We start from the raw sequence: 111,060 nt of genomic DNA, 5'->3' as shown, positions 1-111,060 counted from the left end.
CAAGCCGATCCTGTCGGACCTGTCGCGCCGGACATGTCGGATAACCCATATGGGCATATTCGAGGACATGATGATGACCTATCTGCTGAAGGAGGGAGATCCCGCTGGCACGGCGATCTCAGGCCCGGATATGCAACTGGAGGCCTATTGCTCGGGCTTGGGCAAGGTGCTGCTCGCCCATCTCTCGAAGGAAGAACTCGACGCCTATCTCGCGACGGCGCCTTTCGTCGCGCTGACGCCCAGCACGATCATCTCGTCGGGGGCCCTACGGGCGGAACTCGCCCTCACGCGAGAGCGCGGTTATGCGCTCGATCAGGGAGAGATGTTCGACGGCTTCATCTGTATCGCCGTTCCGGTCCGCATCGGCGGTCGCGTGGTTGCGGCGATCTCCCTCGTGGTGACGCAAACAGCGACGCCTTGTCGACCCGTCAGTTACCTCGCCCGCCTCCACGGCGCTGCCTTGCGGATCGAAAAGCGCCTCCGCAGCCTGAGCGACATATTTACGGCTTAGAGATGTAAGATGCGAGCAACGCGGGCTGGGATGAAGAGACCCTCCAGATAGGGTTTGCCGAATTATCCGCGCTGGAAGTGACGTTCGTCATCGAGGTTACCGGCTTCGAACAAGGCGATCAAGGCTCCGCCGTCTCGACCAGAGCGACGACCTCGAAGGTGAAGTCGCTCCACCCGCGCATGCGGGCGGCCTCCGCGGTGGCGGTCCGCTTCTTCCTCGCCTCGGCGAGCGACCTGGTGTGGCCCCAGAACACTTCGGTCCTGCCGTTGCCGAGCGTGGCGACGATCCGCCAATAATGGGTGAAAGGGTCGGCGGTCGGGCCGATCGTCTTCACATAGCCGTCGGGCATGGTCGCGGTGAGGTATCGCTTCTTCTTCGCCATGCGCCCCGATAGCATGGCCGACGCGAGAAGCATCGGGCCTCAGCTCGCGGGCGGCAGCATCGCGCTGGAGACGCCCTGGTCGGCGAGCACGAAGCTGCCGTGGAGCGCCCGGGCCGCGTCGGAGACGAGGAACAGAGCAACCTGGGCGATTTCGTCGGGTTCGATCATGGCGTTGCCATAGGGGCTCAACGAGCGTGCTTCGCGCCGGACCATTGCGGCCTGCTGCTCGTCGGTAAGCTCGTCGTCGGTGAAGCCGAGCATCTGCGTGCGGGTCGAGCCCGGCCCGATCGAATTGATGCGGATGTTCGTGCGGCGCAGCTCGGCGGCGAGCGTCCGGGTGAAATGGGCAATCGCGGCCTTGCTGGCGGCATAGACCGCCATCTCGTGGACTCCCAGCACCGCGGCGCCCGAGGAGATGTTGACGATCGCGCCGCCGCCCGCGCGCCTCATCGCGGGAAGTGCCGCCTGGATCATCGAGATCGCGCCGACGACGTTGACGCCGAACGTCAGGTCGATCTTGCGCGGTTCCATCGTCTCGATCGGGCCGGCGAAGCAGACCCCCGCGCTCTGGATCAGGAAGTCGATCCGGCCCTGGTCGCGCTCGATTCCCTCGACCAGCGCGGCGATCGCGGCGCGGTCCATGATGTCGCAGCATATCGCGCTCGCCTTGCCGCCCTCGGCCCGGATCGTCTCGACCACCGGCGCCATCGCCTCGGCCGCCAGCTCCGAGGTGACGGCGACATGCGCGCCCTTGCTGGCGAACAGGCGCGCGGTGGCGGCGCCGATGCCGGTACCGCCGCCGGTGACGATCGCGACCTTACCGTCAAGCATCGGCTTTCTCCTTGATCCGTCCCACGATATTGCCCTCGCGAATGGCCATCAGCAGGTCCCTCGGCGCATTGGCGTCGCCGATCAGATGAAGTTGATAGGGCTTGCGCTCGCGCGATCCGCCGCCCAGCGCCCGCCACAGGTCGCCCTGCGCCTGGTTGTAGCTGACGAACACCACCGTGTCGGCGGGAACTGTCCATTCGTCGTCGCCGTCGAGATAGCCGATCGTGCAGTCGTCCTTGCCGATCTCGACGATCCGGCCCGATACGATGAGGTCGAACTTGCCCTTGCGCAGGCGCCGCAGGGCGGGGCCGGTGCGCAGGATGATGTCCATCGTCGGCGAGAAGCTCGAATGGCGCGCGACGTAGGTGACGGCGACGCCGTGCTCGATCAGGTGCTCGGCCGCCGCGATGCCTTCATAATGGCCGATGTCGTCGAATACGACCGCGCTCTTGCCGAGGCTGTCGGACGAACCGAGCAGCAGGTCCCAGGAGGACAGCACATGCGGCTGGTGGAAGCCGGGGATCACCCGCTCGGGCCGCTGCGCCTGCAGGCCGTCCATGCGCGGCATCGATCCGGTGGCGATGATCACGACGTCGGGGTTTTCAGCCAGCACCTCGTCAGCCTCGGCATAGGTCGACAGGCGGACGTCGACGCCGAGCCGGAAAATCTCCTCCTCCAGCCACAGCGTGATGTCGTGGATCGCCTGGAGCTTGGGTGCATGCTTGGCGATGTTGACCGCGCCGCCGAGGGTGGGCTGCGCTTCCATCAGGACGACGTCATGGCCATGCAGCCGGGCGAGGCGCGCCGCCTCCATGCCGGCGGGGCCGCCGCCGACGATTACCACCTTGCGCGGGGTCTCGGCGGGCGTGATCAGGCGCTCGTCCATCGTCCGTTCGAAGCCGACCGCCGGATTGACCGTGCAGGTCATCCGCTGGACGGGGGTACGGATGCCGCCGACGCAGCCCTGGTTGCAGGCGATGCAGGGGCGGACGCCGATCGCGTTGCCGGCCACCGACTTAACGACGAGGTCGGGATCGGCGATCATCGCGCGCACATAGCTGACCATGTCGGCGAGCCCGGCGCGGATCACCTGCTCGCCCTCGTCGAGCGTGCCGAAGCGGCCCGCGATCATCGTCGGCACCGTCGCGCGCGTGACGATCGGCTCGGCCGAGGGGAGCATATAGCCCGACGGTTGATCCATGCAGCCGAGCATCGACGCGATGCTGTAGGGGCTGCCCATCGATCCGCTGACATAGTCGACCAGCTTGTCCGCGCAGACGCGGGCGACGACCTCGCCGGCTTCCTCCGGCGTGAAGCCACCGGGGGCGTTATAGTCGGAGATTCGGATGCCGAGCGGGAAGTCGTCGCCTATCCGCTTGCGGATCGCGACGAGGATGCCGTGCATGAAGCGCATCCGGTTTTCCAGGCTGCCGCCATAGGCGTCGGTGCGACGATTGGTCAGCGGGCACAGGAACTGATGCATCAGATAGCCGTGGCCGCAATGCAGCTCGATTCCGTCGAGCCCGCTCGCGCGAACCCGAACCGCGGCGTCGGCGAAGGCCTCGGTTACCTCCTCGATCAGATCGAGGGTCATCGGCTGCGGCGTGTTCGTGACGCCGAGCGGGCAGGGGACGTCGGAGGCCGAGATCGGTGCCTGGCCGTTGGCCGGCGCCCAGCGGTGGCCGCCGTGCCAGAGCTGCACGAACGTCCGCATGCCGTGGCGCGAGCAGGCTTCCCCCAGGCGGGCGAAGCCGGGGATGATCGAATCGTCGAGCGCGTTGACCGTGTGGTTCGACGTCGAGCTATGGACGACGGTCGCCTCGAGGATGTTCAACCCGACGCCGCCCCTGGCGCGCGCCTCATGATAGGCGATCAGGTCGTCGCTGATCCCGCCGCGGCCGTAGCTGGTGCCGTGCGCGGCGCGGGCGACGCGGTTCCTGACCTCGAGCCCGTTGATCATGATCGGGCTCATTATGCGGTCGAATGACACGAGCCTGTGATCCTCTCGTTGGTGCTGCCTGTTGACCCGGCATCCTCAGTTGAGCGCAATCGTTTATAGCGACCAGACCGCCTTTTTCGCGGTCAATTCCTCGATCTCGGCGGCGCTGAAACCAGCCTCGGCGAGGATCGCGTCGACCGGGCGGTTGCTGCGCGGGTTGGGCTCGATCACCAGCTCCGGATGCCCCGACAGGCGCGGGGCCGGGGCGGCGGTGAGCACGCCCTCGCGGTCGGCAGTGACCGTGCCGCGCGCGGCATTGTGCGGATCCGCCGCGAGCTCGTCGGTCGTCAACACCGGTGCGCCGCAGGAATCGACCGCGCCGAACAGCTCGGTCCACTCCCGTTGCGGCCGGGTGCGGAAGGCGGCGGCGACCCTTTCGCGCAGCGCCGGCCATTGCGACCGGTCCATCTGCGCATCGGCCGACGGATCGACATCGTCGAGGCCGAGGATCGACAGGGTCGCGGCGTAGAATTTCTGCTCGATCGCACCGACCGAGAACCATTTTTCGTCGGCGCACCGATAGACGCCGTAGAAAGGCGCCCTGCCGCCAAGCAGCGCATGGTCGGGATCGCCATCCCACAGGCCCAGTTCGAGCTCGCCGAACATCGGGCCGAGCATATAGGAGGCGCCGTCGACGATCGCGGCGTCGACGACCTGGCCCTTGCCGGTGCGCTGCCGCTCGACCAGCGCCATCAGCACGCCGATCATCATCGTGTAGGAGCCGTTGGCAAGATCGCCGAGCAGACCGGGCGGTGCGGTCGGCCTGTCCTCGCCGATCACGTCGAGCGCCCCGGAAATGGCGAGATAGTTGATGTCGTGGCCAGCCCGCTTCGCATAGGGACCGGTCTGCCCCCAGCCGGTCAGCCGCGCGTAGATCAGCCCGGGATTGTCCGCCAGCAGCAGGTCGGGCCCCAGGCCCAGCCGCTCCATCACGCCGGGGCGGAAGCCCTCGACGAAGATGTCGGCGCTCTTGGCCAGTCGGCGCGCGACCGCCTGGCCCTCGGGGGAGCGCAAGTCGAGGCCGATCGCGCTCTTGCCGCGCGACATGGCGGCAGCCGGATCGAAGGGCATCGGGTCGGGGCGGCGGACGCTCAGAACGTCGGCCCCGAAATCCGCCAGCATCATCGTCGCGAAGGGCGCTGGCCCCAGCCCGCTCAGATCGAGAACCCGAAGGCCTGCCAAGGGACCTCGGCGGCCCCGTTCATCGACTGCCATGATCAGCCGTTCGCCGCGATCGCGGGATTCGCCGCTGCGTTCAGTTGGGGGACCACATCGCTGCCCAGTCGCTCGACCATCTCGCAATATTCTTCGCGTCCGACGCCGCCCATGTCCATCTTTATCAGGTTGACGTCGGCCCCGACGAGCTGGCTCAGCTCGATCAGCCGGTCGGCGAACTTGTCGGGGCCGCCGACGATCGCGGGTCCCTTGGTCGACAGCAGTTCGTAATCGAACGGGGTGCTGACATAGGGCGGCGGGTTCGGGTTGACGCTCTTGATCACGCCGAGATTGAAGGCGTGATAGCCCCGGTAGCGCGGCTCGTAGCGTTCGCGGGCGATCGCGTCGGTCTTGTCGACCCAGCCGTGCCAGCAGGCGCCGACGCGCGGAGCGTGCGTATGGCCCGCCTTGTCGAAAGCCTCGCGATAGATGTCCGCGATCGGGATGAACTTGTCGGGGCGGCCGAAAGCGCTCGGCAGCATCAGGCTGACCCCCAGCCGTCCCGCCAACTTGGCGGTGTCGGGCGAACTGCCGCCGCCGATCCAGAAGGGCGGCCTTTCGCGCTGGACCGGCGTAGGCTCGAGATGCTGGCCGGTGATCGGCGGGCGGAAGCGGCCTTGCCAGTGCACCGGCTCACCCGGCCACAGCGCGCAGGCAAGCTCCATCGCCTCGGCGAAGCGCTCGGCGGATTCGCCCGAGGACTGGCCGAACAGGTCGAAGGTCTTCTCGAAGAAATTGCCGCGACCGGTGACCAGTTCCAGGCGCCCGCCCGAAATGACGTCGACGGTCGCATAATCCTCGGCCATCCGGAACGGATCCAGGTTGGCGGCGAGGGCGACCGCGGTGCCCAGGCGAAGGCGCGTCGTCCGCTCGGCGATCGCGGCGAGGACCACCGCGGGCGACGAGAAGGTGTAGTTGATGCCGTGGTGCTCACCGATATAATAGCCCTGGATGCCGGTTCGATCCGCGATCTCGGCAGCGTCCAGGGTCATGGCATAGCGCTCGGACGCGTCGAAGCGACGCCCCGTGATGGGATCGTCCATAATGTCGCCGAGCGACATAAGCGCGATTTGCATAACTCCCTCCCAACGTGTGTTGGCCACTTTCTTACAGTGTATGGTACAAACCGCAATAGGTTTTCTTATGGCGGTAAAATAAGCCGATTTTTGGGGGTTTAGTCGATGCGGAATGGCCGGGAGGCGCTTCTTGGGACAAAGCTATTGCGGCATGTTTCTACCGATGTTAGGTTATTTTCCTGAGGATGATCGCGGACCGGTTTCGCGATTGGGCAGTGAGAGGAAATATCGAAATGGGTGTTCACCATTTTGCGATTGCCACCAAGAATTTCGAAATGGCGCATCACTTCTACACCGAGGTGATGAAGTTCCCGCTCGTGGCCGGTGTGAAGCGTCAGGCGCCGGGCGGCGGCTGGACCAAGCATATGTTCTACGACATCGGCGACGGCGAGACGATGGCGCTGTGGGATCTGCGCGGCATCGAGGGGGTCCAGCTCGATCCCGATTCGTGGCGCAGCGCGATCTCGACCGGCCTGGGACTGCCGCGCTGGATCAATCACTTCGCGTTCAACTGCAAGGGCGGCGACGAGGAACTCGAGCAGCGCAAGCAGAACTGGCTCGATGCCGGCTATCATGTGTCGATGACCGACCACGAGTTCATCCGGTCGATCTACACCTTCGATCCGGACGGCAACCTGATCGAATGGACCTATGACACCCGGCCGATCAACCAGGACGACACGAAATACGCGTTCGAGATCCTGGCCGACGACAGCCCGGCGACCGAAGGCGATTATGAGGGGCCGTTCATCCGTTCGACCGTCGAGAAGTACAAGCCCGCGCCCAAGCCGCTGCCCGAACCGGTGAAGTGACCGTCTACGGGCGGTGATGGAACAGGGGCCCTCGCCCGGCAGGACGGGGGCGCGCGAACGAGGCGGGGATGACGGATGGCTGAAACGAAGGGTGCGGCCGCGCGGCGCGCGGCGCATGGCCGAAACGCGCGCACGCCGGAGCTGATCGAGCTCTACGCGCGGATGGTGACGATCCGGGAGGCTGAAAAGAGCTGCGGCGCGCTGTTCGCCGCCGGTGAAATTCCGGGCTTCATCCACCTCAGCGACGGGCAGGAAGGCGTCAGCGTCGGTGTGATGGCGTCGCTGCGCGCGGATGACACGATCGCTTCGACCCATCGCGGCCATGGCCATGCGCTGGCCAAGGGGCTCGGCCTCGACGGCTTCTTCCGCGAACTGATGGGGAAGGCCGACGGCGCCTGCAAGGGCCGCGGCGGCAGCATGTATGTCGCCGACCTGTCGGTGGGGATGCTCGGCGCCAACGGCATCGTCGGCGGCGGCGTCGCGATCGCGCTCGGCAGCGGGCTCGCCCAGAAGCTGCGCGGCGGCGACGGCCTCGCCATCTGCTTCTTCGGCGACGGCGCGCTGGCCGAGGGCATCGTCCATGAAAGCCTGAACATCGCCCAGCTCAAGAGGATTCCTATCCTGTTCGTGTGCGAGAATAACGGCTGGTCGGAGTTCAGCCCGACCTCGACCCAGGTGACCTTCACCCTGGAGAAGCTCGCCGCGGCCTATGGCATTCCCTATTTCGGCGCCGACGGCTCCGACGTGGAGACCGTCGCAGAGCTGGCTGCCGATGTCGTCGACCGCGTCCGTCGCGAGCGCGGCCCTGCTGTCCTTGAGTTCGCGACCACCCGCATCCGCGGTCATTATGAAGGCGACTCGCAGCGCTACCGCAAGGACAAGGCACCGCCGGTCGATCCGCTCCTGGTCGCCCGAGCGCGGCTCGACGAGCGCGGCATACCGGCGCCCGACATCGAGGCGATCGAGGCCGGCATCCGGGCCGAGGTGCAGCGTGCGGTCGACGCCGCTCGGCTCAGCCCCGATCCCACGCTAGAGTCCGCCGCCGCAGAGGTCTATGCGCCCGCGGAGACGACGGCATGAGCGACCTGCGTTTCGCCCACGCGATCAACCGCGCGCTCGACGACGCGATGGCATCCGACCCCGGCGTGCTGCTGCTCGGCGAGGACATTGCCAATGCCGGCGGCACCTTCGCGGTCACGCGCGGCCTGCTCGACAAATATGGCGCCGACCGGGTGATCGACATGCCGATCGCGGAGAATGCGATCGCCGGCATGGCGGTCGGCCTGGCGCTCGGCGGCTTCAAGCCGGTCATCGAGATCATGTTCATGGATTTCATGACCCTGACCATGGACGCGCTGGTCAACCAGGCGGCCAAGCTGCACTTCATGTTCGGCGGGCAGAGCGCGGTGCCGATGGTGGTGCGCACCCAGCATGGCGGCGGCCTCAACGCCGGCCCGCAACATTCGCAGTGCCTGGAGGCGTGGTTCGCGCATATTCCGGGCCTGAAGGTGGTGGTCCCGTCGACGCTCGACGATGCCTATGCGCTGTTGCGCGGGGCGATCGACGATCCCAATCCGGTGGTGTTCATCGAGAACAAGGCGCTCTACCCGATGAAGGGGGTGCTGTCGGACGACGTCACGGCCACCCCGCTCGGCAAGGCGCGGATCGCGCGTGCCGGCAGCGACGTCACGATCGTCAGCTACGGCGCGATGGTCCACCAGGCGATGGCCGCCGCCGACCAACTCGCGGGCGAGGGCGTCTCGGCCGAGGTGATCGACCTGCGCACCGTCCAGCCCTGGGACGAGGCGGCGGTGCTCGCATCGCTGGCGAAGACCCACCGGCTGGTGGTCGCGCACGAGGCGGTCGAGGCGTTCGGCGTCGGCGCGGAGATCGCGGCGCGGATGGCGCAGATCGGCTTCGACGAGCTCGACGGCCCGATCATGCGGGTCGGTGCGCCGTTCATGCCGGTGCCGTTCGGGCGCGGTCTGGAGGTCGATTACATGCCGACGGCCAGGCAGATCGTGGAAGCGGTTCGTGCGACCGATGTCTGATCCGGCATCGGGTGGCGGCGCGCCGATCGTGATGCCCAAGCTCGGCCTGACCATGGCCGAGGGGCTGATCGCCGAATGGAAGGTCAGGGCCGGGGAGACGGTCTGCGCCGGGCAGGTCCTGTTCGTCGTCGAGACCGACAAGATCAGCAACGAGATCGAGGCGCCTGCCGACGGCACGATCCTGGCCCTGCTCGCCGAGGAAGGCGCGACGGTCGCGGTCGGCGCGGCGGTCGCGACCTGGACCGGACCGGGGCAGGGCGTCGGCGGAACCGACGAGCCCGGCTTCGGCACCGCGCCGGCGGCGATCGAGGATCCGGCATCCGCCGCAGCGATTCCCGCCGCGCCGACGGTGCAGGCCGAGCGCAGGCTCTGTACGCCCTTCGCGCGGCGGCTGGCACGGCAGGCAGGAATCGACCTCGACGGCATCGAGGGCAGCGGGGCGCGCGGACGCATCAAGGCGCGCGACGTGCAGGCGGCGATCGACGGGCGGGCGGCTGGCCCGGTTACGGCGCCGCGCGGCCGCGACCTGCGGTCGCTGATCGCCGCGCGCGTCTCGCGCAGCAAGGCGGAGATCCCGCATTTCTATCTGTCGGCCGATGCCGCGTTCGACGCGCTGGCCGGGCTACGCCGCGACCTCAACGCCGATCCGCTGGCGCCACGCAAGCTGAGCATCACCGCCTTGCTCGGCGCGGCGGTCGGCCGGGCGCTGGCCCTCCATCCCGAGGCCAACGGCGTCTGGCGGGACGGCCGCGTCCAGCCGCTCGGCGGGGTCGCGATCGGCATCGCGGTCGAGGCGCCGGGGGGCGTGATGGCGCCGGTCGTTCCGCTCGGCGCCGGAATCTACGATTTCGCGGCATCGCTCGACGCCGCGATCGGGCGCGCCCGGCTGGGGCGGCTGGGATCGGGCGATGTCGGCGAGGCGGCGATCGGCATCTCCAATGTCGGCATGTTCAACGTCCGCTCGCTGACCCCGATCATCGACCCGGACCAGAGCTTCATGCTCGGCGTCGGCGCCCCGCGCACCGCCTTCCGCGCCGACGACAAGGGCGCGCCCGTTGCGCTGCGCGAAGTCACGCTCAACCTCGCCTGCGACCACCGCGCCATCGACGGCGCGGCGGCGGCGCGGTTCCTCGCGACGATCGTCGAGCTGATCGAGAATCCGGTCAGGCTGCTCCTGCCGGCCGGTCGGCGATGAGCGACGGAGCGCGCGACTGCGACGTGCTCGTCGTCGGCGGCGGCGGGGCGGGGATGGCGGCCGCGATCGAGGCGGCCGATGCGGGCGCCTCGGTGGTGCTGCTCGAAGCGGGGCCGCGCCCCGGCGGCTCGACCGCGCTGTCGGGCGGGGTGTTCTACGCGGCGGGGACGAGCATCCAGCGGGCGGCCGGCGTCGTGGACGATGTCGAGCGCATGTATCGCTATTACATGACGCTTAACCGCTGGAATCTCGAGCCCTGGCTGATCCGGCGCTTCTGCGAGGAATCGGCGCCGACGCTCGAATGGCTGATCGGGCTGGGCGTCGAGATTCCGGTCGAGGGGCTCTACATATCGGGCGTCGACGATACGCCGCGCGGGCATCACAGCCACGGCTCGGGGATCGAGCTGTTCGATCATCTGCTCGGCGCGGCCTCGTCGCGTGGCGTGGCGATTCATCCCAACGTCCGGGTCGAGGGCCTGCTGGTCGAGGACGGCAAGGTCGTCGGCATCGCCGCGCAAGGCGCGGAGATGCGAGCGGGCTCGGTGGTGCTCGCGACCGGCGGCTATGGCGCCGACCGCACGATGCTGGCCGAGTTCAATCCCGACATCGCCGCGCAGGACGAGCGCTGGTCCTTCTATTTCGGGTCGGAGACCAGCCGGGGCGACGGCATCCGGATGGCGCGCGCCATCGGCGCGGGCGTGGTCGGCAAGGGCCGGCTGCTGGTCAATGCCTCGCCGGGTTTCTCGCGCGACGTCGCCGATTTCCATCCGCCCTGGCTGGTGTTCGTCAACCGCGACGGCCAGCGCTTCATGGACGAGACCTGGCCCTATTGCATTGCCGGGCACCGGATCGAGGAGCAGCCGGGACGGCGCTGCTTCGCGATCTTCGACGAACCGACCCGCGCCGCCTCGCCGTCGCGCCATCCCTTTGCCGACAAGCTCGGCGTCGGCGACTACGCCTATTCGTGCGACCGGCTGGCCGAGGAGGCGGCGAAGGGCCGGGTGCTGGTGGCCGACACGCTCGAAGATCTCGCCGCCAAGGCGGGGATCGATCCGGTCGGCCTCGTCGGATCGGTCGCGGCCTACAATGCCGATGTCCACTCGGGGAGCGACCGGCAATATTTCAAGCAGGGCGCGCTGACGACGATCGAGACCGCCCCCTTCTATGCGGCGGAGGTCCGCGCCGCGAGCTTCGGCGCGACCTCGGCGGGGGTGCGGATCGATCCCGATGCGCGGGTGCTGGGCATCGACGCCCACCCGATCGCGGGCCTCTATGCGGCGGGCGAGACGGCGGGCGGGGTGCTCGGCGAGCGCTATGTCGGCGGCGGCAATTATATCAGCAACGCGCTGATCTTCGGGCGGATAGCGGGGCGGGGGGCGGCGGCGTTCGCGGCCGGCGCCTAGGGCCGCCAGCTCCGATCGAACCGGAACATCGCCAGCATCGAGCGGCCGTGGTCGATGAATTCCATCTCGTCGAGGGTCGCATCGCGGGCAATCTCGGGTGCCGAGCGGGCGCTGGCGACATGGTCGAGATCGCGGAAGAAGACGAGACCGACGCCGTCGAAGCCGTTCGACCCGAGCGTGTCGCGCGGATGGAGCTGGCGATAGCCGCTCGCCGAGGTACGCTGGCCGAACGGGGCATGGCCGTGCAGCCAGCGCTCGCGAAACTCCTCCCGGCTGAGCCCGGCCCGGCGGCGGACGAGCATCAGCACCAGCAGGTCGCCGTCACCCGGCTTCACGACATGCTGCTCGCCCGCGAGGACGGGGCCATCGACGGGCGGCATGTCCTGGCCATCCTCGCCGAACAGCAGCGTCGCATAGGGACAGGGGAGCAGCGGCAGCGGGGTGCCGGTGGCGGGGTCGGTCTTGGCCAGCATGAAATCGACCCGCCGGCCCAGCCGCAGGCCCGGTGGCAGGGCGGCCCGATCGATCGATCCGGTCGCGAAGGCCATCGCGGCGGGGCGGACCGGCCAGCCGCTCATCCTATGCGCTCGAGCCGGGGATCGGCGAGCCAGGGCGCTTCATGCTCCACCCGCCGCTCATGGCCGGCGATGGCATCCTCGAAGCCGAGGCTGGCGGCGATATCGTCGACGCCGTTCAGCAGCCGCTCGCGGCGTTGCGGATCGATGTCGAAGCCGATCGTACCGCCATGCCAGTCGATCGAGCCTCGCTCCAGGTCGACCGTCATCGTCGCCGTTTCCGCAGTCGCCGCCGCCGCCATCAGCGCATCGATCGTCGCGCGCGGCACGCGGATGGGCAGGATGCCGTTCTTCAGGCAGTTGCCGTGGAAGATGTCGGCGAAGCTCGGGGCGATGACGCAGCCGATCCCGAAATCGAGCATCGCCCATGGCGCATGTTCGCGGCTCGACCCGCAGCCGAAATTGTCGAGCGCGATCAGGATGCTCGCCGCCCGCCACGGCTGGCGGTTGAGGACGAAGCCGGGCCGTTCCCGCCCATCGGCATCGAAGCGCAGGGCGTGGAGGAAGCCCTTGCCGAGCCCTTCGCGCGACACGGTCTTCAGGAAGGCTGCCGACAGGATCATGTCGGTGTCGACATTGGCGATCGGCAGCGGCGCGGCGATGCCGGTGAGGGTGCGGAAGGGCCGCATCATGCCATCTCCCGCACGTCGACCAGCCGGCCCGCGATCGCGGCGGCTGCGGCCATGGCGGGGGAGACGAGATGGGTCCGGCCGCCGGGGCCCTGCCGCCCCTCGAAATTGCGGTTCGAGGTCGAGGCGCAGCGCTCGCCGGGTGCCAGCCGGTCGGGATTGAGGCCGAGGCACATCGAGCAGCCCGCGTCGCGCCATTGGAAGCCCGCGCGGGTGAAGACGACATCGAGGCCCTCGCCTTCGGCCTGCCGCTTGACCGCGGCCGATCCGGGCACGACCAGCGCGCGCACGCCGGGGGCGACGTGGCGCCCCCGCGCGATCGCCGCGGCGGCGCGCAGATCCTCGATCCGGCTGTTGGTGCAACTGCCGATGAACGCGACATCGATCGGCAGGCCGGCAAGCGGCCGACCCGGCTCCAGGTCCATATAGGCGAGCATATGGGCGATCTGCCCGCGCCGTGCAGGGTCGGGCTCGGCGGCGGGATCGGGGACGGTGCCGGCGATCGTCGTCACCGCCTCGGGGCTGGTGCCCCAGGTCACCATCGGCGCGATAGCGGCGGCATCGAGCCGGATCTCCACGTCATGCGTCGCGCCCTCGTCCGATCGCAGCGTCCGCCACTGCGCGATGGCCTCCGCGAAGGCGGCGCCCCGTGGCGCGCAGGGGCGGCCCTCCAGCCAGGCGAAGGCCGTGTCGTCGGGGGCGATCATGCCCGCCCGGGCACCAGCCTCGATCGACATGTTGCAGATCGTCATGCGCCCCGCCATGTCCATCGCCTCGATCGCCGATCCGGCATATTCGATGACATGGCCGGTGGCGCCCGCCGTACCGATCCGGCCGATGATCGCCAGGATCACGTCCTTGGCCGTCACCCCGGTCCCGAGCGTACCCTCGATGCGGACCAGCATCGTCCGCGATTTCTTCTGCGGCAGCGTCTGCGTCGCCAGTACATGTTCGGCCTCCGACGTGCCGATGCCGAAGGCCAGCGCCCCGAAAGCGCCATGGGTCGACGTATGGCTGTCGCCGCAGACGATCGTCGCTCCTGGCAGGGTCAGGCCCAGTTCGGGGCCGACGACATGGACGATGCCGTGGCGCGGGCCGGCGAGGTCGGCATAGGCGAGGCCGAATTCGCGCGCGTTGCGTTCCAGCGTCGCGACCTGGAGATGGCTGTCGGGATCGGCGATCGCGGCGAGGCCGCCCGCGCGGTTCTCGGTCGGAACATTATGGTCGGCGACCGCGAAGGTCAGGTCGGGCCGGCGCACCGTCCGTCCCGCCGCGCGCAGCCCGTCGAACGCCTGCGGGCTCGTCACCTCGTAGAGCAGATGGCGGTCGATGTAGATCAGCCATTCGTCGCCGCCGAGAGGCGCGATCGCATGCGCGTCCCAGATCTTCTGGTAGAGCGTCCGCGGCGTCATCCGATCACGCCCTCGGTGCGCAAGGCGGCGATCGCGTCAGCATCCATGCCGAGCAGCTCGCCCAGCAGCTCGTCGGTATGCGCGCCGACGGCGGGTCCCGCCCAGCGTACCTCACCCGGGGTTTCGACGACGTGCGGCACCACCCCCGTCTGCAGCACCGGCTCGGCGAAGTGGGGATCGGCGACCTCGCGGACCATGCCGCGCTCGCGATATTGCGGGTCGGCGGCGATGTCGGCGGCGGTGTAGACCTTCGAACTAGGGATGTCGGCCTCCTTCAGCAGCGCCTCCAGCGCCGCGGCGTCGTGGCGACGGGTCCAGTTGCCGATCATCGCGTCGAGCGCGGCGACATTGGCGACCCGCTGCTGGTTGCCGGCATATCCCTCGGCGCCGATCAGCTCGGGCCGGCCGATCAGGGTTATCAGCTTGGCGAACAGCGGTTCGGAATTGGCCGCGATCAGCATCCAGCCGCCATCGGCGGTGGGATAGGCGTTGGTCGGCGCTGCCGTGGCGATGCCGCCGCCGGTCGGCTGCTTGACCTTGCCGAGCGCGCCATATTCGGGGAGCATCCCCTCCATCAGGCTGAGCACGCTTTCGGTCAGCGCGACATCGACCGTCCGGCCGATCCCGTCGCCGTTCGTGCGGTCACGCTGCCACAGTGCGCCCAGTACGCCGATCGCGGCATAGAGCCCCGACAGCGAATCGCCGACGCTGACGCCGACCCGCACGGGGGGAAGGTCGCTGGTTCCCGGGGCATGGTCGGTCAGGTGGCGCAGGCCGCCGATCGCCTCGCCGATCACGCCGAAGGCGGCGCGATCGCGATAGGGGCCGGTCTGGCCGTAGCCCGAGATATGACCGATCACCAGATCGGGCCGCGCCTGCCGCAGCGTTTCGGGCGACAGGCCGAGTTTGGCGAGCTGGCCGGGCCGAAAATTCTCGATCACCGCGTCGCAATGCGGGACCAGCGCCAGGACGATCTTGCGGGCGCGGGGATGTTTCAGGTTCAGCGTGATGCTGCGCTTGTTGCGGCCGTGCATCGACCACCACAGCGAGTTGCCGCCCTGCTGCTCGCCCCATTGCCGCGCAGGATCGCCGCCCGGCGCCTCGATCTTGATGATGTCGGCGCCGAGGTCGCCGAGCAGGCGCGTGGCGAACGGGGCGGCCACGAAATGGCCGATCTCCAGCACCCGGAGGCCGCTCAGCATCGGTCGCACCTGTCCTGAGCCCGTCATCCCTCTTCCCTCCGTCATTCTCGATAGGACTTGAATAGCAAACGATGTTTGGTATTCAAGTGAATAGCAGGAGAGGCCGTCATGTACGAGCGTGCTTTGAGCCCGATCACCATCGGCGGGCTCGAGATCAAGAACCGGATAGCCCGGACCGCGCATGCGACGATGATGTCGCGGGCGGGCAAGATCACGGACGAGCTGATCGCCTATCATCTTGCGCGGGCCCAGGGCGGCGTCGGGCTGACGATCCTCGAAGCGGCCGGCGTCCATCCCTCGGCGGTGTTGTCGCTGGCCAATCTCGACGATTCGATCATCGAAGGCTATCGGCGTTTGGCAAAGACGATCGCCCCGACCGGCATGCGGCTGTTCCAGCAGCTCTGGCATGGCGGCCATATCTACATGCAGCCCGACGGATCGCCGCCCTTCGCGCCGTCGACCGTCCCCAGCCCGATCGCCGGGGTCGCGCCGCGCCCCTTCACCCCGCGCCGGATCGACGAACTGGTCGCGGCCTATGCGGCGGCGGCGCGCCGGGTGGAGCAGGGCGGTCTCGACGGGGTCGAGATCCATGCGGGCCACGGCTATCTGCTCGCGCAATTCCTGTCCCCCGTGCTCAACCGGCGCGAGGACGATTATGGCGGCAGCTTCGACAACCGGATGCGGCTGCTGCGCCGGGTTCTCGCGGCGGTGCGCGACGCGGTGTCGCCGGGCTTCGTCGTCGGGGTGCGGCTCAGCAACAGCGCCGACCCGCGCATCCTGGGCATGGACGAGGTCGGCACCGTTGCGCACCGTCTGCAGGACGAGGGGCTGATCGACTATGTGAACATGTCCTATGGCGATTATTATGCGCTCCACCATCAGGTGGGCGGCATGGACGCGCCGACCGGATTCCAGCTCCCCCACACCGCGCCGCCGGTGGCCGACTTCAGGCTACCGCGCCTGCTCAACGGGCGTTTCCGGACGCTGGAGGAGGTCGAGCAGGTGCTGCGCGCGGGCGAAGCCGACATGATCTCGATGGTGCGCGCTCATATCGCCGATCCCGACATCGTCGCCAAGTCGGCCGCCGGCCATCCCGATCGGGTGCGGCCGTGCATCGCCTGCAATCAGGGCTGCATCGGCCGGGTCGCGACCTTCGGACGGCTCGGCTGCGTGGTGAACACCGCCGCGGGCGACGAGACGACCCTGGCCGAACGGCTGATCCGCAAGGCCGCCAGCCCGCTGCGCGTGCTGGTCGTCGGCGGCGGCCCGGGCGGAATGGAGGCTGCGCGGATCGCCGCGCTCGGAGGGCATCAGGTCGTGCTGGCGGAGGCGATGCCGTCGCTCGGCGGGCTGACCAATCTCTACCGCACCGCGCCGCGCATGGGCACGATCGCCGATATCGCCGGATGGCTGGAAGACGAGGTGTACCGGCTCGGCGTCGACGTCCGGCTGTCGACCTATATGGGCGCCGACGACATCGCGGCGGAGGGCGCCGATATCGTCATCCTCGCGGTCGGCGCGGCGTTCGAGGCACCGTTCCGGCAGGTCCAGTTCCCGGCGGAGGACGTCGCGGTCGAGCCGGGCGCTGTCGTGGTCAGCTCGATCGATCTTTTTTCCGACCGGCGCGCCGATCGCGGTGCGAGTGCGCTGATCGTCGACGATGTCGGCCATTACGAGGCGATCGCCTGCGCCGAGGATCTGCTCGAACGCGGGCTCGCGGTCACCTTCGTGACACGGCACAAGATGTTCGCGCCGCAGATCGACATCACCCTGCGCACCCAGTCGGCGCTCGAACGGCTTCACGCCAAGGGCGATTTCACCCTGCGTGTCGGCACGCGGCTCGTCGCGGCGCGGCCGGGCAGCGCCGACATCGCCCCCAATTTCGGCGCGAAGATCGAGACGGTCGCCGCCGACACGGTGGTCTGGGTCGGCATCCGTCCCGGACAGACCGAACTGGTCGAGGAACTGGAAGCGCATGGCATCGAGCCGGTCTGCATCGGCGACATGCTCGCCGCGCGGAATTTGCAAACCGCGATCCGGGAGGGGCATCTTGCCGCACGATCGCTGCCGACTGGCGCGGTCGAGGCCCAGCCGATCCGGGCGATCGCGTGATTCGTAACGGTACGACGTTAGATAATCATTCCATCCAGGCCGAGGGGAAGACGGTGTTCAACGAGCATTTACATGATGACGGGACCCTCGAGCTGGTGATCGACCGCCCGCCGGTCAATGCCTTCAGCATCGGCCTGCTGCACGATCTCGCCGCCCGAATCGAGGCGGTGAAGGACGAGCCCGAGGTGAGGGTCGTCGTGTTGCGCGCCGACGGCCGCGGCTTCTGCGGCGGCGGCGACGTCAAGGAGGTCGAGGCGCTGCCGGGCTTCGAGGGCATTCTCGGCCAGTCCTCGGGATCGATGCGGCTCAGCCTCGCGGTGCTGCACTGCGCGGTGCCGGTGGTGTGCGGCGTCCACGCCTATTGCGTCGGCGCGGGCGTGTTGATCGCCGGATCGGCCGACGTGCTGGTGGCGTCGCGCGACACGCGCTTCGTGCTGGCGGAGATCGACAATGGCGCCACGGCCGGCGCGGTGCAGGCGCTCCGGATGATGCCCGAGAAACGGGTACGCGCTGCGATGATGACCGCCGATCCGGTGCTGGCGCAGGAACTGCACGAGCTCGGCTCGATCTACCGGCTTGTCGAGACGCATGGCGAGGTGGCGGGTGCCGCGCGGGAGATCGCCGCGAAGATCGCGGGCAAGAGCCCCGAGGCGATGCGCCGGTTGAAGATATCGCTCAACAACAGCACCAAGGCGCATGAGCTGATGACGGCGTATCGCGCCGAGATGAGCTACACCTACGAGCTCAACATCATGGGCGAGGCGAGCAAAGGTCGTACTGCCTTCATCGAGGGCAAGCGCGAAAGCTATAATCGCTAGGCTAACCCCGGTTGACCCGTCATGCTGAAACAAGTTCAGCATGACGATATGTGGGGGCAGGTGCGAGCTCAGGCGCGTTGTGGGCCTTAAGCCCGTTCGGCGGGCTTGCCTTCGGCTTCGGTGCGATAGGTTTCCAGGATCGCGCCGACCGCCGCCTGGGCGATCGCCTCGAACGCGCCGAGCTTCGACACCTCGGCGCTGCGGCTGACGTGGAACAGGAAGGGATTGGCTTCCTGCCAGTTGTCGGTGCCGGTGTCGGCCTCCACCGCCGACTGATAGGCGGCGCAGCCGAGTGCGATCGACTCCAGCCCGTCCATCAGCGGCATGATCGCGCCGATGGGTACGTTCTGCACTGCGAGCAACCCCGCCGTCGCATTATGCTCGGCCAGGCCGATGCGCAGCGGGTGGCGGCGCATCAGGATCGGGATGAGATTCGGGTGCGCGCGCAGCGCGAGATAATATTTGCGCGCATTGTCGACCAGCCACTCGCGCCAATCGCTGTTCGACGTGTGCGGCGTCCGCACGTCCGCCAGCGCCAGTTCGCAGGCGCCCGCCAGGATGTGCTCCTTGCTACGGAAATGGTGATAGAGCGAGATTCCGCGGACGTTCAGCTCGTCTCCGAGGCGGCGGATGCTCAGGGCGTCCAGGCCCTCCTCGTCAATGATCCGCAAGGCGACTTCCAGCGTCCTGCGACGCGAAATGAGAGCCTGTTTGGGCCGACCCATCGGCAACGCTTCCCCATATTCCGAACTGTTCTTCCGCCTCTGTAGCGATCATGGCCGCCTCTATCGATCATTTTCTACATCGCTGCGGGATGAGCGATTGCGTTCATAATCTACCAGTGTTAGGCAAAAGCTGAAGAAAACCGGTTGAACCGGTACCGTCGTTCAAGCCTGGAGGGGTCATAGAATGAGATATGCTGCTGCGGATTGGGTGGCTAATTATGCCCGCACGCGGCCCGATGCGGTTGCCCTTCACAATTTCGATACCGACGAGACGCGCAGCTGGGCGCAGCTCGAAAGCCGGGTCGGACAGATCGCGCATGCGCTGCGCGAGCGGCTCGGGCTGGTCCCCGGCGACAGGATCGTCAATATCTCGGATGGCGACCTCCGGCATTTCGAACTGCAATTCGCCTGCGCCCGCGCCGGTCTGGTCTGGGTACCGCTGAACTTCCGGCACACCTCGACCGAACTGGCCCGCGCCTGCACGGAGATGGCGCCGAAACTGATGCTGACCGACGCGGTCTGGGGCGAGACCGCCCGACAAGTCGCCCGCGACACCGCCATCCCGAATGTCTACGACTGGAGCCCCGGTGGCGATTTCGATGCGCTGCTCGACTCGTCGCACGCGATGGGCGAGACCGAGATCGATCCTGATGCACCGCTGCAGATCCTCTATACCTCCGGCACGACCGGCGCCCCCAAGGCGGCGATCGTCACCCTGGGCGGCATGGTCATCCACGCGCTCCAGCAGGTCGAGTTCTGTGCGACGGCCGAGCCGGGCGGACACCTGTTCCAGCCGATGCCGCTATTCCACTTCGGCGGGCTCAACACCGCCAGCAACCCGATCCTGTTCTTCGGCGGGCGGGTGACGATCGCGCGCCGCTTCGACGCCGCGGCGACGACCGCATATTGCGGCGATCCGGCCAATGCGGTGACGCATCTCTGCCTGCCGCCGGTGATGTACCAGATGATGGCCGACAGCGATCCCTTCGCCGCGGCCGATTTTTCGACCCTGCGCCGCTTCATCTGCGGCGGCGGCCGCGTCTCCGAACGGCTGCGTGCGGCTTATGATCCCAAGGGCGCGCGCTTCGTGCCGCAATATGGCGGGACCGAGATGGGGCCCGTCACATCGATGAACGCAGACCGGCTCGACAAGATCATGGCGGGCTCGTGCGGACAGAAGGCTCTGCACATCGACATGCGGATCGTCGACGAGAAGGGCGAGGACGTAGCGCGCGGGGAGCCGGGCGAGGTCTGGGTGCGCGGCCCCGGCGTCACGATCGGCTATCTCGACGCCACCGCCACCATCCGGCGCAACGACGGCTGGCACCGCACGGGCGACGTGCTGTGGCAGGACGAGGAAGGCTTCTGCTTCGTCGTCGACCGGGTGAAGGACATGTATAAGTCCGGTGGCGAGAACGTCTTCTCGGCGGAGGTCGAGGGCGTGCTGATGACCAATCCGGCGGTCGCCGAATGCGCGGTGATCGGCGTGCCCGACGCCCGCTGGGGGGAAGTCGGCCTGGCGATCGTCGTCGCCAGCAACGGCCATGAGGTTACGCTGGAAGCGCTCCAGGCCAGCTGCGAGGGCAAGCTCGCCCGCTACAAGCACCCCAAGCATCTCAGGATCGTCGAATCCTTCCCCCGCAACGTCACCGGCAAGATCGCGAAGCCGGCGCTCCGCGCCGAATTCGGCGGCAGCCGCAGCGTCTGACCAGCACGAGGACATCATCATGGCAGAACCCGTCCGTTACAGCCGCACGCCCTTCCTGATCGTTCACCGCGAGAAGAATGTTCGCAAGGACATCTACGGCGCGATCGACGACGCGATCGTCCTGCAGGGGCAGCATATCCGGGGACCGAATCCATCGGATACCGCGCTGATCGTCATGCATCCGGTCGGCGCGCCCGCCTGGCTGCCGGTGTTCGCCCAGCTTGCCCGCGCCGGCCACCACATCGTCGCCTGCGCGACCCGCTATTCGTCGGGCGACGCGCCGCTGGAGATGGAGAATGCCGTCCTCGACCTCGGCGCCTGCATCAAGGACGCCAAGGAACGGCTCGGCTACAAGAATGTCGCGCTGCTCGGCTGGAGCGGCGGCGGGTCGCTGATGGCGGGCTATCAGGCCGAGGCCGAGAAGCCGGTGATCCAGCTGACCGCCTCGGGCGAGGAAACCCCGCTGGCGGGCGCAAAGCTGATCGCCGCTGACGCGATCATGCTGGTCGCCTCGCACCGCAGCCGCCACCAACTGCTCACCGGGCAGATCGACCCGTCGGTGCTCGACGAGATCGACCCCGAGAAGCGCGATCCGTCGCTCGACATCTACGACCCGGCCAATCCGGCGCAGCCGCCCTTCACCGCCGAGTTCCTCAGCCGCTTCCGCGCCGCGCAGATCGCCCGCAACCGCAAGATCAGCGAATGGGCGAAGGACAAGCTGGCCGGACTGAAGGCCAAGGGCCGCGAGCATGACGAATATTGCTTCGTCGTCCACCGCACCATGGCCGACCCGCGCTGGATCGACCCCACGGTCGATCCCAACCAGCGCAAGCCGAACTTGACCTATCTCGGCGATCCCCGGGTGGTGAACGACAGCGCCTCGGCGCTCGGCCGGTTCAATTCGCTGCGCGGCTGGCTGTCGCAGTGGAGCTACGACTATGCCCAGTTCGACTCGGTGGTCTCGGGCCCGCGCATCACCGTGCCCGGCATGGTGATGACGGCCGGCGCCGACGATGCCTGCCCGCCCGAGCATACCGACAAGATGTTCGAGGCGATGGGATCGAACGACAAGGTCAAGGTCACCATCGACCACGCCAACCATTATTTCACCGGCGAGGACGGCAAGTCGCATCTGTCCGAGGCGGTCGGGATCATCTCGCGCTGGCTGGCCGAGCGCGACCTTGCGAACGACACCGTCCTGTCCGGCATCCGCGCCGACGCCTGAGGGGAGCGACCATGGCATTGTTCGACGATTACAAGACGATCCTGTTCGGCCGGCGGGGGCGGGTGCTCGAGGTCACGCTCAACCGGCCCGAGAAGCTCAACGCGACCGACGCGGTGCTCCACGCCGAACTGGCGCGGCTGTTCGTCGACGTCTCCAACGATCCGGACAGCGACATCGTCGTGCTGACCGGCGCGGGTCGCGCCTTCTCGGCGGGCGGCGACGTCGCCTGGATGCAGGAGGCGATCGACGAGCCCGAGCGCTTCGAGCAGACGGTGCGCGAGGCCAAGCAGATCGTCTTCGGCCTGATCGATTGCGAGAAGCCGGTGATCGCCAAGCTCAACGGCCATGCCACCGGCCTGGGCGCGACCATCGCGCTGTTCTGCGACGTCATCTTCGCCGCCGAACATGCCAGGATCGGCGATCCGCACGTCAGCATCGGCTTCGTCGCCGGGGATGGCGGCGCGGTGATATGGCCGCAGCTGATCGGCTATGCCCGCGCCAAGGAATATCTGCTGACCGGCGACCTGATGACCGCCACCCAGGCGGCGCAGATGGGGCTGATCAACCATGTGGTTCCGGCCGACCAGCTCGACGAGCGGGTCGACGCCTTCGCCGACCGGCTCGCCAATGGCGCGACCAAGGCGATCCGCTGGACCAAGATGTCGGTCAATATCGGCCTGCGCGACCTCGCCACCTCGATCATGGACGCTTCGCTCGCCTATGAGGCGCTGTCGAATATGACCCCGGACCATGCCGAGGCGGTCAAGGCCTTCTCCGAGAAGCGGCCGCCGGTGTTCGCGCGTTCGAAGGGCATCGCATGAACTTCGACGAAAGCGAGATCGTCACCACCCTGCGCGAGACGCTCGAGCGTTTCGTCGAGAAGGAAATGCCGCGCAGCGCCGCCCAGGACTGGGACGCGCGCAACCATTTCCCGCGCGACGTCCACCGCAAGCTCGCCGACCTTGGCGTGCTCGGGCTGACGATCCCCGAGGAATATGGCGGCGTCGGCCGCGATATCGTCGCGACGATGGTGGTGATCGAGGAACTGTCGCGCCGCAGCCTGGCGGTATCGGTGCCTTACATCATGGCGGCCTGCTATGCCGGTATGAACATCGAGGAATGCGGCACCGACGAGCAGAAGCGCGAGCTGCTGCCGAAGATCGTCGCGGGCGAGATGCTGTTCGCCTATGGCCTGACCGAGCCCGATGCCGGCGCCGACCTCGCCAGCGTCAAGACGCGCGCCGAGCGTCACGGCGATGTGCTGCGGATCAACGGCGCCAAGCGCTTCTGCTCGGGCGCCGGCATCGCCGATTATGTCTATACATTAGTGCGCACCGGCCCCGCCGACGAACGCCACCGCAACCTGTCCTTCGTGCTGATCCCGCCCGATGCGCCCGGTGTCACCATCACCAAGATCGAGTCGATGGGGATGAAGGGCGCCCCGACCACCGACACGACCTTCGACAATGTCGAGGTGCCGATCGCGAACCTGGTCGGCGGCGAGGCGGCGTGGAACAAGGGATGGCCGATGCTGGTCGGGCCCGGCCTGGACGTCGAGAAACTGGAGGTCGCGGCGATCGGCATCGGCATAGCCCGCGCGGCGCTCGACGATGCCTGGACCTATGCGCTCGAGCGGCGCCAGTTCGGCAAGCATATCGCCGACTTCCAGTCGATCCAGCACAAGCTGGCCGACATGAAGACCCAGATCCATGCCGCTCGGCTGACCCTCTATCACGCCGCCTGGCTGGCGAACGAGCGGCGCCCATGCAGCGTCGAAACCTCGATGGCGAAGCTGTTCGCGACCGAGGTCGCCAAGAGCGCCGCGCTCGAATGCCAGACGATCCTCGGCGCCTATGGCTATGTGAAGGACTTCGACGCCGAGCGGTACGTCCGCGACGCGCTGCTGATGCCGATCATCGGCGGATCGTCGGCGGTCCAGCGCAACAATATCTTCAAGATGACCAACGCCCGGCGATAGAGACCGATCATGCACGAACAGCTTGTCATCCCGGCGGCGGACGGCCCGTGCCCCGCGCATCTCTTCCTCCCCGACGGGGAAGGCCAGTGGCCGGCGGTGATCGTCTATATGGACGCGCTGGCGATCCGCCCGACGATGATCGATCTGGCGGCGAGGATCGCGGCGGCGGGTTATGTCGTGCTGCTGCCCGACCTGTTCTACCGCCACGGCCCCTATGCGCCGATCGTCGCGTCCGAAATCAAGGATTTCCGGGCGGAAATCGGCCCGCTGATGGCGACGATCGACAACCGCAAGGCGGCGGCCGACACCGCGCAGTTCCTGGCCTTCCTCGATACGCGGCCCGACGTGAAGGGCCGCAAGGTCGGCGTCACCGGCTATTGCATGGGCGGTGGCATGGCGCTTACGGCGGCGGCGACCTTCCCCGATCGGATCGTTGCGGCGGCGAGCTTCCATGGCGGCAGCCTGGCGACCGACGCGGCCGACAGCCCGCACCTGCTGGCGCCGCAGATCGCGGCCGAAATCTATGTCGCGGGCGCCGACAGGGACCGCGCCTATCCGCCCGAGATGGCCGAGCGGCTCGAGACGGCGCTCACGGAAGCGGGCGTAACGCATCGCTGCGAAATCTACGCGGGCGCGATCCACGGTTGGACCATGAACGACCTGCCGATCTACAACCAGCCGGCCGCCGAGCGCGCTTTCGCTGAACTGATCGCGCTCTTCGCCCGCACGCTCGGTCAGGTCGGGAATGCTTGAAAGCGGGCGCGTAATATCTGTTTTGGGCGGTGCCGCGAATGATCGGTATGTCCAGAATGGGGCGGGGAGCAGACTGACCGCTTTTCGCAGCTTGAGGATCAAAAACGGCCGTCAGTTTCGCGGTGGATTTAACTCCCAAGTCGCCGTGTAATCAGGATCGTTAACTACTTCGCCAGTCTGTCGCAGCGTATAAGAGCCGGGCTTGGCTGGGAAGAAAGCCCCCAGATCGGGCGGCAATCGATAAGTTTCTCCCGATCGACTTCCTTCCAGGCGAAGCACAACCCCTCTGGTCTCATGGGTTTCTATTACCGTCCCGAAGAATTGCTCGACGCGAGGGCCGCTCGGTTCAATGTAGGTCATCCCGACAAGGACGACCGCGCCATCCAACTTGGCGGCTAAGTGCTTGTCCCAACGGGGGCGGCTACTTTCCATGCCCCGTCAGTATGCCAGGACGAGATTGGTAGCAACGGCAGCTAATGGGAAACGACAAACCAACGCCGAACGACCACTGCCGGGTCGTGAGCTGACTGGCCGCTTTTCGGATCGCGATCGGTCTGGCTTAACGTCCTGCATGGGGTGGGGAGCCGACCGTCGGCTTTCGGTGGCCAATGCGAGATAGCGGACACTGGCGCCCTCACACCCCTGGCGGTAGCATATCGCGCATGAGCTTCAGCTACAGCGTCTCGCTTCAAGTTTGGCACCCTAGTGCCGATCCGCAGGATATTATTGTCGGTATGGGTCTGCCGCCTAAACGATTTTGGATGGTCGGCGAACAGCGCGTGACGCCAAAGGGCACTCCGTTACCCGGTACATATGATAAGAGTTACTGCGTCTTCGATATTGGTGATGGAAATGATGGCGAGCTTGCCGATTTTCTCCGTGAAACGCTGAGAAAGCTTGAACACGCCGGCCCGTTCATCAGCGCACTGCGGAGTACTGGGGGCAAACTTAGCTTTTTCATTTCGTGGTCACCGAGCGGCCACGGCGAGGTCTTTGATGTTGAGCTTCTTGCTGACATGGCGCGTCTCGGGATTGATCTTGGTATTGAACCAATCTGCTGAAGCTCAAAATCGTGCCCGCTTTAGGAACACGTGAGGCAAGGCCTAAACGACTGAAATCGGGTCGATTCCGGACTGGCAGGTTTCGGGTATCGCGGCGTCGCTTCTACATCCGAAATGGGGTGGAAAGCGGTCCGGAAGTTCTTGGACGCCAGCCTATTGTAAATAGCGCTACTGGATGGTGGGCGCGTCCAAGCGCTGTTCGAGCCAACTATCGACGATCACGGAGAGCCCAAACGGAACGTCGAGGGCGCGAAAAATCTCAAGGGCGTCAGGTTGGACTTCAAATCCTGCCGCACCGTGATTCGATCGGTAGCCGCAAAACACATCGACCTCGGCGTCGAGTGAACGCAGATACTCGACATGCGGCTTAACCTGTCGCCAGAGCTCGCGAAGGTGCTCTGTAAGCTCGCTCTCTTCCGGAGTAGCGGCCGTCAGGTGCCATGCGTCTGATCGATAAGGCCGAGAGTTCGGTCTGCGTTGTTCGCCCTTTCGATGTTGATGGGATGCCTCTGCGCCGAAACGCTGCGCAATTTCGCCAAATGGCAGGTCGGTTCCGTCGATGCGCAGGGTAGCGCTGTAAGCGAAATAGCTCGGCTCGGTTTCTTCGGGATGAAAGTTCTGCATCGCTATATCTAACCGAAGATTGGGAGCCGCCGTCAATGTCGGCTTTCGGCGACAGCGGGTTATGCCTTCAACGACCGAGTTTGGGTCAGAACTGCCTCTTGCTAAAATGCAGGGTTCGAGCACCATGTGTGGATGTTCCGGCGCAAGGCCTTGATCGCTTCTCTCGATGGCTTGGAGATCGGTGCCACCGGTCCGAGTCAATTGCAGTTCGTCGTTGATGCCGAGGGGCGTCGTGTGACCGTGCGGCTCCGCGCCGATGAGGCGCGCTGGCTTGCGTCCGCTCTCGTACATTGGGCCGATAGCAGCGAAACCATCTCCCCTGTAAAACCCATTACTTAGCTTCTGCTTCTGGGCGACGTCATTGGCGCGTTAGTTGACCGCAATTAAGTCGTCAGTGGCCATTTGGCTCCACTGTCTTCAGTCGTCCCGACCGCACCGGTTTGGCTTTGGGATGACAGATGCGGATCGAAGGCTGACAGGCGATGCCGATGTTGGAGCAAACTCGCTTGCCATCATGTGTCGTGCAAGCGCGGCACTCTTGCCTGACGTCTGTGCAACCTGGCGGTGCGGCGGCTGTAAGAGCGAGCGCCAAAGCTAGCAGTATCATGCTTCACGTCTCCGCGCAGACTGCAACGGCAGCTTACCGGTGTTCGATGAGACCTGTCTAGCGGCTCCTAATGGGTCGGATCCGGAAAGTCGGCTTAATGAAACTCACCCACCCCGCGCCGGCATGTGGCGCTCCAGGAACGCCACTATCCCCTGATTGAAGATCGCGTTGCTGTCGCCGACCACCATATGGCCGGCGCCGGCGACGTTGAAGACCTCCAGCGTCGGGCAGAGCGCCTGGAACTCCTCGACCGACGCATCGGTCACGACATCGCTCGACAGGCCGCGCACCAGCAGGGTGGGGATACGGATCTTGCGGGCATGGGCGACCATGTCGGTGGCCGGTGCGCCCGGCTCGGGCGGGGCGAGGCGGGCGGCGATGATCGCCGGGTCCCAGTGCCAGTGATAGCGGCCATCCTCCCGCAGGCGCAGGTTGCGCGCGAGGCCAGCCGGGTTATTCGGTCGGGGCCGATGTGGGTTATACGCCGCGACGGCGTCGGCTGCCTCCTCGATGGTGGCGAAGCCGTCGCGGTGGGATGCCATGAAGGCCATGACCCGCCCGGTGCCGGCGGGATCGGGGCGGGGGACGATGTCGACCATCACCAGCACCGACGGCGCGGGGGCGATGCCGTCGCCGATCAGCTGCAGCGCGGTGACCCCGCCCATCGACGCGCCGACCAGCGCGATCGGCGCGCCGATGTCGCGCAGCACCTCGCCCAGATCGGCGGCACGGATCGGCATCGAATAGCGGCCATCGGGGGACCAGCCGCTGTCGCCATGCCCGCGCGCGTCATAGTTGATCACGCGGTAGCCGGCGGCGATCACGGCGGGGAGTGCCCTGGCCCAGCTGTGCCGTGTCTGGCCGCCGCCATGCAGGAAGACGACGACGGGCGCATCGATCGGGCCGCCGACATCGGCGATCAGGTCGATCCCGTCGCGCAGGCGGAAGCTCCGTCGCTCGATCGGCGTGGCATCGACGGTCAAGCGGCGGGCTCCCGCTTCCGGCGGAAGGCGGCGACGCCCTCGACCAGATTGCCGCCCAACGCGCAGATCACCTGGGTGCGGTCCTCCATCTCGATCGCGCTGTCGAGGCTGGGAGCGTCGATGCTCATGCGCAGGCATTCCTTGGTCATCCGCAGCCCCAGCGGCGATGCGGCCATCATCGCCCCGACGAAGGGGCGGGCGGCGTCGGCCAGCGCATCGTCATCGACGACCGACGAGACTAGGCCGGTCGCCAGCGCCCGATCGGCATGGATGAAGTTGCCGGTAAGCAGCAGTTCCGACGCCACCGAGGCGCCGACCAGGCGGGGGAGGAGGTAGGAGACACCGATGTCGCAGCCCGACAGGCCCAGCTTGATGAAAGCCGCGTTCATCCGCGCGCTCCTGCCCGCGATGCGGATGTCCGACGCCAGCGCCAGGGCGAAGCCGCCGCCGCAGGCCGCGCCATGGACCAGGCTGACGATCGGCTGCGGCACGCGGCGCATCGTCAGGATCAGGCCGGAGATCGACTTCTGCCGGCGGAGCAGCGCTTCGGAGGAGGCGACCTCGTCGCCCTGGAGATCGTCGAGGTCGAGCCCGGCGCAGAAGGCGCGTCCCGCCCCCCGCAGCACGATCGCGCGGGTCGGCGAGTCGGTGGACAGGGCGCCGAAATAGGCGTGGAGCCGGCCGATCAGGCGGTTGTCGAGCGCATTCAGCCGATCCGGGCGATTGAGCGTCAGCCAGTCGACGCCATTCTCATGCTCGATCCGCAAGATATCGTCGTCCGGCGATGGTTGCTCTTTATCATACATGGTATGACTCCTCTCCCGAAAAATCACTAAAGGCAGCTTTGCGAAGCCCGTCAAGCGGGCGCCGCCGCTTTTCTCCGAGGCTGCCTATTTGCACCATGATATCGAAGATTTTCGATAGCGATCAATGGCGCAAACCTTGCCGTCTCGATAATTGACGCGGTGCGATCTGGACTCTATCGGTGTATGATTATTGGCCGATGGTGGCGGAGGAGGGGATCATGTCTGGAGCGCCGGGCGCTGCCTTCGGGTTCGGCCTGCATGGCCGGGTCGTGCTGGTCACCGGCGCGTCGTCGGGCATCGGCGCGCATTTCGGACGCATCCTGGCCGCGTCGGGCGCCAAGGTGGTATTGGCCGCGCGGCGGGCGGCGCACCTCGACAGTCTGCGCGCGGACATCGTGGCGGCCGGCGGCGAAGCCGTCGCGGTGCCGATGGACGTCACCGACGAAGCTTCCACCATCGCCACCTACGACGCGGCGGAAAAGGCGTTCGGCACGGTGAACACCGTGATCGCCAATGCCGGCGTGACGGTGCCGGGCAGCGCGTTGGGGCTCGCCATGGAGAGTTTCGACCAGATGGTCTCGGTCAACCTGCGCGGCGTGTTCCTGACCGCGCGCGAAGGCGCGCGGCGGATGATCGCCGCCGGATCGCCCGAACGCGGCGACGGGCGAGTGGTCATCGTCTCCTCGATCACCGCGAGGCAGATATCCCCCGGTACGCCGGTCTACAGCGCGACCAAGGCGGCGGTCGAACAGATGGGCCGGGTGCTGGCGCGCGACTGGGCGAACAAGGGCATCAACGTCAATATGATCGCGCCGGGCTATGTCGCGACCGATCTGGTCGGCGACTATTTCGAGACCGAGGCCGGGCGCAGGCTCAAGGCGAGTTTCGTGCGCGACCGGGTGATGGACATGGCCTCGCTCGATCCGATGCTGCTGTTCCTGTGCAGCGGCGCCAGCGCCCAGACGACCGGAGCGGTGATGAGCGTCGACGACGGGCAGTCGCTATGAGCTACACGGCCATCGATTACCGCGTTGCCGACGGAATCGCGACGGTCACCCTGTCGCGGCCCGAGAAGCTCAACGCCTTCAGCTACCGGATGATAGACGAGGTCCTCGACGCACTCGACCGGATCGATGCCGACGACGATGTCCGCGCGGTGATCTTCACCGGGGCGGGGCGCGCCTTTTCGGCGGGGACCGACATCAGCGACGGCACGGCCGTCTTCACCCGCGACGACGAACAGGATGCGCTGCGCAAGCCCGACGGCAGCTTCGATTACGGCGCGGAGGCGGCGCGCGACGGCGGGGGGCTGATCTCGCTGCGGCTGTTCGACTGCCTCAAGCCGGTCATAGCGGCGATCAATGGCCCGGCGGTCGGCATCGGCGCGACGATAACCCTGGCAATGGACATCCGCCTCGCCAGCGAAAGTGCCGGCATCGGCTTCGTCTTCGCGCGGCGCGGGATCGTCCCCGAGGCGGCCTCGGCCTTCTTCCTGCCGCGCCTCGTCGGCATCGGCCAGGCGCTCGACTGGTGCTATAGCGGCAAGGTCGTTCCCGCTGCCGAGGCGCAGGCCGCCGGGCTGGTCAAGGCGGTGTACCCGCCCGAGGACCTGTTGCCCGCCGCCCGTGCCATTGCGCGCGAGATCGCCGACAGGACTGCGCCGGTGGCGGTCGCGCTGATCCGCCAGATGATGTGGCGCGGCTTGGGCTACAGCCATCCGATGGAGGCACACCGGGTCGACAGCCGCGGCATATTGGCGCGCGGAAGCAGCGCCGATGTGGCCGAGGGCGTGGCCGCCTTCCTAGAGAAGCGGCCGGCGCGCTTCGTCGACCGTGTCTCCACCGACATGCCCGATTTCTTTCCCTGGTGGTCCGAGCCTTCCTATCGCTAGGCCGATCGCCCCGCCGGAGCATCTATGACCGATACTGCTACCGCATCCGTCGTCAGTGAAGCCGTCCGTGACGGCGTCGCACTGATCGTCTCCGACTCCCCGCCGGTCAACGCGCTCGGCTATGCGGTGCGGTCGGGGTTGTACGAGGCGCTGGGCCGCGCGATCGCGTCGGACGCGGTCAAGGCGATCGTCATCGCCTGCGACGGCCGGACCTTCTTCGCCGGTGCCGATATCGCCGAGTTCACCGGCGTCATTGCCGGGCCGGGCCTCAATAATATCTATGCGCGCATGGATGCGTCGCCCAAGCCGATCGTCGCCGCGATCCACGGCACCGCGCTGGGGGGCGGGCTCGAACTCGCGCTGGCCTGTCATTACCGGGTCGCCGCCGCCGACGCGAAGCTCGGCCTGCCGGAGGTCCAGCTGGGACTTCTGCCCGGCGCGGGCGGCACCCAGCGTACACCCCGCCTCGTCGGCGTCGCCGCCGCCGTCGACCTGATGCTGTCGGGCCGGCCGGTCGGCGCGCCCAAGGCGAAGGAGATCGGGCTGATCGATGCGGTTGCGGACGACAACCTGCGCGAGGCCGCGATCGCGATGGCGCGCAAGGCCGCATCCGAGGGCGGCTTGCCGCGCACCCGGGATCGGGCGCCCGACATCACCGCCGCCGCCGCCAGCGCGTTCTTCGCCCGGGTTCGCGCCGATCATGCCGCCAGCTTCGTCGGCTACAAGGCGCCGGGCCATATCCTCCGGGCGATCGAGGCCTCGACCCGGCTACCCTTCGACGAAGGGCGTGCGGTCGAACAGGCGCTGTTCGAGGAGTTGATGGAGAGCAGCGAGTCGCTGGCGCAGCGGCACATATTCTTCGCCGAGCGGGCAGCGGCGAAGGTGCCGGGCATCGGCCGAGAGGTCCGGCCACTTGCTTCGGCGTCGGTGTCGGTGCTCGGCGATGGCGATCGGGCCGATGCGCTTCGCCGAGCCTTCGAGACCCTCTCGCTGCCGGTGGTATCGGACGGCGCCGCTGCCGACCTGATCGTGGTCGCCGATCCCATGGCGGACATCGACGCGGTGGCGGAACGGACCGGGCGATCCGAGGGCGTCATCGGCCTGCATCTGCCGCCGGTCGCGGGCAATCGCCTGCTGGAGATCGGGCGCGGCCCCCGGACCGGCGATGTCGCGCTTGCCACCGCGTTGGCGCTGGCCCGCAAGCTTGGGCGGGTGCCGGTGGTATCGTCGGGAACGCCCGGCCTGATCGGGACGCGGGCGCTCGCGGCGGGCCGCGCGGCGGCAGACTCCTTGCGGGAAGAGGGCGCTTCTGCCCGCGCGATCGATCGGGCAATGACCGGGTTCGGCTTTCCGCCCGGCCTGTTCGGCCCCGTCGAGGGCGGGGGCGAGGGCTCCGAGAGCGGCGATGCCGCCATCGTCCGGCGGCTGCTCGCCCCGATCGTCAACGAAGGCGCGCGCATCGTCGAGGACGGCGTCGCGTTGCGCGCCTCCGATGTCGACGTCGCGATGGTGCTCGGCTTCGGCTGGCCCGCATGGCAGGGCGGTCCGCTGTTCTGGGCGGACCTGGCCGGGCTGAAGTCGGTCGTCGCGACGCTGGAACAGGGGTCGGGCGCGGACGGCGTCTCGCCGCTGCTGCGCAGGCTGGCCGCCGAGAACGGCTCATTTCACGCGGCCTGATCGCCGCACGGATTTCACATGAGGATCAAGAGGTAAAGCCATGGAACTGAAGGGAACAGCAGCGGTCGTCACCGGTGGCGCGAGTGGCCTGGGCGAGGCGACGGCACGGCTGCTCGCGGCCAATGGGGTGAAGGTCGCGATCTTCGATCTTAACCGGGACGCGGGCGAAGCGGTCGCCGCCGCGATCGGTGGGACCTTCTGCGCGGTCGACGTCACCGACGACGCCTCGGTCGATGCCGGCTTCGAGAAGGCGCGCGCGACGCATGGCCAGGAACGCGTCCTCGTCAACTGCGCCGGCACCGGCAATGCGATCAAGACGGCTGCGCGCTCGCGCAAGGACGGCACGATCCGCCACTTCCCGCTCGCCGATTTCGACAGGATCATCCAGATCAACCTGGTCGGCACCTTCCGCTGCATCGCCAAGTCGGCGGCGGGAATGCTGACGCTCGATACGATGGAGGACGGCGAGCGCGGCGTGATCGTCAACACCGCTTCCGCCGCGGCGCAGGACGGCCAGGCGGGGCAGGCCGCCTATTCGGCATCGAAGGGCGGCATCGTCGCCCTGACCCTGCCGGTGGCGCGCGACCTGATGGATGACGGCATCCGCGTCAACGCGATCCTGCCGGGCATCTTCAGCACCCCGCTGATGAACGCTGCGCCCGATCATGTGAAGGACTCGCTGGCCGCCAGCGTGCCCTTCCCGAAGCGCTTCGGCGCGCCGCCCGAATATGCCTCGCTGGTGCTGGAGATGTGCCGGAACAGCTATTTCAACGGCGAGCATGTCCGGCTGGACGGCGCGATCCGGATGGCGCCGCGCTGAGTTTCGACCCCGACGGACGGCCTAAAGCCCCGCCAGTAGCGCCGCCAGCTCAGCCGGGCGCGACAGGAAGGGCGAGTGACTGGCGTCGATCTCGCGCACCTCGACGCCGGGCGCGGCCGAGCGGAAGCTGATCTGCGCGCGCATCTCGATCGCCTGGTCGCGCAGGCAATGGACATAGGTCTTGGGGACGCGGCCGAAGCTGTCTGTCGACAGCGTCACCGTCGTGGTCATGTAGCTCAGGTCGGTCGGCACCAACGCCTGCGTCGCGGCCGCCGCGACATCTTCCGCGCAGTCGGCGTAGAACAGGCGGCCGGCCTCCTCGGGCTTCACGCCGACCCGCAGCCCGTCGTCGAGCATATAGCTGCCGACCTCGGCGCGCAGGCCGGGCGTGGCCGCCAGCGCGGCGCCGCTGTCGCCGTCGCGCGGCAGCAGGGCCGAGATATAGACGAGTCGTTCGACCAGATCCGGCGCCTGTTCGGTCGCGCCCGAAATCGTCATGCCGCCCAGCGAGTGGCCGACCAGCAGCGCCGGCCGGTCGAACGTACGCAGGGCCGCAAGCGTGGCGGCTATTCCATCGTCGAGCGTCCTGGGCAGCGGATCGGTTTCGGGGTCGCGGCCATGACCAGGCAGGTCTATCGCCACCGCCTCCCGTCCGAGCGCCTGCAGAGCGGGGATCAACAGCCGCCAGCAATCGCCGCGATGGCAGCCGCCGTGGATGAGCAGGATGGGCGCGTCGTTTGCCATGTCTCTCTCCCGATCACATTTCTTGCGCCTGGGGGCGTATCACGATCTCGTTGATGTCGACGGCATCGGGCTCGTTCATAGCGTAAAGGATCGCCCGTGCGACGCTGTCGGCGGGCAGGGCGATCTCCGACGCGCCCTCGAGCCGCTTCTGCGAGGCGGGGTCGTCGATCTTCTCGAACAATTCGCTCTGCGTCGCGCCGGGGGAGATGATGGTCACGCGGATGCCGTCGGCCGTCACTTCCTGGCGCAGCGCCTCGGAAATCACGCGCACCGAGAATTTGGACGCGGCGTAGACCGCCGATCCGCCGTTGATCTTGTGCCCCGCGACCGATGCGATCGAGATGATATGGCCGCTCTTCTGCGCCTTCATCTGCGGCAGCACGGCGGCGATCGCGTAGAGGACGCCCTTGATGTTGGTGTCGATCGTGCGGTCCCAGCCATCGACGTCGAACATGTCGAGCCGCGAGATCGGCATGACGCCGGCATTGTTGATCAGCCCGTCGATGCGGCCGCATCGCGCCATTGCCAGGGCGGCCAGGTTTTCGAGATCGGCGCGCCGCGTCACGTCGCAGGCCTGCGCCGCCACTTTCCCGCCCCGCGCCTCGATCCGGGCGACCACGCCGTCGAGCCGATCGGCGCGCCGCGCGCCGAGCACGACCGCGGCACCCTCCTGCGCCAGCCGCAGCGCGACGGCCTCTCCTATCCCGCTGCTCGCCCCGGTGATGACGACGGTCCTGCCCGCGATGCCCATCCGCTCCTCCATATTTTTACCGCGAAAAATTATCTAACATTGATTGGCAAATATGTGACTGATATGCCTTTGCCGATCAATGATAGATTTCTCGGAGAGACCATGGCCCAGCCAGCAGCCTATATCGTCGATGCCCTGCGGACCGCCGGCGGCCGCCGCAACGGCAAGCTTGCCGGATGGCACCCCGCCGACCTGGGCGGCGCGGTGCTCGACGCCATCGTCGCGCGCAGCGGCATCGATCCGGCCGCGATCGAGGACGTCATCATGGGCTGCGTCAGCCAGGGCGGCGAACAGGCCTTCCAGATCGGCCGCAATGCGGTGCTGGCGTCGGGTCTTCCCGAATCCGTCCCCGCCGTCTCGATCGACCGGCAGTGCGGCAGTTCTCAGCAGGCGATCCAGTTCGCCGCACAGGCGGTGATGTCGGGCACCCAGGACGTGGTGATCGCCGCCGGCGTCGAAAGCATGACGCGGGTGCCGATGTTCTCGACGGGCAAGCTCTTTCAGGATGCGGGGCTCGGCGTCGCCAAGTCGCCGGGGCAGGAGCGCCGCTATCCCGGCATCGCCTTCAGCCAGTTCGTCGGCGCCGAGATGATGGCCCGGAAATACGGCTTGAGCCGCGACGACCTCGACCGCTACGCGCTCGAAAGCCATCGCCGCGCGGCAGCGGCGGCCGAGCGCGGCGACTTCGATGCGGAGATCGTCCCGCTGGAGATCCAGACGCCCGAAGGGCCGGCGCTGCACAGGATCGACGAGGGCATCCGCTTCGATACGTCGCTCGAAGCGATCGGCGGGGTGAAGACCTTGCAGGAAGGCGGTGTCGTCACTGCCGCCAATGCCAGCCAGATCTGCGACGGCGCCTCGGCGGTGCTGGTCGTGTCGGAAGCCGCGCTGAAGGCGCATGGCCTGACCCCGCTGGCGCGGATACACAATCTCACCGTGACCGCCGGCGATCCGGTGATCATGCTCGAGGAGCCGCTGATCGCTACCGAAAGGGCGCTGCGCAAGGCGGGTATGACGATCGGCGAGATCGACCTGTACGAGGTCAACGAGGCGTTCGCCTCGGTCCCGCTCGCCTGGCTCAAGCATAGCGGCGCCGATCCCGAAAAGCTCAACGTCCACGGCGGCGCGATCGCGCTCGGCCATCCGCTCGGCGCCTCGGGCACGAAGCTGATGGCGACCCTGGTCCATGCGCTGCGCCGGCGTGGCGCACGCTATGGCCTGCAGACCATGTGCGAGGCGGGCGGCGTGGCGAACGTGACGATCGTCGAGCGGCTCTAAGCTCTTTCCCCGCCAGGGCGGGAGAGCGGCGGCTTCAGAGCGCAACGCGCTTATTATAAAACGATGTAAGGTTTATGCATCGGAAAAGGAGAGGGATGATGGCGCCGATCGTGATCGAGGATGGTGATGCGATTGCGTGGGACAGCGAGACCGATGTCGTGGTGGTGGGCTTCGGCGGCGCCGGCGCATCGGCCGCGCTCCAGGCGCGCGAGAGCGGCGTCAAAGTCATCCTGCTCGACCGCTTCGGGGGTGGTGGGACCACCGCTTATAGCGGTGGCGTCATCTATGCCGGCGCCACGCGCTTCCAGAAGGAAGCCGGCTTCGACGACCGTGTCGAGGACATGCTCGACTATCTGCGGATCGAGGTGGGCGACGTCGTCAGGCCGGAGACGCTGGAGCGCTTCTGCGAGGGCAGCGCGGCCGATGTCGACTGGCTGATCGGCCATGGCGTCCGCTATTCGGGCGAGGCCTATCTCGACAAGATCACCTATCCGCCCGAGGGCAAGTTCCTCTATTATTCGGGCAACGAGAAATCCCCGGCCTATGTCGCCAGGGCCAAGCCGTCGCCGCGCGGCCACCGCGCGGTCGGCGCGGGGTTCGGCGGCGCCCATTATATCGCCGCATTGCGCCGCTCGATCGCCGAGGCCGGGATCGCGACGATGCTCCACACCCGCGCCAATCGCCTGATCTGCGACCCGCAGGGCAGGGTGCTGGGCATCGAGGTCGTCGCGCTCCACCCGTCGCAGCATGCCAGGCAGCAGGCGCTCTACGGGCGGGTCAGCCCCTATGTGCCGCACAATCATGGCCGTACCGAACGTGCGTTGCGCGCCATGCGTGCGATGGAGGAGCGGCACGGCACGACCCTGCGGCTGCGGGCGCGGGGCGGCGTCGTCCTCAGCACCGGCGGCTTTGCCTATAGCCGCGACCTGATCGATCGCCACGACAGCGCTTTCGCCCGGCATTACGACGCCACCCACCGGCTTTCCACTATGGGCAATGACGGATCGGGCCTGGAGATGGGCCTGTCGGCGGGGGGCGCGGCGGGACGGATGGACTCGCTCTACATCGCCCGCAACATCGCCCCGCCCGAGGCACTGCTCGAAGGCATCATCGTCAACCGCGCGGGCGACCGCTTCGTCCCCGAGGACGCCTATGTCAGTATGATCGGCGGGGAGATCGCCAAGCAGCCGGACGGGGACGCCTGGCTGATCGTCAACGGCCGGAGCTTCCGTCAGTCGATCTGGGAGGCGCTGACCTGCGGCTGGCAGCGGTTCAAATATTTCGGGGTGCCGATGCTGGCGAACTATGTGCTGGGCGGTACCCGGCGGGGAGGCGACGCGGCCGCGCTCGCCCGCAGGATCGGCATCGACCCGGCGGCGCTGTCGGCCGCGATCGAACGGCATGACCTCGACATCGCCGAGGGCAGGCCCGATGCGGTCGGCAAGACCGAGGTGCTGCGCAGGCCGCTGGGCAAGGGGGCGCTCTATGCCGTCAACATGTGCATGAGCAACCGCCATGCCCTGACCAAGTTCATGACCCTCGGCGGCCTCAGGGTGGACGAGGACAGCGGCGAGGTGCTGCGCGAGGACGGCGCGGCGATCCCTGGACTCTACGCCGCCGGCATGGCCGCGGTGGGGCTGCATTCGAACGGCTATATCAGCGGCCTGTCGATCGCCGACGGGGTCTTTTCGGGGCGGCGCGCAGGTCGCCACGCCGCCCGCGCGGCACAGGCGCGGAACGAGCGCCGCCCTGCGAAGGTCGCCTGACATGGCCGATGCGGCAGCCATTGCCACGATCGAGGAGATCATCGACGAGGCGCGCAACGGGCGCATGTTCATCCTGGTCGACGACGAGGACCGGGAGAATGAGGGCGACCTCGTCATCCCCGCGCAGATGGCGACGCCCGAGGCGGTCAACTTCATGGCGCGCGAGGGGCGGGGGCTGATCTGCCTGTCGATGACCCGCGCGCGGATCGCCGAGCTCGGGCTCGACCTGATGAGCCGCGACAACCGCTCGGCCTATGAGACCGCCTTCACCGTCTCGATCGAGGCGCGCGAGGGCGTGACCACCGGCATCTCGGCCGCCGACCGCGCCCGGACGAGCGCCACCGCGATCGATTCGTCGCACGGCCCCGGCGCGATCGTCACGCCGGGCCATGTCTTCCCGCTGATCGCGCGCGACGGCGGCGTGCTGGTCCGCGCCGGCCACACCGAGGCGGCGGTCGACATCTCGCGGCTCGCGGGCCTCAACCCGTCGGGCGTGATCTGCGAGATCATGAAGGACGACGGAACGATGGCGCGGATGGACGACCTGGTCGGCTTCGCCAGCCGCCACGGCTTGAAGATCGGCACGATCCGCGACCTGATCGCCTATCGCCTGCGCCGCGACCATAATCTGGAGCGGGTGGGCGAGGCGTCGTTCCATAGCATCTTCGGCGGCGACTGGACCGCCGTCACCTTCCGCAACAAGGCCTATGACAGCGAGATGCTGACGCTGGTGAAGGGCCATGTCGATCCCGACAAGCCGACCCTCGTGCGGATGCACGTCGTCGACGTGTTCACCGACATGCTGGGAGTGGAGGGCGAGCGCCACGGCCTGCTCCAGAGCGCGATGGCCGAGATCGCGCGCGAGGGCGCCGGGGTGATCGTGATGATCACCCAGCAGATGCCGAACATTCTGACCCGCTTCGTCCGCGGCAAATCCGGCGAGAGCCCGGCGCGCAGCGACCTGGAGGAGTTGCGCGACTATGGCGTCGGCGCGCAGATATTGTCGGCGCTGGGTGTCCACGACATGGTCCTGCTCACCAACTCTCCGCGCACCCTGGTCGCGCTGCGGGGCTTCGCGCTCGACGTCGTCGGGCATCGTCCGATGCTCACCACCGCGCCGAGGACGTGGATTCAGGGCGGGTGGATCCAGTGAACGCCACCGTTTCGCTGACCGATCGCGTTGATTTCCGCCGCGGGCCGGCGATGGCCAACCGGCTCGCGCTGGCGCCGCTGACCAATCTCCAGAGCAACGACGACGGCACGATCAGCGAGGACGAGCATCGCTGGCTGGTGAAGCGTGCGGCGGGGGGCTTCGGCATGGTGATGACCTGTGCCGCGACCACCCATCCGCTGGGTAAGGGATTTCCCCGCCAGCTCGGCGTGCATGACGATATCCACCTGCCCGGCCTCGAGCGGCTGGCGCGCGACCTGCGCGCGGCGGGGGCGGTGTCGTCGGTTCAGCTCCAGCATTCGGGGATGCGCGCGGCAGGCGACCTGATCGGCGAAGCGCCGGTCGGCGTGGTCGACGATCCCGCGCGCGGCGTCCGCGGGCTTTCCACCGGCGAGGTCGAGCAGGCCATCGAGGATTTCATCGAGGCCGGGCTGCGCGCCGAACGCGCCGGCTTCGACGGGGTCGAGGTGCACGGTGCGCATGGCTATCTGCTCTGTCAGTTCCTCGATGTTCGCCGCAACCAGCGCAGCGACCGCTATGGCGGTTCGCCCGAGAACCGGGCGCGCGCGCTGCTCGATGTGATTGCAGGGCTGCGCGATCGGGCGCGGCCCGATTTCCAGATCGGCGTCCGGTTGTCGCCCGAACGCTATGGCGTCGACCTCGGCGAGACCCGCGCGCTGGCCGCTCGGCTGATGCGCGAGGGCAGGGTGGACAGTATCGACATCTCCTGCTGGGACACGTTCAAGAAGCCCGAGGACCCCGCCTTCCAGGATCGCGTGCTGATGGACTGGTTCACCGACCTCGATCGGCACGGCGTCCGGTTGGGGGTCGCGGGCAAGCTGACGGCGGGCGCCAATGCGCGGCGCTGCATCGACCATGGCGCAGACTTCGTCCTGATCGGCCGGGGGGCGATCCTTCATCATGATTTCGCGCGGCGGGTCGGCGAGGATGCCGATTTCCTCAGCGCGCCCTTCCCCGTCACCCGCGCCCATCTGGCACGCGAGGGGCTCGGTGGGCACTTCATCGATTATATGGCGACCTGGGACGGGTTTGTCGTCGAGGAGCAGGAAGACGCATGAACCGGACATTGCAGATCGTGGAGGTCAGCCCGCGCGACGGCCTGCAGAATGAAAGCATGCTGGTGTCGACGGCGGATAAGGTCGCACTGATCGGCCGGATGATCGAGGCCGGAGCGCGGCGCTTCGAGGTGGGCAGCTTCGTCAACCCGAAGCGCGTGCCGCAGATGGCCGACACGCCCGAGGTGATCGCCGCGCTGCCCGACCGGGACGACATCAGCTATATCGGCCTGTGCCTCAACCGGAAGGGCGTCGAGCGCGCCGCGCAGTCGCGCGAGGGCAACAAGCGCGGCGTCGACGAGGCCGGCTGCGTCACCGTCGCCAGCGACGCCTTCGGCACCGCGAACCAGGGCCAGACATCGGCCCAGTCGGTCGCCGAGAATATCGCGATGCTGGCGCTGGCGAAGCGCGAGGGGCTGGTCGCACAAGTCACCATCGCGGTCGCCTTCGGCTGCCCGTTCGAAAAGCATGTCCCCGCCGACCGGGTGATCGACATCGCCCGGCGGCTGGCCGAGGCGGCACCGGTCGAGATCGCGGTGGCCGACACGATCGGGGTCGCGGTGCCGGGGCAGGTGAGCGACCTGATCGGCCGGCTGCGCGAGCTGCTGCCCGCCGACATCCGCCTGCGCGCCCATTTCCACGATACCCGCGCGACCGGCGTCGCCAATGCCTGGGCGGCGTGGCAGGCGGGCGCCGACGTGCTCGACAGCTCGCTGGGCGGACTCGGCGGCTGCCCCTTCGCGCCCGGCGCGACCGGTAACGTCGCGACCGAGGACCTCATATACCTGTTCGAGCGCTCGGGGGTGCCGACCGGTATCGACCTGGAGCGCGCGATTGCGGTCAACACATGGTTCGCCGGCGTGATGGGCAAGGCGCTGCCCTCCAATGTGGGGCGTGCCGGCGGTTTCTGAGCGGGAACGGCAGAGGAGGAGGACGGACTATGAAGATCGCGGTGATCGGTGCGACCGGCAAGGTCGGCCAGCGGCTCGTCGACGAACTTCGGCGGCGCGGGCATGCGGTGACCGGCGTCGCCCGGTCGCAGCCGGCCGAGGACCCCGGCGTGCCGCTGCGGCTGGCCGACGCCAACGATCCGGCGGCGCTGGCCGATGCGATCCGGGGCCATGACGCGGCGATGCTGGCAGGGCGCTTCGTCTCGACCAGCGCCGATGCGATCGTCACGGCGATGAAGCGGGCTGGCGTGCCCCGGCTGCTGGTCGTCGGCGGGGCGGGCACCCTGTTCGCGTCGCCGGGCGTGCAACTGATCGACATGGGGGTGATCCCCGAGGCGTTCATGCCCGAAGTAGCGGGTGGCCGCGATTTCCTCGAAGCCCTCAAGCGCAGCGACATCGACTGGACCTTCCTGTCGCCCGCGGTCAATTTCGTGCCGGGCGAGCGGACCGGGCACTTCCGTCTGGGCGGTGACGACCTGATGCGCGATGGCTCGGGCGACAGTCGGATTTCCTACGAGGATCTTGCGATGGCGCTGGTCGACGAGCTGGAAGCGCCGAAGCACAGCCGGAAGCGCTTCTCGATCGCCTATTGACTGCTCTCACCCCTCCCCCTTCAGGGGAGGGGCCATGGCCAGGCTCCTATTTTCCCTGGGCCTTCTTCGCCTGGCGCAGCACATAGGCGCGGATGTCCTCGGCGCGTTGCGGAGTGATGACCTGGGCGAAGGACACCATGCCCATCTCCTTGAGCGCGCCGTCGATCACGATCGCCTTCCACGCCTCGGGGTCGGCGAGCGCGCCCGAGCGGCGCAGGTCGGCGGTGTAGGCGACCGAGGCGTTGCCGCCGTGGCAGACCGAGCAGGTTCGGGCATATTCGGCCATGCCAGCATCGGCATTGCCGGTCGAGGTGATGCCGGTCACGTCGATCGGCGCGCGCGGGGCGGGCGCCTCGTGCTTCAGCTTCGCCTTGCCGCCGATCCGGAAGACGAGCAGCCGGCCGTTCCGGCGCTGGTTATCGGGGACGACACGTCCGATCAGCGCACCCGCGCCGCCGAAGCCCGAGAGCACCGCCACATATTGCTGGCCCTTGATCCGGTAGCTGATCGGCGGGGCGATGATGCTGGTGCCCGCATCGAACGACCAGAGCCTGGTGCCGTTGGTCGCGTCATAGGCGCTGAGGGTGCCCTCCATGTCGCCCTGGAAGACGATGTCGCCGGCGGTCGCCAGCGTGCCGCCATTGACGAAATAGCGCTTCGGCACCGACCAGCGTGCCTTTTGCGCGACGGGATCCCAGGCGAGCAACTGGCCGGTCATCGCCTTGCGGATCGGCTCGAGCTGGTCCTCTGGAAACTCCTTCATCGCGATGCCGGCATTCTGGCCGATCGGGCGGTGCTGGAAATCCTGTACCTTCTCATATTCGCCGGGCGTCAGCTGGACCGGGATGTAGACCAGCCCGGTGCGCGGACTGTACGACATCGCCTGCCAGCTATGCGCGCCGAACGGGCCCGGCTGCTGGATCGACGGACCGTCCTGGTAATGGACGCCCTTCGCCATGATCGGCCGGCCGGTCTTCATGTCGATGCCGCTCGACCAGGTGACCGGGGCGAAGGGCTTGGCCGACAGCAGTTCGCCGGTCTTGCGATCGAGGACGTAGAAATAGCCGTTCTTGGGCGCCTGCATCACCACGTCGCGGGGCTTGCCGTCGATGACGAGGCGCGCGCCCATGATCTGCTGGGTGGCGGTATAGTCCCAGCTGTCGGACGGGGTGGTCTGGTAATGCCAGGCATATTTGCCGGTGTCGGGATCGACTGCGACGATCGACGACAGGAACAGGTTGTCGCCCTTGCCGCCCGACCGGAGCTGATAGTCGAACGGCCCGCCATTGCCGGCGCCGATATAGAGCAGGTTCGCTTCGGGATCGTAGGTGATGCCGTCCCAGGCGGTGCCGCCGCCGCCGCTGTTGCGCCATTCGCCGTCGCCCCAGGTCGATTGCGCCTTGGCCAGCAGCACGTCGTCCGAGGCGGCGCCGTCGGGCTTCCCCTCCGGATTTGGGGTCAGGTAGAAGCGCCACGCGAGCTTGCCGGTGGCGCCGTCATAGGCGGTGACGAAGCCGCGCACGCCGAACTCGGCGCCGCTGTTGCCGATAACCACCTTGTCCTTCACCGCGCGGACCGCGCCGGTGATGGTGTAGCGCATCGTCTTCGGCTGGCCGGCGAGGGTGTCGACCTGCCAGGCGAGCTTGCCCGTCTTCGCGTCGACCGCGACGAGGCGGCCGTCGAGCGTGCCGACGAACACCTTGCCGTCATGCACTGCGATGCCGCGATTGACCGCGTCGCAGCAGGCGCTGGCCAGCGACTCGCGCGGCACCTCCGGGTCGTAGGACCAGAGCGCCCTGCCGGTCGCCGCGTCGAAGGCATAGACCAGCGACCAGGCGGTGCTGAGATAGATCACCCCGTCGACCATGATCGGGGTCGATTCCTGGCCGCGGTCACTGTCGAGCTCGGCGCTCCAGGCGAGGCCGAGCTTGGCTACCGTCGCGCGGTTGATCTGGTCGAGCGGGCTGAACCGCTGTTCCTTCTCGTCCCGGCCATAATAGGGCCACTCGTCGGCGCTGACCGACGCGGTGGTGTCGCCCACCTGCGCGGTGACGTGCGAGGCCGCGATCGCCAGCGCGGCGACGCCTGCGAGGCCCATGACGAGGCGCTTCATGGCCATCCCTTCGATCCTGCGCATCAGCCCAGCACCGCCGGAGCCTGGTCCATGATCACCGTCTTGGTCTCCAGATAGGGCATGAGCCCCGGCCTGCCGCCCTCGCGGCCGATGCCCGATTTCTTGAAGCCGCCAAAGGCGATGCCGAAATCGCTGCGGAAGGCGTTGTGGCCGACGGTGCCGGCGCGCAGCCGGCGGGCGACCGCCATGGCGCGCTCGGTGTCCTGGGTGAAGACCGAGCTGTTCAGTCCGAAGTCGCTCTGGTTGGCGAGGCGGATCGCCTCCTCCTCGTCGCGCGCCGGAATCACGCAGATGACCGGGCCGAAAATCTCCTCCTGGGCGATCTTCGCGTCGTTGCTGACATGGCCGAACAGGGTCGGTTCGAGATAATAGCCGCGCTCGAGCCCGTCTGGCCGGCCACCGCCGGTCGCGAGGGTGAAGCCGTCGGCCTTGCCGCTGTCGATGAAGGACCGGGCGCGCTCGAGCTGGCGCTTCATCGCCATCGGGCCCATCTGGGTCGCGGCATCGAACGGATCGCCGACCTTCACCTGCCGCATCGCGGCGGCGAGGCCGTCGAGCAGCTCGTCATGGCGATGCTGCGGCACGATCACCCGGCTCAGCGCCGAGCAGAACTGCATCGCCAGCATGCCGACCTGCGGTGCGATCGCACCCACGACGATGTCGAGCGGCGAGTCGTCGAGCACGACGGCGGCCGACTTGCCGCCCAGTTCGAGCGTCGCGCGCGCCATGCGGCCCCCGCAGATCGAGGCGACGTGCTGGCCGACCGCGCTCGATCCGGTGAAGCTTATCTTGTCGACATCGGGGTTGCGGACGAGCAGCTCGGATTCGGCGCGGTCGGCCATCAGGATGTTGACCACGCCGGGCGGCAGGCCGAGCTCGTCGATGATCTCGCCCAGCAGCACGCCTTCGAGCGGGGCCTCGGGCGAGGTCTTCACCACCACCGTGCAGCCGGCGACCAGCGCGGGCGCCAGCTTCGAGGCCAGCATCAGGATCGGGCCGTTCCACGGGATGATCGCACCAACCACCCCGACGGGTTCATGGACGATCATGCCGATCTCGCCGCCGGCGGTCGGCGTCTGCCGGTCGATGAAGGGGAATTCGCGGCCGAGCCGCGCATAATCGCGGATCACCGCCGTCGAAGCCACGACCATATGGCCGCCATGGCCGAAGACGCCGCCGACTTCATGCGCCCAGATATTCGCGAACAGCGCGCTCCTGGCGTCGATCGCGTCGGCGAGCCGGTCGAGAAAGGCGCCGCGCTCGGCGGGTGCGAGGCCGGGCCAGGGGCCGTTGTCGAAGGCTTCGCGCGCCGCGGCGACGGCCTTCGCGATGTCGTCGGCGGTCGCGCAGGGCACCGATGCGAACAGGCTTTCGTCGGATGGCGTGACGATGTCGAAACGGCGGCGATCGCCAGGCTCGATCCAGGCTCCGCCGATCAGGAAGCGGCCGCGCTTCACGCGGTCGAGCAGTGCGTCCTCTGTGGTCATCCCGTCCTCTGAATGATGCAGGCCTATGGTGGCATGTCGATTATTTCGCCTAACACCGTTATATTGATCGGGCAAGTTTCCTCATCGGCCTCCTGCTGCGCGGGAGCGCTCCTCTTCGCGCCCGCAAAATTTACCCCTTTGCGTTTCTTCGGTGGACACCGGATTATCTGGCGTCCCACATTATCCCGTTGCATCGCTGCCGCTGAGTCGATATCAAGCCTAACATTGTCTGGTTCATCGAGCATGGATCGGACGCGCGGAGGATCGTCCATCGATAGGGCGCCCCGGACAGGAAGTGGGGAGGTTGTATGAAGACGCATGCACTATTGCTGGCGGGCGCCGCTCTCGGCGTCTGCACCGCGATGCCGGCCTATGCCCAGGCCGGTCCCGCCGAACCGGACGTTGGGCTCCAGGACATCGTCGTCACCGCGCAGCGCACGTCGCAGTCGCTGCAGAGCGTCCCGATCGCCGTCACCGCCGTTACCGCCGGCGATCTTGCGGCGCGGCAGATCACCAGCACGCTCACGCTCGAATCGGCGGTGCCGAACCTCACCCTGAGCCAGAACGGCGTTTCGGTGACGCCCTTCCTGCGCGGCGTCGGGTCCAACCAGTCCAACCCGAACGACGAGGCCTCGGTCGCGACCTATATCGATGGCGTCTATATTCCGTCGGTCACGGGCAACATCTTCAGGTTTAACAATATCGAGCGGATCGAGGTGCTGAAGGGCCCGCAGGGCACGCTGTTCGGCCGCAACGCCACCGGCGGCGTCATCCAGATCGTCACCCGCGATCCCGACATCGACGCGCCGTTGCTCGACGTCAGCGTCGGCGGCGGCAATTACGGCACGGTCGAGGCCAACGGCTATGCCTCCACCGGTCTGGGCGACAAGGCCGCGATCGATCTGGCGGTCAGCTTCGACCGCAACGACGGCTATGGCCGCGACATCAACCGCAACGCCGACATCTTCAAGCGCAACCAGCTGGGCCTGCGCTCCAAGCTGCTGTTCAAGCCCGGCGAGAACACCGAGATCCGTTTGACCGGCGACTATAGCCGGCTCAATTCGACCGGCACCGACTATCAGCTGCGTCAGGGCGTGATCGGTGCCGACGGCGTCACCAGCTATCCGGGCAAGCGCCGCACCAACACCGAATGGAAGAACACCGGCGACAACGACATCTACGGCGCGTCGCTGCGCATCGACCAGGACATGGGCTTCGCGCGCCTGGCCAGCATAACCGGCTACCGCCACGTCAAGGGCGACTTCCATCTCGACCAGGACGCGACGCCGACGCCGATCGTCCAGGGCGACATCAACCAGTTCGCGGAAAGCTATTCACAGGAGCTGCAGCTTCTCGCGCCCAAGGAGTCGAAGGTCGACTGGCTGCTCGGCGGCTTTTATTTCCACGCCAGATACGCCTATACCCCGCTCGATCTCGGTGGTCTCGCGGCGGCACCGCTGCCTGCGATCCAGCTGTTCGGCGACCAGAAGACCAAGTCGCTCTCGATCTACGGACAGGCGACCGTACCCGTCACCGAGACGACCAAGATTACCGGCGGCCTGCGCTACACCTATGAGAAGCAGAATACCGACGGCCGCACCGAAAGCGGTGGCGTGGTCTTCCCGCACGCGCCGAACCCGCTCTGTCCAGGGGAGACGACCGACTGTCCGCAATCGCAGACCATCAAGAAGCTGACCTGGCGCGTCTCGATCGACCAGGAAATCAGCGATGGCGTGCTCGGCTATCTGTCGTACAACCGCGGCATCAAGAGTGGCGGCTTCAACATGATCAACGCCGGCACGCCCGGCTACAAGCCCGAGATCCTGGACGCCTATGAGGCGGGCCTGAAGATGCAGCTGTTCGATCGTCGCGTCCGGCTGAACGCCGCCGCCTTCATCTACGACTACCAGGACATCCAGGTCTTCAACATCACCGGCGGCGGCGCGGTGCTGACCACCAACGCGGCGGCGGCGCGGGTCCACGGCTTCGACGCCGACCTGGCGTTCAAGGCGAGCTCGAACCTGACGATCAGCAGCGGCTTCGGCTGGCTCGACGGCAAATATACCGACTTTCCCAACGCCACCTTCACGCCCGCTTCGCCGCTGCAGGGGCCGCAGGTGCCCGTCGATGCGACCGGCAACCGCATGATCTACGCGCCGAAGTACAGCGGAAACGTCACCGTCGACTATCGGGTGCCCACCAGCATCGGCGAGTTCGGGGTCAACGTCTCGGCCGCCTATCGCGGCCGGGTGTTCGTGACGGCCGCCAACCGGCTCGCGATCCCGAGCTATACCGTGGTCAACTCGTCGATCGGCTGGACGTCGGACGACAAGCGGATCGGCGCGCAATTCTGGGTCCGCAACCTGTTCGACAAGGACTATTATCTCAACCGCACCGAACAGGCGCTCGGCGACATCCAGTTCCTGGCGCCGCCGCGCACCGTCGGTGTCACGCTCAGCTTCAAGACCCGCTAAAGGCACGGCGCACATGGTGAAGATCAGCTATCTCGATCAGGACGGCACCCGGACCGACCTCGACGCCGACGAGGGCACCAACCTGATGGAGCTGGCCGTGCGGGGCGGCGTCACCACGATCGAGGGCGAGTGCGGCGGCGCACTCGCCTGCGCCACCTGCCACGTCTACATCCCCGAAGAGTGGCGGGCCGTGACGGGAGAGGCATCGGAGGACGAGCGCGAGATGCTCGAATTCGGGGTCGATGTCGACGATCGCAGCCGGCTGTGCTGCCAGATTCGCGTCACCGCGGAGATGGACGGCCTGGTCGTGCTGACCCCCGTGAGCCAGCGATAGCCAGGAGGCGCCGGATGCCGGACAGGAATTTCACCCAGGCCGACTATAATCATCACGATCCGAAGATCGCCCAGGATCCTTACGGCTTCCTGGCGAAGGTGCGCAGCGGCAAATGCCCGCTCGGCCATTCGGACGCGCTGGACGGATTCTACTATCCGACCACCTATGACGGGGTGAAGCGGGTCTTCTCCGAATACCGCACCTTCACCTCGAGCGAGGGGGCGGGCCTGCCGAGCCAGCTCGTCCGCTTCTTCCCGGTGGATCTCGATCCGCCGAGCCACACCCGCTGGCGGCGCACGCTCAACCGCTTTTTCACCCAGGAGGCGGCGGAGGCCGATCGCTCGCGCATCCAGGGCCTGGCCGACAAGCTGATCGACGATTTCGTCGAGCGCGGCGAGGCTGACCTGGTCAACGAGTTCACACGGCCTTTCCTGGCGATGACGACCCTGCCGGTCATCGGTTGCCCCGACGAGGACCGGCCGATGCTGTCGGAAAAGCTGATGTGGATGGTTCACAACCGGCTGCTCGACCATGAGGGCTGGGTGCAACGCTATACCGAGATCGGCGACTATCTGATGGGGATCGCCGCCGCGCGCCGGAAGGCGCCGCGCAAGGACGACCTGCTCCAGTGCCTGATCGAGGAGGAGTTCGACGGCAAGCGGCTCAGCGACATGGAGATATACCAGGTCCTGATCCTCGCGCTGTTCGGCGCGCTCGATTCGACCAGCTCGGCGATGAGCGGGTCGCTGTTCCACCTGGGCCAGCACCCCGAAGACAAGCAGCGGCTGCTGTCGGGCGAGGTGCCGTGGGAGGTGGCGATCGAGGAGTTCCTGCGCTTCACCACGCCGATCCAGACCCTGCGCCGGACCGTCGTCAAGGAGACCGAGCTCGACGGCGGCAATCTCTATCCGGGCGACGTCGTCCTGTGCATCAACGGGGCGGCCAATCGCGATCCGGCGAAGTTCGCCGAGCCCGACACCTGCCTGATCGATCGGGACGCCCGCGACCACATGTCGTTCGGTTCAGGCGCACATGTCTGCATCGGCCGGCATTATGCGCGGGTGATGATCGACACCTGCCTGAAGACGATGCTGCGCCGGATCGGCGACTACAGCATCGCCGTCGGCTTCACACCTGAATATACCGCCAGCGAGGCACGGGCGCTCAAGACGCTGATGGTGGCGTTCACCCCGGGCCGGCGCCTGGTGGCCGCCTGATGGGGGAGCTGACGGACGAGGTCGCGCTGGTCACGGGTGCGACGGCGGGGCTCGGGCGGCGCTTCGCCTCGATCCTGGCGGCGGCGGGCGCGAGCGTCGCGGTCGCGGCGCGCCGCGGCGACCGCCTCGACGAGCTTGTCGCCGAGATCGAGGACGCGGGCGGCACGGCGCTGGCCATCCCGGTCGACCTCACCGACGGCACCGCGCTCGAAGCCGTGGTCGAGGCGGCGGAGGCGAAGCTCGGCCTCGTCACTATCCTCGTCAACAATGCCGGCATCCCCGACGCCCAGCTCGCGACGCGCATGTCGCTGGAGCTGATCGACCGTGTGATCGCCCTCAACGTCCGCACGCCGTTCATCCTGGCCCGCGAAGTGGCGAAGCGGCTGATCGCAGCAAAGCGCGCCGGACGGATCGTCAACATCGCCTCGATGGCGGCTTTCCACAGCGCGCAGGCCGGCTCGTCGCTCTATGCCACCACCAAGAGCGCGGTGGTGCGGATGACCGAGGCGCTGGCGGTAGAGTGGGCGGCCTATCCGATCAACGTCAACGCGATCGCGCCTGGTGCCTTCCGGTCGGAGATGATGGACGGCATGATCGAGCGGGTCGGCGACATGTCGGCGGGCTTTCCCCGCAAGCGGCTGGGTGATGCCGCCGATCTCGACGGCACCCTGTTGTTCCTCGCGTCCGCCGCCTCGGCGCATGTGACGGGCACCTGCATCAAGGTCGACGACGGCCAATATCCGCGCTGACCGCCCGCCATGCCGGCGGAGGCCGGGATGACGGAAGAGGGCTCAGCCTTTGCGCGCCGCGAAGGCGGCGAAGGCCGCCGTCGCCTCGGGGCTCGACAGCCGTTCGACGAAGGCGGCGGTGTCGCGGTCGATCGCGGCGCGGACGGCATCGGCATCGCGCATCAGCGCCTTGGTCGCGATGAGCGCGGCCGAGGGCTTGGCCGCCAGTCTGCGGGCGGCAGCCTGCGCCGCCGGCAGGATGTCGGCCGCCGGCAACGCGGCATTGCCGATCCCCAGCGCCACTGCGTCGGTGCCCGTCAGCGGCTCGCCCAGGCCGAACAGCGCGAAGGCGCGGGCGTGGCCGATCCGGTCCGGGAGCAGGCGGCTCGATCCCGCTTCCGGCACCAGGCCGAGGTCGACGAAGGGCAGCAGAAGGGCGGCATCCTCGGCCAGGTAGACGAGGTCGCAGTGCAGCAGCATCGTCGCGCCGATGCCGATCGCCCGGCCGGTGACGGCGGCGACCAGCGGCTTTGGGAAGGTGCTGATCGCATCGAGGAAGCGGCGGACGTTGATCATGCTCGCGGCGGGATCGCCGCCGGCCGCCGCCGCGAACATCGATATGTCGTTGCCCGCGCAGAAGTCCGGTCCCTCGCCGGTGACGACGACAACCTTCACCGCCGCATCGGCCGCGAAGGCCGCCAGCGCATCGGCAAAGGCGGCGTACATCGGATCGGTAATGGCGTTCTTCTTGTCGGGACGAGCGAGGAGGAGGGTCGCGATGCCGTCGGCCGAGTCGATGCGAATGTCCGCCATGGTTGCTCCCGCTGAATGGCCGCGCGTGCTTCTCGCAGGGGACGTCTTGTGTGACAATGATTGTCTGGAGCCCGAGTCCGGGAACGATCCGGACGGGCTTCAGTTGAGTTCACAGCACTGCCGCGCAGGCCGGACAGGAGAGACGCCATGAACCAAGCCATTTCGGGTACGCCGGTGGAAACGAACCATCGGCTGATTTTGGGCAGCCGCGTGGACGGCACGCCCGTGTTCAGCAAGGAAGGCGAACGGATCGGCCATGTCGACGATCTGTCGATCGAGCGCGGCACGGGCCGGGTGGTCTATGCGATCATGTCGTTCGGCGGATTCCTGGGAATCGGCGAGAAGTTCCACCCGATCCCCTGGTCGATGCTCGATTATGACGTCGAGCATGACGGCTATGTCGTGCCGCTCGATCGCGGCGCGCTGGAAGGCGCGCCGCATTATGGGCGCGAGGAACTGGTCGAACTGGGCGGCGCCAGCCTTCCCCAATATGACCAGCGCATCTTCGAATATTATGGCCCCTATGGCCCGCTACCCTATTGGTGATCGGCCCCGCCGATCGAGCTATCGGTTGATTTCCCGTCGTCGTCGTGGAAGGCCTCGGGGATGAGTTCGTTCGAGACGCGCCGCTTTGCCGGCCATGGCCTGACCCTCGCCGGCGACGTCGGCGGCCCCGAGGATGCGCCGACCGTCGTCCTGATGCATGGCGGCGGCCAGACCCGCCACAGCTGGGCCGGGACGATGGATCGGCTGGTGGCGCAGGGCTATCATGTCGTCAACCTCGACGCGCGGGGCCATGGCGAGAGCGATTGGGCGCCCGACGGCAACTACCGTCCCTCCGAGCAGGCGCTCGATCTCAAGGCGGTGCTGTCCGCGCTCGGACGGCCGGTCGCGCTGGTCGGGGCGTCGATGGGCGGGATGACCGCCTTCCATGCGATCGGCACCAGCAAGGAGCCGATCGCCGACGCGCTGGTGATGGTCGATATCGTCCTCAGGCCTGCCGAGGCGGGCGCTAAGCGGATCGCGGCCTTCATGCGCGCCTATCCCGACGGTTTCGCGACGGTCGAGGAAGCGGCCGACGCCGTATCCGCTTATTATCCCGAACGCCCCCGGCCCAAGGATGTCGGCGGCCTGCGCAAGAATCTGCGGTTGCGCGAGGACGGACGCTTCCGCTGGCACTGGGATCCGCGCATCCTCGACATGGGCCAGCGCGCCGAACCGCCCGGACCCTTCGAGGCGCTCCAGCTGATGGCGCCGAACGTCACGCTGCCGACCCTGCTTGTCCGGGGCGGCAAGAGCGACATCGTCGATGACGAGGGCGTGGCGGACATGCTGCGCCTCGTGCCCCAGACCGAGATCTTCAATGTCGCGGGCGCCGGTCATATGGTTGCGGGCGACATGAACGATCCCTTCAGCAGCGGCGTGATCGCCTTCCTGCAGCGGCATCTTCCGCTGGAAGGCTGACGACGGAAAAGCCGGCCCGGCGCTGCGGCCGGACATCCGCGCATCCTTCAGCCGAAGAACCTCGCTGGAGAGTATCGGAGCCCAAGCCGTGGGGTGCGCCGATGATCGAGGTGTTCGGTTCCCGGCTTCGATTCCTCGCGCGCTGCAGCGAGAAGCGACGGCTCGCGGCGGCTGCCGTAGACGAGCGAAGCGGGAGATCCACCCGAGGCGCGCGGGGATGTACCCGCGGGAGACGACGCGCGCGAAGCGATGAGCCGGCGATCAGGCCTCTTCGGGCGCCGCAGCGGGTGATAGCCCGCCCGGCGCGGGGCCGCCGCTCGCCCAGTCGAGCAGTTCGACGATATGCGCGATCGGCGTGGCGCTGCGCGCGCCGATCTGCATCGCGCAGCCGATATTGCCGGTCGCGATGATATCGGCGCCGAGCCGGTCGATCGCGGCGGCCTTGCGGTCGCCGAGCTTCCCCGCCAGTTCGGGCTGGAGGATGTTGTAGGTCCCGGCCGATCCGCAGCAGAGATGCGCCTCGGCCGGCGTCTTCACCCGATAGCCCATATGCGCCAGCAGCCGTTTAGGCGCCTCGGCGATCCCCTGGCCATGCTGGAGCGAGCAGGCCGGATGATAGGCGACCGTCAGGCCGCGTCCGTCGCCGGGCGGCAGGTCGAGCGTGTCGAGGAACTCGCTGATATCCTTCGCCAGCGCCGAGACCCGCGCCGCGCGGGCGGCATAGGCCGGGTCATCGCGCAGCAGGAAGCCATAGTCCTTGATCGTGGTGCCGCAGCCCGATGCGGTGATCAATATGGCGTCGAGCCCGCCCTCGTCGATCTGACGGCTCCACGCATCGACGTTGCGCCGTGCGGCGCCGAGCGCGGCGGCCTCCCGGCCCATATGGTGGACGAGCGCGCCGCAGCATTGCTCTCCGGGGGCAAGCACGACCTGGTAGCCGAGACGCGCGAGCAGGCGGATCGTCGCGGCTCGGATCGCGGGTTTCAGCACCGGCTCGGCGCAGCCCTGGAGTAGGGCGATACGGCCGATGGGCGCGGCGGGGCGCGGCGTTTCGCGGGTTGCGGATGCGGTCGCGCGGCGTGGTGCCATCCTCAGCATCGCGGCCAGGGGCTTCGCCCATCCGACCCGGGCGAGCAGCGGCGCGGTCGGCCGGACCAGCCGGGCGAGCGCGAGGGCCACCCGGAAGCGACCGGGATGGGGCAGCACCGCCGCCAGCAAGCCGCGGATCAGCCGTTCGGCCAGCGGCCGCCGGTAGCGCCGCTCGATATAGGCGCGCGCATGGTCGACGAGGTGCATGTAGTTCACGCCCGACGGGCACGTCGTCATGCACGACAGGCAGGACAGGCAGCGGTCGACATGCTTGACGACCTGCGGTGTCGGTATCGCGTCCCGCTCCAGCATGTTCTGGATCAGGTAGATGCGGCCGCGCGGGGAATCGAGTTCGTCGCCGAGCAGCACATAGGTCGGGCAGGTCGCGGTGCAGAAGCCGCAATGAACGCATTTGCGGATCACGGCCTCGGCCACCGCGGTCGCCGGATCGGCGAGTTGTTCCGGCGAGAAGTCAGTGCGCATCGGCATGATCCAGGAAGCGGCCGGTCTCGAAGATGCCGGCGGGATCGAAGGCGCGGCGGACCCGTGCCTCGAGCGCCATCACCCCGGATGCGCGGGGATGCTGTGCCGGGATGCGGTCGCGCAAATCGATCGGGGCACGGACCAGCATCGCATGGCCTCCCGCCATCTCCGCCATCCGCCGGACAAGCGTGGGGTCGCCGTCGAAGCCGAGCCAGAGCAGGCCGCCGGCCCAGTCCAGCAGCCAGCGGCCACCGAGCGGTTCGAAGGTCTCGACCAGGCGGGGCGCGGCCGAGGGCGGCAGGCTGATCCGCCACAGGGTCCCGGCATCGGCCAGTGCACCGGCCTGGCCGATCGACGACCAGAGCGGGGCGGCCTCGTCGGCGGGCAAGGCGATCGCCCGGCCATGGCGTTCGAGCAGGCGGGGCAGGGTGGCGCAGCGTGCCTCGACGGAAGGCGCGAAACCCTGCACCCGGAAGAGGGTCATGGCGGGACGGCCATCGAGCGGGGGGCGATGGGCGGCGGCGCCGATCTCGGCCGGGCTCCCCATCGCTTCGGCCATCGCCGCCTGCGCCGCCGTCGCGCCCAGGCCCTCGATCGCCATGGTTCGGACGACCTTCGGGCGGGGCAGGACCTTCAGGGTCAGTTCGGTGATCGCGGCGAGCCGGCCCCAGCTGCCCGCGACCAGCTTGGGCAGGTCGTAGCCGGTGACGTTCTTGACGACCTTGCCGCCGGCGACGAAGCGTTCGCCGCGTCCCGATACGGCGGTGAAGCCGAGCAGATGGTCGCGGGCGCCACCCGCCGTCAGCCGACCACTGCCCGCGACACCCGCCGCGACGATACCGCCGATCGTGGCGCCACCGGCCTTCGCGCCGAACAGCGGGCCATGGTCGAAGGGTTCGAAGGCAAGCATCTGGCCCTGTTCGGCGACGAGCCGTTCGACCTCGACCAGGGGGGTGCCGGGGCGGACCGTCAACACCAGCTCGGGCGGGTCGTAGTCGACCACCCCCGCAAAGCCGCGCAGGTCGACGATCTCGGCCGGGCGCGCCGCGCCGATCGCCGCCTTGCTGCCGCCCCCACGCAGTTCGAGCTTGCCGCCCCGGCCGGCGGCATCGGTGAAGAGCTGTTCCAGATCCTCGACGGTGGCGGGGCTGTGGACGATCATCAGAACCGCGGCAGGTCGGGAAAGGGCAGCGCGCCGCCATGGACATGCATGCGGCCGAGTTCGGCGCAGCGGTGCAGCGTCGGGAACACCTTGCCGGGGTTGAGCAGCGATTGCGGATCGAACGCGCATTTGACCCGCTGCTGGTGCGCGAGGTCGGTCTCGCTGAACATCACCGGCATCAGGTCGCGCTTCTCGACGCCGACGCCATGCTCGCCGGTCAGCACGCCGCCGACCTCGACGCAGAGGCGCAATATGTCGTTGCCGAATTCCTCGGCGCGCTCGAGGTCGCCGGGCTTGTGCGCATCGTAGAGGATCAGCGGGTGGAGATTGCCGTCGCCGGCGTGGAAGACGTTGGCGACGCCCAGGCCGTGATGTTCGGCCAGTTCGGACATGCGGCGCAGCACGTGCGGAAGGCAGCGGCGCGGTATGGTCCCGTCCATGCAATAATAGTCGCGCGCGATCCGGCCGACGGCGGGGAAGGCGGCCTTGCGACCCGCCCAGAAGGCCAGCCGCTCGGCATCGTCGTTCGATATGCGCAACGATACCGCACCATTGGCATCGGCGATCCGCGCGACTTCCTCGACCAGATGGTCGCATTCGGCGGCGGGACCGTCCATCTCGACGATCAGTAGGGCCTCGACGTCGAGCGGATAGCCGACCTGGACGAATGCCTCGGCCGCGTGGATGGCCGGGCGGTCCATCATCTCCATGCCCGCCGGGATGATGCCGGCGGCGATCACGTCGGCGACGCATTGGCCCGCGCTCTCGACGGTGGGGAAGCCGATCAGCGCTGCGCGGGCGGTTTCGGGGCGTGGCAGGATGCGGACCGTGACTTCGGTGACGATGCCGAGCAGGCCTTCGGAGCCGACCACGATACCGAGCAGGTCGAGCCCCGCCTGGTCGAGCGACCGGCCGCCGAGGCGCAGCACCTCGCCCTCGATCGTCACCAGTTCGACGCCGAGGACGTTGTTGGTCGTCAGTCCATATTTCAGGCAGTGCACCCCGCCCGAATTCTCGGCGACATTGCCGCCGATCGTGCAGGCGATCTGGCTCGACGGATCGGGGGCGTAGTAGAAGCCCGCCTCCTCGACCGCCCGGGTGATCGCGAGGTTGGTGACGCCGGGCTGCACCACCGCGATCCGGTCGGCATAGTCGATCTCGACGATGCGATTGAAGCGCGCCATGCCGATAAGCACCGCGTCGGCCAGCGGCAGGGCGCCGCCGGACAGCGAGGTCCCCGCGCCGCGCGGCACGACCCGGACGGCGTTGGCATGGCACCAGCGCAGCACCGCCGCGATCTGTTCGACCGTCTCGGGCAGGACGACGACCATCGGCGGCTGGCGATAAGCGGTCAGTCCGTCGCTCTCATAAGGCCGAAGCTCGTCGGGATCGTCGATCACCCCTTCGCCTGGGACGATCGCGCGCAATGCCCCGACGATCTCGGCGCGGCGGCCGAGCGTGTTTTGGTCGGGGGTCGGCATTTTCAACGACATGCTCGATCATCTGCGTCCGCTGCTGTCCTGGCAATGCTCTTATCCGGCAGGTCATTCGTGCGGTAGGGGATATAATCTCAAAGCAGATGTTCGTAGGAAGAACGAATGGGAAGTATATGCTCCTTCCCTCCACCGCCATCCCGGCTTTCGCCAGGATGGCGGTGGAGGATTTCTCGCGATAGTCAAACGGACAGTGCCTTGATTCATGCCATGCGGATCAAGGCCCCTCGCCAGTTCAGAAGTTGAAACCCAGCGTCGCACCCCATTCGCGGGGGCGGTTGTAATTGGCCTCGTGGAAGCCGATCCCGTAATTGCTGTCGCCTGAGACGATGTAGCGTTCGTCGGTGACGTTATCGACGAACAGGCGCAGCGACCAGCGCTTGTCGGGCGCGGCATAGCCCGCCGACAGGCCGAGCGTCTGATAGGCTCCCTGGTTGAGGAAGCGCGAATTGAGCGCGTCGTTGGCGTAGCGTGACGAGAAGTGGAAATCGGCCCGCGCGTCGAGCTTTGCGTCGCTCTCCAGCGTATAGGTATAGGAGCCGCTGAGCGTCCCCTGCCATTCGGGCGACTTGGGCAGCCGGGTCGACAGGCTGAGGATCTGCTCGGGGGTGCTGACCAGCGCCGGATTTGCCCGGATCGCGGTGTAATGGCTGTCGAGATAGCCGAGATTGGCGCTAAGCTCGAGGCCGGGGAGCGGGATGGCGGTGAACTCGGCCTCGACCCCTTTGATCCGTGCGTCGCCCGCGTTGAGCGTGACCGGCGCGCCGAGATTCTCGAACACGGTGACCTGGATGCCCTTATAGTCGGTTGTGAAGGCCGCGAGGTTCAGCCGGACCTTGCGGTCGAAGGCGTCGATCTTGGTGCCGACTTCGAAGGTGGTCGCATTCTCGGGGGCAAAGGAGAGGATCGACGGCCGCGGCGCCACATAGCGCAGGTTGAAGCCGCCGCTCTTGAAGCCCTTGCTGTAGGATCCGTAGAGCAGGACATTGCCCATCCGGTAGTCGACGCTGAGGCGCGGCGAGAATTTCTCGAAAGACTGCGAGGCGACCGAGTTGCGCGGCACCAGTGGGATCAGCGTGCCGGCCGGCGCCCCGCCGAACAGGAAGGGGGAGGCCGATCCGGTGACGATATACTGGTCGGACAGAAAGCGCTTCTTGTCCTTGGTGTAGCGCCCGCCGCCGGTCAGCGAGAGGCCGTCGACGATCATCCAGGTCGCCTGGGCGTAGGCGGCATAGCTCTTGTTCCGGACTTCGGCGACATCCTGGTAGATGGTGCCGACCACCTCGGGCAGGCGGACGATCAGCGGATCGGAGCCCTTCTCGTCGAAGTAGAACAGGCCGGCGGCATATTTGACCGCGCCGTCGACCAGGTCGCCGACCGCCTGCAGTTCCTGGGTGAACTGCTGGTGGCGATAGCCGTAGTTGGAGGTTTCGGTGATCACCAGCGGCGAACCGTCGGCATCGCGGTTGAACGATCCGGTGGTCTTGCGATAGGCGGTGATCGACTTGATCGAGAGTTGTTCGCTCGCCTTGAAATCGAGGGTCAGCGCGGTGCCCCAGGCGTCGATGCTGCTGCCGTTCGGGCCGGTCGCATAGGTCCGGTCGGTGCCGGTATAATAGTTGGCGGTCGTATAGCGGTCGTTGCCGATCACCGGGATGACCGAGGGGGTCGACCCGAAGGTGTTGTAGGCGAAGACGAGCGGGCCGTCGGCGAGTGTACCGGTGATCCCGGCCAGCCGATCGCCGGCGTTGTTCTCGCGCAGGCGGCTGTAATCGCCCGACAGGGTGGCGCTCAACCGGTCGGAGAACGCGTGCGTCAGCACCATCCGCGCGGCCTGCCGGTTCTCGTTGCCGAGGTCGGTCAGCGGCGTGCCGCCAAGCAAGGGCTTCTGTTGTGGCGTGTAAGCGGACTTGACGAAGCCATTCTTATCCTTGGAGGAAATAGAGATACGAACCCCCGTATCCGGACCGAGCGGCAGGCTGACCGACCCGCGCAGATAGCGGCGGCCATAATTGCCGAGCGAGGCTTCGAGCGAACCGCCGAATTCCTTGTCGGGCATCTTCGAGATGATCGAGATGGCGCCGCCGATGGTGTTGCGGCCGAACAGCGTACCCTGTGGGCCGCGCAATATTTCCATCCGCTCGATGTCGAGCACGTCGAGCACGCCGCCGACCGATCGGGAGACATAGACGCCGTCGACATAGGTGCCGACGCCGGGATCGGTGGTCAGCGCAAAATCCTGCTGGCCGATGCCACGGATGAACACCGAGGCCGCGTTGGACGCGCCGCTGACCGGCGCGGTGAAGTCGAACGAGACGTTGGGCGCCAGCCGCGACACCTGCTGGATGTCGGAGAGCCCCTTTCGGGCGATGGCATCGCCGGTGAAGGCCGAGATAGCGATCGGCGTCGACTGCATGTTTTCGTTTCTTTTCTGGGCAGTAACGACGATTTCTTCGATCATGCTCGAACTGTCGTCGGCCTGTTGCGCCACCGCCGGGCCAGCGGCCGACAGCAGGAGCGCGGTGCCCGCCAGCGTCAGGCCGAGGGCCCGGTCGCTCGCGCGCGATGTCAGAAACGGCTTCATCTTCTGGTCTCCCTGTTTTCGTTTATCGCTGCCCGGCGGCTTCCGGCTGCGCGGAATGTCCGTGGGCTCGGCGCCGAGTGTATGCCGATGGGCGCAGGGTTCTTGCTTGAGGCGGCGCGATGCGTTGTTCGACGCGGCGTGGGTGGGGAGGCCAATTCGACCGGTCATGCTGAGCTTGTTTCAGCATCCACAGGGAAGCTGGGTCACGGCCAGGAGGTTCCTGCCAATCGCCGGCGGGATTGCTCAAATGGCCTGGTGGACCCTGAACAAGTTCAGGGAAGGGAAAAGGGAGCGCCGTCCCTACAACCGTGATTCCGACGAAAGCCGGAATCTCGTCGTTCTTCGTCCGGTATCGGGCACTGGAAAAGGCAGTGAGATCCCGGCTTTCGCCGGGATGACGTCAATCGCAATATTAGCGCGGCAGCTGCTTCAGGAAGCCGGTCTCGGCGTGGCAGTTGCGATAGTCGTAATATTGCTGTTCCGGCGTAACCGCGTAAACCTCGTGCCAGAGGCGCAATTTCAGATCGAAGTTCAGCGCCTGCACGGTCTTCATGAAGGTGCCGAAGATGGCGAGGTGGGTGGGATGACCCTCGGACCAGCCTTCCATGTCGGCCAGCGAGCGCCAGTAGCTCCAGCCGAAGCTCTTCTCCTGCGGCGTGCCGTCGAGATCGACGATCCGCATGTAGCGGTTGACGTAGCAGCCGCATTCGCCGCCCCGGTCGCGCAGGAAGTCCATGCCGGCGCGCAGCACCGGTTCGATCTCCTCCAGGTAGAGGCGGCGTTCCTCGCCCGAGGTGGGGCCCCAGTCCTGGCCCGACCGGATGATCGCGATATTCGCATGTCCGCCGACCGTGACATGGCCCGAGGAGGCGACCGTGAAGCCTAGCTGGCCGCCCGGGGCGAGCGCGTCGGTCTGCGCGATCGGGAAGCGGTCGCGGGCCGATCCCCAATAGGCATGTTCCTGCACCGGAGGGCTCCGCGTTGCGAGCGCGCGGCCGATGCCCTCCATCTCGTCCTCGGTGCTGTAGAGCGTCTCCAGCCGATCGACCGTGGGGGTCAGTATCTCGCGGAAATGGCCGAGGCCGGTTTCGGCCGAGCGGAGTGCCGCAACCTCGTCGCGCGTCTCCCAGCGGCGGAACGCCGACGGATCGGTCCAGTAGGGTTGCACCACCAGCGTGTCGTAGCCGGCTTCGTCGACATAGCGTGCGAGATCGACATGGCGGGCGCCGCTGGTCGCGTCGAGCGTCGCGTGGAGGTCGCGGGCATGGGCCAGCGCCCGCAGGGCATCGGCCGGGTTGCGCCACTGCACCCCGTAATTCGCCATCACCACCCGCTCGACGGCGGGATCGATCCGCGCCGACCAGGCCGGATAGGGCGGGGCATAATCGTCGGCGATCCGCCGCTGGCGCGAGCGGGCGCAGGCGAGGTGGGGGGTGATCGACGAGTCCATGGTGCCTCCCTGCGATGATCCTGCCCGTGAAGCCCAGGTTTAGGAAATGATCTTCTCGGCGCCCGGAGCGATCTCCTCGAACGCTACCGGCTGGACCGGGGCGTCCTGCGGCGATCCGAAATGCTGGACCGGCCGGCTGCGATGCGGATTGAACAGCAGCCGGGCGACGTCGGGCCGGGAATAATGGCCGGTCGGGTCGGCCGCCGACTTGGCATAGGCGATCGTCGACAGGTCGATATCGGCATAGAGCAGCCCCTCCTGGTCCTCCGGAAGCGGGTCGCACAGCGGCCGGCCGTCGGGCGCGAAGATCATCGCGTGGCCGCCGCCGGGGGCCAGCAGTTCGCGCTTGGCGTCGGTATCGCACATCAGCTCGATCATCTCGGGCGAGATGATCCCGCAGGAGGCGATGACGAAGCACTGCCCCTCGACCGCGTACATCCGGCTCGCCGCCAGGTTGACCTCGGGCCCCAACGCATAGGCCTTGCCCGGATAGAGCGAGAAGCTGGGCCAGGAGGCGATGTGGACCTGCTCGTCCTGCGAATACATGGCGAAGCGGTTGAGCGGGTTGAGATGCTCCCAGCAGCACAGCGCGCCGAGATTGCCGAGCTCTGTCGCATGGACGCGCATGTCGCTGCCGTCGCCCTCGCCGAAGATCGTCCGCTCGACATGGGTCGACTTGAGCTTGCGGCGCGGGGTGATCGTTCCGTCGGGGGCGATGATGAGCTGGGCGATGTAGAGGCTGCCGGCGGCACGCTCGGAATAGCCCATCACCACGCGGATGTCGTTCTCGCGGGCGCAGGCGGCGAGCCGCTGCGCCTGGGGGCCGTCCGCGGTCATGCAATTCTCGAAATGGCGGGCGACGAACTGCATGCCCCAGGCCGGGGAATCCAGCCAGGCCCACCACGGATAGCCGGGCAGCCAGCATTCGGGGAAGGCGATCAGCCTCGCCCCCTGCGATGCCGCCTCGCGGATCAGACCGACCGCCTTTTCCACCCCCGCCTCGAGGTCGAGGAAGGCCGGGGCGGCCTGGACCGCGGCAACCTTGAACGGACCATCCGACATGCAATCTTCTCCCTGGAACCTTGACGCGCCAGGCCGGCGGCTGACCGGCCATGTCCCGAACATCCATGGTTGGGCGTCCGCCGTCTTTGCTCCAAGGGCCCACGCCTTTGTCGCGAGCGGCACGGGCCGCAAATCGGGAATGCAATCGGGTTTCGACTGCTCTATGGTCCAGGGCTCAGGGGGACGCAGCCATGTCCGAACATCTGCTGAGCACCGACACGGTCCGCGCGAAGGAAAGATTGCCCTATTGGTGCGATCTGGTCTGCGACACCTTCGTCGAGCTCGATTGCGACAGCCGGGAGTCCGACAGCTTCTCGGGCGAGCTGCGCAATATCGCGTTCGGCGCGATCCAGATCTCGATGGTGGACTCGGTGGCCCAGCGGGTTCGGCGTACCCGCAGCCGCATCGCCGGTTCGGACCGCGATCATTTCCTGCTGAGCCTCCAGCTCAAGGGCACCGGCGCGATCTGCCAGGACAGTCGGGTCGCGACGCTCTCCCCGGGCGATTTCGCGCTCTACGACTGCACGCGGCCCTATGAGCTGCGTTTCGACGAGAGCTTCTCGCAGGTCGTCCTGCGGCTCCCCCGCGAGACGGTGACCGGGCGGCTGATCGACAGCCATCTGCTGACTGCGCGGCGGATCGACGGCAAGCGGGGGGTGGGCCTGCTCGCATCCAGCTTCATCCGCCAGCTCCACGAACAGCTTGCCGACATCGACGATCTCAGCCTGGGCCGGCTCCAGGCCAATGCGGTCGACCTGATGGCGACCGCGCTGGCCGAGCAGACCGGCGGGCAGGCGCGGCCCAACGAAGGGCAGGCGATCATCCGCCAGCGGGTGTGCGCCTTCATCGACCGCAATCTCGGCGACCATCGCCTGACCTGCGAGGGCATCGCGGCGGCGCACGGCATCTCCCAGCGTTACCTCCGCAAGATCTTCGAATCCTCGTCGATGACGGTGTCGGACTGGATCTGGTCGCGCCGGCTCGAACAGGCGAAGGCCGATCTCTCCGATCCGCTGATGGCGCACGTCTCGGTGACGGCGATCGGCTTCGACGTCGGCTTCAAGGACGCCGCGCATTTCAGCCGCGCCTTCCGCTCGCGCTTCGGCATGTCCCCCCGCGAATGGCGCAACAGCGCGGCGCAGCGGCACTAGCGCAAGTTCGGCATGGCGAGAGGCGCGCGTGCTCTCAGATGTGCTGCGAAGTCCGTTGGCAATTTTTTGCGTACGGATTATCTTTTGCCATAAGATTTTTCGCATTTCTCTAGGACGGAGAAATATGGCTGCCGAACTCGATGCGTTCGATCGCAAGATCCTGGCGCTGCTGCAGCAGAATGCCGACCAGTCGACCGCGGAGATCTCGGAAGCGGTCGGGCTGTCGCCGTCGCCCTGCTGGCGACGCATCCAGCGGCTGCGCGAGGAGGGCTATATCAAGGCGCAGGTGGCGCTGGTCGACCGTCGCAAGGTGGGGCTGAACACCCAGGTCTTCGCGCAGGTCAAGCTCAATGCCCATGGCCGTTCGCACCTGGAGGATTTCAGCGATGCGATCCGCGGCTTCCCCGAGGTGCTCGACTGCTACGTCACCATGGGGCCGACCGATTTCCTGCTGCGTATCGTCGCCGCCGACATCGACGCCTATGAGCGCTTCTTCTTCGACAAGCTGTCGCGGGTGCCGGGCGTACAGGAGATCAATTCGATCGTCGCCCTGTCGGAGATCAAGTCGACCACCGAATTGCCACTGACGCTCGCCTGACATGTCTTCGCTTCATGTTGGCGTAGGCCGGCAGAAGCGGAACGACCAGGGGCTTTTCAATTTTATAGAAAAGTTCGGTCAATCTTATCACGGTGTTTCGCAGAAGTCGGCTGCCCTAATCCTGTTTTCAGCCCGGACGGACCGGGCGCTGGATCAAGCACAGGGACCGACATCATGACCATCACCGCCACTCCGACCCCCGGCAAGACGCTCCTCTCGCCGACCAACCACAGCCTGGTTCTCATCGACTTCCAGTCGCAAATGGCCTTCGCCACTAAGTCGATCGCGCCGGAACTCCTCCGCAACAACGCCGCGCTGGTCTCGAACGCGGCCGCCGGCTTCAACGTCCCCACCATCCTGACCACCGTCGCCGAGAAGAGCTTCTCCGGGCCGATGTTCAGCGAGATCACCGACGCCTTCCCCGGCCGGAAACTGCTCGACCGCACTTCGATGAACACATGGGAAGACGCCGCCGTGATCGAGGAGGTCAACGGCATCGGCAAGGAGCGCATCGTTTTCGCCGGCCTGTGGACCTCGGTCTGCATCGTCGGCCCGGTGCTCTCGGCGATCGACCAGGGTTTCGAGGCCTATGTCATCACCGACGCCAGCGGCGACATCTCCGACGAGGCGCATGAGCGTGCCGTCGAGCGGATGGTCCAGGCCGGAGCCCGCCCCGTCACCTCGCTCCAATATCTGCTCGAACTGCAGCGCGACTGGGCTCGCGGCGAGACCTACGACATGACCACCGGCATCGCCCGCAAGTGGGGCGGCGCCTATGGCCTCGGCATCACCTACGCCAAGGCGATGTTCGATGCCTCCGAGGCTGGCCACTGAGCCTGGCCTTCTCGCGGCCGGCACCCCCTTCCGCCGGCCGCGCCCTTACGACATCCTGATATTCCCGAACCGAAAGGATCCACCCATGAGCAACTTCGTGACCACCACCGACGGCGTCGAGATCTTCTACAAGGACTGGGGCGCCAAGGACGCGCAGCCGATCATGTTCCACCATGGCTGGCCGCTGTCCTCCGACGATTGGGATGCGCAGATGCTGTTCTTCCTGGCGAAGGGCTACCGCGTCGTTGCCCATGACCGTCGCGGCCATGGCCGCTCGGCCCAGGTCGACGTCGGGCATGATATGGCTCATTATGCGGCCGATGCGGCGGCGGTGGCCGAGCATCTCGATCTGCGCAACGCCATCCATATCGGCCACTCGACGGGCGGCGGCGAAGTCGCGGCCTATGTCGCCCGCCACGGTATCCCGCAGGGACGCGTCGCCAAGGCGGTGCTGGTGAGCGCGGTCCCGCCGATCATGCTGAAGACCGAGCGTTATCCGGACGGCCTGCCGATCGAGGTATTCGACGGCTTGCGCGCCGGCCTGGCCGCCAACCGATCGCAGTTCTTCCGCGATGTCGCCGCCGGCCCCTTCTACGGCTTCAACCGCGACGGTGCCGACGTGAAACCCGCCGTCATCGACAATTGGTGGCGCCAGGGGATGATGGGCAGCGCCCTGGCCCATTATGAAGGCATCAAGGCCTTTTCCGAAACCGACCAGACCGACGACCTGAAGGCGATCACCGTACCCACGCTGGTCCTCCACGGCGACGACGATCAGGTCGTTCCCTACAAGAACGCCGCGCTGAACCAGGCGGCATTGCTGCCTGACGCCACCCTCAAGGTCTACGAGGGCTATCCGCACGGCATGCTGACGGTGAATGCCGACGTGCTGAACGCCGACATCCTCGCCTTCATCCAGGCCTGAGCACCAGCGACGGAGGAACGGGCGCCATGAAGATCTATCTGCTTTCGATGGGGGCCGGGCTCCTTGCCGGCCTGCTCTACAGCCTGATCGGCGTCCGTTCCCCGGCACCTCCGGCCGTGGCCCTGGTCGGACTGCTCGGCATCCTGCTGGGCGAACAGATGCTGCCGGTCGCCAGGCGGTTCGTCGCCGACCCCGACATACTTTCGGTCGTGCGCAGCCACCTCGCGGCCAATGACCAGGACAGGGACCGCGACGCATGAACCTCACCCGCCGCCAGGCGCTCGCCAGCGCCGCCGCCCTGACTGCCACGCCCATGGAGGCCTTCGCCATGACTCCCCAGGACATCATCATCACCAATGCCAGGATCACGACCCTCGACCGCGCCAACCCGGTAGCCCAGGCGGTCGCGATCCGCGACGGCCGGTTCCTGGCGGTCGGCGGCGAGGCCGAGGTCCGTGCGGCCGCACCGAACGCGACGATGATCGACGCGAAGGGCCGCCGCCTGATCCCCGGCCTGATCGACAGCCACATCCACGTCATCCGCGGCGGGCTGAACTATAATATGGAGCTGCGCTGGGAAGGCGTGCCGACCCTTTCCGACGCGATGGCGATGCTGAAGCGGCAGGCCGAGAACACGCCGCCGCCGCAATGGGTGCGCGTCGTCGGCGGCTTCACCGAACACCAGTTCGCCGAGAAGCGCCTGCCGACGATCGAGGAGATCAACGCCGCCGCACCCGACACGCCGGTGTTCATCCTCCATCTCTACGATCGCGCCCTGCTCAATGCCGCGGCCCTCCGCGCCGTGGGCTATACGAAGGACACGCCCAATCCGCCGGGCGGCGAAATCGTCCGCGACGCTTCCGGAAACCCGACCGGGCTGCTGCTGGCCCAGCCCAACGCCACCATCCTCTACGCGACGCTGGCCAAGGGGCCGAAGCTGCCGCCCGAATATCAGCTCAATTCGACCCGCCATTTCATGCGAGAGCTCAACAGCCTCGGGGTCACCAGCGTGATCGACGCGGGCGGCGGCTACCAGAATTATCCCGACGACTATGAGATCGTCGAGAAGCTGCATCGGGACGACCAACTCACCCTGCGCATCGCCTATAACCTCTTCACCCAGAAGCCGAAGGAAGAGTTGAAGGACTTCGCTACCTGGTCGACCCAGGTGAAGCCCGGCGATGGCGACGACAGCTACCGCCACAACGGCGCGGGCGAGATGCTGGTCTATTCGGCCGCCGATTTCGAGGATTTCCGCGTCGAGCGGCCCGACATGCCGGCCACTATGGAAGCCGATCTCGAACCCGTCATCCGCCTGCTCGCCGAGCGGCGCTGGCCCTGGCGGCTGCACGCCACCTACGACCAGACGATCGACCGCGCCCTGACCGTGTTCGAGAAGGTGAACCGCGACATCCCGCTCCAGGGGCTCAACTGGTTCTTCGATCATGCCGAGACGATCAGTGATCGGAACATCGATCGGATCGCGGCGCTCGGTGGTGGCATCGCCGTCCAGCATCGCATGGCCTATCAGGGCGAGTATTTCGTCGAGCGCTACGGCGCCAAGGCCGCCGAGCGGACGCCGCCGATCAAGCGGATGATGGCTGCCGGCCTGCCCGTCGGCGCCGGCACCGACGCGACCCGCGTCGCCAGTTACAACCCCTGGGTGTCGCTGTCCTGGCTTGTGACCGCGAAGACCGTCGGCGGCCTGCGGCTCTATCCGGTCGCCAACCGGCTCGATCGCGAGACCGCGCTGCGGCTGTGGACCGAGGCCAACACCTGGTTCTCGAACGAACAGGGCAAGAAGGGGCAGATCAAGGCCGGGCAACTGGCCGACCTGGCCCTGCTGTCCGACGATTATTTCTCGGTGCCCGAGGATCGGATCGTCGCACTGCGCTCGGTACTGACCATGCTCGGCGGCAAGGTGGTGTTCGGGGAGGGCGACTTCGCCCGGCTGGCGCCCGAAGCGCCCAGGGCGATGCCCGACTGGTCGCCGGTCGCGACCTTCGGGGGCTATTGGCGGGCGCCCGAGGCCCGCGCGAAGATGGCTTCGGCCTGCGGTTGCGCATCGTCGTGCAACGTCCATGGGCACGACCATGCTGCGGCCCTGGGCGCGAGCGTTCCGGCGGCTGACGTCCAGAGCTTCTGGGGCACGATGGGTTGCGGCTGCTGGGCGGTGTGAGTTTGTTCGGGGGGGAGCGGGTCGTCCCTCATCCCAACAGCGTCATGCCAGCGAAGGCCGGCATCTCAGGCGGCGCCTGCCTCGACCTCGTCTCTCATCTTCCGAGATGCCAGCCTGCGCTGGCATGGCGAAAAGGGAAAAGAATATTGCGATGCCCCAGTCCCTCGAAAATCCCCGCTTCGTCGCCGCGATCCTCGACTGGCCGGCGACCGTGCACGTCGCGCGGTTGGCCCTGGTGGGACCCTATCTGGTCGGCGGGCTCGCCAAGCTCGCCGACTGGCAGGGGGCGGTTGCGGAGCAGGCGCATTTCGGGATCCAGCCTGCCGCGCTGTTCGCCGCGATCACCATCCTCGTCGAGCTGGTCGGCCCAGCCTTGATCCTCGCCGATCGGCTCGCCTGGCTGGGGGCAGGGATGCTCGGGGGCTTCACCCTGTTCGCAGCGATCCTCGCCAACGCCTTCTGGACGATGACCGGCACCGACCGGTTCGTGGCGACCAACGCCTTCTTCGAGCATCTCGGGCTTGTCGGCGGCTTCGTCCTCGTGGCGATGCTGTCGGCCCGGCGGCGGACCTCCGATGATCCGGCATAGGGTCGCCGCCGCCGCGGGCCTGTGTCAGTTCGCGGTCGCCGCCCCCGCGCTTGCGCAGGGCCGAGAGGCGTGGCAGCCGCCGACGCTGACCAACACCCGCTACGACGAGGACTGGTCGAAGCTCGGCGATCCGGCCGCCCGCACCGGCCACTGGACCGAGGCCTTCAAATATGTCCCGCTCGATCGGAGCGGCTCGACCTGGCTGACCACGGGCATCGAGCTGCGGCTGCGGTCGGAAAGCTTCGACGACAATCTGTGGGGCGGGGCGGCCGCGCCCGACGACGGCTATCTGTGGAGCCGGGCGCTGCCCTATGCCGATCTCCATGTCGGCCGGGTGCGCGCCTTCGTCCAGCCGGTCGCCGCCTTCACCCGGGGCGTGGCACCGAGCGCGGGACCGATCGACCAGACGCGGGTCGACCTGCTGCAGGGCTTTGCCGAGGTCTCGCTGCCGATCGGCGGCGACACCGAAGTCACGCTGCGCGGCGGCCGGCAGATGCTGTCGCTCGGTACCGAGCGGCTGATCGGCACCCGCTACGGCCCCAATGTCCCGCTCGCCTTCGACGGCGCGCGCGCCGACATCGTCCATGGCGCGGTGACGGTCAGCCTGTTCATGGTGCAGCCGGTCCGGCCCGGCACCGGCTCGTTCGACGATCGCTCGTCGCCGACGAAGAAACTGTGGGGAGGCTATGCCCGGCTGCCCGGCCTCGACCTCTATTATCTTGGCTATCGCAACCGCGATGCCAGCTTCGCCGGGCTGACCGGCCAAGAGCGCCGCCACAGTCTCGGCCTGCGTAGTCACGGCACGGCGGGCGAATGGCACTGGAATGTCGAAGGCGTCTATCAGTTCGGCCATTTCGCGGAGCAGCGCATCTCGGCCTGGACGGTCGGCAGCGAGGTGGGGCGCCACTTTCCCGATATGCCGCTCGCGCCGCATGCCGTGGTCCGCTTCAACGTCGTCAGCGGCGACAAGAGCGCGTCCGACGACACGCTCGGTACGTTCAACGCGCTGTTTCCCAAGGGCAAATATTTCGGCGAACTGTCGCCGGTCGGGCCCTACAACATCGTCAGCCTCAACCCTTCGCTGTCGCTCGCCGTCGCCCGCGACCTGTCGCTCGGCATCGCCGCCATGGCCTATTGGCGCTATTCCCGCGCCGACGGCATCTACGACATCCCGGGCAACCTGATCCGTCCGGCGACGGCCTCCACCGGGGGCAATGCGCGCAGCCGCTTCATCGGCAAGGAGGCCGAGGCGAGCTTGAGCTGGCAGGCGACGCCCGAGCTGGAGCTGTCGGCCTCGCTCTCGGCCTTCCAGGCGGGCGGCTTCATCCGGCAGAGCGGGCCGGCCCGCACGATCGGGATGCTCGGCCTCGAGGCCAATTTCCGGATCTGAACATTCCGCCCTCCGGACGGGCGCGCACGATCTTATTCCAATGCCTGCACCCAATGCGATCGCCTCGACCGATCCGCTATATCCACCGGGAGACCATCGATGACCGCCTCCGAAGCCGCCCCCCAATCCAAAAGTGCCGCGCCTTTGCCCTGGCTGTTGCTGCTGCTGTCGGTGACCACCGGCCTGGTCGATGCGATCAGCGTGCTCGGGCTCGGCAAGGTCTTCACCGCCAACATGACCGGCAATATCGTATTCCTGGGCTTCGCCGCGGCGGGGGTGCCGGGCTTCGCGGCGGTCCCCTATCTGGTCGCGATGCTCGCCTTCCTCCTCGGCGCACTGGTCGCGGGCCGAACCGGCAAGATGCACCGCGGCCGGCCGCTGCGGCGCTGGCTGATGACGGCGGCGGTAATCGAGGCGGCGCTGCTGTGGATCGCCGCGATCGTCGCGGCGGGCTTCGACGTCGCGACCCAGTCTCCGTCGGCCGGACTGTTCGGGATCATCGCGCTGACCGGGCTCGCCATGGGCTTCCGCAACGCGACGATCCGGCAGCTCAAGGTCCCCGACCTGACCACCACCGTCCTGACCCTGACGCTGACCGGCCTCGCCGCGGATTCGCGCTGGGCCGGCGGCACCAACCCCAATTGGGCGCGGCGCGTCGGTGGCGTGGCGGCGATCTTCGCCGGTGCCGCGGTAGGTGCGGCGATGGTCGTCCATATCGGACTGGTCGCGCCACTGATCGTCGCGGGCCTGCTGATACTGGCCGGGACGGTGGCGTGCGCGTTCCATCCGCAATCGGCCGCACCGATCGAATAGCTGGTTTCGACGGATGTGATTGCCGTTCCCCGGTGCGGTCACTAATCGGGATGCGATCTTGCCGAGGGGACTCCATGCTGCGCCGCCTGTACGACTGGACGATGGCCAAGGCGGCGCACCGCCATGCCGAGGGCTGGCTTGCCGCCTTCGCCTTCATGGAAGCGAGCTTCTTCCCGGTGCCGCCACATCCGCTGCTCGGCCTGATGTGCCTGGCCGAGCCGAAGAAGGCGATCCGCTTCGCCGCGATCGCGACACTCGCCTCGGTGGCAGGGGGCCTGCTCGGCTATGCTATCGGCCATTTCGCCTATGAGGCGTTCGGCGAGGCGTTGCTGCGGGCGCTGGGCCTGGCCGAGAGTTTCCCCCGGGCGGCCTGCTACCTGCGCGACTATGGCGCGGAGATCATCGTCGTGAAGGGGGCGACGCCGATCCCCTTCAAGCTGCTGACGATCACCGCTGGCTTCATCGGCATGAACCTTTGGGTCTTCATCGGCGCCTCGATCGTGTCGCGATCGATCAGCTTCATGATCGTCGGCGTCCTGTTCCGGCTGTTCGGTGCCCGGATCAAGGGCGTGATCGACCAGCATCTGGGCAAGGTGACCGCCGCCTTCGCGGTGCTCGTCGTGGCGGGGTTCCTGGCGATCGCGCTGCTGGGCGGCGGCGCGAAGGAGACGAACGAGAAGTGCGCGGGAGCGGTGGCGGCGAAGGCTTAGGCTGTCGGGCCAGTCGTGGGTTGGTAGCGTCTAGATATCCCCGAACCCCTCCACCTCCGCATCCTCGGCGCCCAGCGCCACGAACTGTTCGAGCAGCCATGACCCCGCCGGGCCGGGCGGAGTATCGCTCCGCCAGATGCCGTTGAAGCGGTAGGTGCCGCCGATATGGTCGGGCATGTGGAGGCGGACGAGGGTGCCCGCCACCAGATCGGGCTCGATCATGGGCAAGGGCATGTTCCCCCAGCCGATGCCCTGGCGGAGCAGCTGGTGCTTGGCGCCGAGGTCGGCGAGACGCCAGGTTCGCGGGCTCAGCACCGAGAAGTCCTTGCCGTCGGTGAAGCGCGAGCGATCGGTCAGGACGATCTGCACATGCTCGCGGCCCATGCCGGGCGGGATCTTCGCGGTACGGCCGAGGGGATGGTCGGGCGCGGCGACGGGGACCATCGGTACCGATCCGGCCGAGACCAGCTCGATCCCGGTGACGCCCGCCGCCAGCGGACCGGAGATGCCGATCGCCGCGACCCCGTCGAGCACCATCGCCGTCACCGCGCCGAGCGCCTCGACGTGGAGGCGCAGCGCCACGGTCGGGAAGCGCTCGGCAAAGGCGCGCAGCACCCGCCCGAGCCGCTCGGCGGGCAGCATCACGTCCACGGCGAGGTCGACCTCGGCCTCCAGCCCGTCGAGCAGGCCCTTGACCTTGGCGCGCAGTCCGTCGATCCCCTGCGACACCATGCGCGCCTCGGCCAGCACGGCGCGGCCCGCGGTCGTGAGCTGCGGCTTGCGGGTGCCCTCGCGGTCGAACAGCGAGAGGCCGAGCTGGGCCTCGAGATTGCCGATGCCGTAGCTGATCACCGACACCGCCCGGTTGAGCTTGCGGCCCGCCGCCGCGAAGCTGCCGGTCTCGACGATCGCGAGGAAGATGCGGAGCTGGTCGAAGGTCGGCGTACCAGGATTTGACATTTCAACTTCCTCGAACGTTTCGGCCGATTTTATCTATCTGATCGGATAAGTCGAGCCGCCCTATATCGTCTTCAACAGGAAGGAGGACGATATGACGACCGACCGGAACAGCGCACCCCGCCTCAGCAACACCGAATGGAAGGTCGTCGCAGCGGCCTATGAGGATGCGGAGACCTACCGCTTCGCACCGGCCCGGCCTTCGCTGGTCCGGACGGCGATCGGCAGGCTTACCGGCCATCGGCCCGCGCTTCCCGCTGCCGATCCCCGGCGCGAGGCGCTGCGCCGCTTCGTCTGCACCGTGCGGCGCACCCGCCGGCCCGACGAGCGACTGGTGCCCGAGCTGATCGCGCTCGGCCTCAACCGTTCGCAGGTCGACGCGCTCGCCCTTCTTTCCGCCTAAGCACTGGAGATACAACGATGATCGACCTTCGACCCTATGACAGCCTCGGCGGCGCCAACCATGGCTGGCTCGACGCCAAGCATCATTTCTCGTTCGCCAGCTATCATGACGACGCTCGGACCAACTGGGGCGACCTGCGCGTGTGGAACGACGACACGATCGCGCCGAAGACCGGCTTCCCGCCGCATCCGCATCGCGACATGGAGATCATCACCTATGTCCGCGAAGGCGCGATCTCGCATCAGGACAATCTGGGCAACAAGGGCCGCACCGAGGCTGGCGACGTCCAGGTGATGTCGGCAGGCACGGGCATCCAGCATGCCGAATATAATCTGGAGGACGTGACGACCCGCATCTTCCAGATCTGGATCCTGCCCTCGCAGACCGGGGGCGCACCCAGCTGGGGCGCCAGACCCTTCCCCAAGGGCGATCGTGGCGGACGGTTCGTGGTGCTGGCGAGCGGCTTCGCCAATGACGACGACGCGCTGCCGATCCGCGCCGAGGCCAGGGTGGTCGGGGCGACGCTGAAGGCCGGCGAGACTGCCGACTATCCGATCGGCAAAGATCGGCGCGGCTATCTCGTGCCCGCGACCGGTGCGGTGAAGATAGACGGCGTGCGGGTCGGCGCCCGTGACGGCGCCGCGATCAGCGACCTCGAAACGATCCGGGTGACCGCGATCGAGGACAGCGAGATCGTGCTGGTCGACGCCGCCTGATCTCCCCAACGCTACCCCTTGAACCCCAAGGCCGGTCGTAGGAGGATCGCCCCCTGATCCTGACCGGTCCGCCGCCGGGCCTCATTCCCCCTCCGCGGGGTCCGGCGGCACCCCTTCGTGAAGGAAGTGAGATGAGCATGCGCACGAGCGAGGTCGACGGCGTCGACATGGTGATCCTGCCCCCGGTTCGCGACCTGGGCGACGGCTTCTCGGTCCGCCGGGCGCTACCGTCGGCGCACCGCCGGATGGTCGGCCCCTTCATCTTCTTCGACCAGATGGGCCCTGCCGCCTTTCGCGGCGGCGAGGGGCTCGATGTCCGCCCGCACCCGCATATCGGCCTGGCGACGATAACCTATCTGCTCGACGGCGAGATCATGCACCGCGACTCGGTCGGCAGCGTGCAGGCGATCCGTCCCGGCGAGGTGAACTGGATGACCGCCGGATCGGGCATCGCCCATTCGGAACGCACCCCCGACGAGCTTCGTCCCACCGGCGGCAAGCTGTTCGGCCTTCAGACCTGGATCGCGCTGCCGACCGACAAGGAGGAGATCGATCCGTCCTTCGTCCACCACAAGGCGCACGAAATCCCCAGCATCGAGGCCGACGGCACGACGCTGACTCTGATCGTCGGTACCTCGGACGGGCTGCGCTCGCCGGTCAGGACGCTGTCCGACATGGTCTATGCCGATATCGTCCTGGCCGACGGCGCGCGCTACCAGCTCAAGGCCGAGCATGTCGAACGCGCTGTCTATGTCGTCGAGGGCGAGATCGAGGTGGCCGGCCAGACCGGCGGCTTCGCGACCGGCGAACTGGTCGTCTTCAAGCCGGGGGCCGAAATCGTGCTGAAGGCCAAGGGCGCGGCCCGGCTGATGCTGATCGGCGGCGAACCTTTCCCCGAAGGGCGCAACATCTACTGGAACTTCGTCTCCTCGTCGCGCGACCGGATCGAGCAGGCGAAGGAGGACTGGCGCGAACGGCGCTTCGCCCCGGTGCCCGGCGAAGACGAATTCATCCCGCTCCCCGAGGAGCCCAAGCCCGTCCGCTACCCATAAGGGAGGTTGCCCAGATGACCCACGCCACCGCCACCATCGGCCGCGACCGCTATGCCACCCATATCGACGCGAGCGGCCACGTCCTCACCGCCGACGAGCCGGAGACGCTGGGCGGCGCGGATGCCGGCCCGGCACCCTATGATCTGCTGCTCGCCAGTCTCGGCGCCTGCACCGCTATCACCCTGCGCATGTATGCCGACCGCAAGCAGTGGCCGCTCGAGTCGGTCGAGGTGTCGCTGCGCCTGACCGGCACGGCCGAGGATCGCCGTATCGTCCGGACGATCGCGCCCAAGGGCGTCGATGCCGAACAGGCCGCCCGCCTCGCCGACATCGCAGAACGAACCCCGGTCACATTGACGCTCAAATCGGGTATCGCGATCGCCACCAGCCTCGCCTGACGGGAGACAGAACCGTGCCGACCCAAGTCTTCGATTTCGACGGCGGCAGCCACCGGCTGTCGGGCCGGCTCGAGCTGCCCGAAGGGACGCCGCGTGGCTGGGCATTGTTCGCGCACTGCTTCACCTGCGGCAAGGATCAGTGGGTCGCCGTCCGGATCGCGCGGGCGTTGGCCGCGATCGGCATCGGCACCCTGCGCTTCGACTTCGCCGGGATCGGCGCCAGCGAGGGAACGCTCGCCGGCAGCAGCTTCGCCGCCGACCGGCGTGACCTGATCGCCGCCGCCGAGGCGATGGCGGCGGCGGGGCATGCGCCGGCGCTGCTGGTCGGACACAGCCTGGGCGGGGCGGCGGCGCTGGCCGCGGCGGGTGACATCCCCTCGATCAAGGCGGTCGCGACGATCGCCGCGCCGTTCGACGTGGCGCATGTCCTGCGCCATTTCGACGAAGCCTCGGTCGACGCGATCGAGCGCGACGGCGAGGCGGACGTCATGCTCGCCGGGCGGACCTTCCGGATCGGCAAGCCTTTCCTCGACGACTTGCGCCGTCATGACCTGGGCGCGCGCATCGCGGTGCTGCACCGGCCGCTGATGATCCTTCACGGTCCGTTCGACGAGGTGGTGGACATCGAGAACGCCACCAGCATCTTCCTCGCCGCGCGGCACCCGAAAAGCTTCGTCTCGCTCGACAAGGCCGATCATCTGCTGACCGGGCCGGGGGAGGCCGAGCATGTCGCGCGGCTGATCGCAGCCTGGGCCGCGCCGTATCTGCCCCGATCCGAGCCGACCCGCGACCAGGGCGATGCCGATGTGGTCGCCGAGGAAACCGGCGCCGGCCGCTTCCAGGTCGCGATCCAGGCGGGCGGCATCCGCTTCCTGGCCGACGAGCCGGCGGCGGTGGGCGGGCTGGGTTCGGGACCGACGCCTTACCACTTGCTGTCGGCGGGCCTAGCTGCCTGCACGACGATGACGCTGCGCCTCTATGCCGACCAGAAGGGCTGGGAGATTGGCCGCATCCGCACCGCCGTCGGCCACGCCAAGCGCAAGAGCGAAGCCCCGGCGGACCTGTTCACCCGGCGGATCGACTTCGATGGCGCGGTCGACGCCGAGCGGCGGGCGCGGTTGCTGGAGATCGCCGATCGCTGCCCGGTGCACCGCACCCTTGAGAACACGGCGCGGGTCGAGACGAGCATCGGCGGACCGCCCGCCGCCGCCGAGCCGATCGCCGCGCATATGAACGCAGTCGAAGGGCTGGTGGAGGACGCGGAGTAGCTTATCACCCATGCCCTGAAGGGGCGGGCTGGGGTTGGGCTCAGCCCAGAAACTCCGACAGGGCCGCCGTGAACCGCTCGGGTTGCTCGACATTGGACAGGTGCGCCGCGTCGAACGTCACGCTCCGGGCACCCGGGATCGCCTCGACGATCTCCTGCCCCTGCGCGGGCGGGGTCGCGGGGTCGCGGCCGCCGATGATCACCAGCACCGGGTTGCGGATCAGGCCGATCACCGGGCGCATGTCCATGTCGCGGATGGCGGCGCAGCAGCCGGCATAGCCGACCGCGCTGGTGGCGTTCAGGAAGGCGCCGACCCTGGCCACCGCCTCGGGCGATCCACTCAGAAACTCGGGGGTGAACCAGCGGTCGAGCACGGCCGGGGCGATCGCCGACACGCCCTTGTCGAGCACCACGCCGATCCGGCCCTGCCAGCCCGAAGGCGGGCCCATATAGGCGGCGGTGTTGGCGAGGACGATGCGGTCGAAGCGTTCCGGCGCGTGGACGCCCAGCCACTGGCCGGTCATGCCGCCCAGCGAGAGGCCGCAGAAATGGACCTTGTCCAGCCCCAGCGCGTCGAGCAGCTCGACCGCGTCGCGGCCGAGCCGGTCGAGGCCGTAGGCGCCTTCCGGGGAGTCCGAGGCGCCGTGGCCGCGTTGGTCGTAGCGCAGCACGCGGAAGCGCCCGGTCAGCGCGGGAAGCTGCGCCAGCCACATGTCCATGGCAGTGCCGAGCGAGTTGGACAGCATGAGCACCGGCGCGCCTTCGGGGCCGTCGATGCGCCAGGCGATGCGGCAGCCGTCGCCGACGGTCGCGAAACCCTGGTCGGTCATAGTCCCTCCGCGATCTTCAGGGGTGCGCCGGTCTTGGCGACGACCTCGTCGACCGTGACGCCGGGGGCGCATTCGATCAGGGTGAGCCCACCCGCCCGCTTGTCGCAGGCGAGCACGCACAGGTCGGTGACGATCAGGTCGACCACGGCTTCGCCGGTCAGCGGCAGCGTGCATTCGGGCAGGATCTTCGGCGTGCCGTTGCGGCTGACATGCTCCATCACCACGACGACCCTGCGGACGCCGGCGACGAGATCCATCGCGCCGCCCATGCCCTTCAGCATCTTGCCCGGGATCGTCCAATTGGCGATGTCGCCCTTCGCGCTGACCTCCATCGCGCCGAGCACCGCCAGGTCGATATGGCCGCCGCGGATCATGCCGAAGCTGTCGGCCGAGGAGAAATAGCTCGACGTCGGAAGCTCGGTGATCGTCTCCTTGCCGGCATTGACGAGGTCGGCATCCTCTTCGCCCTCATAGGGGTAGGGTCCCATGCCGAGCATGCCGTTCTCGCTCTGGAGCGTGACCTTCACCCCGGGCGGGATGTGGTTCGCCACCAGGGTCGGGATACCGATGCCGAGGTTGACATAATAGCCGTCTTCCAGCTCGCGCGCGGCGCGCGCAGCCATTTCGTCGCGGGTCCACGGCATCAGACGGTCTCCACCGGACGGGGGCGGGTGGTGCGTTTCTCGATCAGCCGCGCATAGCCCTCGCCCTTGACGATGCGATCGACGAAGATGCCGGGGGTGTGGATGTGGTCGGCATCGAGCGCGCCGTCGGGCACGATCTCCTCGACCTCCACGACCGTCACCTTGCCGGCGGTCGCCATCACCGGATTGAAATTCCGCGAAGTCTTGCGAAAGACGAGGTTGCCCTCGCTATCGGCCTTCCAGGCCTTGATGATCGACAGATCCGCGCGCAGCCAGCGTTCGCGTACATAGCGTCGCCCGTCGAACTCCTCGACCGGCTTGCCCTCGGCGACGACCGTTCCCACCCCGGTCGGCGTGTAGAAGGCCGGGATACCGGCCCCACCCGCGCGAATCCGTTCGGCGAGGGTGCCCTGCGGCACCAGTTCCAGCTCGAGCTTGCCCTCGAGGTAGAGCTGCTCGAACAATTTGTTCTCGCCGATATAGGAGGACACCATCTTCTTGATCTGGCCGTTCGCGAGGAGCGTCCAGAGCCCGTAGCCGTCGGCTCCGCAATTGTTCGAGATGACGGTCAGGTCCCGCACCCCCGAGGCCTTGATCGCGGGGATCAGGGTCTCGGGATTGCCGGTCAGGCCGAAGCCGCCCGACATGATGGTCATGCCGTCAAACAGCAGACCGTCGAGCGCGGCTTCGGGGCTGGCGTAGATCTTGTCCGCCATCAGACCGCCGGCGCCGGAGCCCGGCTGCGGGCCATCAGTTCGGCTTCGGTCGGGTCCGCGGCCTTCTGCAGGGTGAAGTCGAAGTCGATCTGGCTGAACGGCCCGTTGAGCTGCTCGGCGCGGATCTGCTCGGGATCCTCCTGGCGGACGACCTCGGGAATCAGGTCGTCATGGGTCGCGAAGGCGAAATCGTCGTGCAGATAGGGATCGCCGTCGATGTTGATCTGCGTCGTCAGGTGGCGATAGCCGTCGGCCGAGACGAAGAAGTGGATATGCGCCGGGCGGTTGCCGTGGCGGCCGACGCTCTGGAGCAGCTTGTCGGTGCTGCCCTGCGGCGGAACCGAATAGCCCGAGGGGACGACGCTGCGGAAAACATAGCTGCCGTCGGCGCCGGTCTCGATGCGGCGACGGTTGTTATAGGGCTTCTGCGCGGGGTCGAAGCCCGAATAGGCACCCATGGTGTTGGCATGCCACACGTCGACGATCGCGCCGGCGATCGGCTTTCCGTTCAGGTCCTTCACGGTGCCGCGCATGATCAGCACCTCGCCGGTGTCCTCGCCATCGTCCAGGCGGGCGCGGCCCTTCTCGATCGGGGCGCCCGGGATGTACAGCGGCCCCTCGATCGTGCGCGGCGTGCCGCCGGTGAGACCAGCCTTCTTGTCGGCGAGATCCATGCGGACGTCCAGGAAATGGTCGAAGCCGAGGCCCGGTGCGATCAGGCCGAACTCAGGTGCGCCCTGCTGCAGGAAGTGGAGGGCCGCCCAGAATTCCTCGGCGCTCACGTCGAAATCGTCGATCGTGGTGAACAGGTCCGACACGACGCGGCGGACGATCTTCTTCATGCGCTGGTCGCCGCCGTCCTGGTCGAGGCCGGAAATGCGATCGAGATAGGCTTGGATTTCAGGGCTCTGCACCAGTTCGGATGCCATCATGTCTCTCCTTGGGAAGGGTTTTGTTTCAGCGGTCGCCGTCATGGATCGACGAGGGATGCCGACACAGCGGGATCACTTCGATGTCCATGAAAGGGAATAGGGGAAGTCCCGTAAGCAGGTCGTGGAGCGCTTCGTTGCTCTCCACGTCGAAGATGCTCGTGTTCGAATATTGGCCGACATGCCGCCACAGATGGCGCCACGTTCCCTGCTTCTGCAGTTCCGCTGCATAGGCTTTCTCGCGCGCCTTGATCTCGTCGAATACGGCCGGTTCGATATTGTCGGGGACGTTGACCTGCATATGGACCTGAAAGAGCATCAGGCGGACTCCTCGAAAGACTGGGCGACGACGGTGCGGCTGGGCCCGTCGCGGCGGAAATGGTGCACCTTGTCCATGTCGAGCGCAACGCCCAGGCCGGGACCTGTCGGCAGGTCGAGCCCGAACTCCCGGAACACAGGGCGCTCGGTCAGGATCTCTTCGGTCTGCAGGAGTGGGCCGAACAGTTCGGTGCCCCATTCGAGCTTGGCGAAGGTCGCGTAGAGATGGGCGCAGGCGATGGTACCGACGCTGCCCTCGAGCATCGTGCCGCCATAGATGCCGATATGCGCCGCCGTGGCGATCGCCGCGAGCTGACCGCCCGCGAACAGGCCGCCGGCCTGGGGCGGCTTGATCGAGAAGGCGTCAGCCCCCCGGTTCCGCGCGAAATCGAGCGCGTCGGATGGGCCGCGAAGCGCTTCGTCGGCCATGATCGCGATCGGCGAATAGGCGGTCAGCCGGCGCATGCCTTCGCGATCGTCGCGGGGCAGGGGCTGCTCGATCAGATCGACCCCGGCATCGGCGAGCATCCGGGCCCCGCGGCGCGCGGTCGGTTCGTCCCAGGCCTGGTTGACGTCGACGCGGACCGACGCGCGGGCGCCCATCGCCCGCTTGATCGCGCCGACATGGGCGACGTCGTCGGCCAGGGCGCGCTTGCCGATCTTGAGCTTGAAGACATTGTGCCGGCGCTGCGCCAGCATGTCCTCGGCTTCCTCGATGTCGCGGCCGGTGTCGCCGCTGGCGAGCGTCCACAGCACCGGCAGGCGATCGCGCAGCCGCCCGCCGAGCAGTTCGCTGAGCGGCAGGCCCGCGCGCTGCGCCTCGGCATCGAGCAGCGCGGTCTCGATCGCGTTCTTCGCGAAATGGTTGCCGACGACATATTGGCGGATCAGCGCCATCGCCGAGGCCGTGTTGGCGGCCTCGCGGCCGATCAGCAGCGGCGCGACATAGGTGTCGATCGCCAGCTTCATGCCCTCGGGGCTCTCGTCGCCATAGCTGAGTCCGCCGATCGTCGTGCCCTCGCCCATGCCGACGACTCCGTCGGAGCAATGGACGCGCACGATCACCATGACCTGCTTGTTGATCGCGATCATGGACAGGACATGCGGCCGGATCGTCGGGATGTCGACGATCCAGGTATCAATCTTCTCGACCTTGAAGGGCATGCTCTCTCTTATGGTTCGCGGCGAATGCCATGATTTCCTAAGCCGGCCCCATGCTGTAGCACAGGACTGTTTCGGTCCGGTTTGATACTTGTCAGGTATGATATGGAATTGCGTCATCTTCGCTATTTCGTCGCGGTCGCCAATGAACGGAACTTCACGCGCGCGGCGGAGGTGCTGAACATCGCCCAGCCTCCGCTGAGCCGGCAGATCCGCCAGCTCGAGGAGGAGGTCGGCGCCGCGCTGTTCGACCGCGATGCCCGGCCGCTGCGGCTGACCGAGGCGGGGCGGTTGCTCTACGAACACGCGGTGCACGTGCTGGCGGGGGTCGACCAGCTGCGCGGCATGATGCGCGAGCTTGCCGGCAAGGGCCGCCGCCGCTTCGTCATCGGCTTCGTCGGATCGACCCTGTTCGGGCTGCTGCCCGAGGTGATCCGCCGCTTCCGTGCCTATGCCGACCATGTCGAGGTGTCGGTGATCGAATGCTCGACCGTCGAGCAGATCGCCGCGCTCAAGGAAGGGCGCATCGACGTCGGTTTCGGCCGGCTGCGCTTCGAGGACGCGGCGATCCGACGGATCGTGCTCGCGGAGGAGGCGCTCGTGGCGGTGGTCCCGGTCGATCATCCGCTGACGGCGCTGGGCCGTCCCGTGCATCTGGCCGAACTGCTCGACGAACCGCTGATCATCTATCCCCGTCCCGCGCGGCCCAGCTATGCCGACCAGATATTGAGCATCTTCCACGACCTGGGCCTCCAGCCGGAGCTGGTGCAGGAGGTGCGCGAGCTGCAGACCGCGATCGGCCTCGTCGCTGCGCATACCGGGCTCAGCATCGTCCCGGAATCGGTCCAGCGGCTGAAGCGCGACGACGTCGCCTATCTGCCGATCGCCGACAAGGCGGCCCGGTCGCCGATCATGATGATCCACCGCGCGGGCGATATCTCCAGCGAGCTCGCCCGGCTGATCGAGATCGGCTGCGAAGTCCACGCCAGCGACATGGGCGATTAGGGGTCGAGCGCAGGGGAAAGTTCAAGCCAGACCGCGCACGCAGCGATCGACGCCGTTGCTGAGGTGCCGGGCCAGCATCTCCTCGTCCTGGAAGAATATGTGCTGCTTGGCGCCCGACTTGAGCTGGGCGCAGATCAGCTCGTGGGTGAAACAGTCCTCCATCATCGGATCGCGCAGGCCGACCTTCGAATATTCGCGGGCGAACAGCTCGCCGGCGGTCTTCACCGGAGGATAATAGCCCTTGATCTCCCACAGGCTGCGGTCGACTGCGATCGGCCAGATGTTGAAGGTGAAGAACAGCCCGTTGAGCAGCCCGACGAAGAAGTTCGGGAAGATGTGCCAGAAGTCGAACGAGCCCCTGAAGCGATAGCCCTCGCCATCCGCGACCGGCTTCGCGCCGAACGCCTGGACGGTGCCGGTGCCGAAGCGGCTGGCGAGCATCGCGGTGGGCGGCGGGACGAAGCTGTCGGGCGGCGGCGAGCCGAGCACGCCGTGCATCCCATGAAGTTCTATCGCGGCGTGGCGATACTGGTTGCCGTCGATCTTCACCGCGCGGGCCAGCGTCTTTTCATGCAGATAGGGCAGGTGCCAGCCTTCCAGCTGCGCCTCCTGCAGGGTCTTCCAGTTCACATTCTCGTCGATCCGGTAGGAGAAGGCCGGGCTGAAGCCGTCGAAGTCGAACCGGCCGATCTCGTCGGCGACGGGGCCGAGATGTTCGAGCAGCGTCTCCTCGGGCTCGGCCGCCATGTTGACGAAGATGAAGCCCTTCCACACCGCGCAGTGCACCGGGGTCAGGCCATTCTCCTCGGCCTTCACGCCGGGGAAGTTGGCGGCGTCGCTGATCTGCACGAGCTTGCCCGTGGTGTCGTAGACCCAGCCGTGGAAACGGCACGCCAGATAGCCGCGACAGGAACCCTGGGCATCCCAGGCGACCGGCGCGCCGCGATGCGAGCACATATTGTGGAAGGCGCGATATTGCCCGTCCTTGCCGTGGATCACGAGCAGCGACGTGTCGAGGATCTTGAGGTCGGCGACGAAATAGTCGTTCGGCTTCGGTGCCTGGAGAATATGACCGACATTCAGCCATTTGCGACGGAACACCCGATCGCGTTCGAGATTGAAATAGTCGGGCGAGGTGTAGCGCTCGACCGGGATCGGATCGCGGCCCTCCTCGGGATAGCGGTTCATGAAGCGGCAGGGTTCGGTGGTCATGCGCGTGCTCCCAGGCCGGCGAGCGGCCAGGCGTCGTGGGTCGGCACGAAGCGGGCGATCGGGAAGACATATTTGGGCCGCGGCTCGCCGTACATCTCGATGGTCGCGGCGCATTCGGCGAGGGCGAGGCACATGTCGAGCAGCCTGCGGTCTGGCCCCTCGATCGCCGACAGTTCGAGGGGCTGGAGATATTCGAGCGCGGCCGCCCCCCGTTCGATCATCCGGTCGTAAAAGGCCTGGCTCTCCGCCAGCGAGGAGGACCAGCGCTTGTCGTTGCGCTCGAGTTCGGTCGACCGCGCCCAGTCGATGAAGGGAAGCAGATCCTCGAATCCCGGGGGTAGCATATCGGCCATCGCAACCTCTTCATCGCCCTGTTCGCATGGAGCCTGCGTCGCCGACGGCCGCAGCGGCTATCCTCCCTGTGCAGGCGCTGACCGCTCACTGCGGAATAGGGCGGTGGACCGGCAAGCACGGCTTGTCGCGCGGATGACCGCTGATAAGCCTTGTCATGGACAATGATATTTTCAGGGTTGGACTTCGTGGCGAACGGCGATCGGAAGCTAGGCCCGGCCCTGCGGGGATGGACGGGCCGATGAACAAGCGGATCAGGATGATCGTGCCGGTGCCGGTGCCCGAAGCCGCGCTCGCGGCCTTTGCGAGCCAGATACCCGAGCATCTGTTGCGCCCCGACATCTCGGTCGAGTTCGCCTGCGCGGCGCGCGGCGGGGCAACGCTCGACTCGTCCTACGAAGGCACGATCGCCGACGCCTTCTGCCTGGAGGCAGGCGCGCGCGCCGAAGCCGAGGGCTTCCATGCGGTCTGCGTCAATTCGATGAGCGACTCCGGCGTCGCGGCACTGCGGTCGCGGTTGTCGATCCCGGTCGTCGGAACGGCGCAAGCGACCTATCTCCTCGCCTGCCAGCTCGGCCGGCGCTTCTCGATCATCAGCATGTGGGACCGCTGGCGCTGGCTGTACGAGAAGGTTCTGGTCGAACAGGGGCTGGGCGACCGGCTGGCATCGATCCGCTCGATCGGCGTGCGGCCCGATACCGCCGAGCTTCTGGCCGGCAAGGAGGACAGCGTCTTTCCGCTGCTCCTCGACGCCGCGCGCGCCGCGGTAGAAGAGGACGGCGCCGACGTGCTGATCCTGGGATCGACCACGATGCACCAGTCGCATGTCTTCCTGAAGGACCGCCTTGCCGTACCGGTTCTCAATCCGGGCTTGGTGGCGTTCAAAACTTGTGAAATGCTGCTCGACCTGGATCTTGCCCATAGCAAGCGTCGCTATCCGAGTCCGGAACGGACGGCCGACGGGATTTTCCAAGGGCGATGAGGGGATCTAACCGGAACGTGGAGGTTAGGTTATGATGATCACCAACCTGGATGCGCCCCGCAATTGGGACGGGACCGGCATGCCGCTGTCGAGGCTGGCGCGGCTCGTGACGAACGACATCGACGAAGTCCACGATCATATGAGCAGGATGTTCTGCCCGCACGATCTGCGGATCGAGGGCGGCAACCCGCCGATCGCCTTCCGCCATCACCAGGCGTCGCTCAAGTCGGTGACCTTCAACGCCACCGACTATGGCAATCCCTATGGCCGGGTCGTCGTCAACATCCCGCCGACCAACGCGCTCTACCTGGTGCAGTTCTCGCTGTCGGGCGTCGCCCAGATCGCGCAGCAGAACACCACCATCGATCTGCTTCCCGGGCAGATGTGCGTGCTCGATCCGGACGCACAGGTGAAGCAGACCTTCGGCGAGGGATATAAGCATTTCACCGTCAAGATATCCAAGAGCGGGCTCGAGGCGGTGCTGGCGCAGGAACTGGGCTTTCGCCCGCGCGCGCTGCACTTCTCGTCCAACCCGGTTCGGCTCCAGGGCGCGGCGGCGGCCTTCGCCCATCTCGTCCGCACGATCTGCGACGATCTCGACTGCGGCATCGCCGGCTTCAACCATGTGCGCGCGCGCGGCACGGTCGAGGAGGCGCTGCAGCGGCTGCTGCTCGCGGCGGTGCCCCACACCTATTCGGACCTGTTCGACGCGCCGCCGTCGAGCCCGGCGCCCTATTATGTCCGGCGGGTCGAGGATTATATCCACGAGCATTCGCGCGATCCGATTACGCTGGAGGAGATGATCGCGGTGTCGGGGGTCAGCGCCCGTTCGCTGCACGCCGGTTTCCGCCGTTTCCGCGACACGACCCCGATGGTCTATCTGAAGAACCACCGGCTCGACCTGGCGCATCGCCAGCTGAAGGTGGCGGCCGACGAGGGGCTGTCGGTGACCGAGGTCGCGCTTGCCTGCGGTTTCACCCATCTCTCGAAATTCGCGCGCGACTATCTCGACCGCTTCGGGGAACGCCCCTCGGCCACGCTCAAGCGGATGAACTGAAACCCCGGTCGAAGCTGAGGCGGTTCGCCACCACGCGCCCGTCACCCCGGGCTTGACCCGGGGTCCCACTTCTTTGCTTCAGGTCAGTCTGTCCTGCAGAGTGGTGCCCAATCGGCGCTCTGCTCCATTCGACGGAATAGAAGGGAAGCGGGACCCCGGGTCAAGCCCGGGGCGACGGCAGTGGGCAGCGTTTCGTCCGCCAAATGAGATCATACCCTTGTTTTACCGCGGCTTCCGAGGCGACGGATGTTTCCATCCGCTGCGAAATCGCTCCGGGCGGTCCGGCCGGGGTGCGGGGCAGTAGCGGACGGTCAGTCGGCGAGCAGGACGTCGTCCTGGTCGATCCTCAGCCGGTAGGTCCTGATCGCGATCGAGCAGGGGGCGGCGCAAGCCTCGCCGGTACGGATGTCGAAGCTTCCCATATGATAGGGGCAGAGGATCTTGCCATCCTCGATCTCGCCTTCCGACAGCGACGCGTCGCCATGGGTGCACAGGTCGTCGGTCGCGAAAAACTCGCCGTCGAGGTGATAGACGGCGAGCATTCGCCCGTCGTCCAACTCGACCTGGCGGACCTCGCCCTCGGGAATGTCATGGGTCGCGCAAAGCCTGATCGTCACATCCGCACCGGTTTCTTGAGTTGCCATGGTGGATTCGCTTCTCCCTGAAGGCGGACGTCGAGGGTCACGCGCGTGAAGCGCCAGCCCCGGTCGGTCTTCGCCAATTCGCTGTCATACCAGCCGCCGAACCAGCTGTCGGTCGCAGCCGTTCCTTCCCCCGCCATCGTGCACAGCTCCCACAGATACCAGTGGCAGCGGGCGGTGAGCCCGTCCTCCGCCAGCTCGACCAGTGGCGAGACCATGTAATGGATCGACCAGAGCACGCGCTCCGCCGCGACCGCGGCGAGCCCGGCGGCGATGGCGTCGCGACCGACCAGCGTGCCGAAGCCTTCGGCCGACCATGTCGCGTCGTCGGCGAACAATGGGCCCAATATGGCGGGATCATTCTTGCGATCGGCACCCTGGGCGTAGCGCGCGACGAGATCCGAAATCTCGGCGCGCGCCTCGAGCCGGGCGAGCCGTTCCTCCGTGGAGAAACCGCCCTCGGCGGTCACCGGAAACCCATCGGCTGTCGGCATTCCCAGGTCGGTTGATCGCCATGGACGGCGATGAAGCGCCCTTCCTCGAAGGCATAGGGTACGCCCACCGCGCCATTGTACAATTCGATATGCGGGGCGACTTCGGCCAGCGACAGCGCCATGTTGTAGATCGGTTGCAGCTCCGCCGGCAGCGCGCCCAGCGGGTGCCTGTCGACCTCCGCCAGGATCGCTTCCAGGCGGGGCAGCACGCCGTCATAGAATTGACGGAGCTCAGCGGAGGTCGAGGCGAGACGCCTGGCCTGCCGCTCGTCCGCGGTGGGGAGGGCCCAGTCGAGCCAGGGCGCCAGGTCGGCGAACGCGGCCGGCAAGGGGGATAGGGTCATTCTATCGGGTCTTTCGTCAGGCGTTCACATATCGGTCGACGACGATCGCGCCGTGGCGGATCAGTATCTCGTCGTCCTGGAGGTGCTGGAGCGACTTGGCGCGCGACTGCATCGCCCGCTGGGTGTCCTCCATCGTCGCGGTATCCTCGAGCCAGGCGTTGCGCTGGAGCGTCATCGCATGCTCGATCGCCCAGCGCTGGGCGTTGCTGGTCGGCGCCTTCACATAATAGCGACCTTCCCACAGCGTCCGGTTGTGCGCGAGCGGCCAGAACTGGTGGGTGAACCAGATGCCTTCCGAGACGTGAAGCAGGGTGTTGGGGAACAGCACGCTCAGCTCGAACGCGAAGTCGGAACGATGATCGGGGTTGATCAGCGGCGGCAGCATCGATTCCCCACGCCGCGAGACCAGGCTGGCCCCGGCGATCGCATTGGCGATTCCGGCGACGGGCGTGGGCTTGGCGTCGAGTGTCAGGCAGACCGCGCAGGTTCGGTGCGGTCCCATCAGTTTCACGTTCTGGAGGCCGGTCGAAAAGACGTTGGGGAAGGAACCGGCATGGATGGTGTCGACATGATAGGCTTCGGCGAAGGCGTCGTGCGCGACCTTCCAGTTGCAGTCGACCTCGGTCCGGTAGGTGAAGCCGAAGTCGAGCTCGTCGAAGGGAAAACCCCGGAAATGCTCGGCATAGTCGCCGAGAAACGCTTCGAGACTGTTGTCCGGAGTCTCGGCGACGTTGATGAAGATGAAGCCTTCCCACAGGCCGACATGGATCGGCGCGAGGCCGTTATGCCCCTTGTCGAAGCAATCATAGAAGCGGTTCTCGCTGGGCACGCTCTTCAGCGACCCGTCGGCGCCGTAAACCCAGCCGTGGAAACGGCAGGTGAGCACCGCCGCCCGGCTGCTGCCGTAGCTTTCGTCGCCGCTCTCGGTCACTACGGTGTTGCCGCGATGCGCGCACATGTTGTGGAAGGCACGGATCTCGCCGTCCTTGCCGCGGATGACGATAGCCGACGTGCCCGCCGCCTCGATCCGCTTGACCTTGTAGTCGCCCGCCCTCGGCAATTCGTTGGCCCGGCCGACGCATAGCCACACCTTGCGGAAAATCTTCTCCTTCTCCTTTTCATACCATTCGGGCGAGATGTACGGCTCGGTCGAGATCGGGCCCGAGCCGAGTTCGGGATAGGCTTCGAGCCAGCGATGTTCAGCGTTCATTGTCGTATCTCCGATGCTGCCGGTCGTGCTCACTCGACGAAGATGTCGAGCGGGATGATGGCGGACACGATGATGTTGGGGACGTCGACGAGCTGGCCGATGCGCAGATCTACCGCGGCGGCGCAGATCGCATAGGCCTGCTCGCGGCTGTAGCCCTTGGTCTCGGCGATCCAGTCGATCATCCGCAGCAGCGCGTCGCGCGCCGCGAGGGTCAGGTCCTCCGACAGGTTGGTCAGCGCGGCGACCTTGGGGCTGTCGAGATAGGCGAGGTGGGGAGGGACCTCGCCCGCCTTCTTCACCGGCATGCCGACGATCGCGTGGAAACGGCTCGGCTCGGTGTTGCGGAGCTGGCCGCCGCCGGTGACGTGGGGGAAGACGATGTTCTTGCCGCCGCCCTTGATCACCTCGCATTTCAGCGTGACCTTCGCCGCCATCTCGACCGCGGTGCCGCACACCTCGCCATCGCCCTGGGCGAAGTGGATGTCACCGGTCCACAGGCCGGCACCGTCGACGAGGACGGGGAAGATCACCGTGGTGCCGACCTGCATCGCCTTGATGTCCATATTGCCACCATTCTCGCGCGGCGCCACGGTGCGCAGGCCCTCGGCGGCATAGGGGGCGCCTTCGCCGAACAGCCTGGCGGGGAGCGCCCGGCCCGGATCGGGCATCAGCGCGAAGCCGCCCGCCGCCGCCAGGGCGCCTTCGCGTTCGAGCGCGGCGGCGACCTCGGGCTCGCCGGGGAGGACGCCGATCGAGCCGGGGAAGGCGCACATCGGCACGCGGACGCCCGGAATCTGATCCGACACGGCGCAGAGCCGGTCGAGCTTCCAGTTGGCGATGAACGGTCCCGGGATCACGTCGCGCAGGAAGCCGAAGCCGGGGACGATGACGGTATAGCCATAGTCGCTCGGCGCGATGTCGACGATCGTCACCGCCAGCGCGTCGCCGCGCTCGGCGCCCTCGATGAAGACCGGGCCGGTCATCGGATGGACGCGGTTCAGATCGCAGGCGGCGACGTCGGCCGGCGTGCTCGACCAATCGAACTGGTCGTCGAAGGCGTCGCGCGTCTCGTAGACGATATAGTCGCCGGCCTTGGCGCGCATGACCGGCTCGATCGCCCAATGCAGGCGGTTGAAGCAGTTGGGGTCGTCCTTGGCCGTCGTCCCGCTGCGCTTGACTTCCACTGTGTTCGCCATCTGCTTCCTCGCGCTGTTCCAGATGTCCGATGCCGGACCGTGGGGAGATGATGATCGGAGGGGCCGTCGGACGGCTATCCCTCTGCCGAGCCTAGTAGCCGGTCACCGCATCAAAGCGGCCGTCATGCGCCCCGAAATGGCGACATGACCGCGCGTTCGCGCGCGTATGAGCGGCGGGAAGCCCGAAAAATGGGCGTTTCGGCGATGTCCCATTCGATCGCGCTGTGGTGCTGCTTCTCGCGCCCTGAGGCTAGCGCATCAGGCCCCCGACGGTGTTGCATGCATCTGTCACCAGCCGTGGGGTTCGTGATCGGTGGGCGCGCGGGGGCGCGACCCGGATGGACACCTCCGGGTGTCCGACGAACCGGCGCCGTGCCGGGTGCAATCGGGAGGAAAAGGGACGATGAACGTGATGAACCAGAATATGCTGCGGCGCGGGCTGCTGATCGGCGCCTCGCTGATCGGGCTTGCGGCGCCGGCCGGCATGGCCAGCGCACAGCAGGCGCCGGCGGATGCCGCATCGGCCGAGACGGCCGACGATGGCGGTGTGGAGATCATCACCGTCACGGCGCGCCGCCGGGCGGAATCGCTGCAGGATACGCCGATCGCCATCTCCGCCGTCACGGCCGAGGGCCTGACCGCGCGCGGCATCGACAATGTCACGCAGATCGGCGACTTCACCCCGAACGTGAAGTTCAACAGCTCGGTGCCGGTCTCGGCGAGCAATGCGACCGCCGCCATCTTCATCCGCGGCATCGGCCAGAACGATTATCAGCTCTCGGCCGATCCCGGCGTCGGCCTCTATCTCGACGGGGTCTATATCTCGCGCGGCGTCGGCAATGTCCTCGACGTGCTCAACGTCGAACGGATCGAGGTGCTGCGCGGTCCCCAGGGCACGCTGTTCGGCCGCAACACGATCGGCGGCGCGGTCAGCGTCGTCACCAAGAAGCCCGGCGACAAGCTGGCCGGCTCGCTCGAGCTGACCACCGGCCGCTTCAACCGCATCCAGGCCAAGGGTTCGATCGACCTGCCGCTGGCGGAGGGGGTCTATTCGAGCATCGCCGGTTTCTACCACAAGCGCGATGGCTATGTGAAAGGCGTGGTCGCCGGTGCGCCCGACCTGGGCGACACCGATCAGCTCGCTGGTCGCTTCGCGCTGCGGCTCGAACCGTCGAGCGACGTCACCATCGACCTGGCCGTCGACGGATCGCGCGCGCGCGAGCAGTCGGCGCCGAACGTAGCGATCGCAATCGACGAGAATGCGCCGGCCGCTCAGGTGTGGAACGCCGTCTATTCGGGTGCGCCCGGCATTTGTGCCAATCCGGCGGCAGCGGGTCGCTTCACCGACCAGCGCTGCTTCAACAGCCAGTGGGCGCTCGCGCCCTATCGCCATGGCGGCACCTTTTCGGCCATCTCGGATATCTTCACCAACGGCAATCCCAAGCGCTACCAGTCGGGCTCGGATCTGAACATCTGGGGGGCGTCGGGCACGATCGAGTGGAAGATCGCCGATGGCATCTCGGTCAAGTCGATCACCGCCTATCGCAAGGTGACCGGCTTCTGGACCCGCGACTCCGATCATAGCCCGGCGTCGATCATCCAGACGAACAGCGACTGGAAGCAGGATCAGTTCTCCGAAGAGGTCCAGCTCCAGGGCGACGTCGCCAACGGCCGCTTCAACTGGGTCGTCGGCGGCTATTATTCGAGCGAGAGCGGCAATCACCGGGACCTGGTCAACATCGTCGATGCGGTGTTCCTGAGCGGCGCGGTCCTCGACGGCAAGAGCCTCGCCTTCTTCGGGCAGGGTACCTACGAGATCGTCGACAACCTCAACCTCACCGCCGGTCTCCGCTGGACCGAGGACAAGAAGACCTTCGGCAACGCGAACCAATATGTCGTCGAAGCGGGCTTCCTGACCGGTTCGCCCTTCAATCCGGACGGCTCGGGCCTGCAGGACGGCGATCCGCTGATGGGGCCGCTGGGCCAGAGGGCGACGGTGAAGGACACGGCCTGGACCCCGATGGTCAGCCTGGCCTATCGCTTCAGCCCCGAGCTGCTGGCCTATGCCTCCTACTCCGAGGGCTTCAAGGGCGGCGGCTTCACCCAGCGCGTCTTCCCGCCGTTCGCCTTCATCCCGTCGTTCAAGCCGGAGACCAGTACCACCTACGAAGTCGGCTTCAAGTCGGACCTGTTCGACCGCAGGCTGCGGCTGAACGGGGCGGCCTTCCTCAACGATTATGATGACCTGCAGATCACCGTGAACGACCCGACCCTGGGCTTCGCGCCGATCATCCAGAATGCGGCGAAGGCACGGATCAAGGGGTTCGAACTCGAGATGCAGGCGCGTCCGGTGGGCGGGCTGCAGATCGACGCGGGTCTGGGCTATCTCGACGCCAAATATCGCCGGGTCGACATCCGCGCGCTCAACGCGGGCGTGACCACTGCGACCAAGCTTCAGAACGCTCCGAAATGGACGCTCAGCGCGGGCGTCGCCTATAATATCGCGGTAGACGGGATCGGCAGCTTCCAGCCGCGGGTCGACTGGTCCTACCGGTCGCGGGTCTACAACGACGCCGTCAACAATCCGCTGCTGGTCCAGGACGGCTATCACCTCGTCAACGCGTCGATCGCCTATAATGACGAGGACAAGCGCTGGGGCATCACCGCGGGCGTCAAGAACCTGACCAAGGAGGTCTATCTCGGCTCGGGCTATGCCGACTCCTTCGGCGGCATCGTCGAGGGGGTCTTCGGTCGCCCGCGCGAATGGTACCTCACCGCGCGCTATTCCTTCTGATCGTGACAGGGGGCGGCCCAGTCTGGCCGCCCCCAGCTTTTGCGGAGCGAATATGGAATCGCTGGAACAACGGGTCATCCGTCTCGAGGCCCTTCGCGCGATCGACGACCTGATCGCCGACCTGGGGCGGGCCTTCGACGGCGGACCGTCGGCGGAGGGCCTGCGCGACCTGTTCGTGGCCGATGCGGCCTTTCTGATCGACCGCTATGGCGAATTGCGCGGCCGCGATACGATCGCGGACGGGGTCGCCGGCAATGCCGACCAGGGTTTCCGCTGGACTCTCCATTATCTGGTTTCGCCCAAGGTCGGGCTGAGCGCCGACATGCGGTCGGCCGATATCGAATTCTACCTGTGGGAAGTCGCCACCGCCGCGAGCGGGCGCGCCTACTGGATCGGCGGGCGCTATGCCGCCGAAGCGCGGGTCGACGGGGCTCGCTGGCGGTTCCGCCGGCTCGAGCTCAAGGCCGACCTGATCTCGCACTATCCCGACGGCTGGTCGCCCAAGCCGGCGGCCCTGGCCGACGCCTGATTTACGCAAGGAGAGCAGCAATGAACGTGCAGGACAGGGCGCTGGGCCACCTCGGCCGCTCGATCGCGGAAATCCGGGCCGAACTGGGTATCGATCCGGTATCGGTGGACGCGATCCGCGACCCGGCGGTCTATGAACTCGAACGCGAGAAGATCTTCCGCCGTGCCTGGCTGAAAGTCGCTGTCGCCTGGGAGATCCCGGAGATCGGCGACTATAAGGTCAAGGAGATGCCGGTCGCCGATACCTCGGTGCTGATCGTGCGCGGCAAGGACGGTCGCATCCGCGCCTTCCACAATGTCTGCACCCATCGCGGCAACAAGGTGGTGCCGAACAGCGATTTCGAAAGCTATGGCCGCTCGCGCGCCGGCGTCGTCACTTGCCGCTTCCACGGCTGGGTGTTCGGCACCGACGGCCCGCTGAAATCGGTGCCGGTGGAGGAGGGGTTCGGCAAGCTCGACAAGAGCTGCCTCGGACTGCGCGAGATCGCCTGCGACATCTGGGAAGGCTTCGTCTTCATCAACTTCGCCGATCCGCCGGAGCAGAGCCTGCTCGATTATCTGGGCGACTTCGCCACGTTGTTCGGCGGCTATCCCTATGCGGAATCGACCACCATCTTCCGCTATTCGACCGTACTCGAATGCAATTGGAAGGTCGCCCATTACGCCTTTTCCGAAGGCTATCATGTGCCGACCATCCACGCCGGCTCGCTGCCGGGCTTCCGCGGCGTCGAGCATAGCGATTTCAAGCTGATTGGCCCGCACGCCTCCTCGACCATCTACGGCGCGGGCATGGATACGGCCGCGTCGACCGCGGCTTTTGCCGGTGTGCTCCATTCGGCCGAGCCGCACCGCCCGCGCCCCGACCAGCTGCCGCCGGGGATCAATCCGACGCGGCGCACCGACTTCCAGTTCGAGCTGCCCAACATCTTCCCGAACTTCATCATCCATCTCGCGTCGGGCTGTGGCTATCCGGGCATGTCCTTCTTCACCCACCAGTTCTGGCCGCTCGACCATGGTCGGACCCTGTGGGAGGGGATCAACTATTTCCGGCCGGCCCGGAACGCCGCCGAGCGGGCGGCGCAGCTCCATGTCAACGCGCTCCATCGCAATGCCTGGCTGGAGGACACCGCGACCATGGAGGACACCTTCACCGGTATTCGTTCGGGGGCGATCGATACGATGCAGCTGATGGACCAGGAATTCCTGATCCGCCACGCCGCGCTCGTGCACGAACGCTTTCTCGCCGCCTGAGGATTTCGATCATGACCACCGACAACAATCTTCCCCATGGTTTCGAGCCGTTCGCCGATCTCGCCGCACGCTGGGCGCGGCCTACCGAGGGCGAGCGCAGCCTTATCCGCTGGGCCGCATCGAAGCAGGATTTCGCCGACTTCTATTCGGCATTCATGCCCAGGCTCGACGATGCGCTACGCCTGCTGGCCGGATATCCCCTGGAGGGACTGGAGGGGCCGCCGCGCAATCTGTTCGAGCTGGTCTGCGCCTTTGCCGAAGCGGCGCCGCACCACGAGCTTTATGGCGGCAGCGCGGCGGTGCCGCACAGCTTCTCCGCGCAACGCTTCGTGCCGGCGCATCGCGACCGGCCAAGCATCAGCCCCGAAATTCGCTGATCCCGGAGTTCCACCGGCTGGTCGGGGATCGCCCAGAACAATCGAGCGGCAGGGCGGTCTTCGCCGTCAGCCGTGCGCAATTGGCGCTTGCCTAAACCGCACCGCGCGGCAATCTCATGCGCATGGCGGGTGAGAAGAGGGCGTCGATGCCGAGAGCGACTGGCAAGCGGGCGGCGGCGGCGGGGACGACCGCGCTGCCGAGCCATATGATGATCGCCAACAGCATCTACAGTGCGCGCCGCCGGCGCGGGCTGACGCTTGCCCAGCTTGCCGGCGCGACCGATCTCGACAAGGGCTATCTGTCGCGGGTCGAACGCGGTCAGAAATCGCCGTCGATCAGCACCCTGCTCAAGATCGCCGAGGCGCTGGGCGTCCAGGTGGGCCAGCTGTTCGGCGAGACGACGAGCGAGGAGGCTATTCTCGTCATCCGCCGCGACGAGCATATCGACATGAAATCGGACGAGCAGCCTGGCATGGGCCTGCTCCAGGCGATCCTCCCGGCGAGCAACCGGCGCCGCCTGAGCCTGTTCATGATCGAGCCCGGCCAGGAGGTGAACAGCCGCGCCGCCGATCATCCCGGCGACGAGACCGTCTATGTCCTGTCCGGCGCGCTCGTGATCGACTTTCCCGACCGTAGCGTCGAGCTGCGCGAGGGGGACTGCGTCCATTTCGACGGCCATTTGCGCCACGACATCCGCCAGGTCGGCCGCGCCAAGGCGCGCGCGCTGGTGATCATCGCGCAGGATCTCTCGACCCGCTCCGAAGATTGATCGCGGAAGCGATACCCCCGGAAATGCCATGAACGGACTGGCCGGTCAGCCCCGCTGGTTCGCCGATAGGCGCTGCCCCGCCGCCGTTGGCGCCGAGCGGGATCAAGACGCACGTCATATAAAACAACATGTTGCCCTAGGGGGCGGCTGGTCGTGGCGTGGGATGGGAACGGCCGGTGGAGCGATCCGCCGGCCATATTTCGATCAGCGCGCGCCGCCGCCCTGGCGATAGGCGCGCGGCGAGCAGCCATAGGCGCGGCGGAAGCTCTCGCTGAAATGCGAGAGGTTGTTGAAGCCCCAGGCGAAGGCGATCTCGCCGATCGTCCGGTGCGCGAGGGTTGGCGACAAGAGGTCGAGCCGGCAGCGTTCGAGCCGACGGCGCAGGATCACGCGCGAGACGGTCTCGCCCTCCGCCTCGAACAGCCGGGTCAGCTGGCGGGCGGACATGCCGCAGGCGGCCGCGACCATGGCGGTGCCGAGTGCGGGATCCTTGATGCGGGTTTCGATGAAGCGGTTCGCCCGCGCATAGCCCATGTGCGACGGCGTGCTCGCCCGCGACGACAAGCCGCTCGATGCAGCCGCGAGCAACGGCAGGATGCTGCCCAGGGCGATCTCCCGCTCGCTGTTGCTGATCATCGGCGCGACATCCGCCAGGCTGATCAGCGACGCCACGGCGACCCGTGCCATGCCGTCGCGGGCGAGCGGGACGCCGCACATCCGCTCCGACGGGGTGAGGTGGCGCAGGATCAGCGGGCGCGGCGCGCGCAAGGTGAGCAGAGCGGCCCGCGATCCCAGCTCGAGGCTGTAGGGCAGAGCGGTATCCTGCATGAAGATGTCGCCCGCGCGCAACTCCGACTGGTTGCCGCACTGGGTCGAGCGGCCATGGCCGGACAGCAGCACGTTGATCAGGAAGCCGGGTTCCTTGTCGTCGGCGATGCGGCGTTCGGACCGGTGCGCGACGAGCGCCGTCGCCTCGACATGCGCGAGGGCCGCGTCGCCCATCGGCATCATCATGAAGCGGCCGTCGAAGCTCGCCGATTTCTCGGGCACCACCTCGATGCCGATCAGCTTGCGGCAGACGACCTCGTGCCAATGGTCGAGGCCATGGCTCTCGATCGTGGCTGCTACTGACGACGCGCTGTGGATCATCCGGCTGTCCCCCTGCGAACGTGCCTCCCCGCTTCGCGTGGCGATCTTCGGGGATCGTCGCCATCGGCCCATGGCATTACAGCCGGTGGACAACAACTTGTCTCATGATCGCAACGGCGGATCAAGGCTGGAATATGCTCTGGGGCAGCAGCGCCGAAACCAGCGCGTGCGGCGTGTTGACGATCGAGCTGATCCGCAGGTCGCCGGCGACACTGAACAGGCAATAGGCCTGTTCGGGCGTCAGGCCGCGCTCGATCACCAGCGCGTCGACCATCGCCGCCGCGGCGTTGCGTGCCGCCAGCGTGCTGTCGATCGGGCTGACCGCGCCCCCGGCGTCGATCGGCAGGCCGGTGGTGGCGAACCACCCGGCGGAACCGATGCCGGGCGTCTCGGTCGCGGCGCAGCGATAGCTCGGGCTGTGCTGGTTCCGGCGAGCGGCCTCGCCCTTGAGCAGGCCGAAACGCGCCGTGATCGTCGCCGACGTCTCGATCGCTGTGCCGCAGCTCTCGCCGTCGCCCTGGGCGAAATGGGCGTCGCCGACCGAGAAGAGCGCGCCGGGCACCTCGACCGGCAGATAGAGCGTCGACCCCGCCACGAGCTGGCGGACGTCCATGTTGCCGCCGCTCTCATGCGCCGCGACGGTGCGCCAGGCCTCCCCGGCGATCGCGGGTTCGGAGGGAACGGCGAAGCGGGGCTCGGGCGGCAGCACCAGTGCCCGCCCGGCGATGTCCGCCTCGCGCCGGTTGACCGCGCGCAGCCGCGCGAGGCTGGGGGCGAGCCCCATCACCCCCATGAAGGGCGCGGCGGGGATGCGGATGCCGGGCAGGTCGGCGCAGGTCGCGAAGCCCTTTCCCAGCTCCCAGTGCAGCAGGAAGGGCCCCGGATAGCGATCCTGCAACAGGCCGAGGCCGGGGAAGAGCGCGGTGAAGCCGTAATCGGGGGTGACGATCTCCATGATCTCGACGACGAGGAGGTCGCCGGGCTCCGCGCCTTCGACGAAGACCGGGCCGGTCAGCACATGCGCGCGATCAAGCACCACATCGGCCATCTCGCCGGCCTTCATGGCGGGGCGGATCTGTCCGTCGAGCGAGTCGCGGGTCTCGATCTCCACCGTGTCCCCGGCGGCGATGCGCAGGGCTGGTTCGATCAACGGATGCCAGCGATTGTGCGAACAACCGGGGGCGTCGCAGATGCTGTGTCCGTGATCGACGGAAATGATGTGATGCGACATATGATCGTCTCCCGGCACGATTGGATGGGGCGATCTCTACCCGCCCGGCGGCGCTCCGCACCCCGCAACCGTACCGGCGGCGGGCTGGCGATAGTTTTTTGTCCGCTGTGCCAAAACATGGCCGGCCAAAAAGGCATAGCGTTGCCCGAGATAACCAAAAGGGGGCTCCTCATGTTGCATTTGTCCGTCTCTTCGAACCGCACGCTGCTGATGCTGGGCACGGCCTGCGTCGCCCTGGCGGCGACTCCCGTACGGGCACAGGAAGCGCACGGGGCCGCCGCCCCGGTGGAGGGCATCGCCGAGATCACCGTGACGGCGCAGCGCCGCGCGACCAACCTGCAGGAAACCCCGATCTCGATCTCGGCGCTGACCGGCGACGCGCTCGACCAGCGCGGCATCGCCGATGTCGCCGCGATCGGCGGCGCGACTCCCAACCTGTCCACGACCAGCGGCGGCGCGGGCAGCGGCGGCACCAGCAACATCCAGCTCTATATCCGCGGCATCGGTCAGTTCGACTTCCTGGCGGCGTCCGATCCCGGGGTCGGCGTCTATATCGACGGTGTCTATTATGCCCGGGCGCTGGGCGGCGTGTTCGACCTGCTCGACATCGAGCGGGTCGAGATCCTGCGCGGTCCGCAGGGCACGTTGTTCGGGAAGAACGCGCTGGGCGGCGCGCTCCAGTTCATCACCGCCAAGCCGAGCAACGACTTTGGCGGCACGATCGAGGGAACCTTCGGCCGCTACGACCGGATCAACCTGCGCGGCGCGATCAACCTGCCGATCGTCGAGGACAAGGCGGCGGCGCGCATCGCTTTCTCGTCGAAGAATGCCGACGCCTATGGCCGGCGGGTCGATGTGGTCACCGGGCAGTCGATCGGCCGCAACCCCGGCGACCAGGACAGCTTCACCTTCCGCGGTTCGCTCGACCTCAAGCCCAGCGACCGCGTCGACATCCTGCTGAGCTACGACAAGACCCGCGAGCGTCAGGAATCGCCGCCGGTCGTCAACGCCTTCATCGACACGGTGAACAGCGCCGCGCCGCTGTGGAACGCGCTGGTCGGTGGCCCGGCGGGGACGCCGTGGGATCAGCGCTATACGTCGACCGATCCCGACACCATCTACGGCACCGGCCTGACCGACAACCGGCTCGACGCCTGGGGCGCCTCGGCAATCGTGTCGGTCGATCTGGGCGCGGTGGAGGTCAAGTCGATCACCGCCTATCGCAAGATCTTCTCCCTGTTCGGGGTCGATCAGGACGGCTCGCCGCTCGACTATGCCTCGACACGCAATCGCGATCATCAGCGCCAGTTCAGCGAGGAGGCCCAGATTTCGGGCACCGGCTTCGACAAGCGGCTGAAATGGGTCGTCGGCGGCTTCTACTTCAAGGAACGGACGAACGACTTCAACCAGGCGCGGCTGCTGACCGGACTCTATCCGGCGCTCGAGGCGCTGCCGGGGCCGCTCGACGGGTCGCCGCTGTCGGCACCGACCGCGCCGGGCGGCCCGGGCAATCCCGCCAATCTCGGGCTCGACCTCAACCTCGATCTCGACACGACCTACCGGACGACGAGCTATGCGGCGTTCGGGCAGGCGAGCTTCGATATCTCGGACCGGCTCTCGCTGACCCTCGGCGCGCGCTACACCGACGAGACCAAGAAGTCCGAGCTGAGCGTGCTGCGCGTCCAGTCGAACAGCTATGTGATCGCACCGGGCTCGAAGGTCGGCCAATCCTATTCGGACTTCTCGCCGCGCGCGAGCCTCGACTACAAGGTCACCGACAACCTCTTCACCTATTTCGTCTATTCGGAAGGCTTCCGCGCAGGCGGGTTCGACGGCCGGCCGACATCGGAGGCAGAGGGGCTCCACAGTTTCAAGCCAGAACAGCTCACTTCTTATGAGCTCGGCTTCAAGGCCACCTTGTTCGACCGGCGGCTGCGCTTCAATGCCGATGCCTATTACAGCGACTACAAGGACATCCAGCTGCGCACCAACACCGTGTCCAACGGCATCCTCGTCGTCGCGACCGAGAATGCCGGCAAGGCGCGCATCCGGGGCTTCGAGGCCGAACTGACCGCCAAGCCGGTGCCCGAGATCGAGCTGACCGCGTCGGTCGGCCACACCGACTTCGACTATCGCGAACTCGGCGACGTGCCCGGGCTGACCTTCGCGTCGAAGCCGCTCAAGACCCCCGAATGGACGACCTATGCCAGCGGCCAGTACAGCCTGCCGACCGGCTTCGGCGCGCTGGTCTTCTTCGGCGACTGGAGCTACCGCACCCGCACCTTCAACGACGCGGTCAACACCCGCATCCTGTCGCAGGGAGCCTACAGCCTGTTCAATGCCCGGCTGACGGCGGATTTCGGTCAGTGGAGCCTGGCCGGGTTCGTCAACAACCTGACCGACAAGCGGGTCGTTACCGACGGCTTTACGGTCGAGGCGCTGGGCTTCTACAACACCAGCTACAACCGGCCGCGCGAATGGGGGATCACCGCGCGCTACCGTTTCTGAAGCGCGGTCCCGGGGACATAGCATGACGGTCGACGCCCAGATCCAGCCGCTGCTCGACCAGGCCGCAGCGGCCGGGCCGCCCGATTTCGGGCGGCTCACCGCGGCAGACATGCGCGTCGGGATCAACGGGATGCTGGCGTCGTTCAATGCCGGACGGCCGCCGGTCGAAGGGGTCTCGGCGCGGGACATATCGCTCCGCGCTGCGCCGCCGCTGCCCGCCCGGCTTTACCGGCCGGATGCGCTGTCGGGTCCGTCGGCGGTCCTCGTCTTCTTTCATGGCGGCGGCTGGGTGGTCGGCGACCTCGAGACCCACGACGTCTTCTGCCGGCGCATCGCGGCGCTGGTGGAATGCGCGGTGATCTCGGTCGATTACCGGCTGGCCCCCGAACATGTCTTCCCGGCGGCGGTGGACGATGCGGTCGCCGCCGTCGAGGCGGTCCTGGCGCGGGCGGGAGAACTGGGGATCGATCCCGGCCGGATAGTCGTCGGCGGGGATTCGGCGGGCGGCTCGCTCGCGGCGGTCGCGGCCCAGGCGGCGGCGAAGGCGGGGCTCGCGCTCGCCGGGCAATTGCTGATCTGTCCGTCGACCGACCTCGCCAGCCCGCCGCGGCCGGGCGGCTCGCGCGAGCGGCTGGCCACCGGCTATCTGCTGACCGATCCCGAGATATGCTGGTATGCCGACCAATATCTGCCGGCCGGCGTGGATCGCACCGATCCGCGCGCCTCGCCTTTGCTGGGGGAACTGGCCGGCCTCGCGCCGGCGATCGTCGCCACCGCCGGCTATGATCCGATCAGCGACGACGGGGTCCTCTACGCCGAGGCGCTGGAGCGCGCCGGCACGGCGGTCGAGCATCTCCATTTCCCCAGCCTTGTCCACGGCTTCAACCTGCTCGACGCTGTCAGCGCAGAGGCCGATCGCGCGGTGCGGGCGGTCGCGGAAGCGCTACGTGGACTGGTCGAGCCGGCCCGCTAGGCTCTCGTCGTCCCCAGATCAAAAATCCCGCACAGCTGTGGGCCTCCGGCGGAATGACGGGGTAGGGGCAGGCCTTGCCCCAATACCAGCCATCACACCGCGATCGCCGTCGTCGACTTGATCCGCTTCAGCGCGAAATGCGATGCAGAATGCGCCACCGCGGGCTGGGCGAGCAGGCGTCGCATCAGGAACTCCTCATATTCGGCCATGTCGCTGACGGTGACCCGGATCTGATAGTCCCACTCGCCCGACATTGAGAGACACTCCATTACCTCCTCGCGGCCGACGATGAAGGACTCGAAGGCCGACCGGCTCTCGACGTCATGTGCCTTCATCCGCACCTGGCACACCACGTCGAGCGTCTTTCCGACCGCCTGCGGGTTGAGCAGCCGGACCGTCGGGCCGAGCACGCCGGCCTCCTCCAGCGCCTTCAGCCGCCGCCAGCACGAAGCGGGAGAGGAGCCCACTTCCTCGGCCAGCGCGGCCTGGCTGATGTCGGCGCGCCGCTGCAACACCCGCAGCAGCTTGCGGTCGATCGAATCGAGCTGAACGTTTTCCATCACAAAATCCGATAATCTGAAGCGCTGATTTCATATATGGCGGTTTCGTGCCGAAGTTTGAACGGTATCTTTCGCTCGCATGCTATAAAAAATCCACAAGAAATGCTTGTGTGAGGAGCGGCCGTCGATGATTACCCTGGATGAGAAGCCCGTGGCGGCGCAGCGCTCGCTGCTCGGTCGGCTCGAACTCCAGCCCTCGGACGCGCTGCTGGCGCTGATCGGCCTGTATGCGGCCGATCCCCGCGCCCACAAGATCGACCTTGGCGTCGGCGTCTACAAGGACGAGGCCGGCCACACACCGGTGTTCGCCGCGGTGAAGGCGGCCGAGGCGAAGCTGCTCGCCGAACAGCCGACCAAGGCCTATGTCGGCCCCGAGGGCGATGTCGGCTTTTTCGCGGGGCTGGTGCCGGTCGTGTTCGGCGATTCCTCGCTGCGGGCCCGTCTCGCCGGTCTCCAGACCCCGGGGGGCACCGGTGCGCTGCGCCTCGGCGCCGAACTGATCGCCCGCAACAATCCCGACGCCGTCGTCCATGTCGGCGGCCCGACCTGGCCCAATCATGCGCCGATCTTCGCGGCGGCGGGTCTCCCCCTTCGCCAGCATCGCCATATCGACCTGTCGACGCAGGAGCTGTGCTTCGACGACATCCTAGCGGCGCTGCACGGGGCCGTGCCCGGCGATGCCGTGCTGCTCCATGGCTGCTGCCACAATCCGACTGGCGCCGATTTCACCGTCGAGCAGTGGGAGGCGCTGGGCGCTCTGATGGCGAAGCGTGGCCTGCTGCCCTTCATCGATCTCGCCTATCAGGGGCTCGGCGATTCGATGGACGATGATGCCGCCGGTGTCCGCATCGTTGCGCGCCACTGCCCGGAAATGCTGGTCGCCTATAGCTGCGACAAGAATTTCGGCCTCTACCGCGAACGGGTCGGGGCGCTGTTCCTCCTGACGCCGGACCCCCAGGCCGCGGCGGTGGTGCAGTCGAACCTACTGAGCCTCGCGCGCGCCAACTGGTCGATGCCGCCGGATCATGGCGCGGCGGTCGTGCGTCTGATTCTCGAAGGCGCCGATCTGCGCGCGCAGTGGCTCGCCGAGGTCGACGAGGTCCGTAGCCGGATCGTCGCGATGCGGCAGGGGCTGGCCGCGCTCGATCCGGCGCTCGCCTTCATCGCCCGGCAGAAGGGCATGTTCTCGACCCTGCCGCTGGCGCCCGACCAGGTGAAGGCGATGCGCGAGGATCACGCCATCTACATGGCCGGGTCCGGCCGCATCAACATAGCGGGGCTCACCCCCGCCAAGCTCGCCCCGCTCGCCGCCGCCTTCGCGGCGGTCCGCTGACCGATAGACGGAGTTTCCCCGATGGCCACCGCCGCGATCCAGCCGCCGCTCCGCAACGCGCCCGACGATACCGTCGACTGGAAGCGCGTCGCCTATCTCGTCCATCTGTCGCGCGCGCTCGACAAGATGGAGGAAACCCGCCTCGTCCCGGAGAAGGAGGTGCTCTACCAATTCTCGGCGCGGGGCCATGACATGGGGCAGATCTTGCTCGGCTGCCGGCTCGACAATCCGCAGGACGCCAGCTGCGGCTATTATCGCTCGCGCCCGCTGCTGCTCGCGCTCGGCGTCGACGTCGCCGACGCGCTCGGTTCGGCGATGGGGCGTGCCGGCGGCTATTCGGACGGCCGCGACATCGGCGTGGTGTTCAACTTCCCCAATCCGAACGGCGCCTCGGCCCTGCCGATGTGCGGCGGAGTCGGTGCGCAGTACACGCCGACCGCCGGCTGGGCGCAGGCGATCGAATATTACCGGACGGTCGTAAAGGACCCCGCCTATGACAAGGCGCTCGCGGTCGTGCTGGGCGGCGACGGATCGGTCGCGTCGAACGGTTTTTGGGCCGCGCTGACGATCGCGACGACGCAGACGCTGCCGATGCTCTTCTACATCGAGGACAACGGCTTCGGCATCTCGGTCCCGTCGACCTTCCAGACGCCGGGCGGCAACATCGCCGCCAACCTGGCGAGCTGGCAGGGGCTGAAGATATTCTCCGGCGACGGCACCGATCCCGCCGAGGCCGCGCGCCTCGTCGACGAGGCGACCGCCTATGTCCGCGACGAACGGGCGCCGGCCATGCTGCGCCTGACCGTGCCCCGGCTCCAGGGCCACAGCTTCCAGGACACCCAGACCTACAAGTCGGCCAATATCGTCGAGGCCGAATGGGCGCGCGATCCGCTGCCCAAGCTGAAGTCCTACCTGGTTCCCGCCGTGCTTGGCGAGGATGAGTGGACGGCTCTCGAGGGCGAGGCGCAGGCCGCGGCCGAAGCCGCCTGCGAGGAAGCAAAGGCGCGCCCGGTTTCGCTGCCCGAAAGCGTGATGAAGAACGTGTTCTTCGAGGGCGAACTGCAAGCCGAGGGCGGGATGGCGCTGCACGGCTATGTCGCCCCCGCGTCGACCGAGGCAGCGAAGCCCGAGGGGCAGCGCATCAACATGGTGACCGCGATCCGCCGCACCCTCGACCACGAACTGTCGATCAACGACAAGGTCGTGCTGTTCGGTGAGGACATCGGTCCCAAGGGCGGCGTCCATGCGGTGACGCTGGGCCTTCAGGAGAAATACGGCACGAGCCGTGTCTTCGACACCTCGCTGTCGGAGGAGGGCATCATCGGCCGCGCGGTCGGCATGGCGCTGGCCGGGCTGATGCCGGTGCCGGAAATCCAGTTCCGCAAATATGCCGAGCCCGCGACCGAGCAGATCAACGACTGCGGGACGATGCGCTGGCGCACCAACAACCGCTTCGCGGCGCCGATGGTCGTCCGCATCCCCGGCGGCTTCTTCAAGTGCGGCGACCCGTGGCACAGCCAGACCAACGAGGTGGCCTTCGTCCACAATCCGGGCTGGAAGGTCGCGGTGCCGTCGAACGCCGAGGACGCGGTCGGCCTGCTGCGCGCCTCGCTGCGCGGCAACGATCCGGTGATCTTCTTCGAGCATCGCAACCTGCTCGACCTCGCCTGGGCGCGTCGCCCCTATCCGGGGGATGATTTCGTCCTGCCGTTCGGCAAGGCGAAGCTGACCCGCCAGGGCAGCGACATCACCATAGTCACCTGGGGCGCGATGGTGCCGCGCTGCGAGGATGCGGCCGCGCATGTCTCCGCCGACGTCATCGACCTGCGCACCTTGATGCCGTGGGACCGCGAGGCGGTGCTGGATTCGGTCCGCCGCACCCGCCGCTGCCTGATCGTGCATGAGGATCTGCAGACCGCCGGCTTCGGCGCCGAGATCGCGGCGGTGGTCGCGGACGAGGCGTTCATGGATCTCGACGCGCCGGTCGCGCGGGTGACCATGCCCGACATCCCGAGTCCGCATAATCCGCTGCTGCTCGATTGGGCGGTGCCGTCGGTCGAGCGCATCCGCGCCAAGATCGACGAACTCATTGCATTCTGACGGGGGCACCATGGGCTATATCGACATATTCGTGCCCGCCGAGCAGGAGGGCACCAAGGCGATCGTCCGGAGCTGGCTCCGGCAGGTCGGCGAGCGGGTCGAGGAAAACGACCCGCTGGTCGAACTCGAAACCGACAAGGTGACGCAGGAGGTTCCCGCGCCGGCATCGGGCGTGGTCGCCGAGATCCTGCTGCAATCCGACGCGGAGGCCGAGCCTGGCGCTTTGCTCGGCCGTCTGCGGATCGGTGGCGACGTGGCGGAAACCGTCGAGGTTCCCGCCGCGGCCGGGGATGCCGGGGCCACGCCTGGGGAGGCGGAGCCTGCTCCGGCTCCGGCATCCTCTCCTTCGTCCGGGAGCATGGCGCTCGCGCTGTCGCCCGCCGTCCGGCGCGCGGTGAAGACCCATAATATCGATCCCGCGACGATCACCGGCACGGGCAGGGCGGGGCGGATCACCCGCGCCGATGTCGACAAGGCGGTGGCCGAGCGCGTCGCGGCCCCTGTCGCGGCAATGGCCGCGTCGAAGCCGGCCCCCGTCGCGGCGCCGTCGGACGTGCCTGTGCCGAGCGGCGGCGTGCGATCGATCCCGCACGACCGGATGCGCCTGGCGATCGCGCAGAACATGCTCAACAGCGTGACGGTGGCGCCGCACGTCACCGCGATGTTCGAATGCGACTTCAGCGCGATCATGGCGCACCGCCGCAAGCACAAGGCCGCCTTCGCCCAGGAAGGCGCCAACCTGACCTTCACGGCCTATTTCATCGCGGCCAGCGTCGCGGCGATGAAGGCGGCCCCGGCGATCAACAGCCGCTGGTACGACGACCGGCTCGACATTTTCGACGACGTCAATGTCGGTATCGGCACCGCGCTGGGCGACAAGGGACTGGTTGTGCCGGTCGTGGCGAAGTGCCAGGAACTGTCGCTGCTCGGCATCGCCAGGCGGCTGACCGACATGGTCGAGCGCGCCCGCGCCAACAAGCTGACCCCCGCCGACATGCGCGGCGGCACCTTCACCATCTCCAACCACGGCGTGTCGGGATCGCTGTTCGCGACGCCGATCATCATCAGCCAGCCGCAATCCGCGATCCTGGGGATCGGCAAGACCGAGAAGCGCGTCGTGGTACGCGAGGTCGACGGCGTCGACACCATCCAGATCCGTCCGCTCGCCTATGTCTCTCTGACGATCGACCACCGCGTGGTAGACGGGCATCAAACCAACGGCTGGCTCTCGACTTTTGTCGAGACATTGGAAAACTGGCCGCTTTGAAGGAGAGCCGATTCCCATGACCGTCAAGCTGATCGCCTTGTACAAGCAGCCCGAGGATGAAGCGGCATTCCTGTCGCACTATCACGACGTCCACATGCCGCTGGTGGCGAAGACGCCGCATCTCCAGAAAGCGGTCGTCAACCGGATCACCGGATCGCCGATGGGGGAGGCTCCCTATTTCCTGATCGCGGAGATGCACTTCCCGGATCGCGCATGTTTCGACGCGGCGATGGCATCGCCCGAGAACCGTGCCGCCGGCAAGGACCTGATGGGCTTCGCCCGCCACCTGGTGACCCTCGTCGTCGCCGAGGAAGATTGATTTCGACCGGCGGCACGCCTGACGCATCAGCGCGGTTGACGCGCCGCCAGCACCCGTTAGTCCATTTTGTCATATCGAGAGTGGTAACGGGGCTATAATGGCGCGGACGCAGGCGGCCGATTACGAGGAACGACGCGAGGCGATTGTCGAGAAGGCGGCGGAGCTGTTTGCCGAGCGCGGCTTCCTGGGCGCCTCGGTGTCCGACATCGCCAAGGCCTGCAGGACTTCCAAGTCGTTGCTCTACCACTATTATCCGTCGAAGGAGGACGTGCTCTACGCGGTCATGGCCTCGCATGTCGACGGGCTGGTCGAGAGCGTCGAGGCGGCGATGGCCGAGCAGGGCACCGCGCGCGACCGGCTGCACCGCCTGCTTCGCCTGTTCATGTCCGATTATGTGGGGGCGGCGTCGCGGCAGAAGGTTCTGCTGAACGAACTCGACAACCTGCCGCCCGAACGCCGCCTGGCGATCATCGCCAAGCAGCGCCGCATCGTCGATGCCGTACAGGGCCTGCTGGTCGAGATCGATCCCGCGCTCGGCAAGGACAAGGGCGAAGCGCGGGCGCGGACGATGTTGCTGTTCGGCATGATCAACTGGACCGGCAACTGGTACGATCCGGCCGGCCCGCTCAAGCCCGAGGCGATCGCCGACCGGGCCTTCGACCTGATCGCGGGCTGAGATCGCGCAGGAGCAGCACCGTTCGCCCCGAGCGAAGTCCAAGGACGAACGGGCTTTGTCGGCCTAACGCCCTTGCCAGACGGGCGCGCGCTTTTCCTGGAAGGCGGCGATGCCCTCGGCCTTGTCCGCGGTGCCGAGCAGCCGGATGAAGTGGACGCGTTCGGCACGCAGATGGGCATCCTCGTCGAGATCTGCCGCCGCTCGGATACTGGACTTCGCGGCGCGCAGGGCGAGCGGCGCGCGGGCGGCCAGCTTTTCGGCCAGTGCCAGCGCGTCGGCAAGCGCCTCGCCCTGCTCGGCGAGCCGCGCGATCAGGCCGATCGCCTGCGCCTGCTCCGCCCCGATGGGTTCGCCCGTCAGCACCATGTCGAGCGCCCGCGCCTGACCGACGCGGCGGGGCAGGGTGGCGGTGCCCCCGGCACCTGGAATGATGCCGAGATTGGTCTCGGGCAGACCGATCTTCGCGCCCTTGCCGGCGACGACGATGTCGGTGCACATCATCAACTCGGCCCCGGCGCCGAGGCACCAGCCTTCGACCGCGGCGATCAGCGGCTTGGTGAAGGCGCGGATCGCCGCCCAGGCGCGGAAGCGGGGCGTGTCGATCGGATCGTCGGGGCCGCTCACCGCCAGTTCGTTGATGTCGGCGCCAGCCGCGAAGACCTTGTCGCTGCCGGTGAGAACCACTAGGCGCACCGCGTCGTCGCCGTCGGCGGCCTCGATCGCCTCGGCGAGCGCGCAGAGCAGCGGCGTCGCCAGTGCGTTGCGCCGCTCGGGGCGGTTGAGGCGGAGGAGCAGGACGCCCTCGGCGGGGCGCTCGGCGATCAGGTCCTGCGGCTCAGGCATCGAAATTGAGCTCGACGTCGTCGGTCAGCGGTACCGCCTGGCAGGTGAGCACGTAGCCCGCCGCAACTTCCTCGGGCGCGAGGCCGTAATTCTGCTTCATCGTCACTTCTCCCGACACCACCTTTGCACGGCAGGTGGCACAGACGCCAGCCTTGCAGGCGAAGGGGGCGGGCATGCCGGCGGCGCGGGCATTTTCGAGAATCGAGCCCTTTTCGGCGTCGAAGGTGACGGTGCGGCGGCGGCCGTCGAGGGTCAGCTTGACCTTGAGGCCCTCGGCCTTGCGCTCCAGTTCGCGGGCGGCGGCAAGCTGTTCGCCGGTCATCTCACCGACGGTGAAGCGCTCGATCAGGATGCGGTCGCCGGGAACGCCGGCTTTCTTCAGGCCCGCCTCGACCGCGTCCATCATCGGCCCAGGCCCGCAGATGAAGGCCGCGTCAATGCTCGAGGGATCGATCAGCGGGCCGAAGATCTCGGCGGTCTTGGCGGTGTCGAGCCGGCCGTTGAACAGGGTGATGTCGTCTTCCTCGTCCTCGAGGAAATGATAGACCTCGAGGCGGCCGAGGAAGCGGTTCTTCATCGCCGCTATCTCTTCGAGGAACATGATGCTGCCGCTCGCCCGGTTGCCGTAGAACAGCACGAAGCGGCTCTTGGGCTCCTCGCGCAGCGCGGTCTTGAGCAGCGAGAGGATCGGCGTGATCCCCGATCCGCCGGCAAAGCCCGCATAGACCGCCTGGCGATCGGGATCGAAGGTCCAGGTGAAGCTGCCGTGCGGGGGCATGACCTCCATCGTCTGGCCGGCGGCGAGCGCCTTGTTCGCCCAGGTCGAGAAGCGGCCGCCGTTGACCTGCTTGATCGCGACCCGCAGCTCGCCCTCATGCGGTGCGGCGCAGATCGAATAGTTGCGGCGAAGATCCTCGCCGTCCATGTCGGTGCGCAGCGTCAGGTGCTGGCCGGGGGTGAAGCGGAAGGCGTCGCGCAGTTCCTCCGGCACGGTGAAGCGCAGCGAGACCGCGTCGTCGATCTCGCGCCGGACCTCGGCGATCTGGAGGGCGTGAAAGCCGCTGGACATGATCTACTTCCTTTTCCCCCGGGTGAGGCCGCGCTTCGGGCGCGCCGGCCGACCCATAGACTTCAGTGACATTTGAACCGGTCGAACGGCTCATGGCAGTCGGAACATTGCCAGAGCGCCTTGCAGGGGGTGGAGCCGAAGCGACTCACCTCATGCGTGCGGGTCGATCCACATTGTGGGCATTCGACGATGTCCGTCCCGCGCAAGGAGCGCCCTTCGGCGCCCTTCGGCGGCGGCGCGATGCCATAGGCGCGCAGCTTGTCGCGCCCGGCATCGCTGATCATGTCGGTGCTCCACGGCGGCGACAGAACCGTCTTGATGCCGACATCCGCCAGCCCCGCCTCGTCGAGCGCGACGCGGATCGCCAGCTCGATCGCGATCGTCGCCGGGCAACCGGTATAGGTCGGCGTGATGATCACGCTCGGCCCGCCCGCTCCCTCGGACTCCACGCCGCGCACGATGCCCAGATCGACGACCGACACGGCCGGGATCTCGGGATCGGGCACCTCGGCGAGCACCGTGTCGATCCGGTCCCGCAGCGCTTTTTCCGACAGGGCTGCTCCGGTGGACATGATCTTACCAGGTAGCTTCCGGATGGGCGCGCGGCAGCTGCTGCATCTCGGCGAGCAGGTGCGACAGATGCTCGCTGTGCCGGCCCTGGCGGCCCGAGCCGACCTGCCATACGGTGGGTGCGGCGGGCAGGGTGGCCTCGGCGAGCACGGCGGCGACATGGGCGTCGAACGCCGGGCGCAGCGCCGCCTTGTCGGCGAGGATGCCCTGGTCGACCAAAGCGCGCTGATCGTCGTCCATCGCGAACATGTCGTCGATGAACCGCCAGAACCAGTCGAAGCCCTCGACCATGCGCTCATGGCTTTCCTCGGTGCCGTCGCCGAGACGGATCACCCAGTCGGCCGCGATGTCGGCATGGTAGCGCACTTCCTTGACCGCCTTGGCGGCGATCTCGGCGATGCGCGGATCGGTCGACTTCACGAGCTGTTCGAACAGGGCGAGCTGATAGGTCGAGAAGAGGAACTGGCGTGCCATGGTCTGGCCGAAGTCGCCGTTCGGCTGTTCGACCAGCAGGCTGTTGCGGAACTGCTCGCCGCCGCGATGGAAGGCGAGGCGGTCGCCGTCGCGGCCCTTGCCCTCGACCTCGCCGGCATAGTTGAGGAACAGGGTCGCCTGACCGATGAGGTCGAGCCCGAGGTTCGACAGGCTCAGGTCGACTTCGACCGAGGGAGCCTTGCCGCACCATTCGCAGAGGCGCTGCCCGAGGATCAGGCTGTCGTCGCCCAGCTCGAGCAGGCTTCGGAAGAGAATGTCGCTCATCGCTGCCTCACATGTGCTTTATGGCGTCGGGCAGTTCGTAGAAGGTCGGATGGCGATAGATCTTGGTCGCCGCCGGCTCGAACAGCTCGCCCGCCTGGTCGGGGTCGGACGCGGCGATGTCGGTCGACTTGACGACCCACAGGCTCACGCCCTCCATCCGTCGCGTATAGGTATCGCGCGCATGGCGCAGTGCCATCTCCGCATCCGGCGCGTGGACCGAACCCGCATGACGATGATCGAGCCCGCCGCGCGCGCGGACGAACACTTCCCAAAGTGGCCAATCCTTGCTCATCTTCTCTATCCTTCCTTAGGCCGCGACGGCCGAGCGGGCGGCACGCTTCGCTTCATGGGCATCGGCCGCGGCGCGCACCCACGCACCGTCGTCCCAGGCGGCACGACGCGCCTTCAGGCGCTCCTTGGCGGTCGCTCCCTCGCCGCGCACGACGGCGTAGAACTCGTCCCACTCGATCGCGCCGAAATCATAATGGCCGCGCTCCTCGTTCCACTTCAGGTCGGGATCGGGGATGGTCAGGCCGAGCAGTTCGGCCTGCGGCACGGTGGCGTCGACGAACTTCTGGCGCAGCTCGTCGTTGGTCTCGCGCTTGATGCGCCAGCGGATCGACTGCGCCGTGTTCGGCGAATTGTCGTCGGACGGGCCGAACATCATCAGCGACGGCCACCACCAGCGGTTCAGCGCGTCCTGCGCCATCGCCTTCTGCTCGGGCGAGCCGTTGGCCATCGTCAGCATGATGTCGAAGCCCTGCCGCTGGTGGAAGCTCTCTTCCTTGCAGACGCGGACCATCGCCCGGGCATAAGGGCCGTAGCTGGTCCGCTGCAGCGGCACCTGGTTCATGATCGCGGCACCGTCGACCAGCCAGCCGACCGCACCGATGTCCGCCCAGTTGAGCGTCGGATAGTTGAAGATGGTCGAATATTTGGCGCGACCGCTGTGGAGCGCCTCGATCATCTGCTGGCGGCTCGTGCCCAGCGTCTCCGCCGCGCAGTAAAGATAGAGGCCGTGGCCGCCCTCGTCCTGGATCTTGGCGAGGAGGATCGCCTTGCGCTTCAGGCTCGGCGCGCGGGTCAGCCAGTTGCCCTCGGGCAGCATGCCGACGATCTCGCTATGCGCGTGCTGGGAAATCTGGCGGGTCAACGTCCGCCGATAGGCCTCGGGCATCCAGTCCTTCGGCTCGATGAATTCGTCGGCCGCGACGCGCGCCTCGAAGGCCGCGATCAGCGCAGGGTCCTCGCCGCCGATCGGCGTGGGGGCAGTGGCCGTCTTGTCGAGTTCCGTCGTGTACATGGGCGAATCTCCTTGATGACCTGCACTATATAATTAACCGACCACCCGGTCAATCAATTTTCCCGGGGCCGATTGCGGACCCTCGATCGCCCCGGACGGCTTGGACCGCGGCGATCGAGGGCCGAGCTTTCACACCCGTTCGATGGCGAGGGCGATACCCTGGCCGACGCCGATGCACATCGTGCAAAGCGCTTTCGATCCGCCGCTGCGCACCAGTTCCTCGG

General features: G+C 67.3%; 108 protein-coding genes (2 of these 108 running past the window's edge). 60 read left to right on the top strand and 48 right to left on the bottom strand.

Features of this window, described 5'->3' with window-relative positions; genetic code table 11:
* Positions 1-511: the 3' portion of an IclR family transcriptional regulator gene (locus ASE22_RS27965; RefSeq protein WP_056354538.1), read on the top strand. 257 nt of this gene lie to the left of the window's left edge; only the last 511 of its 768 coding nucleotides appear in the window; the start codon falls outside the window, past its left edge; the stop codon is at positions 509-511.
* 118 nt (positions 512-629) lie between these two features.
* On the opposite strand, the gene ASE22_RS02595 is transcribed toward ASE22_RS27965, so the two are convergent.
* From ASE22_RS02595 to ASE22_RS02575, 5 genes are all read right to left on the bottom strand, one after another.
* Positions 630-893: a hypothetical protein gene (locus ASE22_RS02595; RefSeq protein ID WP_056356246.1), complete on the bottom strand. Its 264-nt coding sequence runs from the start codon at positions 891-893 to the stop codon at positions 630-632.
* A gap of 39 nt (positions 894-932) precedes the next feature.
* Positions 933-1,724 carry an SDR family NAD(P)-dependent oxidoreductase gene (locus ASE22_RS02590; RefSeq protein ID WP_056354535.1) on the bottom strand — a complete coding sequence of 264 codons (792 nt, stop codon included), beginning with the start codon at positions 1,722-1,724 and terminating at the stop codon, positions 933-935.
* Positions 1,717-3,684 carry an oxidoreductase gene (locus ASE22_RS02585; protein WP_235536075.1) on the bottom strand — a complete coding sequence of 656 codons (1,968 nt, stop codon included), beginning with the start codon at positions 3,682-3,684 and terminating at the stop codon, positions 1,717-1,719. The genes ASE22_RS02590 and ASE22_RS02585 overlap by 8 nt, the downstream gene beginning before the upstream one ends.
* 93 nt (positions 3,685-3,777) lie before the next feature.
* Positions 3,778-4,905, bottom strand: a complete 1,128-nt coding sequence (locus tag ASE22_RS02580; protein WP_235536078.1) for a CaiB/BaiF CoA transferase family protein — start codon at positions 4,903-4,905, stop codon at positions 3,778-3,780.
* A gap of 35 nt (positions 4,906-4,940) precedes the next feature.
* On the bottom strand, positions 4,941-6,014 hold the full coding sequence (locus ASE22_RS02575) for an LLM class flavin-dependent oxidoreductase (protein ID WP_056354525.1): 1,074 nt from the start codon (positions 6,012-6,014) through the stop codon (positions 4,941-4,943).
* 233 nt (positions 6,015-6,247) lie between these two features.
* Here ASE22_RS02575 and ASE22_RS02570 point away from each other — a divergent pair, with 233 nt between their 5' ends.
* From ASE22_RS02570 to ASE22_RS02550, 5 genes are all read left to right on the top strand, one after another.
* Complete coding sequence (locus tag ASE22_RS02570) at positions 6,248-6,826, top strand: VOC family protein (protein ID WP_056354522.1); 579 nt, start codon at positions 6,248-6,250, stop codon at positions 6,824-6,826.
* A 75-nt stretch (positions 6,827-6,901) separates the two neighbouring features.
* Positions 6,902-7,906 (top strand): thiamine pyrophosphate-dependent dehydrogenase E1 component subunit alpha, encoded by a 1,005-nt coding sequence (locus tag ASE22_RS02565; RefSeq protein ID WP_056354519.1) that lies wholly within the window; start codon positions 6,902-6,904, stop codon positions 7,904-7,906.
* The gene (locus tag ASE22_RS02560) at positions 7,903-8,877 is read left to right on the top strand and encodes an alpha-ketoacid dehydrogenase subunit beta (protein WP_056354516.1); all 975 of its coding nucleotides are present in this window, start codon (positions 7,903-7,905) and stop codon (positions 8,875-8,877) included. Before ASE22_RS02565 ends, ASE22_RS02560 begins: the two co-directional genes overlap by 4 nt.
* Entirely contained in the window at positions 8,870-10,072 is a 1,203-nt protein-coding gene (locus ASE22_RS02555) for a dihydrolipoamide acetyltransferase family protein (protein WP_056354513.1), read from the top strand. The genes ASE22_RS02560 and ASE22_RS02555 overlap by 8 nt, the downstream gene beginning before the upstream one ends.
* Positions 10,069-11,475 (top strand): FAD-dependent oxidoreductase, encoded by a 1,407-nt coding sequence (locus tag ASE22_RS02550; RefSeq protein ID WP_056354510.1) that lies wholly within the window; start codon positions 10,069-10,071, stop codon positions 11,473-11,475. The genes ASE22_RS02555 and ASE22_RS02550 overlap by 4 nt, the downstream gene beginning before the upstream one ends.
* Here ASE22_RS02550 and ASE22_RS02545 read toward each other — a convergent pair.
* Genes ASE22_RS02545 through ASE22_RS02530 form a run of 4 tightly spaced genes read right to left on the bottom strand, consistent with a single transcriptional unit; the run spans position 11,472 to position 15,293 of the window.
* Positions 11,472-12,053 (bottom strand): EthD domain-containing protein, encoded by a 582-nt coding sequence (locus ASE22_RS02545; RefSeq protein ID WP_056354507.1) that lies wholly within the window; start codon positions 12,051-12,053, stop codon positions 11,472-11,474. The two genes, ASE22_RS02550 and ASE22_RS02545, sit on opposite strands and share 4 nt — an antisense overlap.
* Positions 12,050-12,682 carry a 3-isopropylmalate dehydratase small subunit gene (gene leuD, locus ASE22_RS02540; protein WP_235536079.1) on the bottom strand — a complete coding sequence of 211 codons (633 nt, stop codon included), beginning with the start codon at positions 12,680-12,682 and terminating at the stop codon, positions 12,050-12,052. Before leuD ends, ASE22_RS02545 begins: the two co-directional genes overlap by 4 nt.
* A complete protein-coding gene (gene leuC, locus ASE22_RS02535; protein WP_056354505.1) occupies positions 12,679-14,091 on the bottom strand; it encodes a 3-isopropylmalate dehydratase large subunit in 1,413 nt (470 codons plus the stop codon). Before leuC ends, leuD begins: the two co-directional genes overlap by 4 nt.
* Positions 14,088-15,293: a CaiB/BaiF CoA transferase family protein gene (locus ASE22_RS02530; protein ID WP_235537514.1), complete on the bottom strand. Its 1,206-nt coding sequence runs from the start codon at positions 15,291-15,293 to the stop codon at positions 14,088-14,090. Before ASE22_RS02530 ends, leuC begins: the two co-directional genes overlap by 4 nt.
* 108 nt (positions 15,294-15,401) lie before the next feature.
* On the opposite strand from ASE22_RS02530, the gene ASE22_RS02525 reads away from it, so the two are divergent.
* Complete coding sequence (locus tag ASE22_RS02525; RefSeq protein WP_056354499.1) at positions 15,402-17,405, top strand: oxidoreductase; 2,004 nt, start codon at positions 15,402-15,404, stop codon at positions 17,403-17,405.
* A gap of 53 nt (positions 17,406-17,458) precedes the next feature.
* Positions 17,459-18,223: an enoyl-CoA hydratase-related protein gene (locus ASE22_RS02520; RefSeq protein ID WP_056354497.1), complete on the top strand. Its 765-nt coding sequence runs from the start codon at positions 17,459-17,461 to the stop codon at positions 18,221-18,223.
* A gap of 86 nt (positions 18,224-18,309) precedes the next feature.
* Here ASE22_RS02520 and ASE22_RS02515 read toward each other — a convergent pair whose 3' ends face one another.
* Entirely contained in the window at positions 18,310-18,894 is a 585-nt protein-coding gene (locus tag ASE22_RS02515; protein WP_235536082.1) for a TetR/AcrR family transcriptional regulator, read from the bottom strand.
* A gap of 238 nt (positions 18,895-19,132) precedes the next feature.
* Here ASE22_RS02515 and ASE22_RS02510 point away from each other — a divergent pair, with 238 nt between their 5' ends.
* The 6 genes from ASE22_RS02510 (at position 19,133) to ASE22_RS26605 (ending at position 25,673) form a co-directional block, all read left to right on the top strand.
* Positions 19,133-20,656, top strand: coding sequence for an AMP-binding protein (locus ASE22_RS02510; protein WP_056354492.1), 1,524 nt, complete (start codon positions 19,133-19,135; stop codon positions 20,654-20,656).
* Positions 20,657-20,675: 19 nt separating this feature from the next.
* The gene (locus ASE22_RS02505) at positions 20,676-21,881 is read left to right on the top strand and encodes an alpha/beta hydrolase family protein (RefSeq protein WP_056354489.1); all 1,206 of its coding nucleotides are present in this window, start codon (positions 20,676-20,678) and stop codon (positions 21,879-21,881) included.
* Between the two features lie 11 nt (positions 21,882-21,892).
* Positions 21,893-22,702, top strand: coding sequence for an enoyl-CoA hydratase/isomerase family protein (locus tag ASE22_RS02500; RefSeq protein ID WP_056354485.1), 810 nt, complete (start codon positions 21,893-21,895; stop codon positions 22,700-22,702).
* Positions 22,699-23,859 (top strand): acyl-CoA dehydrogenase family protein, encoded by a 1,161-nt coding sequence (locus tag ASE22_RS02495; protein ID WP_056354482.1) that lies wholly within the window; start codon positions 22,699-22,701, stop codon positions 23,857-23,859. Before ASE22_RS02500 ends, ASE22_RS02495 begins: the two co-directional genes overlap by 4 nt.
* 9 nt (positions 23,860-23,868) lie before the next feature.
* Positions 23,869-24,612 carry a dienelactone hydrolase family protein gene (locus ASE22_RS02490; RefSeq protein ID WP_082545788.1) on the top strand — a complete coding sequence of 248 codons (744 nt, stop codon included), beginning with the start codon at positions 23,869-23,871 and terminating at the stop codon, positions 24,610-24,612.
* A gap of 662 nt (positions 24,613-25,274) precedes the next feature.
* Positions 25,275-25,673 carry a hypothetical protein gene (locus tag ASE22_RS26605; protein WP_156397471.1) on the top strand — a complete coding sequence of 133 codons (399 nt, stop codon included), beginning with the start codon at positions 25,275-25,277 and terminating at the stop codon, positions 25,671-25,673.
* Positions 25,674-25,841: 168 nt separating this feature from the next.
* Here the strand turns inward: ASE22_RS26605 and ASE22_RS25990 are convergent, their stop codons facing one another.
* From ASE22_RS25990 to ASE22_RS02475, 3 genes are all read right to left on the bottom strand, one after another.
* The gene (locus tag ASE22_RS25990; protein ID WP_082545787.1) at positions 25,842-26,588 is read right to left on the bottom strand and encodes a DUF4279 domain-containing protein; all 747 of its coding nucleotides are present in this window, start codon (positions 26,586-26,588) and stop codon (positions 25,842-25,844) included.
* A gap of 420 nt (positions 26,589-27,008) precedes the next feature.
* Complete coding sequence (locus ASE22_RS02480; protein WP_056354473.1) at positions 27,009-27,887, bottom strand: alpha/beta fold hydrolase; 879 nt, start codon at positions 27,885-27,887, stop codon at positions 27,009-27,011.
* Positions 27,884-28,693, bottom strand: a complete 810-nt coding sequence (locus ASE22_RS02475; protein WP_056354470.1) for an enoyl-CoA hydratase/isomerase family protein — start codon at positions 28,691-28,693, stop codon at positions 27,884-27,886. The genes ASE22_RS02480 and ASE22_RS02475 overlap by 4 nt, the downstream gene beginning before the upstream one ends.
* A 218-nt stretch (positions 28,694-28,911) precedes the next feature.
* Between ASE22_RS02475 and ASE22_RS02470 the strand changes: the two genes are divergently transcribed.
* From ASE22_RS02470 to ASE22_RS02455, 4 genes are read left to right on the top strand one after another with little or no spacing between them, the layout of a single operon-like run.
* The gene (locus ASE22_RS02470) at positions 28,912-29,700 is read left to right on the top strand and encodes an SDR family NAD(P)-dependent oxidoreductase (protein WP_056356242.1); all 789 of its coding nucleotides are present in this window, start codon (positions 28,912-28,914) and stop codon (positions 29,698-29,700) included.
* Positions 29,697-30,584 (top strand): crotonase/enoyl-CoA hydratase family protein, encoded by an 888-nt coding sequence (locus ASE22_RS02465; protein WP_056354467.1) that lies wholly within the window; start codon positions 29,697-29,699, stop codon positions 30,582-30,584. Before ASE22_RS02470 ends, ASE22_RS02465 begins: the two co-directional genes overlap by 4 nt.
* A gap of 24 nt (positions 30,585-30,608) precedes the next feature.
* Positions 30,609-32,261: an enoyl-CoA hydratase-related protein gene (locus ASE22_RS02460; RefSeq protein ID WP_082545785.1), complete on the top strand. Its 1,653-nt coding sequence runs from the start codon at positions 30,609-30,611 to the stop codon at positions 32,259-32,261.
* A 40-nt stretch (positions 32,262-32,301) separates the two neighbouring features.
* Entirely contained in the window at positions 32,302-33,081 is a 780-nt protein-coding gene (locus ASE22_RS02455) for an SDR family NAD(P)-dependent oxidoreductase (protein ID WP_056354461.1), read from the top strand.
* A 21-nt stretch (positions 33,082-33,102) separates the two neighbouring features.
* Here the strand turns inward: ASE22_RS02455 and ASE22_RS02450 are convergent, their stop codons facing one another.
* Together ASE22_RS02450 and ASE22_RS02445 are read right to left on the bottom strand one after the other, a co-directional pair.
* Positions 33,103-33,825, bottom strand: a complete 723-nt coding sequence (locus ASE22_RS02450) for an alpha/beta fold hydrolase (protein WP_056354458.1) — start codon at positions 33,823-33,825, stop codon at positions 33,103-33,105.
* Positions 33,826-33,838: 13 nt separating this feature from the next.
* The gene (locus ASE22_RS02445; RefSeq protein ID WP_200933264.1) at positions 33,839-34,576 is read right to left on the bottom strand and encodes an SDR family oxidoreductase; all 738 of its coding nucleotides are present in this window, start codon (positions 34,574-34,576) and stop codon (positions 33,839-33,841) included.
* A gap of 102 nt (positions 34,577-34,678) precedes the next feature.
* On the opposite strand from ASE22_RS02445, the gene ASE22_RS02440 reads away from it, so the two are divergent.
* The 6 genes from ASE22_RS02440 (at position 34,679) to ASE22_RS02415 (ending at position 41,410) form a co-directional block, all read left to right on the top strand.
* Complete coding sequence (locus ASE22_RS02440) at positions 34,679-35,854, top strand: acetyl-CoA C-acetyltransferase (RefSeq protein ID WP_056354452.1); 1,176 nt, start codon at positions 34,679-34,681, stop codon at positions 35,852-35,854.
* A gap of 95 nt (positions 35,855-35,949) precedes the next feature.
* Complete coding sequence (locus tag ASE22_RS02435; RefSeq protein ID WP_056354449.1) at positions 35,950-37,620, top strand: FAD-binding protein; 1,671 nt, start codon at positions 35,950-35,952, stop codon at positions 37,618-37,620.
* Position 37,621: 1 nt separating this feature from the next.
* Entirely contained in the window at positions 37,622-38,773 is a 1,152-nt protein-coding gene (gene ribB, locus ASE22_RS02430) for a 3,4-dihydroxy-2-butanone-4-phosphate synthase (protein WP_056354446.1), read from the top strand.
* On the top strand, positions 38,770-39,870 hold the full coding sequence (locus ASE22_RS02425) for an NADH:flavin oxidoreductase (RefSeq protein WP_235536085.1): 1,101 nt from the start codon (positions 38,770-38,772) through the stop codon (positions 39,868-39,870). The genes ribB and ASE22_RS02425 overlap by 4 nt, the downstream gene beginning before the upstream one ends.
* Entirely contained in the window at positions 39,867-40,778 is a 912-nt protein-coding gene (locus ASE22_RS02420; RefSeq protein WP_056354444.1) for a hydroxymethylglutaryl-CoA lyase, read from the top strand. Before ASE22_RS02425 ends, ASE22_RS02420 begins: the two co-directional genes overlap by 4 nt.
* Positions 40,779-40,807: 29 nt before the next feature.
* The gene (locus tag ASE22_RS02415; RefSeq protein WP_056354440.1) at positions 40,808-41,410 is read left to right on the top strand and encodes an NAD(P)-dependent oxidoreductase; all 603 of its coding nucleotides are present in this window, start codon (positions 40,808-40,810) and stop codon (positions 41,408-41,410) included.
* 46 nt (positions 41,411-41,456) lie between these two features.
* Here ASE22_RS02415 and ASE22_RS02410 read toward each other — a convergent pair whose 3' ends face one another.
* Entirely contained in the window at positions 41,457-43,547 is a 2,091-nt protein-coding gene (locus ASE22_RS02410) for a PQQ-dependent dehydrogenase, methanol/ethanol family (RefSeq protein ID WP_056354437.1), read from the bottom strand.
* On the bottom strand, positions 43,547-45,031 hold the full coding sequence (locus ASE22_RS02405; RefSeq protein WP_056354434.1) for an aldehyde dehydrogenase: 1,485 nt from the start codon (positions 45,029-45,031) through the stop codon (positions 43,547-43,549). Before ASE22_RS02405 ends, ASE22_RS02410 begins: the two co-directional genes overlap by 1 nt.
* A 308-nt stretch (positions 45,032-45,339) precedes the next feature.
* Here ASE22_RS02405 and ASE22_RS02400 point away from each other — a divergent pair, with 308 nt between their 5' ends.
* Genes ASE22_RS02400 through ASE22_RS02385 form a run of 4 tightly spaced genes read left to right on the top strand, consistent with a single transcriptional unit; the run spans position 45,340 to position 49,805 of the window.
* Entirely contained in the window at positions 45,340-47,505 is a 2,166-nt protein-coding gene (locus tag ASE22_RS02400) for a TonB-dependent receptor (protein ID WP_056354431.1), read from the top strand.
* Between the two features lie 13 nt (positions 47,506-47,518).
* Positions 47,519-47,839: a 2Fe-2S iron-sulfur cluster-binding protein gene (locus ASE22_RS02395; RefSeq protein ID WP_056354428.1), complete on the top strand. Its 321-nt coding sequence runs from the start codon at positions 47,519-47,521 to the stop codon at positions 47,837-47,839.
* Between the two features lie 14 nt (positions 47,840-47,853).
* On the top strand, positions 47,854-49,056 hold the full coding sequence (locus ASE22_RS02390) for a cytochrome P450 (RefSeq protein WP_056354426.1): 1,203 nt from the start codon (positions 47,854-47,856) through the stop codon (positions 49,054-49,056).
* Positions 49,056-49,805, top strand: a complete 750-nt coding sequence (locus tag ASE22_RS02385; RefSeq protein ID WP_056354423.1) for an SDR family NAD(P)-dependent oxidoreductase — start codon at positions 49,056-49,058, stop codon at positions 49,803-49,805. Before ASE22_RS02390 ends, ASE22_RS02385 begins: the two co-directional genes overlap by 1 nt.
* A 42-nt stretch (positions 49,806-49,847) precedes the next feature.
* Here ASE22_RS02385 and ASE22_RS02380 read toward each other — a convergent pair whose 3' ends face one another.
* A complete protein-coding gene (locus ASE22_RS02380) occupies positions 49,848-50,597 on the bottom strand; it encodes an enoyl-CoA hydratase-related protein (RefSeq protein ID WP_056354420.1) in 750 nt (249 codons plus the stop codon).
* A 147-nt stretch (positions 50,598-50,744) separates the two neighbouring features.
* On the opposite strand from ASE22_RS02380, the gene ASE22_RS02375 reads away from it, so the two are divergent.
* Together ASE22_RS02375 and ASE22_RS02370 are read left to right on the top strand one after the other, a co-directional pair.
* Positions 50,745-51,143, top strand: coding sequence for a PRC-barrel domain-containing protein (locus ASE22_RS02375; protein ID WP_056354417.1), 399 nt, complete (start codon positions 50,745-50,747; stop codon positions 51,141-51,143).
* 60 nt (positions 51,144-51,203) lie between these two features.
* Positions 51,204-52,061, top strand: a complete 858-nt coding sequence (locus tag ASE22_RS02370) for an alpha/beta fold hydrolase (RefSeq protein WP_056354415.1) — start codon at positions 51,204-51,206, stop codon at positions 52,059-52,061.
* Between the two features lie 261 nt (positions 52,062-52,322).
* On the opposite strand, the gene glcF is transcribed toward ASE22_RS02370, so the two are convergent.
* From glcF to ASE22_RS02340, 6 genes are all read right to left on the bottom strand, one after another.
* Complete coding sequence (gene glcF / locus ASE22_RS02365; RefSeq protein WP_056356238.1) at positions 52,323-53,633, bottom strand: glycolate oxidase subunit GlcF; 1,311 nt, start codon at positions 53,631-53,633, stop codon at positions 52,323-52,325.
* Entirely contained in the window at positions 53,623-54,795 is a 1,173-nt protein-coding gene (locus ASE22_RS02360; RefSeq protein WP_056354412.1) for an FAD-binding protein, read from the bottom strand. The genes glcF and ASE22_RS02360 overlap by 11 nt, the downstream gene beginning before the upstream one ends.
* A complete protein-coding gene (locus tag ASE22_RS02355) occupies positions 54,795-56,276 on the bottom strand; it encodes an FAD-linked oxidase C-terminal domain-containing protein (protein WP_235537512.1) in 1,482 nt (493 codons plus the stop codon). Before ASE22_RS02355 ends, ASE22_RS02360 begins: the two co-directional genes overlap by 1 nt.
* 247 nt (positions 56,277-56,523) lie before the next feature.
* Positions 56,524-58,872 carry a TonB-dependent receptor gene (locus tag ASE22_RS02350; protein ID WP_056550272.1) on the bottom strand — a complete coding sequence of 783 codons (2,349 nt, stop codon included), beginning with the start codon at positions 58,870-58,872 and terminating at the stop codon, positions 56,524-56,526.
* Between the two features lie 412 nt (positions 58,873-59,284).
* Positions 59,285-60,322 (bottom strand): phenylacetaldoxime dehydratase family protein, encoded by a 1,038-nt coding sequence (locus ASE22_RS02345; protein WP_056354403.1) that lies wholly within the window; start codon positions 60,320-60,322, stop codon positions 59,285-59,287.
* 39 nt (positions 60,323-60,361) lie between these two features.
* The gene (locus tag ASE22_RS02340) at positions 60,362-61,384 is read right to left on the bottom strand and encodes a carbon-nitrogen hydrolase family protein (RefSeq protein ID WP_056354400.1); all 1,023 of its coding nucleotides are present in this window, start codon (positions 61,382-61,384) and stop codon (positions 60,362-60,364) included.
* Between the two features lie 191 nt (positions 61,385-61,575).
* On the opposite strand from ASE22_RS02340, the gene ASE22_RS02335 reads away from it, so the two are divergent.
* From ASE22_RS02335 to ASE22_RS02290, 10 genes are all read left to right on the top strand, one after another.
* On the top strand, positions 61,576-62,535 hold the full coding sequence (locus ASE22_RS02335; RefSeq protein ID WP_056354397.1) for a helix-turn-helix domain-containing protein: 960 nt from the start codon (positions 61,576-61,578) through the stop codon (positions 62,533-62,535).
* A 124-nt stretch (positions 62,536-62,659) separates the two neighbouring features.
* On the top strand, positions 62,660-63,133 hold the full coding sequence (locus ASE22_RS02330) for an Lrp/AsnC family transcriptional regulator (RefSeq protein WP_056354394.1): 474 nt from the start codon (positions 62,660-62,662) through the stop codon (positions 63,131-63,133).
* 174 nt (positions 63,134-63,307) lie between these two features.
* On the top strand, positions 63,308-63,967 hold the full coding sequence (locus tag ASE22_RS02325) for a hydrolase (protein WP_056354391.1): 660 nt from the start codon (positions 63,308-63,310) through the stop codon (positions 63,965-63,967).
* Positions 63,968-64,052: 85 nt separating this feature from the next.
* Positions 64,053-64,892: an alpha/beta fold hydrolase gene (locus ASE22_RS02320; RefSeq protein ID WP_056354388.1), complete on the top strand. Its 840-nt coding sequence runs from the start codon at positions 64,053-64,055 to the stop codon at positions 64,890-64,892.
* 26 nt (positions 64,893-64,918) lie between these two features.
* Positions 64,919-65,152, top strand: coding sequence for a DUF1427 family protein (locus ASE22_RS02315; RefSeq protein WP_056354385.1), 234 nt, complete (start codon positions 64,919-64,921; stop codon positions 65,150-65,152).
* Positions 65,153-65,205: 53 nt separating this feature from the next.
* Entirely contained in the window at positions 65,206-67,071 is a 1,866-nt protein-coding gene (locus ASE22_RS02310) for an amidohydrolase (RefSeq protein ID WP_235536200.1), read from the top strand.
* A 151-nt stretch (positions 67,072-67,222) separates the two neighbouring features.
* On the top strand, positions 67,223-67,660 hold the full coding sequence (locus ASE22_RS02305) for a DoxX family protein (protein WP_056356237.1): 438 nt from the start codon (positions 67,223-67,225) through the stop codon (positions 67,658-67,660).
* The gene (locus ASE22_RS02300) at positions 67,647-69,050 is read left to right on the top strand and encodes an alginate export family protein (protein ID WP_082545784.1); all 1,404 of its coding nucleotides are present in this window, start codon (positions 67,647-67,649) and stop codon (positions 69,048-69,050) included. Before ASE22_RS02305 ends, ASE22_RS02300 begins: the two co-directional genes overlap by 14 nt.
* Before the next feature lie 99 nt (positions 69,051-69,149).
* Positions 69,150-69,863, top strand: coding sequence for a YoaK family protein (locus ASE22_RS02295; RefSeq protein ID WP_056354377.1), 714 nt, complete (start codon positions 69,150-69,152; stop codon positions 69,861-69,863).
* A 74-nt stretch (positions 69,864-69,937) separates the two neighbouring features.
* The gene (locus ASE22_RS02290; RefSeq protein ID WP_056354374.1) at positions 69,938-70,573 is read left to right on the top strand and encodes a YqaA family protein; all 636 of its coding nucleotides are present in this window, start codon (positions 69,938-69,940) and stop codon (positions 70,571-70,573) included.
* Positions 70,574-70,603: 30 nt separating this feature from the next.
* Here ASE22_RS02290 and ASE22_RS02285 read toward each other — a convergent pair whose 3' ends face one another.
* Positions 70,604-71,533: a LysR family transcriptional regulator gene (locus tag ASE22_RS02285; protein ID WP_056354371.1), complete on the bottom strand. Its 930-nt coding sequence runs from the start codon at positions 71,531-71,533 to the stop codon at positions 70,604-70,606.
* Positions 71,534-71,624: 91 nt separating this feature from the next.
* Between ASE22_RS02285 and ASE22_RS02280 the strand changes: the two genes are divergently transcribed.
* The 5 genes from ASE22_RS02280 to ASE22_RS02260 all read left to right on the top strand — a co-directional run bounded on the left by ASE22_RS02280 (position 71,625) and on the right by ASE22_RS02260 (position 75,367).
* Entirely contained in the window at positions 71,625-71,933 is a 309-nt protein-coding gene (locus tag ASE22_RS02280; protein ID WP_056354368.1) for a hypothetical protein, read from the top strand.
* A 17-nt stretch (positions 71,934-71,950) separates the two neighbouring features.
* On the top strand, positions 71,951-72,649 hold the full coding sequence (locus ASE22_RS02275) for a pirin family protein (protein ID WP_056354364.1): 699 nt from the start codon (positions 71,951-71,953) through the stop codon (positions 72,647-72,649).
* 131 nt (positions 72,650-72,780) lie between these two features.
* Positions 72,781-73,701 (top strand): pirin family protein, encoded by a 921-nt coding sequence (locus ASE22_RS02270; RefSeq protein WP_056354361.1) that lies wholly within the window; start codon positions 72,781-72,783, stop codon positions 73,699-73,701.
* A 14-nt stretch (positions 73,702-73,715) separates the two neighbouring features.
* Positions 73,716-74,099, top strand: a complete 384-nt coding sequence (locus ASE22_RS02265) for an OsmC family protein (protein WP_056354359.1) — start codon at positions 73,716-73,718, stop codon at positions 74,097-74,099.
* Positions 74,100-74,113: 14 nt separating this feature from the next.
* Positions 74,114-75,367: a bifunctional alpha/beta hydrolase/OsmC family protein gene (locus tag ASE22_RS02260; protein ID WP_056354356.1), complete on the top strand. Its 1,254-nt coding sequence runs from the start codon at positions 74,114-74,116 to the stop codon at positions 75,365-75,367.
* Positions 75,368-75,407: 40 nt separating this feature from the next.
* On the opposite strand, the gene pcaD is transcribed toward ASE22_RS02260, so the two are convergent.
* Genes pcaD through ASE22_RS02230 form a run of 6 tightly spaced genes read right to left on the bottom strand, consistent with a single transcriptional unit; the run spans position 75,408 to position 79,967 of the window.
* Positions 75,408-76,196: a 3-oxoadipate enol-lactonase gene (pcaD, locus tag ASE22_RS02255; RefSeq protein WP_056354354.1), complete on the bottom strand. Its 789-nt coding sequence runs from the start codon at positions 76,194-76,196 to the stop codon at positions 75,408-75,410.
* Positions 76,193-76,840, bottom strand: a complete 648-nt coding sequence (locus ASE22_RS02250; RefSeq protein ID WP_056354351.1) for a 3-oxoacid CoA-transferase subunit B — start codon at positions 76,838-76,840, stop codon at positions 76,193-76,195. The genes pcaD and ASE22_RS02250 overlap by 4 nt, the downstream gene beginning before the upstream one ends.
* A complete protein-coding gene (locus ASE22_RS02245) occupies positions 76,840-77,556 on the bottom strand; it encodes a CoA transferase subunit A (protein WP_056354347.1) in 717 nt (238 codons plus the stop codon). The genes ASE22_RS02250 and ASE22_RS02245 overlap by 1 nt, the downstream gene beginning before the upstream one ends.
* Positions 77,556-78,485 (bottom strand): catechol 1,2-dioxygenase, encoded by a 930-nt coding sequence (gene catA / locus ASE22_RS02240; RefSeq protein WP_056356231.1) that lies wholly within the window; start codon positions 78,483-78,485, stop codon positions 77,556-77,558. Before catA ends, ASE22_RS02245 begins: the two co-directional genes overlap by 1 nt.
* Before the next feature lie 28 nt (positions 78,486-78,513).
* Positions 78,514-78,804: a muconolactone Delta-isomerase gene (gene catC / locus ASE22_RS02235; RefSeq protein ID WP_056354345.1), complete on the bottom strand. Its 291-nt coding sequence runs from the start codon at positions 78,802-78,804 to the stop codon at positions 78,514-78,516.
* Positions 78,804-79,967, bottom strand: a complete 1,164-nt coding sequence (locus tag ASE22_RS02230) for a muconate/chloromuconate family cycloisomerase (protein ID WP_056354343.1) — start codon at positions 79,965-79,967, stop codon at positions 78,804-78,806. Before ASE22_RS02230 ends, catC begins: the two co-directional genes overlap by 1 nt.
* Before the next feature lie 102 nt (positions 79,968-80,069).
* Here ASE22_RS02230 and ASE22_RS02225 point away from each other — a divergent pair, with 102 nt between their 5' ends.
* On the top strand, positions 80,070-80,969 hold the full coding sequence (locus ASE22_RS02225; RefSeq protein WP_056354340.1) for a LysR family transcriptional regulator: 900 nt from the start codon (positions 80,070-80,072) through the stop codon (positions 80,967-80,969).
* Between the two features lie 21 nt (positions 80,970-80,990).
* Here the strand turns inward: ASE22_RS02225 and ASE22_RS02220 are convergent, their stop codons facing one another.
* The gene (locus tag ASE22_RS02220; protein WP_056354337.1) at positions 80,991-82,181 is read right to left on the bottom strand and encodes an aromatic ring-hydroxylating oxygenase subunit alpha; all 1,191 of its coding nucleotides are present in this window, start codon (positions 82,179-82,181) and stop codon (positions 80,991-80,993) included.
* Entirely contained in the window at positions 82,178-82,534 is a 357-nt protein-coding gene (locus ASE22_RS02215) for a hypothetical protein (RefSeq protein ID WP_056354334.1), read from the bottom strand. Before ASE22_RS02215 ends, ASE22_RS02220 begins: the two co-directional genes overlap by 4 nt.
* 239 nt (positions 82,535-82,773) lie before the next feature.
* Here ASE22_RS02215 and ASE22_RS02210 point away from each other — a divergent pair, with 239 nt between their 5' ends.
* Both ASE22_RS02210 and ASE22_RS02205 read left to right on the top strand, forming a co-directional pair.
* Positions 82,774-83,514 carry an aspartate/glutamate racemase family protein gene (locus ASE22_RS02210; protein WP_056356229.1) on the top strand — a complete coding sequence of 247 codons (741 nt, stop codon included), beginning with the start codon at positions 82,774-82,776 and terminating at the stop codon, positions 83,512-83,514.
* A 31-nt stretch (positions 83,515-83,545) separates the two neighbouring features.
* The gene (locus ASE22_RS02205) at positions 83,546-84,571 is read left to right on the top strand and encodes an AraC family transcriptional regulator (protein ID WP_056354331.1); all 1,026 of its coding nucleotides are present in this window, start codon (positions 83,546-83,548) and stop codon (positions 84,569-84,571) included.
* Between the two features lie 311 nt (positions 84,572-84,882).
* Here ASE22_RS02205 and ASE22_RS02200 read toward each other — a convergent pair whose 3' ends face one another.
* The 5 genes from ASE22_RS02200 to ASE22_RS02180 are packed head-to-tail and all read right to left on the bottom strand — an operon-like array spanning position 84,883 to position 88,456.
* Positions 84,883-85,215 carry a non-heme iron oxygenase ferredoxin subunit gene (locus tag ASE22_RS02200; RefSeq protein ID WP_235536098.1) on the bottom strand — a complete coding sequence of 111 codons (333 nt, stop codon included), beginning with the start codon at positions 85,213-85,215 and terminating at the stop codon, positions 84,883-84,885.
* Complete coding sequence (locus tag ASE22_RS02195) at positions 85,185-85,706, bottom strand: nuclear transport factor 2 family protein (RefSeq protein WP_056354325.1); 522 nt, start codon at positions 85,704-85,706, stop codon at positions 85,185-85,187. Before ASE22_RS02195 ends, ASE22_RS02200 begins: the two co-directional genes overlap by 31 nt.
* Positions 85,679-86,050, bottom strand: a complete 372-nt coding sequence (locus tag ASE22_RS02190) for a hypothetical protein (protein ID WP_056354322.1) — start codon at positions 86,048-86,050, stop codon at positions 85,679-85,681. The genes ASE22_RS02195 and ASE22_RS02190 overlap by 28 nt, the downstream gene beginning before the upstream one ends.
* Positions 86,051-86,066: 16 nt before the next feature.
* Entirely contained in the window at positions 86,067-87,260 is a 1,194-nt protein-coding gene (locus ASE22_RS02185; protein WP_056354319.1) for an aromatic ring-hydroxylating oxygenase subunit alpha, read from the bottom strand.
* 29 nt (positions 87,261-87,289) lie between these two features.
* Positions 87,290-88,456, bottom strand: a complete 1,167-nt coding sequence (locus ASE22_RS02180) for an acetamidase/formamidase family protein (RefSeq protein ID WP_056354316.1) — start codon at positions 88,454-88,456, stop codon at positions 87,290-87,292.
* Positions 88,457-88,859: 403 nt separating this feature from the next.
* Between ASE22_RS02180 and ASE22_RS02175 the strand changes: the two genes are divergently transcribed.
* The 5 genes from ASE22_RS02175 to ASE22_RS02155 all read left to right on the top strand — a co-directional run bounded on the left by ASE22_RS02175 (position 88,860) and on the right by ASE22_RS02155 (position 94,176).
* The gene (locus tag ASE22_RS02175) at positions 88,860-91,250 is read left to right on the top strand and encodes a TonB-dependent receptor (protein WP_056354313.1); all 2,391 of its coding nucleotides are present in this window, start codon (positions 88,860-88,862) and stop codon (positions 91,248-91,250) included.
* A gap of 52 nt (positions 91,251-91,302) precedes the next feature.
* Positions 91,303-91,779 carry a nuclear transport factor 2 family protein gene (locus tag ASE22_RS02170; RefSeq protein ID WP_056354310.1) on the top strand — a complete coding sequence of 159 codons (477 nt, stop codon included), beginning with the start codon at positions 91,303-91,305 and terminating at the stop codon, positions 91,777-91,779.
* Positions 91,780-91,799: 20 nt separating this feature from the next.
* Positions 91,800-93,029, top strand: coding sequence for an aromatic ring-hydroxylating oxygenase subunit alpha (locus ASE22_RS02165; RefSeq protein ID WP_056354309.1), 1,230 nt, complete (start codon positions 91,800-91,802; stop codon positions 93,027-93,029).
* A gap of 11 nt (positions 93,030-93,040) precedes the next feature.
* Entirely contained in the window at positions 93,041-93,406 is a 366-nt protein-coding gene (locus ASE22_RS02160) for a hypothetical protein (protein ID WP_056354306.1), read from the top strand.
* A 146-nt stretch (positions 93,407-93,552) separates the two neighbouring features.
* The gene (locus tag ASE22_RS02155) at positions 93,553-94,176 is read left to right on the top strand and encodes a helix-turn-helix domain-containing protein (protein WP_162254002.1); all 624 of its coding nucleotides are present in this window, start codon (positions 93,553-93,555) and stop codon (positions 94,174-94,176) included.
* 204 nt (positions 94,177-94,380) lie between these two features.
* Here ASE22_RS02155 and ASE22_RS02150 read toward each other — a convergent pair whose 3' ends face one another.
* Positions 94,381-95,325 carry a helix-turn-helix domain-containing protein gene (locus ASE22_RS02150; RefSeq protein WP_056354298.1) on the bottom strand — a complete coding sequence of 315 codons (945 nt, stop codon included), beginning with the start codon at positions 95,323-95,325 and terminating at the stop codon, positions 94,381-94,383.
* A 121-nt stretch (positions 95,326-95,446) separates the two neighbouring features.
* Positions 95,447-96,556 carry an acetamidase/formamidase family protein gene (locus tag ASE22_RS02145; RefSeq protein ID WP_082545782.1) on the bottom strand — a complete coding sequence of 370 codons (1,110 nt, stop codon included), beginning with the start codon at positions 96,554-96,556 and terminating at the stop codon, positions 95,447-95,449.
* Between the two features lie 171 nt (positions 96,557-96,727).
* Between ASE22_RS02145 and ASE22_RS02140 the strand changes: the two genes are divergently transcribed.
* Both ASE22_RS02140 and ASE22_RS02135 read left to right on the top strand, forming a co-directional pair.
* On the top strand, positions 96,728-99,064 hold the full coding sequence (locus ASE22_RS02140) for a TonB-dependent receptor (RefSeq protein WP_056354296.1): 2,337 nt from the start codon (positions 96,728-96,730) through the stop codon (positions 99,062-99,064).
* A gap of 22 nt (positions 99,065-99,086) precedes the next feature.
* Positions 99,087-100,037 (top strand): alpha/beta hydrolase, encoded by a 951-nt coding sequence (locus ASE22_RS02135; protein ID WP_056354294.1) that lies wholly within the window; start codon positions 99,087-99,089, stop codon positions 100,035-100,037.
* Between the two features lie 92 nt (positions 100,038-100,129).
* Here ASE22_RS02135 and ASE22_RS02130 read toward each other — a convergent pair whose 3' ends face one another.
* Complete coding sequence (locus ASE22_RS02130) at positions 100,130-100,600, bottom strand: Lrp/AsnC family transcriptional regulator (protein ID WP_056354291.1); 471 nt, start codon at positions 100,598-100,600, stop codon at positions 100,130-100,132.
* 124 nt (positions 100,601-100,724) lie between these two features.
* Between ASE22_RS02130 and ASE22_RS02125 the strand changes: the two genes are divergently transcribed.
* The 5 genes from ASE22_RS02125 to ASE22_RS02105 all read left to right on the top strand — a co-directional run bounded on the left by ASE22_RS02125 (position 100,725) and on the right by ASE22_RS02105 (position 106,292).
* Positions 100,725-101,930: an amino acid aminotransferase gene (locus ASE22_RS02125; protein ID WP_056354290.1), complete on the top strand. Its 1,206-nt coding sequence runs from the start codon at positions 100,725-100,727 to the stop codon at positions 101,928-101,930.
* A gap of 21 nt (positions 101,931-101,951) precedes the next feature.
* Entirely contained in the window at positions 101,952-104,030 is a 2,079-nt protein-coding gene (locus ASE22_RS02120; RefSeq protein ID WP_056354288.1) for a transketolase C-terminal domain-containing protein, read from the top strand.
* Positions 104,020-105,297: a dihydrolipoamide acetyltransferase family protein gene (locus ASE22_RS02115; protein WP_235537508.1), complete on the top strand. Its 1,278-nt coding sequence runs from the start codon at positions 104,020-104,022 to the stop codon at positions 105,295-105,297. Before ASE22_RS02120 ends, ASE22_RS02115 begins: the two co-directional genes overlap by 11 nt.
* 16 nt (positions 105,298-105,313) lie before the next feature.
* Positions 105,314-105,616, top strand: a complete 303-nt coding sequence (locus tag ASE22_RS02110; protein WP_056354285.1) for an EthD family reductase — start codon at positions 105,314-105,316, stop codon at positions 105,614-105,616.
* A 97-nt stretch (positions 105,617-105,713) separates the two neighbouring features.
* Entirely contained in the window at positions 105,714-106,292 is a 579-nt protein-coding gene (locus ASE22_RS02105; protein WP_056354283.1) for a TetR/AcrR family transcriptional regulator, read from the top strand.
* A gap of 63 nt (positions 106,293-106,355) precedes the next feature.
* Here ASE22_RS02105 and ASE22_RS02100 read toward each other — a convergent pair whose 3' ends face one another.
* From ASE22_RS02100 to pcaF, 7 genes are all read right to left on the bottom strand, one after another.
* Positions 106,356-107,135, bottom strand: coding sequence for an enoyl-CoA hydratase-related protein (locus ASE22_RS02100; RefSeq protein ID WP_056354281.1), 780 nt, complete (start codon positions 107,133-107,135; stop codon positions 106,356-106,358).
* On the bottom strand, positions 107,128-108,204 hold the full coding sequence (paaE, locus tag ASE22_RS02095) for a 1,2-phenylacetyl-CoA epoxidase subunit PaaE (RefSeq protein WP_056354279.1): 1,077 nt from the start codon (positions 108,202-108,204) through the stop codon (positions 107,128-107,130). Before paaE ends, ASE22_RS02100 begins: the two co-directional genes overlap by 8 nt.
* Before the next feature lie 62 nt (positions 108,205-108,266).
* On the bottom strand, positions 108,267-108,776 hold the full coding sequence (paaD, locus tag ASE22_RS02090; protein WP_056354277.1) for a 1,2-phenylacetyl-CoA epoxidase subunit PaaD: 510 nt from the start codon (positions 108,774-108,776) through the stop codon (positions 108,267-108,269).
* A gap of 4 nt (positions 108,777-108,780) precedes the next feature.
* Positions 108,781-109,533: a 1,2-phenylacetyl-CoA epoxidase subunit PaaC gene (gene paaC / locus ASE22_RS02085; protein ID WP_056354275.1), complete on the bottom strand. Its 753-nt coding sequence runs from the start codon at positions 109,531-109,533 to the stop codon at positions 108,781-108,783.
* Positions 109,534-109,540: 7 nt separating this feature from the next.
* A complete protein-coding gene (gene paaB / locus ASE22_RS02080; RefSeq protein WP_056354273.1) occupies positions 109,541-109,825 on the bottom strand; it encodes a 1,2-phenylacetyl-CoA epoxidase subunit PaaB in 285 nt (94 codons plus the stop codon).
* A 15-nt stretch (positions 109,826-109,840) separates the two neighbouring features.
* The gene (gene paaA / locus ASE22_RS02075) at positions 109,841-110,836 is read right to left on the bottom strand and encodes a 1,2-phenylacetyl-CoA epoxidase subunit PaaA (RefSeq protein ID WP_056354270.1); all 996 of its coding nucleotides are present in this window, start codon (positions 110,834-110,836) and stop codon (positions 109,841-109,843) included.
* Positions 110,837-110,965: 129 nt separating this feature from the next.
* On the bottom strand, positions 110,966-111,060 hold the final stretch of the coding sequence (gene pcaF, locus ASE22_RS02070; RefSeq protein WP_056354267.1) for a 3-oxoadipyl-CoA thiolase. The gene runs 1,105 nt beyond the window's last position; 95 of the gene's 1,200 nt are visible here — the last part of the coding sequence; its start codon lies off the right edge, out of view — the gene reads right to left on this strand; it ends in the stop codon at positions 110,966-110,968.

The organism is Sphingomonas sp. Root720 (genome assembly GCF_001428605.1).
GTDB lineage: Bacteria > Pseudomonadota > Alphaproteobacteria > Sphingomonadales > Sphingomonadaceae > Rhizorhabdus.
This window is presented reverse-complemented; position numbering and strand designations above follow the sequence as displayed.

What these genes read in the sequence shown, in the direction of transcription:
- ASE22_RS02595 (WP_056356246.1), bottom strand. Translation starts at nt 893, where the DNA reads ATGGCGAAGAAGAAGCGATACCTCACCGCGACCATGCCCGACGGCTAT.
- ASE22_RS02590 (WP_056354535.1), bottom strand. Translation starts at nt 1,724, where the DNA reads ATGCTTGACGGTAAGGTCGCGATCGTCACCGGCGGCGGTACCGGCATC.
- ASE22_RS02585 (WP_235536075.1), bottom strand. Translation starts at nt 3,684, where the DNA reads ATGATCAACGGGCTCGAGGTCAGGAACCGCGTCGCCCGCGCCGCGCAC.
- ASE22_RS02575 (WP_056354525.1), bottom strand. Translation starts at nt 6,014, where the DNA reads ATGCAAATCGCGCTTATGTCGCTCGGCGACATTATGGACGATCCCATC.
- ASE22_RS02570 (WP_056354522.1), top strand. Translation starts at nt 6,248, where the DNA reads ATGGGTGTTCACCATTTTGCGATTGCCACCAAGAATTTCGAAATGGCG.
- ASE22_RS02565 (WP_056354519.1), top strand. Translation starts at nt 6,902, where the DNA reads ATGGCTGAAACGAAGGGTGCGGCCGCGCGGCGCGCGGCGCATGGCCGA.
- ASE22_RS02560 (WP_056354516.1), top strand. Translation starts at nt 7,903, where the DNA reads ATGAGCGACCTGCGTTTCGCCCACGCGATCAACCGCGCGCTCGACGAC.
- ASE22_RS02555 (WP_056354513.1), top strand. Translation starts at nt 8,870, where the DNA reads ATGTCTGATCCGGCATCGGGTGGCGGCGCGCCGATCGTGATGCCCAAG.
- ASE22_RS02550 (WP_056354510.1), top strand. Translation starts at nt 10,069, where the DNA reads ATGAGCGACGGAGCGCGCGACTGCGACGTGCTCGTCGTCGGCGGCGGC.
- ASE22_RS02545 (WP_056354507.1), bottom strand. Translation starts at nt 12,053, where the DNA reads ATGAGCGGCTGGCCGGTCCGCCCCGCCGCGATGGCCTTCGCGACCGGA.
- leuD (WP_235536079.1), bottom strand. Translation starts at nt 12,682, where the DNA reads ATGATGCGGCCCTTCCGCACCCTCACCGGCATCGCCGCGCCGCTGCCG.
- leuC (WP_056354505.1), bottom strand. Translation starts at nt 14,091, where the DNA reads ATGACGCCGCGGACGCTCTACCAGAAGATCTGGGACGCGCATGCGATC.
- ASE22_RS02530 (WP_235537514.1), bottom strand. Translation starts at nt 15,293, where the DNA reads ATGCTGAGCGGCCTCCGGGTGCTGGAGATCGGCCATTTCGTGGCCGCC.
- ASE22_RS02525 (WP_056354499.1), top strand. Translation starts at nt 15,402, where the DNA reads ATGTACGAGCGTGCTTTGAGCCCGATCACCATCGGCGGGCTCGAGATC.
- ASE22_RS02510 (WP_056354492.1), top strand. Translation starts at nt 19,133, where the DNA reads ATGAGATATGCTGCTGCGGATTGGGTGGCTAATTATGCCCGCACGCGG.
- ASE22_RS02505 (WP_056354489.1), top strand. Translation starts at nt 20,676, where the DNA reads ATGGCAGAACCCGTCCGTTACAGCCGCACGCCCTTCCTGATCGTTCAC.
- ASE22_RS02500 (WP_056354485.1), top strand. Translation starts at nt 21,893, where the DNA reads ATGGCATTGTTCGACGATTACAAGACGATCCTGTTCGGCCGGCGGGGG.
- ASE22_RS02495 (WP_056354482.1), top strand. Translation starts at nt 22,699, where the DNA reads ATGAACTTCGACGAAAGCGAGATCGTCACCACCCTGCGCGAGACGCTC.
- ASE22_RS02490 (WP_082545788.1), top strand. Translation starts at nt 23,869, where the DNA reads ATGCACGAACAGCTTGTCATCCCGGCGGCGGACGGCCCGTGCCCCGCG.
- ASE22_RS26605 (WP_156397471.1), top strand. Translation starts at nt 25,275, where the DNA reads ATGAGCTTCAGCTACAGCGTCTCGCTTCAAGTTTGGCACCCTAGTGCC.
- ASE22_RS25990 (WP_082545787.1), bottom strand. Translation starts at nt 26,588, where the DNA reads ATGTACGAGAGCGGACGCAAGCCAGCGCGCCTCATCGGCGCGGAGCCG.
- ASE22_RS02475 (WP_056354470.1), bottom strand. Translation starts at nt 28,693, where the DNA reads ATGTATGATAAAGAGCAACCATCGCCGGACGACGATATCTTGCGGATC.
- ASE22_RS02470 (WP_056356242.1), top strand. Translation starts at nt 28,912, where the DNA reads ATGTCTGGAGCGCCGGGCGCTGCCTTCGGGTTCGGCCTGCATGGCCGG.
- ASE22_RS02465 (WP_056354467.1), top strand. Translation starts at nt 29,697, where the DNA reads ATGAGCTACACGGCCATCGATTACCGCGTTGCCGACGGAATCGCGACG.
- ASE22_RS02460 (WP_082545785.1), top strand. Translation starts at nt 30,609, where the DNA reads ATGACCGATACTGCTACCGCATCCGTCGTCAGTGAAGCCGTCCGTGAC.
- ASE22_RS02455 (WP_056354461.1), top strand. Translation starts at nt 32,302, where the DNA reads ATGGAACTGAAGGGAACAGCAGCGGTCGTCACCGGTGGCGCGAGTGGC.
- ASE22_RS02450 (WP_056354458.1), bottom strand. Translation starts at nt 33,825, where the DNA reads ATGGCAAACGACGCGCCCATCCTGCTCATCCACGGCGGCTGCCATCGC.
- ASE22_RS02445 (WP_200933264.1), bottom strand. Translation starts at nt 34,576, where the DNA reads ATGGGCATCGCGGGCAGGACCGTCGTCATCACCGGGGCGAGCAGCGGG.
- ASE22_RS02440 (WP_056354452.1), top strand. Translation starts at nt 34,679, where the DNA reads ATGGCCCAGCCAGCAGCCTATATCGTCGATGCCCTGCGGACCGCCGGC.
- ASE22_RS02435 (WP_056354449.1), top strand. Translation starts at nt 35,950, where the DNA reads ATGATGGCGCCGATCGTGATCGAGGATGGTGATGCGATTGCGTGGGAC.
- ribB (WP_056354446.1), top strand. Translation starts at nt 37,622, where the DNA reads ATGGCCGATGCGGCAGCCATTGCCACGATCGAGGAGATCATCGACGAG.
- ASE22_RS02420 (WP_056354444.1), top strand. Translation starts at nt 39,867, where the DNA reads ATGAACCGGACATTGCAGATCGTGGAGGTCAGCCCGCGCGACGGCCTG.
- ASE22_RS02415 (WP_056354440.1), top strand. Translation starts at nt 40,808, where the DNA reads ATGAAGATCGCGGTGATCGGTGCGACCGGCAAGGTCGGCCAGCGGCTC.
- ASE22_RS02410 (WP_056354437.1), bottom strand. Translation starts at nt 43,547, where the DNA reads ATGCGCAGGATCGAAGGGATGGCCATGAAGCGCCTCGTCATGGGCCTC.
- ASE22_RS02405 (WP_056354434.1), bottom strand. Translation starts at nt 45,031, where the DNA reads ATGACCACAGAGGACGCACTGCTCGACCGCGTGAAGCGCGGCCGCTTC.
- ASE22_RS02400 (WP_056354431.1), top strand. Translation starts at nt 45,340, where the DNA reads ATGAAGACGCATGCACTATTGCTGGCGGGCGCCGCTCTCGGCGTCTGC.
- ASE22_RS02395 (WP_056354428.1), top strand. Translation starts at nt 47,519, where the DNA reads ATGGTGAAGATCAGCTATCTCGATCAGGACGGCACCCGGACCGACCTC.
- ASE22_RS02390 (WP_056354426.1), top strand. Translation starts at nt 47,854, where the DNA reads ATGCCGGACAGGAATTTCACCCAGGCCGACTATAATCATCACGATCCG.
- ASE22_RS02385 (WP_056354423.1), top strand. Translation starts at nt 49,056, where the DNA reads ATGGGGGAGCTGACGGACGAGGTCGCGCTGGTCACGGGTGCGACGGCG.
- ASE22_RS02380 (WP_056354420.1), bottom strand. Translation starts at nt 50,597, where the DNA reads ATGGCGGACATTCGCATCGACTCGGCCGACGGCATCGCGACCCTCCTC.
- ASE22_RS02375 (WP_056354417.1), top strand. Translation starts at nt 50,745, where the DNA reads ATGAACCAAGCCATTTCGGGTACGCCGGTGGAAACGAACCATCGGCTG.
- ASE22_RS02370 (WP_056354415.1), top strand. Translation starts at nt 51,204, where the DNA reads ATGAGTTCGTTCGAGACGCGCCGCTTTGCCGGCCATGGCCTGACCCTC.
- glcF (WP_056356238.1), bottom strand. Translation starts at nt 53,633, where the DNA reads ATGCGCACTGACTTCTCGCCGGAACAACTCGCCGATCCGGCGACCGCG.
- ASE22_RS02360 (WP_056354412.1), bottom strand. Translation starts at nt 54,795, where the DNA reads ATGATCGTCCACAGCCCCGCCACCGTCGAGGATCTGGAACAGCTCTTC.
- ASE22_RS02355 (WP_235537512.1), bottom strand. Translation starts at nt 56,276, where the DNA reads ATGCCGACCCCCGACCAAAACACGCTCGGCCGCCGCGCCGAGATCGTC.
- ASE22_RS02350 (WP_056550272.1), bottom strand. Translation starts at nt 58,872, where the DNA reads ATGAAGCCGTTTCTGACATCGCGCGCGAGCGACCGGGCCCTCGGCCTG.
- ASE22_RS02345 (WP_056354403.1), bottom strand. Translation starts at nt 60,322, where the DNA reads ATGGACTCGTCGATCACCCCCCACCTCGCCTGCGCCCGCTCGCGCCAG.
- ASE22_RS02340 (WP_056354400.1), bottom strand. Translation starts at nt 61,384, where the DNA reads ATGTCGGATGGTCCGTTCAAGGTTGCCGCGGTCCAGGCCGCCCCGGCC.
- ASE22_RS02335 (WP_056354397.1), top strand. Translation starts at nt 61,576, where the DNA reads ATGTCCGAACATCTGCTGAGCACCGACACGGTCCGCGCGAAGGAAAGA.
- ASE22_RS02330 (WP_056354394.1), top strand. Translation starts at nt 62,660, where the DNA reads ATGGCTGCCGAACTCGATGCGTTCGATCGCAAGATCCTGGCGCTGCTG.
- ASE22_RS02325 (WP_056354391.1), top strand. Translation starts at nt 63,308, where the DNA reads ATGACCATCACCGCCACTCCGACCCCCGGCAAGACGCTCCTCTCGCCG.
- ASE22_RS02320 (WP_056354388.1), top strand. Translation starts at nt 64,053, where the DNA reads ATGAGCAACTTCGTGACCACCACCGACGGCGTCGAGATCTTCTACAAG.
- ASE22_RS02315 (WP_056354385.1), top strand. Translation starts at nt 64,919, where the DNA reads ATGAAGATCTATCTGCTTTCGATGGGGGCCGGGCTCCTTGCCGGCCTG.
- ASE22_RS02310 (WP_235536200.1), top strand. Translation starts at nt 65,206, where the DNA reads ATGGAGGCCTTCGCCATGACTCCCCAGGACATCATCATCACCAATGCC.
- ASE22_RS02305 (WP_056356237.1), top strand. Translation starts at nt 67,223, where the DNA reads ATGCCCCAGTCCCTCGAAAATCCCCGCTTCGTCGCCGCGATCCTCGAC.
- ASE22_RS02300 (WP_082545784.1), top strand. Translation starts at nt 67,647, where the DNA reads ATGATCCGGCATAGGGTCGCCGCCGCCGCGGGCCTGTGTCAGTTCGCG.
- ASE22_RS02295 (WP_056354377.1), top strand. Translation starts at nt 69,150, where the DNA reads ATGACCGCCTCCGAAGCCGCCCCCCAATCCAAAAGTGCCGCGCCTTTG.
- ASE22_RS02290 (WP_056354374.1), top strand. Translation starts at nt 69,938, where the DNA reads ATGCTGCGCCGCCTGTACGACTGGACGATGGCCAAGGCGGCGCACCGC.
- ASE22_RS02285 (WP_056354371.1), bottom strand. Translation starts at nt 71,533, where the DNA reads ATGTCAAATCCTGGTACGCCGACCTTCGACCAGCTCCGCATCTTCCTC.
- ASE22_RS02280 (WP_056354368.1), top strand. Translation starts at nt 71,625, where the DNA reads ATGACGACCGACCGGAACAGCGCACCCCGCCTCAGCAACACCGAATGG.
- ASE22_RS02275 (WP_056354364.1), top strand. Translation starts at nt 71,951, where the DNA reads ATGATCGACCTTCGACCCTATGACAGCCTCGGCGGCGCCAACCATGGC.
- ASE22_RS02270 (WP_056354361.1), top strand. Translation starts at nt 72,781, where the DNA reads ATGAGCATGCGCACGAGCGAGGTCGACGGCGTCGACATGGTGATCCTG.
- ASE22_RS02265 (WP_056354359.1), top strand. Translation starts at nt 73,716, where the DNA reads ATGACCCACGCCACCGCCACCATCGGCCGCGACCGCTATGCCACCCAT.
- pcaD (WP_056354354.1), bottom strand. Translation starts at nt 76,196, where the DNA reads ATGACCGACCAGGGTTTCGCGACCGTCGGCGACGGCTGCCGCATCGCC.
- ASE22_RS02250 (WP_056354351.1), bottom strand. Translation starts at nt 76,840, where the DNA reads ATGCCGTGGACCCGCGACGAAATGGCTGCGCGCGCCGCGCGCGAGCTG.
- ASE22_RS02245 (WP_056354347.1), bottom strand. Translation starts at nt 77,556, where the DNA reads ATGGCGGACAAGATCTACGCCAGCCCCGAAGCCGCGCTCGACGGTCTG.
- catA (WP_056356231.1), bottom strand. Translation starts at nt 78,485, where the DNA reads ATGGCATCCGAACTGGTGCAGAGCCCTGAAATCCAAGCCTATCTCGAT.
- catC (WP_056354345.1), bottom strand. Translation starts at nt 78,804, where the DNA reads ATGCTCTTTCAGGTCCATATGCAGGTCAACGTCCCCGACAATATCGAA.
- ASE22_RS02230 (WP_056354343.1), bottom strand. Translation starts at nt 79,967, where the DNA reads ATGCCCTTCAAGGTCGAGAAGATTGATACCTGGATCGTCGACATCCCG.
- ASE22_RS02225 (WP_056354340.1), top strand. Translation starts at nt 80,070, where the DNA reads ATGGAATTGCGTCATCTTCGCTATTTCGTCGCGGTCGCCAATGAACGG.
- ASE22_RS02220 (WP_056354337.1), bottom strand. Translation starts at nt 82,181, where the DNA reads ATGACCACCGAACCCTGCCGCTTCATGAACCGCTATCCCGAGGAGGGC.
- ASE22_RS02215 (WP_056354334.1), bottom strand. Translation starts at nt 82,534, where the DNA reads ATGGCCGATATGCTACCCCCGGGATTCGAGGATCTGCTTCCCTTCATC.
- ASE22_RS02210 (WP_056356229.1), top strand. Translation starts at nt 82,774, where the DNA reads ATGAACAAGCGGATCAGGATGATCGTGCCGGTGCCGGTGCCCGAAGCC.
- ASE22_RS02205 (WP_056354331.1), top strand. Translation starts at nt 83,546, where the DNA reads ATGATGATCACCAACCTGGATGCGCCCCGCAATTGGGACGGGACCGGC.
- ASE22_RS02200 (WP_235536098.1), bottom strand. Translation starts at nt 85,215, where the DNA reads ATGGCAACTCAAGAAACCGGTGCGGATGTGACGATCAGGCTTTGCGCG.
- ASE22_RS02195 (WP_056354325.1), bottom strand. Translation starts at nt 85,706, where the DNA reads ATGCCGACAGCCGATGGGTTTCCGGTGACCGCCGAGGGCGGTTTCTCC.
- ASE22_RS02190 (WP_056354322.1), bottom strand. Translation starts at nt 86,050, where the DNA reads ATGACCCTATCCCCCTTGCCGGCCGCGTTCGCCGACCTGGCGCCCTGG.
- ASE22_RS02185 (WP_056354319.1), bottom strand. Translation starts at nt 87,260, where the DNA reads ATGAACGCTGAACATCGCTGGCTCGAAGCCTATCCCGAACTCGGCTCG.
- ASE22_RS02180 (WP_056354316.1), bottom strand. Translation starts at nt 88,456, where the DNA reads ATGGCGAACACAGTGGAAGTCAAGCGCAGCGGGACGACGGCCAAGGAC.
- ASE22_RS02175 (WP_056354313.1), top strand. Translation starts at nt 88,860, where the DNA reads ATGAACGTGATGAACCAGAATATGCTGCGGCGCGGGCTGCTGATCGGC.
- ASE22_RS02170 (WP_056354310.1), top strand. Translation starts at nt 91,303, where the DNA reads ATGGAATCGCTGGAACAACGGGTCATCCGTCTCGAGGCCCTTCGCGCG.
- ASE22_RS02165 (WP_056354309.1), top strand. Translation starts at nt 91,800, where the DNA reads ATGAACGTGCAGGACAGGGCGCTGGGCCACCTCGGCCGCTCGATCGCG.
- ASE22_RS02160 (WP_056354306.1), top strand. Translation starts at nt 93,041, where the DNA reads ATGACCACCGACAACAATCTTCCCCATGGTTTCGAGCCGTTCGCCGAT.
- ASE22_RS02155 (WP_162254002.1), top strand. Translation starts at nt 93,553, where the DNA reads ATGCCGAGAGCGACTGGCAAGCGGGCGGCGGCGGCGGGGACGACCGCG.
- ASE22_RS02150 (WP_056354298.1), bottom strand. Translation starts at nt 95,325, where the DNA reads ATGATCCACAGCGCGTCGTCAGTAGCAGCCACGATCGAGAGCCATGGC.
- ASE22_RS02145 (WP_082545782.1), bottom strand. Translation starts at nt 96,556, where the DNA reads ATGTCGCATCACATCATTTCCGTCGATCACGGACACAGCATCTGCGAC.
- ASE22_RS02140 (WP_056354296.1), top strand. Translation starts at nt 96,728, where the DNA reads ATGTTGCATTTGTCCGTCTCTTCGAACCGCACGCTGCTGATGCTGGGC.
- ASE22_RS02135 (WP_056354294.1), top strand. Translation starts at nt 99,087, where the DNA reads ATGACGGTCGACGCCCAGATCCAGCCGCTGCTCGACCAGGCCGCAGCG.
- ASE22_RS02125 (WP_056354290.1), top strand. Translation starts at nt 100,725, where the DNA reads ATGATTACCCTGGATGAGAAGCCCGTGGCGGCGCAGCGCTCGCTGCTC.
- ASE22_RS02120 (WP_056354288.1), top strand. Translation starts at nt 101,952, where the DNA reads ATGGCCACCGCCGCGATCCAGCCGCCGCTCCGCAACGCGCCCGACGAT.
- ASE22_RS02110 (WP_056354285.1), top strand. Translation starts at nt 105,314, where the DNA reads ATGACCGTCAAGCTGATCGCCTTGTACAAGCAGCCCGAGGATGAAGCG.
- ASE22_RS02105 (WP_056354283.1), top strand. Translation starts at nt 105,714, where the DNA reads ATGGCGCGGACGCAGGCGGCCGATTACGAGGAACGACGCGAGGCGATT.
- ASE22_RS02100 (WP_056354281.1), bottom strand. Translation starts at nt 107,135, where the DNA reads ATGCCTGAGCCGCAGGACCTGATCGCCGAGCGCCCCGCCGAGGGCGTC.
- paaE (WP_056354279.1), bottom strand. Translation starts at nt 108,204, where the DNA reads ATGTCCAGCGGCTTTCACGCCCTCCAGATCGCCGAGGTCCGGCGCGAG.
- paaD (WP_056354277.1), bottom strand. Translation starts at nt 108,776, where the DNA reads ATGTCCACCGGAGCAGCCCTGTCGGAAAAAGCGCTGCGGGACCGGATC.
- paaC (WP_056354275.1), bottom strand. Translation starts at nt 109,533, where the DNA reads ATGAGCGACATTCTCTTCCGAAGCCTGCTCGAGCTGGGCGACGACAGC.
- paaB (WP_056354273.1), bottom strand. Translation starts at nt 109,825, where the DNA reads ATGAGCAAGGATTGGCCACTTTGGGAAGTGTTCGTCCGCGCGCGCGGC.
- paaA (WP_056354270.1), bottom strand. Translation starts at nt 110,836, where the DNA reads ATGTACACGACGGAACTCGACAAGACGGCCACTGCCCCCACGCCGATC.